The following is a 102158-nucleotide window of genomic DNA, read 5'->3' on the forward strand; positions in this document are numbered from 1 at the left end:
TCCGGCCGGCGGCTCCGATTACACGATCTCCGCCATTGTGACCGACGACGCCGGGGCCAAGAGCAATGTCTCGACGGCGAGCGTCATCGTGACCAATGCGGCGCCGATCATTTCCGATCTCACGTTGAACGGCGTCGGCGCCAAGAAGCAGACGATCGGCGGCGCGCTCGCCTCCACTCTGACCATAGACGAGAATGGGACGGTGACGCTGCTCGGCCATTTCACCGACGCCGGCGCGCTGGACACGCATTCCGGCTCTGTGGTCTGGGGCGACGGCGGCGCCTCCGCGCTGACCATAGACGAGGCGAGCCATACATTCACCGCGACGCATCGCTATCTCGACGACAATCCGACGGGAACCGCGGCCGATGATTATCGCATCGATCTGACGCTTTCCGACAAGGATGGCGCCTCGGCGACGATCAGCGCGGCGGTCACTGTGGCGAATGTCGCGCCGGTCTTCGCCACCTTCACCAATAATGCGGCGGAAGTCGGCAATGTGCTGCCGGGCGAGCCGGTCGTGCTCACGGGCGTCTTCGCCGATCCGGGAACGCTGGACAGCTATACGCTCATCGTCGATTGGGGCGATGGGACAGCGGCGGAGACCATCGCCTACGCCGCCGGAACGCGCGACTTCCAGCTGACGCATAATTATCGCGATCCGGGCTTCTGGACGATCTCGGCGCGCCTCGCCGACGATGATCTTGGCGTCGCCACCGCGACCACCGAGGCGCGGCTCACCGGCGTCGCTCTGCTCGACGGCGTGCTGCGCATCGCCGGAACGCCGCAGGACGACACGGTGATCGTGCGCAAGCCGCTGGAGCCCGTCGCCTATTGGAATTTCAACGAGACCAGCGGAACCGCCGTCGCCGACAGCGCCGGAACGCCGCAGAATGGAACGCTCTACACGGATCGCGCGCCGGATCGCGCCGACGCTGGCCCGTCTGCGGCTTTCGCGCCCTTCGGCGCGGCCAATTCGATCGAGTTCCACGACGACACTAAGGAATATGTCGCCGTCGCCGACGATCCGGTCTTCAATCTCGCGAGCGGCGCGGTGCAGCTCTGGTTCGACGCCAATGACACGGGTCGCGGCTGGTGCGACACGCAGGTCCTCTTCTCCAAGAACAAGAGCGGGACGGGCGCCGGCCAGCTGACCATCGGCGTCGATGAGGGGACCTTGTTCGCCGAGCTCGAGGGCGTCGATGCGACCGGGCGGCTCACCGTCTTCCGTGTGGAAGGCGGCGACAATGTCTCTTGCGGCGATTGGCATAATGTCGCCTTCACCTTCGGCGAAGCCGGCATGAAGCTCTATCTCGACGGCGCGCTCGTCGGCGAGAACGCCTATACGGGCGGATTGCAGGGCAATCATGAGGCGATCGTCATCGGCGGCTCCAACGCCGACAATCGCAACACGTCCGGCAATCTCTCCAAGCTGACGATCAGCGATTCCTTCTCCGGCCATATCGACGAGGTTTCCGTCTATGGCCGCCAGCTGAGCGATCAGCAGGTTCAGGATGTGATGCAGAAGGGCGCGCGCGGCGCCAATGATCCCAATGGCGCGACGATCGAGGTCTATGCGAGCTTCCTGCCGATCATCGGGCAGAATGTCATCAAGACGTTCAACGCCGCCGATGTGAAGTCCATCGTCATCGCCACGGGCGGAGGAAACGACATTGTGACTGTCGACGCGAGCGTCGATGCGCCGCTGACGGTGAAGGCCGGCGACGGCAATGACACGGTTCGGGCGGGCTCGGGGCCGTCGGTGCTGCTCGGCGGCCTCGGCGACGACACGCTGATCGGCGGCTCCGCCAATGACGTCATTCTCGGCGGCGACGGCGCCGATTACATCGTCGGCGGCGGCGGGAACGATCTCATCGACGGCGGCGACGGCATAGACACGGTCTCTATGCCGATCGTGCAGCCGACCGCTTATTGGTCCTTCGACAAGGTGGTGAATGGCGTCGTCGCCGACTCGGTCGGAACGCCGCAGAACGGGACCTTCTACGGCGCGTCGCTGCACGGATCGGACGACGGCGCGGCGACAGCGGACAATGTGTCCTATGACGCCGGCGCCAATGCGAGCTTCAATGGCGATGCGCGCCGATATGTGGTCGTCGCCGACGATGCGGCGCTCCATTCGGCGAATGGGACGATCGCCTTCCTGTTCGACGCCGGCGAGGACGGACGCAGAAGCGATCAGGTGCTGTTCGCGAAGGACGGCTATGGCAATAATGCGGGCGATCTCACCATCGGAATCGCCGATGGCCGCGTCTATGCGCGGCTCGAGACCGGAACGACGTCCTATACGGTGACGAGCTGCGACGACATCGGCTGCGGCTGGAGGCAGCTGGCCTTCAGCTTCGGCGCCGATGGCATGAAGCTCTATCTCGATGGCGCGCTCGTCGACGCCAATTCCTACAGCGGCGGCCTCGTGAACAATCACCAGGCGATCGTGATCGGCGCCTCGGACGAAACCAACAAGAGTCAGAGCGGCGATCTCTCCAAGCTGACGATCAGCAAGGCGTTCCGCGGCTCCATCGATGAGGTGGCGGTGTTCGGCCAGGCGCTGAACGGCGATCAGATCCGCCGTCTCACAGTGTCCGGCCCGCGGCTGGCGAGCGCCGGCCCCGGCCTTACCGGCGCGCTGTCGGATTATCAGCTGTCCTTCGTCGGCGGCGCGCTGCAGGTGGCGGATACCCGTCCGGCGCTGCCGCAAGGCGTCGCCTATTGGTCGCTCAATGAGGCGCGTGGTTCTACGACATTGGCGGACAGCGCCGGCGTCGCCCAGAACGCCACTTTCGTGACGAAGCTCGCCAATGATCTCGGCAACGCCGGCCCCTCCGCCAGCGTGGCGCCCTTCGGGGCCGGGACCTCGGCGGCCTTCCACAAGGATCCGCGCGGCTATATAGCGGTCGCCAATTCCGACGATTTCGCGCTCGACAATGGCGCGATCCAGCTCTGGTTCGACGCGAGCGGAACGTCGGGAACGCAGACCTTGTTCTCGAAGGACGGCCAGCGCGCCGAGGACGGGCTCACCATCAGCCTCGTCGGGCAGCGTCTCGAGGCGTCGCTCGACGGACATGTCGTCGATACGCTCAATATCGTGTCGGCCGGCTCGTGGAACCAGCTCGCCTTCACCTTCGGCCAAGGCGGGATGAAGCTCTATCTCAATGGCGTGCTCGTCGGCGAGGATTCCTATTCCGGCGGCATCGCCGGCAATCATGAGGCGATCGTGATCGGCGGCTCCAATGCGAGCAATGCCGACGCCTCGGGCGATCTCGCCAAGCAGCGCGTCGCCAACGCCTTCGGCGGGCTCATCGACGAGGTGGCGATCTTCAGCGGCTCCGTCGATCAGGCCTTCGTGCGCCGGCTGATGAAGGAGGGCGCGCAAAAGCTGATCGCCGAAGGGGCCGCCGGTCCCACTATCGACGGCACGGACCAGCTCGAAGGCGTCGAGCGTCTCGTCTTCGGCGATGGAACGTCGGCCTATGTGCTCGGCGGCGCCAACCCTTCGACGCTGAGCGCGGCGGATGTGCAGGCGCTCGCCGGCAATGGCCAGCTCGTCGTGCTCGGCGACGGCGCCCAGCCGCTGCATCTCTCCGGCGCCTGGGGCGATATCGGCCAGCGCGCCATCGGCAATGTCGTCTACGACGTCTACCATAGCAATGGCGCGCAGCTGCTGGTGCAGTCCGGCGTGCAGGTGACGGCCGATCAGCAATTGCTGACGCCGATCGCCTATTGGACCTTCGATGGCGCCGGCTCCACTGTCGCGGACAGCGCCGGCGCCGCGCAGAACGGCGTGTTCTACGCCAATGGCCAGCCCGATCGCGACGACGCCGGCCCATCGACGACGATCGCGCCCTTCGGCGCGGGAACGTCGGCGGATTTCCACGACTCGAGCCGCGAATATGTGGCCGTCGCCAATGATCCGGCCTTCGCTGTCGCCAATGGCGCGATCACGCTTTGGTTCGACGCGCGCTCGACCTTCGGACAGCAGACGCTGTTCGCCAAGGACGGCGCCGGCCTCGGCGGCGGATTGACGATCGGCCTCGACGGCAATCATCTCGTCGTGCAAATGGAAGGGCCGAGTGGCGTCTACTCGATCCGCTCGTCGGCGACGGTCGCCGCCGGCTCGTGGCGCAATGTCGCTTTCACCTTCGGCGTCGGCGGCATGAAGCTCTATCTCGATGGCGCGCTCGTCGGCTCCAACGCCTACGCCGGCGGTCTGACCGCGAACCAGTCCGCGATCGTGATCGGCGGCTCCGACGAAACCGCTGTCGGCGGGGCGAGCGATCTCTCCAAGCTGAAGATCACCAAGTCCTTCGATGGCCATATCGATGAGGTCGCCTTCTTCGGGCAGACGCTCTCCGCCAATCAAATCCAGCAGGCCGCCGTCGCCGGCGCCTTCGGAGTGGCGAGCACGGATGTTCCGATCCAGTTCGTTCCGCCGCCGACGCCTGCGCCGGCTCCCCATTGCGCCGATCTCGACGATTGGCTGTGGGCCGAAGCCGAGCACAAGCGCGATCACACCGATCACGGCGGCCATTCGCTGCCGGGCGATGGCTGGCGCTTCGAATGGTAGCGGCGTGGAAGGCGCGCGCGGCGTTGTAATATGTTCGTCATAGAATGATGCGAAGCGTGGCCTGCGCTTTAGATTCTTGAAGTAGAGCGTGCTCGTTTTTCAAAACGGAGTGTGGTTATGGATCAGGTCGAGTCGAATGTGCAGCCCGCCGCCGATATTGCAGACGGCGCCCGTCAGTCGGCGGTGCTCTGGGACGATCGCAACATGGTCACGCATTTCGCCAATGTCGTGAACATTCAGAGCACGCTCGAGCAGGTGGATCTGTTCTTCGGCACCAATAAGACCTGGAACATCGGCAACGAACGTCAGGTGCATGTCGAATTGACCGATCGCGTCATTCTCAGCCCTCATGCGGCCAAGCGCCTCAGCGTCGCGCTGGCCGGCGTTCTCAAGGAATATGAGAGTCGTCACGGCGCGTTGAAAATCGACGGGCGCTGAGCGCGCCGCACCTTTGGCGCGGTGGTGACGCGTGACAATGCTCGCGAGCACAGAGGGGGTCGGCGGCCCGCGGCCCCCTGAAAGAGCGCGGCTGCTCGACGAGGAGCGCGTCTCCGTCCTCGAGCAGGCGCTCTGGAAGCGCCTGGACGACGCCGCCGATCTCGACGCTGTTCTCGCCGCATGGCTGGCGCTGCAATGCGGAATGATCTCCTTTGCGATCTGCGGCGCGATCGCTCTGCGGGGCCATAGCGGCAATCGAAAAATCGCCTCATGGCCGGAAGGCGTCGACGCCGTCTCGCGCCTTCATTCGACGATCGACCTCGCTGTCACGCAGCGGCGCGGCGTGGTGAGCAAGCCCGCCCTCGACTCCGGCGCGCCATCGCCGGTCGCGCAAATCGCCTATCCCATCATCATCGACGACAAAATTCTCGGCGCCGCGGCCATCGAGATTCAAGGCGATGGCTCGGCGCAAGCGCGGCTCGCGGCGCGGCAGCTGCAATGGGGCGTCGCGCGGGTCCGCGAGCGTCTGCGCATGGACGCCGCCGCCGAATCGACGCAGCGTCTGCGCCGCGTGACCGGCGTTCTCGACATGCTCGCCTTGGCGCTCGAGGAGGAGGGCTTCGCGCCCGCCTGTCGCGCCTGCGTCACCGAGCTCGCGTCGCTCCATGCCTGCGAGCGCGTGAGCATCGGCTTCGCGCAAGAATCGGGCGTGCGCGTCGCCGCGATCTCCCACAGCGCGCATTTCGGAAAAGACCTCAATCTCGTTCGGCTCTTGAACGGCGCGATGAATGAGGCGGTCGATCAGCACGCAATCGTCCTCTATCCGTCGCGCCCGGAAGATTCGACGATCGTCCGCGCGCATGGCGAATTGGCCGAGGCGCATGGCTGCGCCGCCATTCTGACGACGCCCATGTTCGCTAAGGATCAGTTTGTCGGGGCCTTGACCTTCGAGCGCGGCAAGGACCGGCCGTTCGAGCAGGAGGAGATCGCGTTTCTCGAATGTCTCGCCTCCGCTCTCGGTCCCGTGCTCGACATTCGCCGCCGCGATGATCGCTGGCTGATCCTCAAGGCGTGGGAGTCGCTTCGCGCGCAGGCGCATGATCTCGTCGGGCCGGGCCATGTCGGACGCAAGCTCGCAGCGCTCGCGCTGGTTGCCTCGAGCCTGCTGCTCTCTCTCGTGACCGACGTCTATCGCGTGAGCGCCAACGCCGTGATCGAGGGCCGGGTACAGCGCGCGATCGTCGCGCCATTCAACGGATTCATCAAGGACGCGCATGTGCGCGCCGGCGACGAGGTGCGCAGCGGAGATCTGCTGGCGACTCTCGACGATCGTGAATTCGCGCTCGAGCGCTTGCGCTGGGTCACGGAGAGACAGAAGAAGCAATATGAGTTCGAGCGCGCCGGCGGCGCGCGCAATCGCGCCGACGCGCGCGTGCTCGGCGCCGAGATGCAGGAGTCGGAGGCGCAGATCAAGCTCGCGGACGAGCAGCTCGCGCGAACGAAATTGCAGGCGCCTTTCGACGGCCTCGTCGTCTCCGGCGATCTCAGCCAGTCCATCGGCGCCGCCGTCCAGCGCGGGCAGCTCCTGTTCGAGATTGCGCCGCTCGACGATTGGCGGGTCGTTTTGGATGTCGACGAATCGCAGGTCAATGAGATTGTGAACGGAGCGGGCGGCGAATTGCTGATCGCCGCGCTCCCGAACGAGACCTTCCCGCTCACGGTTGAAAAAATCACGCCTGTGGCGAAGGCCGATGAAGGCGCGAATACGTTCCGCATCGAGGCCGCGCTGCGGGCGAGCTCGCCGAAGCTGCGGCCCGGCATGAAAGGCGTCGGAAAAGTGGATGCGGGCCGCAGACGCATCGGCTGGATCTGGACCCGATCGCTGGTCGATTGGCTGAAGGTCTGGTCCTGGCGATGGCTGGCTTAGGAGCGCCCAATGGTCGCGCCGCTGCGCAGCTCGTCCTGGTATCGCGTCGCCGATCTCAAGCCGCGATTGCGCGCGCATGCGCGCATCTATCGCCAGCGGCATAGGGGCCAGCTGTGGTATGTTCTGCAGGATCGGCAGAATGGCCAATTTCATCGCCTCTCGCCCTTGGCGCATCATATCGTCTGCCTCATGGACGGTCGCCGCACCATCGACCAGATTTGGGAGATGATGGGCGAGCGCTATGGCGACGATCAGCCGACGCAGGATGAGACCATTCGTCTTCTCGCCCAGGTCCACGCCGCGGATCTGCTGATCGGCGACGTTCCGCCGGACATGGACGAATTGGCGCATCGAGCCGATCGGCACAGTCGTCGAAGCTTCGTGCAGAACATTCGCAATCCGCTGGCGATCCGTATTCCGCTGATCGATCCCGAGCGCTTCCTCGCTGCGGCGGCGCCGCTCGGCAGAGTCTTGTTCAGCTGGTGGGGCTTCGGCTTCTGGCTCGCGACGATCGCCATCGGGCTCGCGCTCGCCGGCGTGAGCTGGACCGCGCTCACCCATAATGTCGCCGATCGCGTTCTCTCCGCGGAGAATATCGTTCTTCTGCTGCTGGTCTATCCGCTCGTCAAGGCGCTGCATGAGATCGGCCACGGCATGGCGACGGCGCGCTGGGGCGGCGAGGTCCATGAGCTCGGCGTCATGCTGCTCGTGCTGATGCCGGTCCCTTATGTCGACGCTTCCGCCTCGGCCGCTTTTCAGGAGAAGCGGCGCCGCATCATCGTCGGCGCGGCGGGGATCATGGTCGAAATGTTCCTCGCCGCAGTGGCGATGATGGTCTGGGCGCTCGTCGAGAAAGGATTCGTGCGCGCGGCGGCCTTCGACGTCATGCTGATCGGCAGCGCCTCGACATTGCTCGTCAACGGCAATCCGCTGCTCCGTTTCGACGGCTATTATATTCTCGCCGATCTGATCGAGATTCCCAATCTCGGCGCGCGCGCCAACGCCTATGCGCTCTATCTTCTGCAGCGTCACATCTTCGGCCTCGCGCATATCGCCTCGCCGGCGACGGCGCCCGGCGAGGCGCGCTGGCTTCTCGCCTATGCGGCCGCGTCCTTCGTCTACCGAATGACCGTGACCTTCGGCATAGCTCTGTTCATCGGCTCGCGCTTCTTCATTCTCGGCATTCTGCTCGCGCTCTGGGGGCTCACAACCGGCGTCGCGCTGCCGCTCGCGAAAGGCTTCGGCCGGCTCCTCGCCGATCCGCAGCTGCGAAGCGTGCGTGGACGGGCGCTTCTCGCCTGCGGCCTCGGGACAGCGGCGCTCGTCATCCTCGCCGCTGTGATTCCCGCTCCTTATGCGACCATGGCGCAGGGCGTCGTCGTCGCGCCGGAGAAGTCCACGCTTCGCGTGCGCACAGACGGAGAAGTGATCGACGCGCTCGTCGCCGAGGATCGCCCTGTCGAAGCCGGAACGCGCGTCGCGACATTGGCGGACCCGATCCTCGCCGGCGAGACCGCGGTGCTGGAGGCGCAGACGGAGGCCTATCGCCTGCGGCTCGAGGCCGTCGCCAGCTCCGATCTCGTGCAGGCCAATATTTTCCGCGAGGAGCTGCGTCGTCTCGAAGGCGCCTTGACGCTGAACCGAGGGCGCATGGCCGATCTCGAGATCATCGCCGAGAATTCCGGCCGCCTCATCCTGCCGCGCGCTGCGGACCTTCCCGGAAAATTTTTAAAGAAGGGCGATCTGCTCGGCTATGTCATCGCGGAAGGCGACCCGGTGGTGCGCGTCGTGGTTCCGCAATCGGATATCGATCTCGTGCGCAGCCGCACGATGAAGGTGGATGTCCGCTTCGTCGATCGCGTCGATCGCGTGATCCCCGCCGTCGTCGCGCGCCAGGCGCCGGCGGCTCTGGACGAATTGCCGAGCCTCGCGCTCAGCAAGCGCGGCGGCGGCGACATTGCGATCGATCCGACCAAGACCGATGCGCCGCGCGCGCTCGAAACGCAGTTTCACCTCGACCTTCATGTCCCGCCGCAAGAGGCGCGGATGAACATAGGCGAGCGCGTTTATGTGCGCTTCGATCACGGCGCCGAGCCGGTCGCTGGGCGCATCTGGCGCGCTGCGCGCCAATTGCTGCTGAGACAGTTCGGTGTCTGAGGCGTCCGCGCCGGCGCGCGCTCCCCTGCCGCGTCCGCGGATCTATCCCGAGCGCCGCTGGCCGCGATCGGGTGCGCTGGAACGCGCGGCGGAAGCGGCGGCGGCGCGCTTTGCGCCGGCGATCGGCTGGTTCGCCGGGCGCGGCGCCGGCGGCGTCGTGGAGCGCGTCGCCGCGCATGAGGCGGAGCTGCGCGCGCTCTCCGACGTGGAGCTGCGCCTGCGCGGCCGAGCGCTGCGTGAATCGCTGTATCGCTGTCGCGCGCGCGACCCGAAGGCGATCGCGGAAGCATTCGCGGTGATCCGCGAGGCGTCGGACCGCGTGCTGGGAATGCGTCACTTCGACGTGCAGCTGATCGGCGGCGATATTCTCCTTTGCGGAATGATCGCCGAGATGGACACCGGCGAAGGCAAGACGCTCACGGCGACATTGGCGGCCGCGACCGCGGCGCTGGCGGGACTCCCGACCCATGTCGTCACGGTGAACGACTATCTCGCGCGTCGCGACGCCGATCTGATGCGGCCGCTCTATGAATTTCTCGGATTGCGCGTCGGCGTCGTCACGCAGGAGATGGCGCCCGAGCAAAAAGCGGCGGCCTACGCCTGCGACATCGCCTATTGCACGAACAAGACCCTCGCCTTCGATTATTTGCGGGACCGCTTGGCGCTCGGGCGGCGGAGCGGCGATCTCCGGCACAAGCTCGCGCGGCTCGCGGCGCCGGCGGCGCCGGAGCGTGATCTCCTGCTGCGGGGCCTTCACTTCGCCATCGTCGACGAGGCGGACAGCATACTCGTCGACGAGGCGCGCACGCCGCTCATTCTCTCGCGCGAGCTGCAATCGACCTCCGAGCGCGAGGAGTTCGCTCATGCGCTGGCGCTCGCCGAGCGGATGAGCGAAGGACGCGATTTCGCGATCCGCTTCGACGAGCGTCGGGTCGAGCTGACCGCGAGCGGCCGCGCTCTGCTCGCCGAATTGGCGCAGCCGCTCGGAAGCCGTTGGCGCATGACGGCGCAACGCGAGGAATGGGCGGTTCAGGCGATCACGGCGCTGCGCCTCTTCCATCGCGACGAGCATTACATCGTGCGCGGCGGGAAGGTGGAGATCGTCGACGAGCATACCGGCCGCGTCATGGCCGATCGCTTTTGGAGCGACGGGCTCCATCAGATGATCGAGGTCAAGGAAGGCTGCGCGATCTCGGGCGTGCGGGCGACGATCGCGCGAATGACCTATCAGCGCTTTTTTCGACGCTATCAGCGGCTCGCCGGCATGACGGGCACGGCCGCGGAGGTCGCGGGCGAGCTGTGGAGCGTCTATCGCCTCGCCGTCGCGCGCGTGCCGACCAACCGGCCCTCGCGACGCGAGCTGCGAGCCGATCGCATCTTCGCCACGGAGGCGGAGAAATGGCGCGCGGTCGCGGAGACGGTCGCGGAGCATCATCGGCGGGGCGCGCCCGTGCTGCTCGGCGCGAGATCGGTCGCCACATCGCGCAGAGCGAGCGAGGCGCTCGCCGCGGCGGGCTTGCCGCATGTCGTTCTCAACGCCGCGCAGGACGCGGCCGAGGCGGAGATCGTGGCCGGCGCGGGGCGACGCGGCCGCATCACCGTCGCGACGAACATGGCGGGCCGTGGGACCGACATAAAGCTCGACGACGATGTGAACGAATTGGGCGGATTGCACGTCATCATGTCGGAGCTTCACGATGCGCGCAGAATCGATCGCCAACTCGCCGGACGCTGCGCGCGACAAGGACAGCGCGGCTGCTTTCAAGCGATCTTGTCGCTCGAGGACGCTCTGACGGACACCAACGCTTTACACCTCGAACGGTACCTAATGTACGTAATGATTCGAGCCGGCCGGTCATGGCCTGCGCGTTTGGCTCTTCGTACAGCGCAACGTCGCGCGGAGCGGCTTCATGCTCATATGCGTCGCGAATTATTGGACAGAGACGAGACTCTCGATCATGCGCTCGCCTTCACAGGAAAATCGGAATAGCCGCGCGATTGCGGCAGTCGTCGTCGCGGCGGCTCTCACGGCATGCGGCGCGGCGCGCGCCGACGGCCGTCGGTTCGATTGCGTCATCGATCCGACGATGACCGTCAAGCTCGGCAGCCCGACGGCGGGGCTCGTTTCCGAGGTGCTCGTCGAACGCGGAGACGTCGTCGCCGCCGGCCAAGTGGTGGCCCGGCTCGAATCGAGCGTCGAGGCCGCGACGCTCGAATTGAACAAAGCCCGCGCCGCGAGCGCAGCGCGCGTCGAGGCTCAGGCCGCGCGGCTGACGCTCAGCCGGGCGCGCATGGGTCGCGCGCGAGAGCTGCTCGCGCGCAACAGCGTCACGCGCGACAAATTCGACGAGCAGAGAGCGGATATGCGCGTCGCGGAAGAAGATCTGGCGCGCGAGAAGGTGGAATTGCGGCTCGCCGAGCTCGAGGTGGAGCGCTCGCGCGCCGTGCTCGAGCAAAGGACCATTCGCAGCCCCATTGCGGGAGTGATCGCCGAGCGCAAGCTGTCGCCGGGAGAGTTCGTCCATCAGGACACTTTCATCATGAGCGTCGTGCATCTCGATCCGCTGCATGTCGAGGCGTTTCTCCCGGTCGCCATGTATCCGAAGATCGAGATCGGCGAGACCATCATGGTCGCGCCGGACGAGCCTATCGGCGGGAGCCACGCCGCGACGGTCTCGGTGATCGATCGCGTCTTCGATCCGGCGAGCGCGACATTCGGCGTGCGCCTTCTATTGCCGAACCCGGACAATCGCCTGCCGGGCGGCCAACGCTGCAAGCTCGAATTCGACGAAGCGGCGCGTGAGAGGGATGCGAAATGACCGCAGCGCGAGCGCATCGGATGGCGACGCCATGAAGAACGATCTCGCCGATCGTCGCCGCGCGCGGGTCCTTTGCGCCTTGGTGTCATGCGTCTTGACGCTCGCGGCGCAAGACAGTCGCGCGGAGACGTTGAAGAGCGCCTTGGCCGCGGCTTACGCCAATAATCCCGATCTCGAGGAGCAGCGCGCCGTCGTGCGGGTTCGCGACGAGGATGTGTCCAAGGCGGCGGCGGGACATCGGCCGAAGGCCAATGCGTCTTTCAGCGCCGGTCCGCAAAAGTCGAGCGTGCGTCAGCCGGGGGGCCGCGATCAGCTTCGCAATCGCCTCTACACAAATGATGAGAATTTCGGGCATCCGCGTAGCGGCTCGCTGAATCTGTCGCTGACCGTGTTCGATGGCTGGCGTTCCGATAATTCCACGCGTCAGGCGGAGTCCGGCGTGCTCGCCGCGCGCGCGACTCTGCTGGCCGCGGAGCAGGAAGTGCTGCTGCATGCGGCGACCGTCTATATGGACGTGCTGCGCGACACCGCCGCGCTCGGCCTGCGCAAGCACAATCGGGCTGTTCTGATGGAGCAGCTGCGCGTGGCGCGCGATCGGGCCGAAATGGGAATGGCGACGATCGCCGATGTCGCGCAGGCGGAGGCGGCGCTGGCGCAAGCCGAATCCGATCATGTGGCCGCGCGGGAATCGCTGCGCGCCAGCATCGTCGAATATAGGGAGGTGATTGGCCGCGCGCCCGACCGGCTCGAGCCGGCGAAAGGCTGCGAGCGCGATCTGCCGGCGACAGCCGAGCGCGCTGTCGAGCAGGCCGTCGCCTTGCATCCGCAGGTGATCTCGTCTCTTCATCAAGTGGATGTCGCGTCATTGGCGGTGAAGGTCGCCGAGGGCGCGCTCATGCCGTCGCTCTCCGTGGGCGGCCAAGTCTTCCAGCAATATGATTCTTATCTCGGCTATCCCGGCACGCGGCAGTTTTCCGCGCAGGTGACGGGAACGCTCAACGTGCCATTATATGATGGCGGCGCCGAATATTCCGCGGTGCGTCAAGCCAAGCAGCAGCTCGGTCAGGCGCAGGCGCATGTCTCGGCGCAGCGCAGCGTCGTTCGCGCCAAGCTCGCCGCGAGCTACAGCCGGCTGGCGACCGCCAATGCGGCGCTGCATTATGGCGGAACGGTGGTGCGCTCCTCGGAGCGGGCTCTCCGGCAAATTCGCAACGAGGCGGAATTCGGCCAGAGAACGTTTCTCGATGTGCTGAATGCGCAGCAGGCGCTGTTCGACGCGCGCGTGAAGATGGTCTCGGCGCAGCATGATCGCGTCGTCGCCGCCTGCGCCGTTCTCGCAGGCGTCGGCGGCTTGTCCGCCGAGAGCTTGGATCTCGATGTCGAGCGATATGATCCGGCGAAAAATCTGGAGCAGATACGCGAGCTCTGGATCGGGCTGGAAACCCCTTAGAGCGTTTCACATTTTGACGGAAGCGTATCCGGCGTTTGCAAGATAGTTGGCGTATTCGCCGGGCTCGATCGCTTCGACGAGGCTGCCGATGTGACGCCAGGTGTCGTCGATCATTCGCTTCTGGGCCTGCCACATCCAGTGCTCGATCTTGGCGAAGGCCTGCTCGATCGGGTTGAGATCGGGCGAAGTGACCGTGGGGAGTGAAACCGCGTAGGCGCACGCCTTTGGCCCCCCAGCCGCGCAGCGGCGCCATGTTTGTCTTGATCCAGGTCTCGTCGATGCAGACGAGGCGCTGCGGGTCGAGGCGTTGCTGCCATGATCGCCAGCGTCGACGCCTGCGAGCGATGTCGTCACGCGCCTGCTCGAGGGCGAACAGCGTTTTTTTGAACGAGAGGCCTTCCCGGCGCAGAAACATCACACGGCGTTGTGAGAGACCTTCACGCCATGCGCGGTGAGCTCGTCTTTCAATCCGTGCAATGTCAGATGCGGCGTCTGCATGATCCGTTCGAGAATGAAGGCTCGATGCGGCTCCAGGGTCGGCTTGCGACGCCCACCGATCTTGGCCGGAGCCACCGAACCCGTCGATCGAAGACGCTGCGACCATTTCACGACAGATGACGCCGCTACGCCGAAACGCTGCGCAACAGAACGGCAACTCTCGCCGGCCGCCGAAGCGGCGACGACGCGCTCGCGAAGATCATTGGAGAGAGGTCGAACCATAGATGCCGGCCTCCGCCCAGCCGGCATCTTGAACGTATGGCCCGCCCGTCTGCAAGGGTGGCTTTCATCTGGCTCTGATCAGTCTGCTTCAACGTATCCGGTCTCGGGCTGTTGACCCGGCCAAGATGGATATCCGCACGGCTCGATCCTCATAATCACACCGGCCTTTTTGGCCGTTCGATAGTCCAGGTTTTCAAGGCGCCGTTCGACTGTCACGCCATCTTCTGTCACCTTACGCAGACCTCTATGACCCGAGCGCCCTTGATGAGCGCGGGTCGGGCTATTCCTTTAGGCTGCCATTGCTTCGAACTGGGGGATCGTAGTTGCCCCCGTGCGCCAGCACCGCCCACGCGATCCGCGCCAGCTTGTTCGCCAAGGCCACGATGACGACGTTCTTGTGCGCTCGTTCCAAAAGGCCGCGCGCCCACCGACCCAGCGGTGTCTCGCGCTCGATGAGGTAAGGCAACGCCGCCGGGGCGCCATGGATCAGATTCTTACGCAAGTAGCGATTGCCGCGTTTGCTGATGCCGAGCAGGCGCGGTTTTCCACCGGTCGTCATTTGCCGTGGAACCAGGCCCAGCCATGCCGCCATATCGCGCCCGCGTTCGAATGCTTTTGCGTCGCCGACGGCCGCCACCAGCGCCGTCGCGTTGATCGTTCCGATCCCGGGTATCGAGATCAAGCGTCGCGGATTGATCCTGGCTCTTCACCGGCACGAAACCCTTTGTCGGCCGCGTGGCGACTTCCGCGATCGCCTCAGTGTCGAGATCGTCGTTCTTCTGTGACGTCGGGACGAACCTATTCCGGCGACATCAGTCTTACCTCGTGGCCCCGCGCCGTGAACAACCGACCGAGATGATGAGCGCCGCAACATGCTTCCATCGCGACAATGCAACGACCAAGCCCACTGAAAAATTTTTCCAGCGAATCGCGCCGCATTCGTCGCCTCAAAACAACTCGCCCCGCAGCATCCAAACCCGCGAGGCTGCATGAGTTCTTGCCAAGATCGATGCCGACAATCACGATATCCATGGGTCCGCTCGTCTCTCTTCATACCAACGGCGATCTTACCCGATCGTCGCGAGAAGGGCGGGCCATCCCATAATCACAATCCCTTCAAATTGGGAATCGGTCGCGATTCCAAAAACACGTGAAGCGCTTTAACAGGTCGAAAAACAACCAGCTGGGATTCGCGCAATTAAGGGCGTCGCGATAGAAGGCGAGCCGAGCCCCGGTCGATCCGACGACTATGAGAAAGCCTGCCGTGACGAGGCCGACCCAGCAATGCAGTAGAATCCAGACGCGACGGGAGTCGCGCTCAAGAGCGCTCGGGCGAGGGGAGGGATTTTTCAGTGAGAAGCCCTGCGCAGCTAAACGAGCCATGGCTCAGGACTCGGCGCGAAGCGACAGAGTGAACGACCTCGGCGCGCCTGGGTAGATTGCGTAGCGCCCGAAAGTCGTGCCCTCGAAATATCGCGCATCGAACAGATTGTTCACGTTGAGCTGGATAGTCGTTTTCGGATAGGGCGCCAGGAGAGGCAATTTATACGATGCGAAAGTGTCGACTCGCGCATAGCCCGGCACAGTGAAATCGTTTGCATTGTCGCCCGGGCGCTCGTCGACCGCGATGACGCCGCCGCCGAGGGTCAAACCGCTCAATTGCTCGAGCCCGGAATATTTGACCCAGATGGAGCCTTGGTTCAGGGGGCTCCACTCTCCGCAATCGCCAAGAAGCGCCAGATCCGGGAATGTCGACTTTCGGCGTAACGGGACGTTGGCATGCGGGAGGAATGGGTCTCCTCCGGGTCAGAATTACACCTTCGCCGTTTCGAGCGAGGCGGTTGCCCCGTCCTGGACCAAGCGACTGTCCTCCTTCCTCGGATTTCGCGGACTCTTTGCAGCGTCGGATATCCTGCTGCCCGGTTGAAAGTCTCGTGGCCCGTCTTGCTTCCGGATGACGGCCGGCGGACCCATCGCGCGCGGCCGCGATTGAGGCCGAAAGCGACGAGCAGCGCCAATCGCGCCGAAAAACGGCGCTGCGACTTGAGCCTTGTGCTTCTCGCTTTCTGAATCGAAAGTAGACAGCCGACAATGCAACTCGGCATAGGCTTTCACCGAGTGAGGCAAGAACTTACCGTGCACGAAACTCCGACAGCGCCGCAACCGGCACGAAATTGTAATCAGCGAAGATCGCCTGCGCGTTGGGCGTCATGAGATACAGCGCGAAGCGCGCGGCCGCAGCCTGCCGCTCAGGAGATTTGTCGCGCAGCAACGCCAGGGCGTAATCGGCGCGCACGGCCAACGCTTCCGGGACGGGAACGGTGACGACTTCAGGGTCGGGACGAGTCTCCCGCCGGCTGCAATAGCCGATGAAAAGGTCGACCGTTCCATCGAGAAGGAATTTCTTTGTCGGCGCGGGTTCGCTCTGTGGGACATTCGCGTTGGTCTGCGCCGGCGCCGGCGCGGGAGGGGCGCCACCCACGAGCGCGCGCGCTTTTTCGCGGAGTATCTGCTCGGCGCCCCGACGCACGGTCTCGGCTTTGGCGAATAGAGCCATTGCGTAATCGCCGCCCGGATCGGCCTTCGGAGTCGATGTGCCGATTTTCGTCGCGGGATCGAGCATATAGTCCAGAAGCTGGGCCTTCGTCAGCGGATGATCGGCGCGCGCCGTGGCGCAGAGCGAGTTGCGGATGAAAACGACAGGCGACGCCGCCTTGCCCTCTGCGGCGAGACGCTGTGGGTGCTGCCGATCGGCGGAGAGGAAAAGATCGGCTTCGTTGCCTTTTTCTATGCCTTCGCGCAGCAGGCCCGAAGGGCCGAAGACCATGGCGATCGTCTCGCCCGTCTCCTGCTGGTAGCGGGCGGCGATGGCGCGCAATGCGCCGCCGAGGCTGCCCGCCGCATGAATGTGGATCGGCGTCCCGCCGGGCGCCTCCTCCGCCGCGCATGGCGCGAGCGGCAGAACGAGCAGTGACAGAATGACGAAACGCCGGATGGATGAGACCGGCATGGTCAGAGCTCCATCTGCATGGAAAGACGCAAGCTTCGCGGCGCGCCGAGCGTGCCCGTGCCGAAGTCCGTGCTGTTGTAGCCGTTTTGGCCGGTCGGTGCGACATTCGCCCAATAATGGGCGTTGGCGATATTGTAGACATTGAGCCGCCATGTCACCGCTCGGTCGAGCACGCGTGTGCTGTAGCGCAAACCGAGATCGGCGACGGCATATCCATCGACATAGGTCGTGGTCGCGTAATTGCCGGGACGGCTGCTGGCGAAATTGATATTGGCGTTGGCGGCGAGGCCCGGAACGAACGGGATCTGATAATCCATCAAAATGTTGAACGCGACATGAGACAGGCCGAGTATCTGCTTGTCGTTCGTCAGCGCCGAGCCGGTGTCATACAGCCTCGGATTCAGCAGCGACAAGCCCGCGAAGATGGTGAGATCGTCGGTCGCCTTTCCAGACGCCGTCAGCTCGACTCCGCGATTGATCTGCTTTCCGTTGACGCCATAAACATTGTTGACCGTATAGGCGTAGGGCCGTTCGATCTGGAACAGGGCCGCTCGCAGATCGACGCTGTCGAGATCGATCTTATAGCCGAGCTCCCATTGTCTGGCGCGGTAAGGCGCGAGGATGGCGCCGGCGTTGGCGACGCCATTGGGCGCGGTGTCGCCCTGCTGGAGGCTTTCTGAATAGGTGGCATAGGCGGTCTGATTGCGCGTCGGCTTGAACATCAAGCTCGCCGTCGGGCTCACGCCGCTCGTGTCGTAGGTGCTGGTCGTCACCCCGGCGGCATTCAGGTTTCGCGCGTGAATCCAGCTCTGCGACAGAGCGAATTGCGCCGACCATAGCTCGTTGAGGCCGATGACGTCGCCGATGGTGATCGAATGCTGAGAGGTCTCGACCGACAAAAAGCGGTTCTTGAAGTCGGGAAAGGAGCGCGCGGCGAATAGAGCGGGATTGGCGAGACTTGCGCTGCCGAGCGTGATCGGGCCGAGAACATAGGGGCGATAGCGGTCCCAAAAGAAGCCATTCTCGGCGATGACGAAATCATGCGAGAGAGGGCCCGTGAGGAAGCGGCCATTGATGGCGGCCTGATTGCTGAGCAGAGTGTCCAAGGAAAATGTGGTTGTCGCGGCTGTTGTCGTGTAGCTTCCGAGATTGTCGGTCAAAGTGTTGGTTGGAACAGTCGAAGCGCGATCGTTGGATTGACGCAGCAGCCCCAATGTCAGGCGCCAGTTCTGATCGAAGTCGTGACGCAGCTTGCCGCTGAAGATCGCCGTCTGATTGTCGTCACCGCCGAAAGGCTGGCCATAGCCTGGACGAGTCGGATCGGGCGCCGTGGGAAAAATCGTGGCGTTGCGGCCGAGCGCGAATGTGCCGGGCAGATTCTTCGTCACAAAATTGTAGAAGCTGGCGTTGGTTTCGAGAACAGTGCTGGGCGACGCATGAATGTCGAAAGCAACGCTCGCCAGCTGCCGCTTCGACTGGCTACCATCGACATAGGTCTCGCCATTCTGCTCGAGCAGATTCACCCGGTAGCCGAAACGGCGCTCGTCGTCGAGAAAGCCTCCGAGATCGGCATGACCGAGCCAGGCGCTCTGCGACAGATAGGAAAAAGTGACTTCACGCAACGGCTTTTCGGTCGGCCGCTTGAGCACATAGTTGAATGTGCCCGCTGGATTGGATGGACCATAGATCGCGCTCGACAAGCCGTTGAGCACTTCGATTCGCTCGAACTGCTCCAGCGGATAATCCGTCGTCGCCGCGATATTCAACCCGTCGATGCGTGTGTTCTGCACCACGCCCGCTTGCATGCCGCGCGTCTGCGGACGAATGTTTTCGCCTTGCACCGAAGGAATGAGCCGAAAGGCCTCGCGCAGACTGAGCAATTGCTGATTCTTCATGAGATCGGCGGGCACGACGTCGATCGAAAACGGCGTATCGACGAGGGCCCGGTCGCCGAACGGCCCTACATAGGCCGCCTTCACGCGATAACCGCCCTCCACAGTAGCGGCGTCCGTCGCCGCGCCGACGCCAGCGGCGATGTCGACGGCCGGAAGCTCGGTCGGCGCATCCTGCGCGCGGGCCACCGAGATCGAAAGCGCGGCAACGCTGACATGGGCGATCAAAACTCGGAGCGCGCCGCGCCGTACATGGTTCCTCAAAAGGAGCGCCTTCGTCCTTTGTCGAGCGCCCTGCGGGAGGCCCTCGATAGACATGGCGGTTGAAGCTTCCATCCGCATACGCTCCTTATTGTCTGCGAGACCTTCGATTCGGTCTACAGCGCATAAGAAGTCCGGTAGTTATGTATTTCAAATACATAAAAAATGCAGCCTGACGAAATTTTGAGCATCGATAGATGAGGCCAGCGTCTTGCAGCCGGCGCTCGATTTCCACCGAAATGACCTCATCCTTCGCGGCGCGATCATCGGCAATGCGGCTCGAGTGGCTTGTGCCAGGAATGAACCTGCGAACGCGGGGTCGCTGGTCGGATTGACGAGAGTGAGGCTAGTGAATGCCGGAAGACCTAAACGAAGCGGGACGCGGGTGAATTCGCTCTCACGTGGCATGAAAGCGCGTCGCCTTCAACGGGACATCGTATTTCTAGGTTTCGTGATCGTGTCCGAGGGGGGCTGCGCACGGATCCTCTTCATCACTCCCCATTTCTCGCGAATGATCTCTGCGGCACCGAGACTCGCGCGCTCCTGCCTGTCTCGGTGGTTGGTCTACAGAATCTAACTGCTGGCAATTGACGACCTCGCCCGCATAGTAAGAACATCCTGGTCGATTGCTCACCCCTCGTCCGATTTTTTCTGTATGGCGTGACGGCGGCTGGAGCGCGCCGCAATAACGCTTCGTAGAGGGGGTGATAAGCTATCATTATCGTCTGATAAAAGGAACCGATTGGACGCTGCGTCATGCTCTTACTAGACGGGAAGTCAGCGGCCTCGTCCGCGTTTCCGAGACACTAGCTCAGGCTACTGTCGGCGTCAGTCGCATCATGCGGTCCGCGCCCCTCCCGGACCGGCCACAGGCCCTTCGCTCCGGGTTGCATCGAAGTCCACAAACGAAGCCCGGCGAGGGCTCGTTTGTGGCTTCGACCTCGATACGCCCTCTCCTTCGCCCACGATCCTGCAATCGACGCGAGAACGCGCCGTCGCTGCGCGCTTTCCGTCCACGATGTCCGCGCGCAAAAGCCCCACGTCGTCCGATGGTCGCAGGCGATCATAATCTTCGCCTATCGACGCATCCGCAGGAACGAATAGACACCTCGGCGCTCGAAATGAAATGTCGCCCCTGCGCGACGTCTACGGCCGGGTCGCCGCGCGTCCATCTAAAATGGGAGAAACGCATATGGCGAAGGTGGTCTGTGTCCTTTACGACGATCCGGTCGGCGGCTATCCGACCTCTTACGCGCGCGACGACGTCCCGCAGCCGAAAATCTATCCCGACGGACAGACGCTGCCGACGCCCCAGGCGATCGACTTCAAACCGGGAGCGCTTCTGGGCAGCGTCTCGGGCGAATTGGGCCTGCGCAAATTCCTCGAGTCCAACGGCCATCAGCTGGTCGTCACCTCGAGCAAGGACGGCGAGGACAGCGTTCTCGACCGCGAGCTTCCCGACGCGGAAATCGTGATCTCCCAGCCCTTCTGGCCGGCCTATATGACCGCCGAGCGGATCGCCAGGGCGAAGAAGCTCAAATTGATCGTCACTGCCGGCATCGGCTCGGACCACACCGACCTGCAAGCGGCGATCGAGAACAATATCACCGTCGCGGAAGTCACCTATTGCAACAGCAACGCCGTTGCCGAGCATGTGGTGTTGTCGATTCTGGCGCTGGTGCGCAATTTCATTCCGTCCCACAACATCATCCTGCAGGGCGGCTGGAACATCGCCGACGCCGTGTCGCGCTCCTATGACCTCGAGGCCATGCAGGTCGGCACGGTCGCCGCCGGACGCATCGGCTTGCGCGTGCTGCGCCTGCTGAAGCCCTTCGGCGTCGGGCTGCATTATCTCGATCGCCATCGCCTGCCGCGCGCGGTCGAGGAAGAACTCGATCTGACCTATCACGATAATCTCGAGAGCCTCGTGAAGATCAGCGACGTCGTGACATTGAACTGCCCGCTGCATCCTGAAACGGAGCATATGATCAACGAGAAAACGTTGAATTTCTTCAAGCGCGGCTCCTATCTCGTCAACACGGCGCGCGGCAAGCTCGTCGATCGCGACGCGCTGGTCGGCGCGCTCGAGAGCGGCCAGCTCGCGGGCTATGCGGGCGACGTCTGGTTCCCACAGCCGCCGGCCAAGGATCATCCCTGGCGCACGGCTCCGCACCATGCGTTGACGCCGCATATCTCCGGCACCAGCCTTTCGGCGCAGACACGCTATGCCGCGGGCGTGCGGGAGATTTTGGAAAGCTATTTCGAGAAGCGTCCCATTCGGAACGAATATCTCGTCGTTCAGGGCGGAAAGCTCGCCGGCGTCGGCGCGCATTCCTATAGCGAGGGAGACGCCACCGGCGGCTCGGAAGAAGCCGCCCGCTTCGAGAAGGCGTGAGCCGCTTTGCTTTGAAACGTGTGGACGCCGGCCGCTTCGCGCGCGTCGGCGTCCGCAGACATAGGGCGAGAATATGTGCCGGCTGAAAGTCATAAAAGAGCGCATCGTCCAGGACGGTCGGCCGATCATCGCCGCAGGAGTCGGCGGATTCGCGCTGATTTTCTTGCTCGGCTGGCTCGGTGAAAGCCTGAACCAGCCCTTGGTGCTCGGCTCCTTCGGCGCGACCTGCGTGCTCGTCTTCGGCTTCCCGGACCTGCCCTTCTCGCGGCCTCGCAATGTGATACTGGGGCATGCGCTCACCTCCTTCATCGGCCTCGTCTGCCTCACCCTGCTGGACGCGACCCCGTGGTCGATGGCTCTCGCGGTCGCTGCTGGAATTATGGCGATGATGGCGACAAAGACCGTGCATCCGCCCGCGGGCTCCAATCCGGTCATATCTTCTCGACGCATCCGTCCTGGAGCTTTCTGCTCGCGCCGACCCTAGCCGGCGCCGTGTTGATCATCTGGTTCGGCCTGCTCTACAATCGTTTGGCGCGCGAGACGTCGCTTTCTCGTTGAGCGCGCGAGAGGTCAGCGGCGCTCGTCATGTTCATTCGGCAACTCGATTATCTCGTGACCTTGGCGCGCGAACGTCATTTCGCGCGCGCCGCCGAAGCTTGCTGCGTGTCCCAGCCGGCGCTTTCCGCCGCGATCCGACATCTCGAGGAGGAGCTCGGCGTCGTCATCGTCGAGCGCGGGCATAAATTCGTCGGGTTCACCGACGACGGCGAGCGCCTGTTGAACTGGGCGCGGCAGACACTCGTCGCCTGGGACGGGCTGCGGCAGGAGGCGTCTCTCTCCCGCAAGCGATTGAGCGGCAGCCTGCGGATCGGCGCCATTCCGACGACCATGCCGGTCATGTCGCTACTGACCGGCCCCTATTGGCGCGCCTATCCAGATTTGACGCAATTGCTGCAATCGATGAGCAATGAAGCGATCATCCGAAAGCTCGAGAATTTCGAGCTCGACATCGGCGTGACCTATCTCGAGGATCAGAATCTCGACCGCTTTCGCGTGCTGCCGCTCTACCGCGAGCGCTACGTGCTGCTGACGCGCGACGCAGCGGCGCTCGGCGCGCGCTCGTCCCTGAGCTGGAAGGAAGCCGCCGAGCTGCCGCTATGCCTGCTCACGCGCAATATGCAGAACAGGCGCATAATCGACGCCGCCTTCAAGCGGGCCGGCGCGCGGCCTCATGTAGTCGTCGAGACCGATTCCGTCTTCGCGCTCTATTCCAATGTGCTCTGCACGGAGATTTGCAGCATCATGCCGCACAGCCTCCTCGCACATTTCGACAAGCGCGAGGAGCTGAAGGTCGTTCCGCTGACGCCCGAGCTCCACCGGAAGATCGGGATCGTCACGCTCGACAATGATCCGACGTCGCCGATCGTGTCGGCGATCTGGTCCGTCACCGAACGCATGGACCTCGACGCGCGGTTCGATTTCTCGAGCGCGAACGAGCGCGCCGAGATCACACGGTAATCCCGGCGCTCCTCGTCAGCTCGGGCGGCTGCAGGAGCAGGAGTGGCCCGCTTCCCGATTGCCGCCGCTGCTGCAGGACGACGTTGGCGTCTCCTGCGGGTCGAGAATGAAGTTGAAGCCGTAATTCTCCTCGTCCTCGGAGAAGTCGACCGTCGCGCCGCGGAGAATGTCCATCGACGGCTCGTCGACGAAGATTCGGATGTCGCGGATCTCGATGATGACATCGTGATCTTTCGGCGCCGCCTCGAAGCGCATGGCGTAGTTGGGGCCGGAGCAGCCGCCGGCTTCCGCCATGATGCGAACGCCATGGTCCGCCTTATCATTCGTCTTCATCGAGCTTTCGATCGCCGCTATGGCGGGACGCGTCAGCACCAGCATTTTCGGCTCCTTTTTTAGGCTTTGACGCAGGTGTTTTCGACCGGGCAGACGTCGGCGCAGCGCAGCGCGGCGTGTCGCCGTCGCATTCCGTGCATTTGGACGCCTCGATGATATAGGTGTCGCCCTTCGTGCGAATGGCTGCATTGGGACATTCGAACTCACAAGCGCCACAGGCGGAACATTGCGATGCGATGATCTTGAAGGCCATGGTGTTTTCCTATCGTTTCAGGGGTCAGGCGTCGGCGGGCGCATTCTTGCGGCGCTTCGCATAGAGCACGGCGATGGAGGGCTCGATGAAATCGAAGGCGTAATCGTCGCTCGGCTCTATGCCGGCCTCTTTCAGCTCGGCTTTCGGGCAGCCGCCGATCTTGGCGCAGAGCAGGACATCGACATCGCGCAGCATCTCGATGATGCCCCCGAGCGCAGAATCCTCGCCGAAGCCGCCCTGGCAATAATGATCGTCGATCTTGCGCGCGCCGAGGAAGCGCACGCCAGCGCCGTCCACGCGATAGACCTCGTATTCCTGCGCATGGCCGAAGTGCTGATTGATGACGCCGTCGCCCTTGGTCGCCACGGCGACAGTCAGCGCGCGAAGATCGGGCGAGGCGACTTTTTCGATGAGATGAGCCGCCGCCTCCTTGGCGTTGCGATGCGCCTCCCGCTTGCGCTCGATCTCCTCGCGATAAGCGTCGCGCTGGGTGAAATCGATCTCGATCGTATCCGGCAGCTTGTCGAGCGTGAACTCCTGGCCGCGATCCTCGCCGAGCAGGCCGACGGCGTCGGCGCGACATTGGCGGCAATGGCGCATCATTTTCGCGCCGCCCTCGCAGGCGTCCTGCACGGTCTTCAATTCCTGCGCCGTCGGGCCCCGCTGCCTGTTGAGGCCGTAATAGGTGCCATGCGCGGCGTCGGAAATGAGCGGCATGATGTTGTGAAGGAAAGCGCCGCGCGCCTTGACCGCACGATTGACCTCGATGAGATGCCGGTCGTTGACGCCGGGGATCATCACCGAATTGACCTTCACCAGCACGCCGCGCGCTGTCAGCATCTCGAGGCCGAGCATCTGCCGTTCATGCAGAATGCGCGCGGCTTCGAGGCCCGTGTAGCGCTTGTGCCGATAGAAGACCCAAGGATAGATCTTCGCGCCGATCTCCGGGTCGCGCTCGACAGCAGCAGCGCGAGCGCAACTATGAGCAATCTCGGCATGCTTCACCTCACTCGGTACGAAATAAAGCTAATTCAGCCTTCGAGATACATAGCGCTCGCTTGGGCGATGTCCGGGCGCGTTTCGGGTTCGCGCTGGTTGCGCATGTTTGCGGGGAAAACGAACGAGGCGCGGCGCCTCTATTCGAAGTGCCGCGGCAAGCTGGGCAGTGAGGATATCGGTAGTCTCGTCCTCTTGGCGCCGACGTGAGCAGATAATTAGCGAGGAATTCAATGAATTCTGCGAGGTCGGACTCTATCATCCCTTGATGGATGAAATCGCCGCCACTTTTCGATCCAGCGAGCTGATCTGGTTCACGGCGCAGAGGTGGATGCTCTGGTGATCGAGCATCACACGGGGATCAAAGGTCCGCCGATCGGCCGCTACGGTCCTCATCGCAGCTCAATCGGAACCACGACAATGGCGAGGATGCGCCATCAACGGTCATTCGACCTGCACCGACCGAAGGTCTGCTTTCCTGAGAGTTCGTGGACGTTCGCCCCGTATCCCGTGGCCTGGTTGAAGGTCTAGTGATGCGCAAAATCACGCTCGAGTGATATCAGCCGTCACATATAGTGCAGCGCGTGGACTTCTCGCTGAGCGTCGAGGCGGTGCACGGACTTGAATTCGATGAAAACTGCGCCCGAAGTCTGGAACTCGGCGCGGGCCGCCTGACCCTCATGAAATGCGAAACCTCTTCGCGCGGCTATCCGCAAAAATTGCGCAGCAACCTTCACGGGGAGCGTTCAGCAGTCGTCCTCTGCAGCTCTTCCACGAGTCGGGGCGCATCGTAGACACGCGTGAGCGCTTCTAGGAGCGCGGCCGCAGAGACATGAGCGGTCCGCCGAGGCTTTCCGGCTGCATAGGCGACGTCGGCCGCGATCGCGCCTTCGATGGCGCCGGGGCCGAACACGACTCCGACGAGCCGCCCCTCGGCGTCGACCGTCGCGCTCCCAGAGCTGCCGCCGACCACATCCGCGGTGCTCACGAAATCGAGCGCGACCTCGCGGTCGATCTTGTCGGCGGCGAGCGCCCAGCGCGGCGGCGGGGCGCGTCGACCGTCCGAGAAATCACTGCCGTCGCGGCGGTCGTAAAAGGCGGCCAGCGTGGCGACGGCGGGGATCCGCCTCTCTTGTCGAACCCAGCCCGCCACCATTCCGAATCCGAAGCGCGCGCTGCGCGTTCCGTCGGGATAGCTGTTCTCCGTCCGAGCCGATGCGGCCGCCCGCCGCGCGCGCATTCCCTCCGCTTCGAGACGTCCTTCGCTCTCGCGCCAGGCGTCCGCGATGCGCACGTTTTCGGGTTCGAGCGCGCGCAACATATCGAGCAGGGGGTCGCTGGCGGCATCGAAATGCGCGCTGTCGGATACGTATAAGGCGCGGCGGAAGCCCGGGTCGCCGAGCCGTGTGCCGCGGACGAGCTTCTCCGCTCTCTCAGCCGGAGACGCGCCAGCGAGCGCGATTTGTACGATCGGATCGTCCGACCCGAATGTCTCGATGAGGGTCTCGAAGAAGCATCCGAGTCGCACGACTTCGATGTCAGGATCTATGCTTGGAGCCCGGAGCAGCCAATTCTCGAGATCGACGCGCTCTTTGACGAGAGAGCCGTCGCTGTGTTCCTTCCCCGACAGCTCTCGCTCCCGCCGCAGCTTCAGTAGTATATTGCCAAAGGAATAGAGCGGACCCGCCAATTCGACGCCATAGGGCAGCGTGACGACCTGCCCTCGCCAGGGCGGCGGCCCGCCGAACGCGAGAAGCTCGCCTCGAAAGATGTTCTGCGCATGCGTCGCGACATTCGACGCGAGATTTCGAATAGCTTCCGCCGACGGCTCGTCTCGGCGTTCGCCGATGGTTTTCAAAATTGCATTCTCCTCCTGACGTCGAGAGTGGAGAAACGATCTGTCTTGCAGCGATGCGAGGCGATCCTCGATGATCCGCCGAAAAAAGCCGATCGCGCCGAGAAGCGGCGCCGCGGCGCGTGCCGTCTCCGCGTGTCCTGCGGCGAAGGCGGCGAGCCGGTCATGCAGCTTCGCATAGGCTCTCACCCAGCGCGGCAATGCGATGTCGCGCTGCGCCTCGAGCTCGGCGGCGAAGAGATGGCGGCTAGATTTCGTCGGCGCGCCGCTGATGAAAATCGGATCGCCCTCTGCGAGAGGACGGCGCGACAGCCGCAGGAATTGCGACGCCTGGGCGGGGCTGCCGTTCTCATAGGCCCGCACCAGCGCCACGTCGAACGACGGCGCCGGGTGATCGCCGGGCCGCCGCGCGGCCTCCGCTTCGGGAGCAAAGACGAGCCGTATGTCGGAATAGCGTCGGTAGACATAGAGCATGTCGCGCGCGCCCGAATCGAGCGAGACCACTTCCGCGACGACGCCCGGCGCGTCGGAGGCGTTTCTCTCGATTTCTTCCACGACCTCGCGGCGGCTGCGCTCATCCTCAATGCGCCGCCCGGTCGCTTTGATGCGCGCCGCGATTTCCGCCGTTACATCGGCGCTCGCGACGATTGCGTCGAGTGAGAGGCCGGGAATTTCGCGCTCTTCGCGCTCGCTCCGCGCGACGAAGCCGTCGCCCGGAGGATCGGCTTCGGGCGTCGATATCGCCTCGAGGAATTGGCGAGGAATGACATGGCGATTCGTGACGATCAGCCCATCGGCGCTGACGAAGGCGCCCGATCCACCTATATCGACGTCGAAGCGCTTGATGTTGAACCGGACTGTCGACCTCTCAAGGCGATCGAGCCATTCCGATGTCAGATGGATTCCATATTTGCGCGCGATTTTTTCCGTGGGCGCCTCGGAGAAAAGCCAAAAGCCTTCCTCGGCGCGGGGAGACGCGGCTCCCGCCCAGGCGAGGAGGCCGAGAGCGAGCGACAGACGAAGACAGGGCGAGAATGTCATGAGATAGCTCCGGCTGTGCGATCCCTGCCGCCATTTCCACGGGAGGGTCACGCGCGGCGTTGCTCCATGCGCTTGCGCGCCCGGCGCTTCTGCCGCCAACGGATGAAGCCCGTCACATAGAGCGCGAGCGGAACCACGCCGAAGACGGCCATGAAGGCGCGCCCCGCATCGCCGAACGCTTCGCCCGAATGCAGTGGATATTGCCATTCGAGAAAGCGCTCGCCTGCCGTGAAGACGTGGGGATCCTGCGATGCGAGCGTTCTTCCGCTATATTGGTCGATGATCGCGATGCGGCCGCCGCCGGCCTTGTTGACCTCGTCGTCGGCATGCTTGCCGACGACGAAGGTTCCCTCGGGACCAACCGGAAATTGCAGCATTTGCAAATAGCCGCCGGGAAAAACTCCGTCCGCGACGGCGGCGATCGCATCCGGGCCGAGCGACGCACGCCCTTGCGCCGCCTCCGATCGTGCCTTCATCGGCAGCTCGTGAACCGGAGAAACGAGCGAGACGAGCGCGCGCCATGGCGCCTTGAAATTCATATAGACGCCGGAAAAGATCGAGACGAGAAGAACGATCCCCAGAGCCGCTCCGACGGTCTTGTGAATGTCGTAGACGAGCCGTTCTGGAGCCGCCCTCCACTTCACGCCGAGCGCCGTCTTCCATTTGCCCCGCGACGGCCACCAGAGAGCGATCCCGACGACGGTCGAGACGAGTAGCAACATGCCGACCGCCGCGATCGCGATCCGCCCGAACGGCTCCAACAGCAGCGCGCAGTGGAGGCTCATCATCAGATAGACGAAGGGCTGCGCGAAAGGATCGCTCATCTTGTTCTGAAGACGCTCGCCTGTGACCTTCGCGCGATAAGGATCGACGAAGATCGTGCGGCCTTCGATCTTCGAAAGATCTGGCTTTTCGCCCTTGTCGGGAAGGCCGGTGATATAGGCGACCCAGACCGCGCCGCGGCGATGACTCGGAAACTTCATGAAGATCGGGAATTTCGATCCCGGCGCGACGTCCGGCGGCATATGCTCCCGCGCCGCGGCGAAAATTTCCGCGAGCGGCCGATAGGCGGAGTCGGCGGAGGGTGGCTCGACGAGCATCGTCTCGGCGTTCAGCCATTCGTCTATATCCTGCCAGAAAGCGAGGACGCTTCCCGTCAGACCGGCGAGGACGAGATAGGCCCCGGCGACGAGCCCGATCCATCGATGCGCCGATGTCGAGAAGCGGCGCAATCGCCCTTTGCTCCGCGCGTGCGCCGTCGTCGGCGCCGCCTCCCCGGTTCTGATCTGGCCGAGGCTCATCTCGGTCCTCCCTCGCTCTGCATCGACGACGGGTCTTGTCTCGGCAATGTCTCGACAATCGGGCGACGGCGACGTCCGCGCGTCGCCCGGTCTAATCTCCCCACATTTCCGCAGAATCACACGCCGCGATCAATATTCGACGCGCACCGACCCTTTGAAGCTGCGCGGCGCCCCGGCGAAAATTGCGAATGCTGCGCTGGAGGCGGCGGGGTAATATCTCGTGTCGGCGAGATTATCGACGTTAAACTGAAGCTTCACAGTGGCGCCGTCGAGCTTGAAGTCATAGCCCGCCATCAGTCCGATCGTCGCATAGCCCGGCAATTGGAAGTCATTGGCGTTGTCGCCCTGGCGGATGCCGCGCGCCACGACTCCGCCGCCGATTTTCAGTCCGCGCCAATCGCCGCTCTGAAATTCATAAGTGGTCCACAGACTGCCGCTGTGCCGCGGCACGTTGAAGAGCGTGTGCCCTTTGTTCCCCGTCACGCTGACGAGAACGCCATTGGAATCCGTCACGCGACCATTGTCCTTGGTGATGAGCGAATCGATGTAGGAATAGCTGCCGATCATTTTCCATCCGGTGAGCAGCTCGCCCGCGACATCGAGCTCGACGCCGCGGTTGCGCACCTCGCCGACCGCGACGCTATATCCCTGGGCCGCGAGCAGCGGGTCGGGATTGGGGGCGGGTATATTCTGCTTGATGAGATTGTAATAGGCGACCGTCGCCGTGACGCGCTTGTCGAACCATTCGCTCTTGACGCCGACCTCCCATTGCTCCGCCGTCTGCGGCGGCATCGGATTTTTGGCGCCGACGTTGGAGCCGCCGAAATTGGTCAGATAGGATCCATAAAGGCTCAGCTCTTCGATTGGACGCCACAGGAGGCCGAAGCGAGGGGAGACCTTTTGCGAATCGTCATTCGTTTGCCGCTTCACGACATTGTAGGTCGTGGAATGATCATAGCGCAGCCCGGCGAGCAGAAAGAAGTCATGCGGCAGCTTCACCTGGTCCCGAAGGTAGAAGCCATACCAATTTTCTCGGAAGGCGGTGTCGCTGCGCGTGGTCGGATCATAGGCGAAGGTCGGATAGGAGGTGTGAACAGGCGCATTGAAATTGAGTGGCGGAATATAGCAGAAGCAGGAGAAGTTCAGGCTCGGCGTCAGATTGTAGCCGTTGACGTCGAGATGTTGGAAGTCGCCCCCCACGAGCATCGTGTGGCTGGTGTCGAGCAGATCGAATTTTCCGGTCACGTCGACATTGGTGAAATAGGTGTGGGTATGCCATGCCGGCAGCGCGACGGCGACGCGATCGGCAGAAGTCGCCCGGTCCAGAAACGGGAGCTTGAAGATGTTTATGCCGAGCTCCGCGGCGGTCTGGCTCGTCAGATCGACGATCTCGGCTTGGAACTTGTGCTTGATGTTCCAGCCTTCGGCGAAGTCACGCGAAAACTGATATCCCATCACCACATCATCGGAATTTCCGCGCGACCATGGATCGGACGTATTGAAGCCGCGCGGCAGGAAAGAGAGGGGTCGCGCGCCATAGACACGGGACGCCGTCTGGCTGGCCACGAGGCCGGGAATGGCGTAGCCCTTGGGAAAGGCTGCGGACTTATAGTCGAGATAGACGTCGAGCTGCGTCTGCGCATCGAGGTTCCAGCGCAGCCTCGGCGCGACATAGATATTTCGATTGCCCGAGAACTGGAAGAAATCATGATTGTTCTCATAGGCGAAGTCGAAGCGATAGAGCAGCGTGTCGTCCTTCGTGATCGGCCCGGTGGCGTCGACCGTCGTGCGATAGGATCCCCAGGAGCCCGCCTGCTGTTGCACGGCGTAGAAGGGAACGGCCTCCGGCTTCTTCATCACGAGATTGATCACGCCGCCAGGCTCGGCGCGCCCGTAGAGGATGGAGGCTGGCCCTTTCAAGACCTCGACTCGATCGACATTGACGAGAGTCTCGGCGCCGGAGTTCTGCTCGATGCTGTTCATGCGAACGCCGTCGCGATAATAATCGTAGGTCTGAAAGCCGCGAATGTAGAACTGCTCGACGCCGCCGGCAGCCAACGGCGGGAGAGCGACGACGCCGCTGACATTCTCGATGGCGCGCGCGATGGTCGTCGCTTGCTGATCCTGCAAAACCTGCTGCGGGACGATCTGGATCGAGGCCGGCGTCTCCATGACCGGTGTGTTCGTCTTCAAGGCCGTGGAGGCGTTCTGTGGCCGGTATCCGGCTTTGTCCTCGGATCGGGGAGCTGGGCGGGAACTCGGCGTCGAGCCGATCTCGATCGTCGGCAGCGACTCCTGCGACGCGGCGGCGGAGGAGAACAGGGCGAGCGTCAGGACGCCGGCGGAAACGCCGCGCGCTGAAACGAAGCTGGACATGGGAAGACTCTCATTGGCGCGTCGATCGCGCAGCAGATCGGAAGAGATGAGCGAGCGGAAGAGCCGACGCCGTCGCGAGGCGTCACGGAGAAGATGGAGGCGCTCGTTGCGACCAGCCACGATCGAGTGAATCCGGCCGCGCCGGGGCCACGTCGTCGATGGGGAACAGGCGTCGCGCCGCGGCGCTGGCGAGCCCCGATCCGGGACCGTGGGTCGCGACGCGATCGGCGAGAGTATGTCCGCATGCGGCGCAGGGGCAACACGCGTCGCAATGACGCCGCTCGTCGTGCGAGGAGGAGCCTCCGGTGGCTCCGTCGACGTGATCGCAGGATTGCGTGGCGAGAGGCAAGAGCTCCGAAGACGGTCCATGCGAGGGCGCGGCGACGGCCGGCGCGGCGGCGCCGAACAGCAACCGCAACGCCAACAGACAGAGGATGAGCGCTCCAGTGGCGCTCCTCCCGCATTCTCGCGCTTTGTTCCGCCGCATCGCCTATCTTTGGCCTCTCGCCCGGGCTCCGTCGCGCCGCAACTATTAACGTTCTAAGCTTTCATGAGGATAACATCACGGCGGCGCGGCGGTTTTTGCTGGCGTCGAGACAAATTTGCCGCAATTATTGCTCTTGCTGAGTGCGACCATCGAGGCGGAAGGGTCGAGTGACGCGGATATTGCTCGTCGAGGACGAACCCGAGATGGCGCGCGTGATCGCCGCCAAGCTCGGCAAATCAGGGTTCATAACAGATCATATGCGCACGCTCGCCGAGGCGCACGGCGCGCTCGAGGCGCATTCATACGCTTGCGTGCTTCTCGATCGACGGCTTCCCGATGGAGACGGCATGGCGCTGCTCGCAGAGATTCGGAAATTGCAGCCGGGTTTGCGCGTGCTCGTCGTCACAGCCTGCGACGCCGTGAACGACAGGATCGACGGCCTCGACGCCGGCGCCGACGATTATCTCACCAAGCCCTTCGACGCCGACGAATTGATGGCCCGTGTCCGCGCCTGTCTTCGACGTCCGGGCGGAGAGCGTTTGCCGCCTGTCGTCATCGGCGCTCTCTCGTTCGATCTCGACGCCCGCGAGGCGCGCATCCACGGGGAATCCATCGTTCTGCACCGGCGTGAATTGGCGTTGCTGGAGACGCTCGTCCGCAACGCCGGTCGGGTCGTTCTGCGCACATCGATGATGGACGAAATCTACGGGTTCGACGATGACATTCAGGGCAACGCCTTGAACATTCTCGTCTCGCGCCTTCGCCGTCGGCTGTCCGATCATTGCGCTGGAGTCGAGATTCATTCAGCGCGCGGGATCGGCTATCTTTTGAAGAAATCGACGTGAAAAGTTCGCTCTCGCTTCGGCTCGTCGTCGTTCTGCTGAGCGCGCAGGTGATCGCGTTCGGCGCCATCCCGCTTTTCACCTTTCTGATTTCCGTCTCCGGTGTCTGGCCGGCGTCGAACATGACCGTCAATGATTGGGCGCAAAGTCGCGCCTATGATCTCGTCGTGGGCTCGCTCGCCCGTGCCGCGGACGGCTCGGTGCAATTGGAGATTTCGCCCGCTCTGCGCGCCTATATGGCCGAGCAGCAAAGGCTACGCATCGCTGCAATCGACGCGAGAACGCGCACCGTCGCGCGAGGCTCCTCGCCCGAGCTCGCCACGGCGCTCGCCGCTCTGGGGCCGATCGAGGCGGCCTCGCTGCGATTTCACATCCGCGGCGACGAGGACGAGAAGTCTCGCGGATACGCCTACCGCACGCCGCCGCCTTTCGAGGATACGCTCGTTGCGGTGTATGGCTATTCGTTTCAATGGAGCGACCTGCTTTTTGTCGTCGGAAATCTCTTCTCCGTCCCTGGGCTTCTTTCCGCTTCACCGATGATTTTCGGCGCGGTGGCCGTTGCATGGCTGATGGTGCGGCGTGGGCTGGCGCCGCTGCGCGCGGCCGCTGCCGAAGTGTCACGAATCGATCTCGACTCCCTCGATCAGCGAATTCCCCAAGCGGGTATTCCGGGCGAGGTCGCGCCCTTTGTCGCGGCGGTCAATGAGGCGATCGATCGGCTCTCGGCGGGCGTCGCCATGCAGCGGCGCTTCACGGCCAATGCGGCGCATGAGCTGCGCACGCCGATCGCCATCTTGCGCGCGCGCCTCGAAACCTATGACGACGCGGCCTTCACCAAGGAGCTCAAGCGCGACGTGCGCCGCATTCAGACGATCGTCGAGCAATTATTGACGGCGGCGCGAATATCCAATGCCGAAAGCGCGATGGATCAGGAGCTCGATCTCGGCGCGGTCGTCCTGGCCATGGTCGCCGACTATATGCCGCTCGTCATCGAGAACCGGCGGAACATAGAGTTCGATCCTCCTTCGTCGACCGTGCTCGTGCGCGGAAACAGACGCGCGCTCGAATGCGTCGTCGCCAATCTGATCGACAATGCGCTGCGCGCGGAGCCGGAGGGTGGGACCGTCCTCGTGCAGGTGCGGGGCGACGCGACCATCAGGGTCGTCGACCATGGCGAAGGGATTTCGTCCGACGAGCGAACGAAAATATTCGAGCCGTTCTGGCGCAAGGACGAACAGTCCCGAGGAACCGGGCTGGGGCTCTCGATCGTGCGAGAACTCGTCGAATTACATGCGGGAACGATTTTGGTGACGTCGACGCCCGGCGGCGGAGCGACCTTCGAAGTCGCGTTCGCGAGCGTTTCGACGCCATCATCGGTAGTCTTCGGCAGGCCGATCGCGTCGCCATTGCCGACGTAGCTCGTAGAGCTTCAGTCTCCTCGAGTTGCAGAGACTTCACTCGAATGGATCTTTCCTGAGTTGATCCGATAATTCGATCCCGGCGATCGTGGCCGATGCGCATGCATCGACAAGAACACCACCGCAGCTGTGAAGGTCGCGGTGGTACGGTTAGGCAAATATTGTCATATTGTAGCATCGGCGCCACTGGGGCGCCGGGAATGTCGGCTATCGACGTAACCAGACGTTGGCCCCGTCGGCAGGAGGCGGCCGCGCTGGGTCGTGTGTCACGAGCGCGCTGTCGCGAGTATCGGCGGCGCTCAACTATACGAGAGATGAAGGAGGGCCCTTCGAGTTCGGCAATCAGGTGCCGATCTCAAGCCACCGCAAGCAGCTTCGGTCAAGAGCCGTGGTTGTGAGCGTTGCGGAAACGCCGGGACATGATTCCGGCAGGCAAGGTCGAGAGAGGCGAGCGAAAGCAAACCGTCGATGAAGTGTCGAAAGCGGTTAGGCGATGTCGAAACCGGGGGGTGACCCTTCCTCCGGGATAAGTTCGGGAGATACCTGATACGGCCCGAACGGCATCCGGCATGTAGGCGGCGCGAAGCTCGACCAGGCTTTCGTATGGAACGTGAGAACCTGGGCTCCGTCACGCCGATGGCGTGAAGCGACAAGCCACAAGCGGCTCCAACCGCGAGGGTGAGAGTAGCTATGCGGAGCACAGGGACGGAGCAGCCCGTAGTAGTGATGAAGGTTCTGTAATGGGACTGGAGCGAAGGGGCTGCGTTGTTCAGCCGAGGCCGCGGGCCAACCGGCGACGGGAGGAGTCCGTGGACAAGGTAAAGCCGTTCGACATCCCTAAACGGGAGGTCTGGGAAGCCTTCAAGCGTGTGAAGGCCAACCAGGGAGCGGCTGGAGTCGATGGACAGTCGATTGCGGAGTTCGAGGCCAACCTTTCGGGCAACCTCTACAAGCTCTGGAACCGGCTGTCGTCGGGGAGCTATTTTCCTCCGCCGGTGCGGCGGGTCGAGATTCCGAAGGCGGATGGCGGGACGCGGCCGTTGGGTATTCCAACAGTCTCGGATCGCATTGCCCAGGAGGTCGCCCGTCGATATCTGGAGCCCATTCTGGAGCCGGTGTTTCACACTGACTCCTATGGCTACAGGCCCGGACGATCTGCGATCGACGCCGTGCGCCAAGCTCGCCAGCGCTGTTGGCGCTACGACTGGGTGCTCGATCTCGATGTGCGCGCCTTCTTCTTCGACAGTATCGATTGGGAGCTGCTCCTCAAAGCGGTCCGCCGACATACGGATTGCCCATGGGTGCTGCTTGATGTCGAGCGCTGGCTGAAGGCGCCAGCGCAGATGGAGGACGGCGGGGTCGTGCCGCGCACGGCCGGAACGCCGCAAGGAGGGGTGATTTCGCCTCTGCTCGCGAACCTGTTCCTGCATTATGCTTTCGACATGTGGATGACGCGGAATTATCCGCACGTCCCATTCGAGCGCTACGCGGACGACGCCATTTGTCACTGCCGAAGCGCCGAAGAGGCGCGAGCGCAATGGAGCGCGCTTGCGGGCCGTCTTGCTGTCTGCAAGCTGGTGCTGCATCCTGCAAAGACAAAGATCGTTTATTGCAAGGATGTGAAACGGCGCGGCGACTTTCCTATCATCTCATTCGACTTCCTGGGCTTTCAGTTTCGAGCCCGGAAGGTGATGTGGGGTGGAAGGGCCGCCCACAGCTTCATGCCCGCCGCCAGTCCGAAAGCGTTGAAGGCTATCAGCTGGACCGTTCGGCGATGGGCGCTTCATCATCACAGCGACAAGTCCCTGCAAGAGCTGGCCGAGAAGCACAACCCGTGCATTCGCGGCTGGGTCACCTACTACAGCCACTTCTACAAGACGCAATTGCGTCCGACCCTGACGAGGATCGACGCCTATGTCATTCGATGGGCGCGCCGAAAGTTCAAGCGGATGCGCCATCAGACCAAAGGGGCGCGAGTTTGGTTCGACCGGCTACGTCGGGCGAACCCCCAACTCTTCGCCCACTGGCCTCTATGTCATGGCGACGGCCGAACATCGGTAGCCGTGTGAGTCGAGAGGTTCATGCACGGTTCTAGGAGCGCCCGGGGATGAAATTCCTCCGGGCGACTCGACAAAGATCCCCCTTCGCCGTCCGAAATGGGGAGGTCGCGCCGTATCCGGCCATGCGACCTGCGCGAACCGTAGGTTGGCTTGCCTTGTTTCGCGGACCTCCGCGGTGGCGGATCGGCTGGATATGGACGTTTGTATCCCGCGTGGCTCGGCGGAAGGTTCCGCGGCGGGTTTCGTGCCCTGACGGTTGTGGTGTTTGCGGCGTTCAGTCAGCGACACACGCTGCGCGCGATCGGATGCCAGCGTTCAAAGGCGAGCTCGGCGATAGGGGGAGATTGCCGGCTCGACGCCGTCGCCGATTTCGACGGGCGCAAAAGGCCGAAGGCGTCCCTGGCGTCGAACACATCGGTCACTCTGCGTCGGCAGTCCGCGCCCGGCGCTCGCGCGGTCGACGACGGCAGCCATCGTTTCCGCAGAAGCGCCGTGAGAGGCAGGCATAGTCGAAGCGAATCCATCAGTCGGCGAATGTCGGCGGCGCGCGCGTCCGATCGACGTTGCGAGAATTCATGTCTCGAACAATGTCAGTCATGTCGGAATCTACTTGTCTACATGAATGTCGCCATAGGCCTTCAGCGAAGCCGTCAACAGCTTCGAATACCATGGCTATTCGGCGGTCGTAGTCTCCGACCGCGGCGCGCCACCGGCGGAGACGCCCCGCGTCTTACGAAAGCGCCGCGCCTTCCTCTTCTTCCTCCAAATGTAGACGCCGGTGACGGACAGTGCGCAGATCGCCAAGCCCATCGCACAGACGAGGATCTTCATCGGCAGGCCGAAGACGGAAGCGGTATGGAGCCGCGCGAGCCATCGACCGATCGAATTTCCTGCTCTCTCGGCGGAATCTCCCGGCCAGGTCGCGGCGCGCAGAGCGCCGGAGTCGGCGTCGAAAACGACCATTGCTCGCGTATTCGCTGCGATCTCTGGCGAGCAGCGCGCGTCGAGAGCGTATACGCCGCGGCTGCGATCATAAGTGAGAAGCGCCTCGCTTTCGATGACGAAGCCCACTCGACGCGCCTGCTCGTCGAGCAACCTGCGCCCGACGGCGCGAGCCGCGCGCCAGTCGAGAAACGGCGCTTCGAGCGGTTCGGCCAGCGCCGGTAGAGCGGCAGGAACCTCGGCGAAGCCGAACAGCGCCTTCATTGTCGGCCGATAGACCTCATCGAGATTGAACCCGACGCCCGACCAAGCGAAGACCAGCAGCATCGCCCAGGTCCATAGGCCGACGGCGCGATGAATGTCGAAATTGATGCGAAATGCGCCGCCGCCGAATTTGATCCACCAAGCCGGTCGCCACCGATCCCACCAGGATTTCGCAGCGTAGGACGCCTTGCCACAGTCGCGTCGCCTCGGCGGCAAGGTGAGGTAGAAGGCTACGAAGCAGTCTATCGTCCAGACGAGCGCGGTAACGCCGAGCAGATAGCGTCCGAAGCTTCCGGTGAAGGGCGGCAGAGCCAGCGTGTAATGGAGGCGATAGAGAAAGAAGAGCAAATTTTTTCGATCGAGAGAGACGACGCCCCATGTCCGCGTTCCGAGCCTCTCTCCCGTATGAGGATCGAGATAGAGAAAGATCAGCGAACCGCCTTCCCCTTCCTCTTTCATCCAGACGCGCGCCATGTAGGAACGGTCCCGCTCGACATCGAGCGACACATCGTCGATGCGCGCGCTTGGATAGAGCGCGGCCGCGCGCGCTCTCAGCTCGAGGGGATCGAGCGTCGGGACGTCGCGCGTCGCGACGGTCAGAAGCTGCGGATTGAGCCAGACGTCGATCTGCTCGCGAAACGCCAGCACGCTGCCGGTGAGGCCGACGATGACGAGAAAACCCGCCATTGCCAGCCCCGCCCAACGATGCAGCGCGATCCAGAAGGCGCGGCCCATCGTCAAAACTCGACGCGGATCATGCCTTTGAGCGTGCGCGGCGCGCCGACATTGACGCCGAACTGACCGCGATTTCCGGTCGGATAATAGCGTGTGTCCGCCAGGTTCTCGACATTGAGCTGCGCCGTCAGACGATATTGCGCGATGTTCCAGCTATAGGAGGCGAGCAGGCTGAAGATCGCATAGCTCGGGACGTGGAAACTGTTCAGATTATCGCCGAACGCCTTGGTGCGGCCATTGACGCCGCCGCCGAGCTTCAGGCCTCTCAACTCGCCGTCCTGTAGCTCATAGGTCGTCCACAGATTGCCCATGTGACGCGAAATATCGGGAACGACGAAGCCCTGATAACCGTTCGCGCTGACGATGTTTCCGAGCGGGTCGCTGACGACGCCGCTGTCCTTGACCACGGCTGCATCGATGTAGGAGTAGCTGCCGATCACTTTCCAACCGGGCAGAATTTCGCCGGCGACGTCGAGCTCGATTCCCCGGCTGCGAACCTCGCCGAGCGCGGTGCGATAGCCGATCGCGGCGAGCGCAGGATCGGGATCCGGCGCGGCGACATTTTTCTTGACGAGATCATAGAAGGCGAGCGTGGCGCTGAGGCGCTTGTCGAATAGCTCCGTCTTGACGCCGACTTCCCATTGCTGCGCGCTCTCCGACGGGAGAATGCGCGCCGCGCCGCCGGGCCCCGACAAACCGCCGGCCTGACCGAAATTCTCGAGATAGCTGCCATAGAGGCTGAGTTCTGGAATCGGGCGCCACAGCAAGCCGAAGCGCGGCGTCACGCGCTCGGAACTATTGCCGAGCGTCTCGGGATTGCCGTCGAAGGGATTGTTGTGATTGTGGCCGCGATCATAGCGCACGCCCGCGAGAAAGAAAAAGTCGTGCGGCAACGTCAGCCTGTCCTGCGCATAGACTCCGAACCATTCGTTACGATAGAGCGACGTCTGACCGGCGTTGAAATTATTGTACATCCACGTCTGCGTCGGCGTGAAGCTGTGAATAGGAAACAGATAGTCGATGCTCGATTGCCGGATCTGGGACGCGCCGAAGAAGGAGTTGAAGCTTCGCTCGGAGAGATAGTCGGCGCCGAGGAGCGCCATATGCTCGATACCGAACGTATCGAATTTTCCGGTCAGATCGAGATTGGTGGTGATGACATGGCGAGCGTCGTTGTTCTCGATCGCAACGCGGCTCAGCGCCGTCGGCGATCCGGCTGCGAAGCCTACGGGCACGACGAGGAATGTGTGGTCCTCGTATTCGAGCCCTTCGAAGCGATTGGTCAGCGTCCAGTTCGCGTCGAATTTGTGCGACCATTCATAGCCGAATTTCAGCACGTCGACGCGACTGCTCGAGAAGCGATCGTTGAAGGTGCGTTCGCGTGGGAGCGAGGCGGCGGGCCCGACGCCGAAGAGCAGCGAGAACGGATCATATTTCGTATAGGCGAAATGCCCCGCATCGAAGGGGATCACCTGATGGTTGTATTGCAAATTGACCGAGAGATAGGTGCTCGCGTCGATGTTCCACCGCACCACCGGCGAGATGAAATAATTGCGCGAGAAGTCAGTCTCGCGGAAGGAGCCGCCGTGATCCATTTCCGCAGTCACGCGATAGAGCAGCGTGTCATCCTTCGTCAGCGGCCCGGTGGCGTCGAGCGTCGTGCGGTAGGAATCGTATGAGCCGAAGGATTGGCTCAACGAATATTGCGGCGTCGCCAGCGGCTTCTTGGTGACGATGTTGACGATGCCGCCGGGGTCAGCGCGGCCATACAATATGGAAGCGGGGCCTTTCAGAACCTCGACGCGCTCGACATTGGCGAGCGAGGAGGTTCCGGGCAGGCCGGCTTGCAGACGCAGCCCGTCGAGATAGACGTACGATGTCGAAAAGCCACGAATCTGGAACTGGTCGTTGCCGCCGATATAGGTGGCGTCGAATGTGCGCACGCCGCTCACATTCTCGACGGCCTTGGCCAGAGACGCCGCCTGCTGATCGAGCAGCACCTGCTGCGGCACGACTTGGATGGAGGCAGGCGTCTCCATGATCGGCGCGCTCATCTTGGTGGCCGTGGTCGCGTCGGGAATGCGATAGGCGGTGGGATCGCCCCTGCCGGTTCCGCCAGCGGCGCCTCGGTCGCGGGGCCGGTTCGCTTCCGCCCCCACATCGATCGGCGGCAGAGCCTCCGCGCCATTGGCGTCGCTGCGAACACCCGTATCCGCCTGCGCGAGAGTGATCAGCACAGAGCGGCCATTGTCGGCGAATCTGTAAGTGAGCGCGGTTCCGTCCAACAGAGCGCGCAAGGCGTCCTGCGTGGTGAACGCGCCGGACAGTCCGTGGGTTTTCACGCCGCGCGTCAGCCTTGCGTCATAGGAAAGTCGAAGATCATTCTGATCCGCGAATGCGGTGAGCGCTTCGGTGAGAGGGATTTGGTCGATGCGATAGAATTTGACGGCGCCGTCCCGCTCCTGCGGAGCGATAGCGGCTTCGGCCGGAAGGGAGCTCGATCCTGCCCCGGTCATCAAAAAGCCGACTGTCGCCGCGGCGATTGCCGAACCCATATCGCTCTTCCCCTTCGGACCCCTCGTCTTCGCCATCGTGCCGCCCTTCGAATCCATCGAGGGCGCGAAAATGCCCCTCATTGGATTCAACGCGGTCGACCTGCGCCTCGGAACCTCGACGAAGAGAAAGCCGAGAAATTTTTTCGGCGCTCGTTCCGACGGCGGAACGACAGAAATTGCGAGGTCCTCGAGAGAGGAGCCGCACCGAGGCGAAGGATGTCAGTCGTGGAGCAGGATCAGATAGTTCGACAGACGATAGGCGGAGAGGCCGAGAGCTGTTTCGATGTCGGCGATGGCCTGTAGCGGATCGTCCATGCGATAGACGCCGGTTACGCGACGGGCGCAAATCTCGCGCCGCAGGCAATAGACGAAGCCGTGACGATAGCGGCCGAGCGCCGCGAGCACATCGCCGAGCGCCTCGTCTTCGACGATGAGCCTGCCGCGTCGCCAGGCGGTGAGCTTCGCCACATTCGCGGCCGTTGGCGCGCTCGCCGAAGAGCCACGCAGGAAACTCGTCTCCTGCCCCTCCTGGGCGACGACCTCCTTGCCGCCGCTCGCGACGGCCACACGATGCTCGGTGACCGTCACATGCGCGCCGTCGTCATCGACGGCGACATTGAAAGACGTGCCAAGCGCGGTCGCCGTGCCTCCGGCGGCCTCTACGACAAAGGGCCGCGATGCGTCGGGCGCCACGTCGAACCAGGCTTCTCCGCTGAGGAGGTCGAGCCGGCGGCTCGCGGGCGAGAAATGGAGCGTGATGGCCGATCGCGCGCCGAGCTCGACGCGGGATCCATCCGCGAGCGTAACGCGACGCGTTTCGCCGGCGCCCGTGGAATAGTCGGAGCGAAAGAATGTCGAGAGATCGCCGCGAAAGAAGATAAAAGCCAGGGCGGCGGCGCAGGCCGCGGCGGCGGAAAATGGGCGCTTTCTCCGCTTCGCCAGCGGCTGCTTCGCAGGGGCGCGCACATTCAGCTTGGAAAACTCGGCGGACAATCCTTCGGCCTCACGGAACGCCGCCACATGCGCAGCGTCGGCGGCGAGCCAAGCGTCGAGCGCCGCCTGCTCCTTGCGCGTCAGCGGTCCTTCCTTCTGACGAAGGATCCAGTCCACCGCTATGTCGTGCGGGTCTTCCGGCGTGTCGCCGTCGAAGCTCATGCGCGTCGCCGTCTCACCGGCATGGACATTGGTCTCATGGATGATGCAGCCGAACGCCGTCCAGCCCCACTTCCGGTCGCCCGGCTCCGATCCTCTATAGAGTACAACGCGCCGGCTGGAAAAGACGGAACCTCCCCAAATACGAGCATGATCAGCGGACCGCCTCGCGGCAGCGCCGAAAGGCGAGGCGGATATGCCGCCGCGCCATGCTGTCGGAGATGCCGAGACGTTCGGCCGCCTTCTTCACGGGTAAGTTTTCTTGCATGACGAGAACAAAAACCTCGCGGCAACGGGGTGGAAGCGACTCTATCGTCGCGATCAGAAGCTGCGATCTGTCGTTCTCCTCGCTCGCGTCCCCGGGCGGGGCTTCGGGCGAGGGCGCCTCCGGGAGCTCTTCTCGAAATTCGAGATATTTCGCCTCGGTATTGCGTCGCCGCGCGCGGTCCCGGGCGAGGTTCGTCGCGATCACCTGGAGAAACGCCTCAGGATCGGGCATGGCTTCGAGGCCGCCATGCCGCATAGCGCGGACAAAGGTCTCCTGCAAAAGGTCGGGCGCGTCATTCGCGCCCGCTTTGCCCCGGAGGTAGACGAGAAGCCGGCGACCGTGGCGCTGGAAAAGCTCGCCCACGGAGCGCCGCAAGGCAGAATCGAGCATTTTGCACCGGCGAGGGCTGATGGAGATTGCGAATGAAGCCCGAGCGGCAGATCCCGGCGGGAGATCGCTACGCCTCGAAGGCTGGCGGCGATAGGATCGAAAAAACACGCGGCGGGGCGCGCTGCGACCATGAACTGGTCCAGCCCATCCGCGATGACGTCTCTACGATCGGAAAAACGTGGACCGAAGCGATCTCGGCGGCCGGGAATGAAAGATCTGCGCCCTTCGGAACAATCGAGAAAAATCCGGCCGGACCGTCGAGCTGACCGGATCGGCATGGAATACAGCAGGAGCAAGAATGATGTGGTCCCGGGGAATGGCGGGGGGCGTCGGAGCCGTCGGGCGCGACGCAGTGGCCTAAGTCCACCGAGGCGCCCCCGCGGTCGACCGCATGGGACAATGCCTTGGCGGCCATGCCCGGCCAGACGAGAGCCCACGCCAAGAGGCCCACGATCAATACGCGGGCGATTCCCCTCGGCCAGAGCGCAAACTTATCCATTCTTCCTACGGAACCCCCGGACGCTGCGCAGAGTCAAGATCGGGAGCCGGCGGACCAGCGAAAGCCCTTTCCCTGTTGCAGAAGCGCCACACGACCGAAGGCGAGGCCATGCGAATCTCTCGCCGACGGACAATGGACTCTACTCCCGGCAGCCGCCGCGTGACCCCCTATCCGGGAATGTCGGCTTTCGGCGTTGATGGACGTCGGCCCTGCAGGAGGGACGGGTCTCCTTCGGGTCACAACGGGGAACTCGAGACCGCCCTCATCGAGTCCGTCCAGCACGCTGACCTGTTGTTTTCCAGGGACGCTCGGTCTGAACGCCGACGATTCGTGCATGGATCGGTGATGCGAGCGGCGTCGCAAGGTGAGCGCTCGAGCCAAGAAGCTCGCGATCCTGCGCATGCGCGGTCGAACGAACCCCACGACCGGCGATCGATATTCCGACGACCCCGTCCGCATCATGCTCGATCCGTGGACCGGCGACAGGCTCGGCGAGGTCCCGCCCGCCACAGCGTTGGGGCGCTTTCTCATCGCCGCGATCGACGCGGTCAGCGATCGTCCCCGCGGATGCGCCATGAGAGGCCGAGATCGTCGAAGCGCTTCTAACAGTCGGCGGGCGTCGGCGGCGTGCGCTGCGGGGCGATCGACGCCGTGACAATGCGTGTCTCGAACAATGTCGGTCATGTCGAAATCTGCTTTTGTGCAAAATGAAACGGTGAGAGCTTTCGTCGAATGCACTCGTGGCCTCGAGCCAGTGACTTCGAATCCCATTTTTTAATCGGCGACTGTAGCCTCCAGCGCCGAGGCGGTCGATGCGTCACGCTCCTTATGAAAGCGCCGCGCGTTCCTCTTTTTCCACCAGATGTAGACTCCGGTCGCCGACAGCATCACGATGACGAGGCCGAGCGCGCAGACAAATATCTTGTAGGGCAAGCCGAACACGCTCGCCGTATGCAGCGCCTTGAGCCAGCTCGTGATCGTGTCGCCCCTATGCTCGCCGGAGGGCGCCTCGAAGCTGAAGAACTCGCCGGTGTCGCCGTCGAACTGAATCTTGGCGTCATGGCCGCGCGACGAGACGGCTCGGCTGCTGCGAACCGCGTAATTGTAGAGACCGAGTGTTTCGAAATAGCCCAGGCTGATCGGTTCGATGACAGCGAAGCCATGTTTGGCGGCTTGCTCGGCCAGCAATTTTTCGCCGACGGCTTGCGCGGCGCGCCAGTCGAGAGAGGGATGCGGCTTTGGGGACCGCGACTTCATCGCGCTTCTCATTTCGGTCGATGGATGAAAGTCGAAGAGCGTCTTCATCACCGGCTGATAGACCGACTTCATGTTGAACAGGACGCCCGACCAGGCGAAGATGAACAACGCGGGCCACAGCCACAGTCCGTTCGCCCGATGCAGGTCGAAGTTGAGCCGGTAGTCGCTTGCGCCGCGCTTGATCGTCCAGGCCGTTTTCCACTTGCGCCAGAAGCCCGAAACGGAGACCGGCAGAGTGAGATAAAATCCGACGAAGCAGTCGATCGTCCACAGAACCGCGACGACGCCGAGGATTTGTATTCCGAAGGGCGCGATCGGCGCGAGCGTCCAGTGCAGCTGAAATATGAAAGGCGTGAGATTGACGAGCCCTTCCGATAATACGCCATAGCGACGGCGGCCGAGCTCGTTTCCCGTCCAGGGATCGATAAAAATTTGCGTGGCGGCCGGAAGCTGAAGTTGGAGTGTGAGGAGGGTCAGCAGGCCGACCTTGCCCGGCTGCAGATCTTTCAGCGTCTCCGGCATGTCCGGCATGAAATTCGCCACCGCCCGATCGGGCGCGTTCATCTGCACATTCACGAATCGCGTATGCGGAGGGGTGAGCAATTCCACCTTTTCCGCGAGCGTCGCGAGATCGAGGCGGGGCGCGCCGGGGCGAGGCGTCGCATAGAGCCGAGGCGCGACAAAGCGCTCGATCTCGTCGTCGAAGGCGAGAAAGCTTCCCGTGAGGCCGACGAGGACGAGAAAGCCCATCATCGACATCCCGACCCAGCGATGCAGAAAAACGAAGATGCTGCGGATCATGGGCGCTGCGCCTCGGCTGGAAAAGCGTTTCGCGCGGATCGCGATGCGATGGGGCGATCCAGGAGCCGTTCGGCTGCGGATCGTTCGGCCATCGGCTCGCGAGACGAGCGGGTATCGTCAGAATTCGAAGCCCAGCGAGCCGCGGACCGCGAAGGGAGCGCCGTAGGAGCGCCACGACGCGAGCGTGAAACCCGTCGGCGGCTTCGAGTTCACATAGGCGTCGGTGTAATAGGTCTTGTCGAAGAGGTTGGTGACGTTGACTTGCGCCTTGGTTTTCAGTCCGTCGATTTCCCAACTATACGCCGCCATCAAATCGACAGTGCCCCAAGAGGCGAGCAGCGGAGGATCGATGGAATAGAGGCCGCTCTTGTAACCGATCGGTTGCGAGCCGTGATAGGTGTAATAGGCGCCGACCTTCAATCCTTTCAAGAATGTTTCCTGAAATTCGTAGGTCGTGGACAGGCTGGCGAGATTGCGCGGGACGTTGGGCAATCGCTGTCCAGGTCGTAGGCCGCTCTGCGCGCCGCTGGCGACGCGGACGTCCTGATTCGTGTAGGTGACGATCACATTCCAGCCGGGCAGAATCTCGCCTTGAATATCTACCTCCGGCCCGGCGCTGTGCGCTTCGCCGACGACGATGGAGCATCCGCCGGTGGCGGCTCCGCCGCAGACATGCGTCGGATCCGGATCGGAAATCGGAATATTCGTCTTGGTAAGATCGTAATAATCCGCCGAGAGACGCAGCCTTCCGTCGAAAAATTCGAATTTGGCGCCGGCCTCCCAGCTTCTGGCGTTCGAGGGCGGCGAGAGCTTGCTGTCGGGATAGACGATCCCGCCGTTCGCTGCGAAGCCTTCCGTGTAATTGCCGTAGAGGCTCACCCACTCTTGCGGGCGCCACAATAGGCCGAAGCGCGGCGTGACGCGCTCCGCCTCGGTCGACGGCACGATCGAGGTCGACCCGAATGGAACGCCCACCGAAACGGCGAGCGTGCGCGACACGCTCTCTTGACGGACGAATTGGTATCGCGCGCCGGCCATGAGGTGGAAGCCGTAGGCAAGCTCGATCTGATCCTGCGCATAGGCGCCGGCGGAATCCTGTCGGCTGAAATAGGTCTGGCCGGCATAGGCCTGTGTCGCGGTCGGAAAGCCGGGATGAGCTGGAGCGGCGAGGCTGATGAGCGACGCTCCCCAGAAAACCGGGGGACGGTATTCGTCATAGCTCGTTCGATAGAAGTCGCCGCCGAGCAGCAGCGTGTGCTTCATGGCGAGCAGCTCGAAATGCCCGAGAAGATTGAGATCGGTGGAAAAGCCCGCTTGCGAGCCTTGGCTCACCAGAGCGCCGCGCGTGAGTGTCGGGTTGGCGCCGCCGGAGACGCCCGCCCCCGGGAGAGCGAAGGTCGCGCCATAGTCCATCCCGGTATAGGCGACGCGCTGCTTGATCGACCAGTCATTGTCGAACTTGTGCGACAAAGTCAGCGCGGCGAATATGGACTCGGTGTGCGAGGGCGAATTCTCCTGATAATTGATGTTGCGCGGAAGCGTGACGAAGGATCCCCTGTAGAGCAGCGCATAGGGTCGAAACACGTTCGTGACGTCGTTGTTATATTCCATCTCCGCCTTGATGGAGGTCCGCTCATCGAGATTCCATTTTATGACCGGCGCGACGAAGACATTCTGACCGTGAACCAGATCGACGATCGAGCCATAGGGCGCGCCATTGTTCTCATAGGACGCTGTCAGCCGGTAGAGCACGGATTTGTCCGGCGTGAGCGGACCGGTGGCGCCGATATTGGTGCGATAGAGCGCGAGCGAGCCGATCTGCTGCGTCGCGGAATAATGAGGCTTCTCTTGCGGTTCCGCGGTCGTGACATTGATGATGCCGCCGGGCTCGGACAGGCCGTAGAGGATGGCGGCCGGGCCTTTGAGCACTTCTATGCTCGCGACATTGCCGAGCTGCCGTGCGCCCGTCGTGTCGATGTTGCCGTTCCTGTCGATGCGGAAGCCGTCGCGATAAAATTGCTGGCTCGAGAAGCCGCGTATGAAGACGCCGCTGTCTCGCGAGAAGCCCGAGTTCGCCGCGCCGGTGGCGACATAGACGCCGCTGACGTTGCGCAGCGCCTCGGTGAGATTGATGGCCTGCTGATCCTCGAGCGCCTTCTGCGTGATCGCCTGCACATTGACCGGCGTGTTCATGACCGGCGTGTCGGTCTTGGCGCCGATGGAGACGACCGGCGTGACGTAGGAATTCTCCGGTGTGAGGCCCTTGCCGCCTTTCCCATCGCCGCTCGCCGGCCGCTCCGCGCCGATGTCGATTGGGGGCAGGGCCTCCGCGCCGGCGTCGCTGCGCACGCCATTGTCCGCCTGCGCCAGCACGATCGACACCGACTTTCCATTCGCGTCGAAGCGATAGGTCAGGCTCGTCCCCGCCAGCAGCCTGTCCAGCGCCTCGGTCAGGGAATAAGCGCCGAAAAGGCCGTCCGTGCGCCAGCCGCGCGTCGCTCCGGCGGGATAGAGGACATGCACATTGCTCTGATCGGCGATTTCGTTGAGCGCGCCGCCAAGCGTGCCCGGCGCGATGCTGTAGTCCCGCACGACGCCGAGGCGATCCTGGGGCGCGACGGACGCCTGCGCCGGAGAGGAGGGCGCCGGGGCCGCGACGGCGGCGGCGCCGACCGCCGCCGCTAAGACTGCCGAGCTCACCTTATTGTCTCTCCATCCGCCGCTTCGGATCGCGTGATCCGCCCACCTGCGCTTCGACCTCTCCTCGACCATCGCCGCATCCCCTGCTCAGGTTCGGGGAACGAGAAAAGGTTCCCTCACCTGGAACACGCATGGGGGCGCCCCAGCGGAACCTCGGGCGTCAAAATTATTTTTGGCGCGGTGCGCGCGTCCGGCGTCCGGCAGAGTCATTCATGTAGGATGATAAGGTAATCCGTGAGTCGCAGCGCCTTCAGGCCGAGATAGGCTTCGATCTCGCGGAGGGCCTGCCCGGGATCGCCGGCGTCGAACACGCCTGTCACGCGCTGGCCGCAGACGGAGGCCGGAACGCAATAGACGGCGCCGAGCCGATAGCGCCCGAGCGCTTCCAGCACGCTGCCGAGGGGGCGGTCCTCGAAGGTCAGCTTGCCGCGCCGCCAAGCTGTGGCCGTCGCCAGACGCGCCGGGGTCGGCGGCGCGGCGCGGGCGATTCCGTCGAAGACCGTCTCCTCCCCCTCTGAGACCAAAGTCTCCGAGCCGCCGCTCGCGACGCGGACGCTATGCTCGGTGACGGCGACGCGGACGCCGTCGGTTTCGAGCGCCACGTCGAAGGAGGTGCCGCGGGCGGTGACGGTCCCGCCCCGCGCCTCGACGACGAAAGGCCGCTCCGGGGCGGGCGCGACTTCGAACCAGGCCTCGCCATAGAGCAGCGCGATCCGGCGCTGCGCGCTCTCGTAACGGACAGCGATGGCGGAGCGGGCGTTGAGATGAACGTGTGACCCGTCCTCGAGCGTCACGAGATGCGTCTCGCCGATCGCCGTCCGGTGATCGGCCCGCCGAGCGAGATAGACATCTGCGGGCGCGAGCCAGAAGGCGAGCAGCGCCGCCGCGATACCCGCTAGAATGAGACGGCGCCCGCCCTTGGCGCCGCCTCGCGCGACGGTAGGCTCCTCCTCCAGCCGATCGAGCTCGTCGCATATGCTTTCGATCTCGAGAAACGCTGCGCGGTTCTCCGGCGCGGCGAGCCACATCTCGAATTGCGCGGTCTCCTCCGGCCTCAGCCGCGCCGAATGCCGGCGGACCCACCAGTCGATCGCCGCCTCATGGGCGTCGTTCTCGTCAGGCTCGTCACCCGGCTTCACGCTCTTCTCCTTGATGGAGCTGTGAAGCGGAGGGCGTTCGGCCGCCATGTCTTCGTGAGCCCCTCACCAGAGGGACGCCCGGAGCGGGGCCAACGGAACCTTGCGCTCATTTTTTGATCGCCTCGCGGCAGCGCGCGAGGGCGAGGCGCAGATGCCTCCGCACCATGCTGTCGGAAATGCCTAGCCTCTGCGCAATTTCTGGCGCCGCCATTTTCTTCACGAAGCACAGCACGAAGACGTCGCGGCAACGCGGCGGAAGCTCCGCGACCGCAGCGCGAAAGAGGCGCGCGCGCTCCTCGCGCTCGAGGCGCTCTGCGGGCGTCTCTTCCGCCGCAGGAGCGTCGACCCGGTCTCCCGGAAAAGTCAGCCAGCTCGATTCGAACTTTCGCCTCCGGGAATGATCCCGGGCGAGATTGCTCGCGATCTTCCGCAGGAAGAAGAGCGGCGAGGCGATCGAGCGGTGTTCGCCGCGCCGCACGAGCCTCACAAAGGTCTCCTGCACCAGATCTTGCGCGTCGGTTTTTCCGACCCTCTTGCTCAGGAAATCCAGGAGCTCGTCTTGATGCTGCTCGAAGAGTTCTCCGACGGGCCGAGGTTTGGTCTCGAACATCTGAACCTTCCGCGATGACGGCGGTCAGCGATGAGCGCCGCGCTGAGCGCGGCGCAGGCGGGACAGCGTCGCCGATCAGAAGGGTGGACCCGAGGCGGACCAAGCGCTGCCCCAACCGCTAATTCTCGTCAGGCGACGCTCGTTCGAGCCGGAGGCGCGTCGGATGCCGTCGGTCGGTACGATCGGCCACGCCGAACCGATCTCCGGCACAACGGCCGAGATAGGGGAACCGCCGCCGATCAGGCAGCAATTGTCGGGACAGTCGGCCGGATCGCGCGGGCCCGGGGCCTGGCCGACGTCGCGATCGGCGGCGCAGATTTGGACGACGACCCGGACTTGCGGCTCTAACGTCTCGTATCGATCGACGGCATGCGCTCCGCGTCGACCGGCGTCCACAAATTGAAAGACGAGCAGGACCGCCGCGATCAACGCCATGATCGTCGCATATCGGGGGGAACTCCCCCATGTCCGTCGCCTCGACATGGGCGCATTGTTAGGTAGGCAGAGCTCGAGCGTCAACAATCGGATGAAATGCGCCTGGAATGTCCGCTGACGGCGGTATCGGACGTCGGCCACGCGGAAGGGACGGGGCGGTCATGGGTCACAGTTCCTCCTTCGCCGTCGGGAACGGGGAACTGGCGCCACAGGTGGCCCCTGGCGTCGCGCTCTAAAGGCGACATTCGATAAGCGCGCATCGAGGCGGAAGACGCGCTATCGCCGAATTCGTGACAATTTCGGCCACTGTCAACGCCCAATGGTCTCCGTAGGGGCCAGGCGCGACGGAAATGCCATCTTGAAGGTCGCGCCTCCGCCGATCGTATCCTCGATCCAGATGCGGCCGCCATGGGCCGCCATCAGCTCTTTCCCGATCGCCAGGCCGAGGCCGCTTCCGGTCGCGTCGCTGCTCTTGCGCCAGAAGGGCTCGAAAACTCTGTCCCGATCCTCGGGCGCGACGCCGGCGCCATGATCGACGACCGATACCGAAGGCCCGTCATCGACGATGACCATGATCGCCCCGCCCGATGGTTCCGCCCGCAAGGCATTGTCGATGACATTGGAGACGATCGACTCGATCGCCATGCGGTCGCCTCTGATCGTGACGGGCGCGGCGGATGTGACGAAATCGATCTGTCGATTGCTGCGATAGGCTAGGAGAAGCGCGTCGGAGACGATGGCTTGTGTCGTCTCCACGAGGTCGAACCGCTCGAAAGCATCCTCGGCGTGAGCGCCGATGCGGGAGACCGCGAGCAATTGCTCGACGATGTTGCGGATGCGTCGCGCATCCCGCTTCAGATCGGTCTTCAACGTCGGCTCCTCCGGCGCGTCGAGCCGCGCGCTCAAAATGGCGACCGGCGTGCGCAGCTCATGCGCGGCATTGGCGGTGAAGCGGCGTAGAACCATGGCGCCGTCGTCGAGACGCTGCAAAGCCTCGTTGAGGGCGGTCGCCAAGGGCGTGAATTCCTCGGGACATTCTTCGTCCGGCAGGCGCTGATGCAGAGAGTCGAGATCGATCCGCGTCACCGCCTCGGCGAATTCATGGATCGGCGCGAGGCCGCGCTGCACAGAGAACCACATAACGACCACGCCGAACGCCAATGGAGTGACGAGATAATAGATGTGACGCCAGGACTCGTGCACGAAAGCCGAGACCATGTCGGCCCAGCTCGTCTTATGTCCATAGATCAAAATCTGCAGACGTCCGAAAGGCGTGTCGCTCTTTTGCACGATTACTTGATCGTCGGGCGTCTCGCTTCGCGGGAGCGAAAGCTGCATCCAGTTCGGCTTGTAGCGCAGCAGGGCCGAAAAATCGGCGGCGAGCGCGGGGGACGAGCCGGGAGCGACCCATTGCCGCTCCGAATCGAACACGGCATAGCGCAGGTCGGGGTTCTTCGCCGTTTCCGCGCGGAGGGCCGCACTCTCCCTTATGCGAATATAGCCGTTCTCGTCGCGCACGAGGGAGGCGATAAGCAGCTGCTGGATGCGCGTATAAGCATAAGAGCGCAGATAATCGTCGCTCGCTCCGAGCACGCCATAGTGATCGAGAAACAGCGAGACGACCCAGCCGAAGGCGAAGGCCGATATTTGTGCGGCCACGAGACTCTTCAGCAATTGCGCCGAGAGCGACCGGCGCCGCGTCACGCTGAATCCTCGGTCAGCATGTAGCCGATGCCACGCGCTGTCAAAATTGTCACATTTGCGCCCGGCGACGAGAGACGCTGGCGCAAGCGCGACACGAGCGTGTCGATCGCATTGGCCTGCACCTCGTCTTCCGAGCTGAACACTTCGTTGAGCAGAGCCTCTCGCGTCACCACGCGATTGGCGCGTCGGATCAGCGCCTCGAGCAGATTGAGCTCGCGGCGGCGCAGGGGCAAGGGCTTGTCGTCGATGGTGAGCGCCCGTGTCTCGGGATCGAAAGAGAGCGCGCCGACGCGGATGGGCGGCAGAACGGCGCTGCCAGGACGCCTCAGACAAGCGCGCACGCGGGCGATGAGCTCCTCGCCCTGAAAGGGCTTGGTGAGATAATCGTCTGCGCCGGCCTCGAGGCCGGCCACTTTGCTGGTCAGCGAGTCGAGCGCGGTCAGCATCATCACGCGCGCGCCGGGACGAAGCGCTCGAATGCGTGGAATGAGCTCGGCGCCGTCGCCGTCCGGCAGGCGCCGGTCGAGCAGATTGAGATCGTAGACGAACTGCCGCGTCGCCTCTTCCGCCTCACGGATCGACGTCGCATGATCGACCACGAAGCCCGCGCCTTTGAGCAGGGAGGACAGGAGCCGCGACATGTCCGGCTCGTCCTCCACCAACAGGATTTTCACTGGACGCCGCTCCAGCTTTTCGATCGCCCGCCTTGATCCGAAGTCGTAGCATGGCCGGATTGTTGCCGTAAAGCCACAGTCCGTCAGAAGATCTGCGACGGTGGGACTTTGACAGACTGATGATAGGTCGCCTCTTTAGCTTTCGCCATAATCGATGTGGAAGCGGCGGCGGATGACGAAGCGCGGGACCGAACGAAGGACGAGCCGAATTCGGTGCGCGTCACTGCGTGCGACGATCATCGGCGCCCTGGCCTTCGTCCTGCTTATCCAAATCTTCGCGGCCGGCGCCGCGCTCGTTCCCAGACACACATCCGAACACACGATCGCCGCTGGCGGCGCCATCGAGCGATTCTGCGCCGCAAACGAGAGCGGCCATGCGAAGGCCGATCACAGCCCGAGCTGCATGCTGTGCTGTGGATGCCGCGACGCCACTATTCTGCCCCCGCGCGAGCCCGGCGCCGTCGCCGCACTGCGCAGACCCATCGCAAGCGCGGCGAGCATGCCTTTCATCCGCCGCGCGCCATCGCTCGCCCCAGAAAGTGGATGGGCGAGTTCCTGGTCCTCGCAGGCGCCACCCGCCCGCTCCTGACAAATCGATACGAGTGGCGTTCGCGCCGCACTTACCTCGATCCGCGTGGGCTCGACGCACCGCGCCAGGAGCAATGACAATATGACTCGCACAACGCTTTCGCACGGCGTCTCTGCCTACGCGCTCGGCATCGGCATCCTTACGACCGCAGCGTCGGCGCAAGAGGCCTTGCCGACGATCGATATCGGATCGTCGAGCGCGGGATCGCGCACGACCATCTCCTCGCCGGCATCCGCAAATCAGACGGGCTACGCGCGCACGACGAGCTCCGCCGCGACCAAGACTGAAACGAAGCTTCTCGATACGCCGCAGTCGGTTCAAATCATTCCGCACGAAGTAATCGAGGACAGGCAGGCCATCAGCCTCCAAGAAATCGTTCAAAACGTATCGGGCGTTCAATTAGAGAATAGCAGCAATCCTTACGATCAATTCCTAATTCGTGGCTTCAGCAACGGATATGGAAGAATCAACCGAAACGGCCTTCGCATGGAAGGCCTGATCGGCGCGACCGAAGCCGCGTTCACAGATCGTGTCGAGATTGTGAAAGGGCCGAACTCTATGCTCTATGGCCGCATCGAGCCCGGCGGGCTCGTCAATGTGGTGACGAAACGCCCGCAGGAAACGTTTTCAGCGAATGTCAGCGAGCAGTTCGGCAGTTGGGGGCTTTCCAGAACCGTAGCCGACGCAACCGGGCCGGTCGATGACGAGAAATCGGTGCTCTATCGGCTCATGGCCGTCTACGACCGTGCAGATTCCTTCGTAAATTTTGATCATCGAGACAATGGCGCAGCCGCTCTATTCCTGACCTTCAGGCCGACCGAAAGGTTCGAAGCCAATGTGCAGTTCGAGCATTATCAAAAGAAAATCGCGAGTGACGGCAGCTGGATTCCCGTCGACGCGCGAACCGGTCGGCCGTTCGTTCTACCGAGAAGCTTCAGCATGGCGGATCCATCCAAATGGTCGGACTTTCCGACCGTTGTGCATCGGACCATCTACGCCTTCGATTGGACATACAAATTCGACGAAGACTGGAAAATCGTCAACCGCTTCAATTATGTCGACAATGACGAGAATCAGAATGGGCTCGGTTTCGGCGGCTTCGACGGCGTCAACATCTATCGGACGCCGTGGATCGCCAACTTCAAGCGAGCGATGTTGAGCGCGAATCTCGACGTCACCGGCAAGACGACGACAGGACCGTTCGATCACAATTTGCTCGTTGGGGCGGACTGGTTCAGCTATCAAGACGACCTTCTGAATTCACCCAGCAGCTATGACGGTCTCCCGCTCAATATCTTCGCGCCCGCCTATGGGAATGTCTCGGCAGCATGGCGTCTCGTCGCCGACTCCGGGCGCTCGAATGTGACGTGGCGGACGCGATCGAAGAATTTCGGCGTCTATGCCCAGGATCAGATTTCGTTCTGGGATGACCGAGTTCACCTGCTCCTCGGAGGTCGATGGGACACTGCCGACCAGCATTTTCCGACTGTTTACGGGGACCCGTTCGCGTCGTGCTATCCGTATTGCACTGGCTATCCATTGAAGCGCTATGCCGACACCACGCCTCTTTCGCCGAGAGCCGGACTCGTCTTCAAAGTTGACGAAACGACGTCGCTCTATGGCAGCTACGTCCGATCTTCGGGAACCAACAATGGCTACACGAGCGACGGCTCCGTCATTCCTCCAGAACGAGGCCTGCAATGGGAAGTCGGCGCGAAAAAGCAGTTTTTCGATGGTAGGGTCATGGCCTCGGTCGCTCTGTTCGATCTCAGAAAAAAGAATGTGCTGCAAGCGGACCCGCTTCGGCCGGGCGTCAGCGTGCCTGTCGGCGAAGTCACGAGCCGCGGCGTCGAATTCGATATCTCTGGGCAGATCACCGATAATCTCAATGTGATCGCGTCCTATACCTTCGACTCCGTGAAGATCACCAACGACAATAACAACGGCAATGTCGGCAAGCGCTACTACGGCGTCGCCCCGAATGTCGCCAATCTTTGGGCCAAATGGGATACGGCGCCCGGAGCCGCGGAAGGATGGGAGTTCGGTGGCGGCTTCTACGCCATGGACAATCGGTGGGGTGACAATGCAAATAGCTGGCTCATGCCCGGCTACATCAAATTCGACGCCATGGGCGCCTATCGGACGACGCTTTTCGGACATGGCGTGACTGCGAGGCTCAACGTCAAGAATCTCACGGATCGGAGATATTTCACCAACGCGGGCGGCTGGGTCCCTGCCGCACAATATGGTCAGCCTCGCACATTTATGGGCGAGATCGCCTTCAAATGGTAAGCCTCGAGCGCGCTCGCTCCTTGGCGCGTTCTCACCCAATCGTTCGAAGAGGCGGCATGATGCGTGCAATCTTCGTCTTCCTGCATCGCTGGGCGGGACTCGCCATGGCGGCATTTCTGATCCTCGTCGGAATCACGGGAAGCATTCTCGTCTTCCTGCCCGAATTGAATCAATGGGTGACGCCGAACCTCTATCCCGGCCGGCATGACGGAGCGGAGCTTTCCGCCAGCGCGCTGCTGCGCCGCGCCGAGGAGCTCACGCCGCAAGCACGCCCGACGCGAATCTTTTTCGCGGCGCCCGGAACGGCGATCGTCTCCTTCGAGACGAAGCCTAGCGCGCCGGAGATCGACGCTCTCTATCTCGATCCAGTCAGCGGGGACGCGCTCGGCCGCGTGAAGCAGAAGGGCCTGCCGGAAAGCCTCGGCGATGTCTTGCCGTTCATCGACCGTCTGCACTGGTCTCTGGCGCTCGGCCCTTGGGGCGAGTGGCTGCTCGGCGTCGTCGCTCTCACCTGGACGATCGACTGCTTCATCGCCTTCTATCTCACTTTACCCGCCAATCTCCTGCGCCGGCGCGGCTTCCTCGCGCGCTGGAAGTCCGCTTGGTGTTGATTTCCACTGAGAGCTGACCCAGGCAGCACGGGTTTTTCCACCGAGAACTGACCCATGTTCGAACCTTTCCCCCTCGACCGTCGCGGGGGACCTGGGAGTGATCGACATGGAGTTATTGAGCGTCATCCGACGCTGGCGATATCGGCAGGAGTTCTCGATCCGAGAGATCGCGCGACGCACGGGGCTGTCGCGCAATACCGTGCGCAAATACCTGCGCTCGGACAGCGTCGAGCCGCGGTTCGCCACGCCCGATCGACCGAGCCGGCTCGACCCGTTCGCCGACAAGCTGGCGCACATGCTGCGTCACGAGGCCGCAAAGTCGCGCAAGCAGAAGCGGACGGTCAAACAGTTGCACGCGGATCTGGTCGCCCTCGGCTACGACGGCTCCTACAATCGCGTGGCGGCCTTCGCGCGGGAGTGGAGGGCGGCGCGGCATCGGGAGCAGCAGACCTGCGGGCGCGGCGCGTTCGTGCCGCTGACGTTTCTACCCGGCGAGGCGTTCCAGTTCGACTGGTCGGAGGATTGGGCGATCATCGCGGGCGAGCGGACGAAGTTGCAGGTCGCCCAGTTCAAGCTCTCCTACAGCCGCGCGTTCTTCCTCCGCGCCTACCCGCAACAGACGCATGAGATGCTGTTCGACGCTCACAATCACGCCTTCCGCGTGCTGGGCGGCGTGCCCCGGCGAGGCATTTACGACAATATGAGCACGGCGATCGACAAGGTCGGGCGCGGCAAAGAGCGCCAGGTCAACGCCCGCTTCGCCGCCATGGTCAGCCATTTCCTGTTCGAGGCCGCATTCTGCAATCCGGCCTCCGGCTGGGAAAAGGGGCAAATCGAGAAGAACGTTCAGGACGCTCGTCACCGCCTCTGGCAGCCGATCCCGAGCTTTCCGTCGCTGGCGGCGCTCAACGACTGGCTGGAGGCGCGATGCCGCGAGCTGTGGGCCGAGATTCCGCACAGCGCGCAGCCGGGGACGATCGCGGACGCTTGGCGCGAGGAGGTTCCGCAGCTGATGCAGCCTCCGCGGCCATTCGACGGCTTCGTCGAACACACCAAGCGGGTCACGCCGACGTGCCTGATCCATCTGGAGCGCAATCGCTACAGCGTGCCGGCCTCGTTCGCCAATCGCCCCGTCAGCGTGCGGGTCTACCCCGAGCGCGTCGTCGTCGCCGCCGAGGGGCAGATCGTGTGCGAGCACGCCCGCGTCTTCGCCCGTTCGCATAACGACAAGAGCGTGACGGTCTACGACTGGCGGCATTATCTCTCCGTCATCCAGCGCAAGCCGGGCGCGCTGCGCAACGGCGCGCCCTTCGCCGAACTGCCGGTCGCCTTACGGACGCTGCAACAGCGCATGCTCGAGAAGCCGGGCGGCGACCGTGAGATGGTCGAGATTTTGGCTCTGGTCCTACAGCACGACGAGCAGGCCGTGCTGACCGCCGTCGAACTGGCGTTGGCGGCCGGCGCGCCGACCAAGACGCACATCTTGAACCTGTTGCATCGCCTGGTGGACGGCAAGCCGGTCGACGCGCCGCCCGTGAAGCCGCCCAATGCGCTGACGCTCACCACCGAGCCGCAGGCCAATGTCGAGCGNTACGACGCGCTGCGCAAAGGTCGGGAGGCGCGCCATGCGTCATAATCCTGCCGCCGGCGCCATCGTCATCATGCTGCGCAGTCTCAAAATGCACGGCATGGCGCAAGCCGTCAGCGAGCTGACCGAGCAAGGCTCCCCGGCCTTCGAGGCGGCGCTGCCGATCCTGTCGCAACTCTTGAAGGCGGAAACCGCCGACCGGGAGGTGAGATCGATCGCCTACCAGCTCAAATCCGCGCGGTTCCCGAACTATCGCGATCTCGCCGGCTTCGACTTCGCCAGCAGTGAGGTCAACGAGGCGCTCGCGCGCCAGCTTCATCGCTGCGAGTTCCTCGAAGATGCGCATAACGCCGTCCTGGTCGGGGGACCTGGCACGGGCAAGACGCATCTGGCGACAGCAATCGGCGTCCAGGCGATCCAGCATCACAGAAAGCGCGTGCGGTTCTTCTCCACCGTCGAGCTCGTCAACGCGCTCGAAACTGAAAAGCACCAAGGCAAGTCGGGCCAAGTCGCGGCGCGGCTCGTTCATTCCGATCTCGTCATCCTCGATGAGCTCGGCTACCTGCCGTTCAGCGGCTCCGGCGGGGCGCTGCTGTTCCATCTGCTGAGCAAGCTCTACGAGCGGACCAGCGTCATCATCACGACGAATCTGAGCTTCGGCGAATGGGCCGCCGTCTTCGGGGACGCCAAGATGACGACGGCTCTGCTCGATCGCCTCACTCACCGCTGCCACATCCTCGAAACCGGGAACGACAGCTTCCGGTTCAAGGACAGCTCGGCGACGGCGGACAAACCTGCAAAGGAGAAGACCAAAACTTGACGACCGACTGACCCGCAAGCCATCTTCAACCCGGGTCAATTCTCAATGGAAATCCTGGGTCAAATCTCGACGGAAATCGACAATCCGGCATGCAGGCGGCGCGAATCTCAGGCTTTCGTATGGAGCGTGAGAACATTGCCAGCGACGCCAAGGGAAAAGGCGCAAGCGGCTCCCACCGCGAGGCCGAAAGTACCAATGCGCGGGAGAGGGGCGGACTGCTCCGTAGCAGCGACGAAGCGGGTGTAATGCTCGTGGAGCGAAGGGCGAACCATCGCCGTTGCAAACGGACCAACCGGCTTCAAGGGCGCGGTTTGAGCCCGATCATCGTATCGGTTGAAATGCGATTTTGAATGTCGCTCCTCCGCCCGGCGTCTCCTCGATCCAGATACGTCCCCCGAGCTTGTCCAAAAGCTCCTTGGTGATGGCGAGCCCCAATCCCGTTCCCGGAAGGGCGTCGCTCTTCCGCCAAAATGGTTCGAAGGCCGTCGCCTGATCGGACGGCGAGAGCCCCTCCCCATGGTCGATCACCTCGACGACAGCATCAGAACCAACCCGCACGAGCACTGTTCCTCCAATCGGCTCGGCTCGCAAGGCGTTGTCGACGATATTTGCGATGACGCATTCGACCGCGCGAAGATTGCCTCTGACTTTCGGAGAAGGATCGCTTGCCTCGAACTCGATGGAGCGTTCGCACCGCAATGCGAGCAGGACATGACGGGATACGATCTGACGAACGGCCTCGGCGAGATCGATGATCTGATCGAGTGGAAGCTGGCTTTCGGCCAAACGAGACGCGACGAGCATCTGCTCGACCACCACTTGCAGCCGACCGGCGTCGCGCAGGAGATCGCTCTTGAATGTAGGGGTGTCTTCCCTATCCTCTATGCGCGCGCGCAGGATCGCCAGGGGCGTGCGCAGCTCATGCGCGGCGTTCGCGAAATAGCGACGCAGTCGGGTCGCGCTGGCGTCGAGGCGCGACAGCGCCTCGTTGACGGCTCTGACAAGCGGCGCCGCCTCCGAGGGAACGTCTGTGGTCGAAAGACGCGCGTCGAGCGATTCCAAATCGATGCGCGAGGCTTCCTGTGACAAGGAGCGCAGAGGAGCCAATCCACGCCGCACGGCGAACCAGGCCGCTCCGATCGACAGCAGAGTGGTCGAAACTATATCGACCGATGACCATCGGAATTCATCAGCGACAGCATATAGAAGGTCGATCCATTGAAATTTCTCCCCGTAGACTGCGATTTGAAAAGTTCCATAAGGCGTCTTCTTGGCGTCGGCGTATCCGTGAGGGGCCGACGTCAGAGCGGAAGGAAGAGAGAAATGCGTGTGAGTGGAGTTGACTCTGATCGCGCCAGACAGCGTCTCCGCGAGCTCTGGGGAGGAACCCGGGAGCGCCTCGTATTTTTTTACATCGAAGGCCGCATATTTCAAGTCGGGCGAGCGCTCGAGCTCGGCGCATAGCGCCTCGGTCGGCGCGAGCCGAATTTGGCCGTCCGCTCCTTCGAACAGCGAGTCGATCACCAGCCGTCCGACTCGATGGACGGCGAAGTCGTCGATGCTCGTATCGACGAACCACAAATGGGTCACGCCGAGGCCCATGATCGACAATTGCGCGACGACGAAGGCTATGAACTGCACTGGGACCAGATAGCAAACGACGCGTAGCGCGAGTGAGCGGCCGATCGTCATTTCGGTCTCTTGGATGACGCGTCGGTTATCATATACCCCAAGCCTCTGGCCGCGTGAATGAGAACGCCGGCGTTCAGCTCGGTCAGGCGCGCGCGCAGCCGCGAAGCGAGCTTCGTCAGCGCGTGCTCTTCTATGTCTTCGTCGAGCCCGTAAATCGCCGAAACCAAAGCCTCGCGCGAGACGATGCAGTCGACACGCCGGATCAGCGCGTCCAGAAGAGCAAGCTCACGGCGAAGCAGCACGACCGGCTCACCACCGACAAAAGCGGTACGCGTCTCTAGGTCGAACGAAAGCGCGCCGACTTCCACTGGCGGCGCACGCTCGCCTCCGGGCCGTCGCAAGCTCGCGCGAATACGCGCCATCAGCTCCTCTATGGCGAAAGGCTTGACGAGATAGTCGTCTGCTCCCGCGTCCAATCCCTCGATGCGGCTGTCGATCGCGTCCAGGGCCGTCAGCATCAATATCCGGCTTCCCGGATGCTTGCCCCGAATGCGCGCCACCAGGGACAGTCCATCGCCGTCCGGCAGGCGGCGGTCGAGCACGGCAATCGCATAGGATTGCTCGTCCAATGCGGCATCCGCCTCGTGAATCGTGCCAAAAGTGTCGATGGCGTAGCCCGCCTGTCGAATTCTCTTGGCGACACTGGTCGCCAGTTCCGGTTGATCCTCGACCAATAAGATACGCATGGGCGCCGCTCCCAAGATCCCCGGCCCGCGTGAATGGGCCGACCGCCATTCCATAGGGAAGCGTCCAAAAGTTGCAAGAAAGCAATGGCCAGACATCGGTCCTATCGTGGACTGTGTCATTTGTATCACGATCGCCGTGAATTTTCGGCTATTCTCGCCGGGTCATCTTCGCAAGACGTTCGTGCCTTATCGTGCGCCGACCGCCACCGTGGTCGAGAAGGCCGAATTGATTGTCCTGGAGATTGACCAAAGCATGATGCCAGCGAGGACGACAGGGCGGGAGACCGTGCGCCGTCTGTCCGCGAACCGGCTTCGCGTCGTCATCGCTTGTCTCCTGGCCGTCGTGATAGCCCTTCAGGCGCTTGCGGCGATCGGTCTGCCGTTTCGACCCTGGGGCCAGCCGAAAGGCGATACGGTCCTTCTCGCTTCGGGCGCTTCCATCGCTTGCGCGAAATGGGGGCTCGGCGGCGGCTCCGGCGACACGCGACATCATCTCGACGACTGTTGCATCCTTTGCGGCGGATGCGACGCCGATTGCGCACCGGCTCTTCTGGTCCTCGCGGACAGCGAGCCTGTCGACACGATCAGCGCCCGATCGTCCCGGATTCCTGCTTCCGCGCAAGTCAGACCGCCTGCGGGCTGGGCGAGCGCCTGGTCGTCGCGCGCGCCGCCGCATTTTTCCTGATCCGATCCATCGAATGGTCCGAACGGACCGCACTCGCACGATCTCGGTTCAAACGGCCGACAGTGGCCGCATCAGGGACAAATCATGACGCCTTCTCGACTGCTGCGCGGCGTTTCCGCTGGCGCCTCAACCTTTGTGCTCATGTCCGTCGCGCTCGCCCAAGAGGCGCTGCCGACGATCGACGTCGGCGCGGACAGCGCCGCGCGCGCCAACGCGACCACTCCCTCACGGGCTGCTCCGGGCGACGCCCTCGGCAGTCCGAGCTACGCCGCTCCGAATGCGAGCTCGGCGACGAAGACAGACACGCCGATCTTCGTCACGCCGGCGTCGATTCAGGTCGTGCCCCGCGCCGTCATCGACGATCGCAAGGCGAGCTTCGTCACGGAGGCGCTCCAGAACGTCAGCGGCGTCTGGTTCGAGCCGGCGCTCGGCGGGAATGCGGTCTACAATATTCGCGGATTCCGTACCTTCTCGATATTCCGCAATGAGTTGCGCGCCGGCCCAGGCGCATTCTCCTTCCTGGCGCTCGGGCCTTTGGACACCTCCAATGTCGAGAGCGTCGAAGTGCTCAAGGGTCCCGCCGCCATGCTCTACGGCAAGGGTGATCCTGGCGGCCTGATCTCCCTCAACACCAAGAAGCCATTGGCGACGCCGCACTATTCGGTCGAGCAGCAGATCGGCTCGTCTGCGCTGTATCGAACGCTCGTCGACGCCACCGGCCCGCTGAATGAAGACAAGACGCTGCTCTACCGCTTCACGGGGGCGTTCCAGAGCTATGATTCGACGTCCCGCGACTTCGTCTCCGGGGACGGCTTCGATTTCGCGGGCGCGGTGACCTGGCGACCTTTCGAGCAGACGGAAGTCACCTATGAGGTCGAGGTCTCCAAGCAGCGATTCAAGCAGGATTCCGGCGTCATGACCCTGGGCAATCGGCCGATTGCAATCCCGACAACGCGATACCTTCAAGATCCGAACCAGCCCTACAGCAATTTTCTGACGCTGTTCAACGGCGTCAGCGTCAAACATAAAATCTACGAGAGCGCCGACACGTCATGGACGTTCAACGGCCGATTCCTCGCCCGAAATTTCAAGGACGATGACATTAATCTCGCCCCGGTCGACGGTTTCGCCTATCTCTCCGCTTTCGATCCGGCTAACGGAATCCTGCACCGCAATGTCTTCGCGCAACACTACCACGAGCGCGATTGGGCATGGAACGCCGACGTGATCGGCAAGTTCGACACGTTCGGCGTCAGGCACGAGCTTCTTCTTGGTTACGACTTCAACAAGGTCACGGGCGACTATCGGACCTATGGTGGCGGATTTGTCTCCGACCCGGACCTCGACATCAATGTATGGGCGCCCTGGCGCGGCGTTCCGTCTTGGAAATTCAGCCAGGCGAATCTCGACTTCTGGTGCGCCCAGGTCAACGGCTGCCAGCCCGCCCGGCTCAAGCAACAAAATTCGGGCTTCTATGCGCAAGATCATATCACGCTGTTCGACAGGCTACATATCATCGGCGGCGGACGGTGGGACTACGCCGTGCATGGCTACGGCTATTCGGACTTCTTCGGAAATTCCCCGACCACGATGGAGCAGGTCAATGTTCCAAAATACGGCGAGCATGGATTCAGCCCGCGCGCGGGCGTTCTGTTCGAGGCGACGCCGTGGCTCGCTGCGTTCGGAGACTGGTCGAACTCTTTCGGAGTCAACAACGGCAAGGACGCCAACGGACAACCTCTCCGCCCACAAATCTCCGAGCAATGGGAGGGAGGACTCAAAGGGAAATTCTTCGACGATAGGCTGACGGCGACGCTCGCCTTCTATCAGCTCACCAAGACGAACATAGCGACGGCGGACCTCAGCACGCTCAACACCTCGATCACCGGAAATGTCCGCAGTCGAGGGATCGAGCTCGACATCTCCGGCCGCATCGACGATCATCTCAGCGTGATCGGCAATTATGCGCATACACGGACAAAGATACTGAAGCTCTCCGATTACAGCTCTGATCTCGGGACTTATGTCGACGTCTCCGGGCGTTGGTGGCCGAACGTGCCGCGCAATTCTGGTTCGATCTGGGCGAAATACGACTGGAACGGCTATGCGTCCAGGGAAGGCGCGAGCTTCGGCCTCGGAGTTCGCTATGTCGACATCCGCCAGGGCGACAACCAAAACACGTTTCAGCTTCCCGCCTACGCCGTCCTCGATGCCATGATAGGCTACAAATGGAAATACGAAGGAACAAACTGGAACGCCCAGCTCAATTTCAAGAATCTGACCGACACCAGATATTATCAGGGCGCCGATCAATTCACCAATTTCGACCCGCGTCTTTCGATCTTCCCCGGCGAACGCTTTCAGGTCATCGGCTCTCTCAAAGTCGAGTATTGAAATGATCCGTGCAGCGCTCGTTCGGCTGCATCGCTGGGCTGGACTCGCCATCGCGGGATTCCTGATCGTCGTGGGTCTGACCGGAAGCCTTCTGGAGTTCTGGAACGAAATCAACCACTGGATCACGCCCGCTCTATCCCGGCCCCCACGCCGGGATAGAGTTGGACGCGCTGCGCCTCTCCATATGTGGCTCGAACCTCACGCGCGATTATCATCTGTGCGGCTTCGAGCTGCTGTAGGACGGCATACCGATGAACTATGCCGATGGAGGCGGCGATTTCTACGAGATCGACACCAAATATTTCCGCACGATCGATATCGATAAGGGCGGCAACGCCCTCTCCTTCGGCTCCTCGATATTGGAAGGCGCAATCAATTTCGCTTCGCCCACGGCCAGTACGGCGCTCGCGCCCAACATGCTCGCGATCGACGGCGGCAGCTTCGGCTCCATTCGCGGACAGGCGCAAATCTCGCGCGTCATCGGCGGCTTCGATTTCCTCGTCAACGGAACCTCCTCGCATTCGGACGGGTTCCGCACCCATTCGCAATCCGACTATGTGCAGATCAACGGCAATATCGGCTATCGCTTCTCCAGCAATATCGAGACGCGCTTCTACTTCGGCGCACCAGCCTCTCTAAACCGACAAACGTCGAGCTTCTTCACAATGCGATTCGAACCCGTCCTCATTGCCTGGATATCAGAAGGACTTCGATTTCGCGAACGCTTCACGGCCGAGCCGATCGGCGGAGGCCCGGAACCCGGCGAACATTTCTTCCATCATCGTTCTGACAGCCGCAGGCGCCCGTTCCGGCTGGCCGGCGTCGAAGGGCGGCTCGGGCGCATATTGCGCGATGAGCTGCACGCTTTCGGCGTAAGTGCGGTCGCGCAATTCGCCGACCAGCGCCAGAGCGAAATCGAGGCCCGCCGTCACGCCCTCCGCAGTGATGCGATTGCGATCACGCACGAAGCGGCCGGGCGTCGGCGTCGCGCCGAAAATCGGCAGCAGCGACTTCGCCGACCAATGCGAGGTCGCGCGATAGCCGTCCAGCAGGCCCGCCGCGCCGAGCAGCAGCGAGCCCGTGCAGACCGATGTGACATATTTCGCGCGCGCGCCGCGACTCTTCAGGAAGCGCAATGTCGCCTCGTCCTGCATCGCGGCGAGTGTGCCGGAGGCGCCGCCGGGCACGCAGAGAATATCGAGATCGAGCGGCGCATCGTCGAAGCTCGCGTCCGGCGTGAGCGTCAGTCCCGTGTCGCTGACGACGGGCGTCTTGCTCTTGGCGATTACGAAAGCCGTCGCGCCCATCAGCCCGGTGAGCATGTAATGCGGGCCGATCATGTCGAGCGCGGTGAACTCGGGATAGATCAGAAAGCCGATCTTCTCATTGCCGGACCACGAGGCCGGCATGTTCGACATATCGTGATCGGCCGTGACCTTCTGCGCCGCGCGCGCCTCGAGCGCGCCGCCGGCGACGAGCGCGGCGAACGCCGCCAAAGCTTCGCCGAAACGGCGGCGATCGAGCGTATTCAATGGCCCCTCCTACATTTTCACGGAAACGGTGGCGAAGAATGTGCGCCCCTCTCCCGGCGCGACGCGCCCGGAGAGATAGGGATATTGGGTGTAATAGTGTCGATCGCCGAGATTTTTGGCGGCGATCGAGAAGGTGAAATTCTCGTGCTTGTAAGCGAGATCGGCGTCGAATGTGATGTAGCCCGGCGTCGTCCATGTGCGGCCGAGCTCGACGCGCGAGGATGAGGCGGCATAGAAGCCGGCGCCGAAGGACCAGCCCTGCAGCTCGCCGTCGAAGGCGTAATGGCCCCAGAAACGGCCGGAGTCGCTGGGCGTCCCGACGAGGCGCGCGTTCATATATTGCGTGTTCTCATCGCTCGTGACCTTGGCGTCGATATGGGCGTAGCTGCCGAGGAAAGAGAGATTCGGCGTCGGCTGCCAGACGAGATCGGCCTCGAATCCATGCGAGTTCTGCTCGCCGGTCTGCCTCTGAGTGAGAGAGCCGGACACGGCGGTCGGCACATTGGTGCGGGTGAGATCGAAATAAGCCAGCGTGCCCGAAAGGCCGAACGGACCGTCGAGCTTCACGCCGCCTTCGAGCTGGCGCGACCCTTCGGGCTTCGGCGGCGCATTATTGGCGCCCGAGAAATAGCTGACCCCGCGCAAGCCTTCGGAATAGCTCCCATAGACCGAGAGCCAGTCGGTCAAATCATAGGTCGCGCCGACGCGCGGCAGCACGCGCGTCGCGCTCGCGTCATAGTGAGTCGGCGGCGTGACCGCATTTTCGGTGAAGTGAATATCGACAGTGGCGACGCGCAGCGCGCCGAGGAAATGCAAACGATCGAAGATCGTCGACTGCAATTGGAGGCTCGCTCCGGCGTTCTGATAGCTATTCGCGATTTTAGTGTACACCGCCGTGTCCGCCGCGCCTTCGACCGGCAGCCGAAAGGCCGGGAAATAGGGCGCGCGAAAATCGATCAGCTGCGGGAAGCCGAAGATGGGATCGGCGTCTGTCGCATTATTGCCCGCCATGATACCGTGATCGACGACGCGATTGAAATCGCCGCCGACGAGCAGGCGGTTGCTCGTCGGGCCATAGTCGAATTTCGCGACGAAATTCGAGCTGATCGAGAATTCGGTCAGCTTCTGATCGAGAATGTCGTTCGCGACATAAAATTGCGACGGGCCGCCATAGACGCCGGCGGGGCCGAAATCGATCGCCGTCGGCTCATTGCCGAAGAGGAGCTGCGAAGGCTCGTGGATTTTCGTCACGGAATAGCGCGCCGTGGTGAAAGTGGAGAATGTATCGTCGAAGGCATGATCGAAGCGCGCCGTCACCGACTGCGATTCCGTGGAGGTGGCGGGAAGGCCGGCATTGGCGAGAAAGGCCGAGCGGCGAATGGAACAGAATGAGCGATCGACCGAGCCGACCGCCGGCAAGCCCGGATAATCCTGCTGTTCCCGCCGCGCGACATGGCCCTGCAGCGTGAGCGAGGTTCCCGCATTATTGGTGATGGTCAGCGTCGGATCGAGCGTGTAGCTCTGGCGATGAATCGTGTCGACGATCGACCGCGTGGTCTCGAACTGGCCGGTGAAGCGGAACAGCAGCGTCTTGGAGTCGTTGAGCGGCTGATTGATGTCGAGATAGGGGCTGCCGAAGCGATAGCCGCCGGCGCGCACGCCGACCTCCGCGAACCGATCCGCCGTGGGGAGCTTCGACACGATGTTGACGACGCCTCCGATCGGGTTCGCTCCGCCCTGAAACAGAATATTCGCGGGCCCCTTCAAAACCTCGACTCGCTCGACATTGACGAGCAGATCGCGCTCGCCGAGCGAGCCGTAATTCGGCAATCCATCGATGTAGCGCTCCGCGTCCATGCCGCGCAGCTTGACGCCGAGCCCGCCGGGAAAAAGCGGATCGAGCGGCGTGAGGCCGGAGACGTTGCGGAAAAGCTCGGACTGCGAGATGGCGTTCTGATCGTCGATCAGCTTGCGAGGGACGACGACGACGGAGATCGGCAGCTCCTTCAGCGGCGTGGCCATGCGCGCCACGCGCGCGGTGAGCGCCTGATAGCCGCGCACCGGCCCGGCGGTGGTTTGCTCGACATCCGTGGCGGTCTTTGCGGCGGCCGGGCGTCGCACTTCCGCGGCGATGGAGATGGGTGGCAGCGCCTCTTGCGCGGCGGCGCCGGGCAGGCCGGCCGCGGCGAGGGCGAGCGCGCTGACCGAGCGCAGGGAAAAACGACGATTCATTGGTGGCCTCCTTGTCGCCGCTCTCTCGACGGCGTGAATGTTCTCGGCGTCCGAAAGGAGAGAGAGGCCCGCCAGCCTCCGATCCTCCGATCAGCGCTCTAAGGACGCCGCTTAACCCGAATGTAACGTGAGCGGCGCCTCCATGGCTTTTCGTGGACTGTGGCGCCGAGGCAACAGTCTCGCTCGCGCCCGCTTGCCACCGCCACAATTGGCCGCGATAATCGCAGCTCCCGATTGACGCGAGGCGGCGCCGAAAAATGCGGGTTCTGATGGTGGAGGACGAGCCGGAGATGGCGAAGCTCGTCGCGGGGAAGCTCGCGCGTTCGGGCTTCGTCGCCGATCGCGTCGGCTCGCTCGACGAGACGATGGAGGCGTTGCGACAGCACAAATATTCGCTGGTGCTGCTCGACAGGCGTCTTCCTGACGGCGATGCGGTCTCCATATTGCCCGACATTCGTCGCACGCAGCCGTCGATCCGCATCGTGATGCTGACCGCGCGCAACGCCGTCGAGGACCGGATCGAAGGGCTCGACGCCGGCGCCGATGATTATGTGACCAAGCCTTTCGACGCCAATGAGCTGATCGCGCGCGTGCGCGCCTGCCTGCGGCGTCCCGGCGGCGAGGCGACTCCGCCGATCGCGATCGGCCATATTGTCTTTCATCCCGACACGCGCGATGTCAGCGTCAATAGCGCGCTGGTTCTGTTTCACAAGCGCGAGCGCGCCTTGCTGGACATTCTGCTGCTCAACGCAGGGCGCGCCGTGCTGCGCGACCGTCTGCTCGCGGAAATCTACGGTTTTGCCGACGATGTGCAAGCCACCGCGCTCAGCATGCTGGTCTCGCGCCTGCGGCGCCGGCTGCTCGATCTCGACGCCGGCGTCGAGATTCACACGGCGCGCGACGTCGGCTATCTTCTGACGGAGCGCAAGGAGAAATGAAAAGCCCTTCGCTGCTCACGCGCTTCGTCATCGGCATCACCGCGATCGAACTGCTCACCTATTTTCTCATTTGGCCGGTCACGGCGATCCTCGTCACTTATATGGGTCTCGCGGTGACGGACTCCGTCAATTATTGGGCGGAGTTCCACGCCATAGAGGTGGTCGATGCGGCGCTGGTGAAAGACGCCGACGGCTCCGCCCATATAGAGGCGACGCCGGCGCTGCGCGCCTATCAGGCTCGCAATCCCCATTTCCGGTTCGCGATCATCGACAACCGCAATGGGGCGGCGCTCGCCGGCTCATCGGAAGCGCTCGCGCGCGTATTGCCGAGCGGCGGTGAAATCATCGCCATCCGCAATTATTTCCGGCTTCCGAACGATCCCGATCCCAAGGCTCGCGGCGTCTTGCGGGAAGCCAAGCCGCCCTATCGGATGGCGGTCTATGGCTATACGTTGCATTGGGAAGATCTCGGCGCCGTGATGCGCATGCTGGCGGATGTCACGCAGATCGTTCCTTTCCTGCCCTTCGTCATATCGGCCATTCTCATCTCCTGGCTGGTGACGCGCTTCGGGCTCACGCCGCTCTACAAAGCGAAGGAGCAGCTCGCGGGCATCGATTTCAAATCGGTCGATCAGCGCATCGACGGCTCCAAGGCGCCAAAGGAGATCGCGCCGTTTCTCGATGCGCTCAACGGCGCGCTCGCCCGTCTCGAGGACGGCGCCAAGCGGCAGCGGCGCTTCACCGCCAATGCCGCGCACGAGCTGCTGACTCCGATCGCGATCCTGCGGGCGCGACTCGACGCGCCGAACGAGCCGGATTTTCTCTCGGACCTCGACCGCGACATGCGGCGCATGCAGTCCATCGTCGAGCAATTGCTGGTTCTCGCGCGCGGAGCGGAGCGCGGAAATCTCGCCGCCGAGGACGTCGATCTCGGCGCGCTCGCTCGCCGTATGATCGGCGATTATCTGCCATTGATCGTCGACAGCGGGCGGGCAATCGCCCTCGATCCGCCTGCCGCCCCGGTCATCGTCCGCGCCAACGGCCAAGCGCTCGAATGCATGGTGTCCAATCTCATCAATAATGCGCTTCGCGCCGAGCCCGTCGGCGGAACGATCGAGCTTCGCGTGCGCGCCGGCGCTCGGCTGGAGGTCGTCGACCATGGCGAAGGGGTCGGGGCGAGCGAGCGCGATCTCGTCTTCGAGCCCTTTTGGCGCAGGACGGAGACGACACGCGGAGCCGGCCTCGGCCTCTCGATCGTCAAGGAGCTCACCGAAAAGCAGGGCGGCGGCGTCTTCGTCGCGGAGACGCCGGGCGGCGGCGCGACATTCGGCCTCACGTTTCCTGATCGCGGAGCGCCATGAGTTGTGGTGAGCGCCATCGGCGCGCGCAGGAAGTCGGATGCCCTGCGCACGGAAGTCGAAGCGAAAGGCGTGTTCGTCAGCCTCGTCGTGCTCGGACTCGTGGAGAGCAGCTATTGGGAGCATAATCCCGGAAGCCGAGAACATGCTTCGAAGGCCATTTCGCCGCTGACGACGGATCAGGCCGGAGCTGTGATCATCCAGGCGATCGAGCAACGGAAGCGAGTTTTGGTTTCGCCGGCGATCTTCCGAGCGCTATTTTTATTGCGGGCGCTCTATTCCTGCAGCACAGGCGGTTGAACTCCCTCGAATCGAGGCGTTGATGCGAAACGAGGCGATTCACTCTCTGACCGTCATCGCTTTGTCGCGGCGAAATAATCGCGAATGCGCGCGGCGAAGCGGATTGCGGCCGGCGTTGCCCTCTCCTCCGGCGCGCTCAGCAGGCAGATCGTGCGGCTGCCGGGGCCGGGCTCCAGCCGCGCGAAATGCAGAGCCGCGACGCCCGAGACGAGCGAGACATGGCGCACGTCGGCCGGCACGATGGAGACGTAATCGCCCGAGGCGACGACATTGAGAATGGCCGCGAAAGTATTGAACGCGATCACGCGCGGCGGCGTCGCATTCGCCTCCGCGAGATAGTCGTCCACCGCCGCCCGCGTGCGAAAGCCATGGCCGAGCAGGGCGACGCTCTCCTCGGAGAGGCGCGCCGCGGGGACGCTCTCGGCCTCGGCCAGCCTGTGCGTGCGCGCGCAGACGAACATCAGCGTGTCGGCGTAGAGCGGCTCGGCGCGGCTTTTAGTGTGCGCGCGGGGAAGGCCGACGCCCAGATGCAGCGTCCCGGCCTCGACGCCGGCGTCGATCTCGTCATTGGCCAGCTCCAGAATCTCGAGGTCGATCGCCGGATAGTCGCGCGCGAAGGCGGTGACGATTTGCGGCAGATAGAGCGCGTTGAAGGTCTGCGTCACGCCGATGCGCAACCGGCCGCGCTTCAGCCCGCGATATTCCTGCACGGCCTCGCGCAGCCGCTCCGTCTCCGCCAATACCCGGCGCGCGCAGTCGATGGTCAGCAGTCCGGCCTCGGTCGGCTCGACCTTATGCGCCGTCCTTGTGAAAAGAGCGACGCCTAGTTCCGCCTCGAGGTCCTGAATCTGCTGGGAGAGCGTCGGCTGCGAGACATTGAGCGAGCGGGCGGCGCGGGTGAAGCTGCGCTGCTCGCCGACGCGGATCAGATAGCGGAGCCGTCGGAAGTCCATCCGACTTCTATATCATAGGTAAAACCTATTTTCAGTATCGAAAACAAGTCTTGGACCTATTCTCATATCTGAACGAAGACAGGCCGTCGCAACCAAAAAGGGAGACGGGCAATGTCCGCCCAACGGGTTTTCCATTCGGCCGATTTCGACAAGACGCCGCCGATATTCGAGGTGATTTTGCCGGAACGGCTCGCGCATCGTTGCGTCGAGAAGGACGATGCGCGCGCCGCCTATTCGGCCGAGCGCAAGCATCCGGTGCATTTCATCGATCTGCCGTCGCACGCCATCAGCCTCACGGTCGGCGGGCTCACGCCGGGCGGCCGCTCCAACCGCCATCGCCACACCTATGAGACCATTCTCTATGTGCTCGAGGGGCGCGGCTATTCGATGATCGAGGACCGCCGCATCGAATGGGAGGCGGGAGACGCCGTCTATATTCCGGTCTGGGCCTGGCACCATCACGTCAACGCCGATCCCGACAAGCCCGCGCGCTATCTCGCCTGCGAGAACGCCCCCATGCTCCAGAACGCCGGACGCCTCGCGATCCGCGAAGAAGCCGAGTGAGGATCGCCATGACCAATGCGACTCGGACCAATGTAATTCGCGGCATCATCGCCTATCCCGTCACGCCCTTTTCCGCTGATGGCGGGATCGACGACGGCGCGTTCCGCCGCGTGACGGAAAATCTGCTGCGCTCGCAGCCGGCGGCCATCGCCTTCCTCGGCAGCGCTGGGGAGAGCGCCTATCTGACCGACGAGGAATGGCGCCATGGCGCGCGCCTCGGCGTCGAGACGGTGGCCGGCCGCGTTTCGGTGATTGTCGGAATCGCCGAGCTGACGACGGCCGCCGCCGTCGCCAAGGCGCGCTACGCCCGCGAGATCGGCGCCGATATGCTGATGGTCATCCCCGTGTCCTATTGGAAGCTGACCGAGGCCGAGATATTCGATCATTACGCAGCGATCGCCGCGGCGACCGATCTGCCGATCATGGCCTATAATAATCCGGGCACCAGCGGCGTCGACATGTCGCCGGAGTTTCTGGTGCGGCTCGTGCGCGAACTCGATACGGTGCGCTTCATCAAGGAGAGCAGCGGCGATCTCAATCGCATGCACGCGATCCACAAGCTGTCGGACGGCGCGATCCCCTTCTACAACGGCGCCAACCATATGGCGTTGGAGGCGATCGCCGCCGGCGCTTCGGGCTGGTGCACCGCCGCGCCCAATCTGCTGGACGATCGGCCGTCGCGGCTGTTCGATCTGGTGCAGGCGGGCGACATCGTGCGCGCGCGGGCGCTGTTCTACGACATTCTACCGGTGCTGCGATTCATCGTCGTGGGCGGCCTGCCGACCACGGTGAAAGCCGGGCTCGCCCTGCGCGGATTGCCGGCCGGCGCGCCACGGCCGCCGCTGAAGCCCCTCGTCGAGGCCGATCGCAAGAAGCTCGCCGAATTCCTCGCCGCGCTGCGCGTCGAGCCGGCGGCGGCGTGACCTGAAGAGTTGGCCCGCGCCGCGCGCGTGGGCAAACGAGGAGGAGACGGCGATTCTTCGCCGCCTCCGGCTTTTGCCGGCGACCGGCGAGCATGTGCGCCACGTTCGGTCTTTCGCGCGAGCATTCGAGACGCCGTCGTGCATATGCCAGAAGGTCTCGCCGCATGCCTCGACGTGGGAGCGGACTATTTGATGGATGGAATCGCCAACATTTTCTTCGATCCAGCGAGCTGATTCAGTTCAGGGGCGCAGAGGAGGATGCTCTGGTGGTCGTCACGAATGGTACGAGGGAGGCCGCGCATTGTGCCAATCTTTCGCGCTCTGCCGCGTATCCTCGTCGTCCGGCTTCCCCGCGTCCCGCGTCCGAAGGAAAGCTCGACGTCATTATTTTGTTCGCCTGAGATGGCTGCGAGTTGGTTGCTCTGCCGGCGACCGAAAGGAGGTCGTAATTTAAAATCAATAGCGTGCGTCTGGGTGGCGAGGCTGAGCCTCGACTCGTGACCGGGGCCCGCGTCTCATCGATGGGAGATCGGATTTTGGCGCGAATTGCCGCGCCGGACGCTACGACCTCGGCGATCGGCAGACCGGCAAGGTCGAGCGGGCGATCGTTAAGGGCCCGTGGGCTCGAACACGACACGCGTCACCGGCGTGGCGCCCGTCCATTTGATCAAGGCCTTTCGGCCGGGCTTGTCATGGGCGAAACGGCGCGCGGCTCCATCAACGAAAAGCGAACTTTCTCTCTCGCGTGGTCGCGCCCGAAGAACAGCGTCTCGTTGAGCATGCGGCCGTTGCAGCTTTCACAGAAGCCGTTCTGCATTGGTTTGCCTCGCAATCGTCAATGATGACTGCCTCCAGCCTGCGACACCGCGAAGTCTGGCGAACATTGCTTTCGCCGCGCCATCGCGTGATCGCCGCAAAATCGCCTCCAGAGACCTCGATCAGCAGTTGTTGACTTTGTACATAAAACTAGTCAGCATATGGCGTCGTAAAACCCCGATTGCCTTCGTCGTCCCAAGCACGGCGCAGACGTATGACGCATCGAGGCGCCAAGAATGTTCAGTCCCTCTTCCTTCTCGGTCGTCGTCACCGACAAGAAAAGGACCGGGATCGAGACCGTCTCCGGGGTGACCGCCGGGGCGACGAGCCGGGCTTCGGCGATGGTGTTCGAGGATCCCGTCTCCTTGAGGCTCAAAGCCGATCTGCATCGCATCGCTCCGAGCGACGCGACCGTCTTGATCATTGGCGAGACGGGAACAGGAAAGGAACTCGTCGCTCGTTATATTCACGCCAATAGCGCGCGCAAGGACGGCCCCTTCCTCGCGGTCAATTGCGGCGCGTTCAGCGAGACGCTCGTCGAGGCGGAGCTGTTCGGCCATGAGAAGGGCGCCTTCACCGGCGCCGCCCGAAGCGAGACCGGATGGTTCGAGGCCGCGCACGGGGGGACGCTGCTGCTCGACGAAATCGGCGACCTTCCGGCCGCCATGCAGGTGAAGCTGTTGCGCGTCTTGCAGGAGCGCGAGATTGTGCGCGTCGGCTCGCGCAAGGCGCGGCCGATCGACGTGAGGCTGATCGCCGCCACCAATGTGAATCTCGAGGCGGCGGTGGCCGCCAAGAGCTTCCGCAAGGACCTCTTTTATCGCCTCAACATAGCGACGGTGAATCTCGCGCCGCTGCGCGCGCGCCGCGGCGACATCGAGCCGCTCGCCAATTATTTCCTCCGCCTCTTTGGCGCAAAGCTCGGCCGGCCGATGCCCGTGCTCGCGCCCGAGGCCATCGCCAAGCTGACGAGCTATCATTGGCCCGGCAATATTCGCGAGCTCGAAAATGTTCTGCACAATGCGCTGCTGTTGACGCAAGACGACCGCATCGCCGAGGTGCCGATCGTCGAGGCTTTCGATCCGCCTCTTGCGGAAGAGAACGGCGATTTCGAGACACGTCTGCGCAGCCTGCTCGACACGGCCATCACGCGCGGTGAGAAGAACCTCTTCGACCGCGTTATGCGCTCTCTTGTCTCGGTCGCGCTCGATTTCGAGCGCGGCAATCAGGTGCGCACGGCGGAACGGCTCGGCATGAGCCGCAATGAATTGCGTACGCGCCTCGGCCATATGGGCGTCATCGCTCCGCGTAAGAAGAGTTCCGCGGAGAACGACGAGAAGGAGCAGCGGCAGCCCGCACGAAGCGCGCCGAACGTCGTTCGGCTCGGCTTTCAGAAATTCGGCACGCTCGCGGCCTTGCAGGCGATAGGCTCGCTCGATGAACGTCTTCGGCCGTTCGGTTATCGCGCCGAATGGAGGGAGTTCAGCGCCGGCCCCGCCGTTCTCGACGCGATCGGCCGCGGCGAAATCGACCTAGGCGTCACCGGCGAGGCTGCGACTGTTTTCGCTCTCGCCATGGGCGTTTCCTTCTTCTACGTCGGCTATGAATCGCCCGCCCCGACAGATGTCGCCCTCGTCGTCGCCGATCCCCGGCTTCGCTCGATCGACGATCTGAAAGGCAAACGCGTCGCTTTCAGCCGATGGTCGAACGCCGACCATTTTCTGACGACCGCGCTCAATATCCGGGGGCTGTCGCGCGGCGACATCGAGCCCGTCTATGTCCCTCCGACGCTCGATTTGCTCGAGGATTTGCGCGACGGGACAATCGACGCATGGGCGATTTGGGAGCCGCTTCTGAGCGCCGCCCGCATGGGAAGCAAAGCGCATGTGCTTCTCGATGGCGCCGGTTTCGTCGAGAACCATCAGTTCTACGTGGCGCGCCGACACTTCGCCTGCGGCCAGCCGCAGATCGTCGACGCGATCCTAGCGGAAATTCGCATGCTCGGCGCGACGCCGCGCGAGCGCGCCGAAGCGGAACTCGGCGCCGTCGCGCGATGCCTGCATCTCGATCGGCAGGTGGCGCGGCATTATCTCCACCGACTCGATTTCGAGCCCAAGCCGCTCGATCGCGACGTCATCGGCAAGCAGCAATCGATCGCGGATGGCTATTTCGCCGCGGGCCAATTGCCCGCGCGAGTCTCGATCGAAGGCGCAGTTTGGCGAGGCGCCTGACGGCGCCTTTCGCCTCGCGTCAGTATTTTGCGAGGATCGCCTGCGCCGACGCCCCGCCGAAACGCAGAGTGACTCCGACGCTCGCAAGCCAAGGATCGATGTTCGACCTCACCCGGACATAGATGTTCTGATTGAGCGCGGAATTATAGATCGTCGCATAAGCAGTCGGCTCTGCCACGATGCGCTTCAAATCGACGTTCACGCCGATATTGGGCGTGATCATGTAGTCGAAGCCGATTTGTCCCGCGACGCCGATCGACGTTCCGATCTGAAGCGCGCGCACCGAATCGAAGCCGGTGAGGCCGAGAGTTGTGACGAGAGGCGTCCAGCTATTGCCGGGGCTATAGCCATAGGGAACCGCCCAAGTGACGCCAACTCCGACATAGGGCTGGAAGGCGCCGAATTGCGTGAAATGATACTGGGCGAGCAATGATACGGGCAGAAGATTCGTGGCGCCGACCGGAATGCCGGCGAGCGAGCCCGTTGCGGTCAAAATATGCCGCGTATAGCCGGCGATCGTCTCGACGGCGAAATGCTCGTCGAAATAATAGCTGAGATCGATCTCGGGAATGATCGAAGTGGAGGTATGAACGCCCGCGCCGAAAATCTGGCCGCCTGGAACGCCGGCGGCTATTCCCGTTATGGCCGGCACAGTGCCGAAGCGATCGAAAACAGAAAAGCCGCCATCGGGAACGATCGCCGTCGCACGCAGTCTGATTTGGAAAGGCTGATAATCGACGGCTGTGACCGTCGCCGGCTGCGGCTGCGCTCGTGATGGCAGATCGGCGGCGGAGGCGGCGTTCGCGCAGACGAGCGCGCTCGCCGCGCCGATGAGACGGTGCGGGAGGTTCATCTTCTTTCCTCGAAATACAGGGAAAATACGGGACGAAAGGCGAAGGCGCCTCTCGCTATTCGCCGCCTTCGTAGAACAGCTCGAGCGGCAGACCGACCGCCGTCTTGCCGATCCAATCGCGCGCGATAATGTTCGACGGCCCCATGCCGATGCCGGCGCGGGCGTCGCGGAAATAGCGCTCGATCGCGCCTTTCTTATAGCCGTAGCCACCCGTGACGGTGAGCGCGGCTGCGGCCGAGAGATTGGCGGTCTCGGAGGCGTGAACCTTGAATTCGGTGAGCGCGATCAACAGCTCGGCTTGCGGCTTGCCTTCGAACCACAGAGCGTCGAGTCCGGCCGCGAGCTCGCGCCGCCAGGGTCCGAGCGATTCGATCAGCACTTTCGGCTTGGCGAGTTCCTGACGGACCGCCTGATAGTCGGCGAGACGCTTGCTCGTGTCCTTGTGAATCGAGTTCTTGATATGACCCACGGCGGCGTCGTGTGCGCCGCGTGCGACGCCTTCCCACACGGCGCCGAGGCCGATCAGATAGACCGGCGAGACGCCGTTGTAGATAATTTCCTTGCCTTGATTCTCCTCGCCGAGGCGATTGTTCCGCGCCACCTTCACGCCCTCGTAGCGGATGGGACCGGAATGATTTCCGCGCACGCCGAGCGCGTTCCAAGGCCCGGGCGTGATGCCAGGCGATTTTCCGTCGACGATGAAGAAGGAAATGTCGGATTGGTCACGCGCATCCGGCGTACGCGTCTGAGTTATGTAGTAATCCGCCTTGCCCGAGGAGGTCGTGAAGGACTTCTCGGCGTTGACGATATAATCATCGCCGTCGCGCGACGCTTGCGAGAAATTGTACCACCAATGACCGCCAGAGGCGCGCTCACTGGTCGAATAGGTGCCGAGAAGATATTTGCCGTCCTGCGGCTTCAGCCAGCGCAGCTTTTGGTCTGGCGTGCCATAGAGATTTATCGTCTGCGCGGCGCCGACATGCATCACATAGACGAGGCCTGTCGAGGCGTCCTTCTGTCCGATACGATACGCGGCTTCCGCGAAAGCCGTATGATCGAGACCGAGCCCGCCATATTCCGGCGAGACTAGCGCGCGCGTCCATCCGGCTTCGGCGAGCGCATGGAGATTTTCGACGGGAAACAGCGATTGCTCGTCGTTGCGTTCCGCATTGGCGACAATCACGGTCTCAATGACGCGATCGAGCCGCTCGAACGCCTCTGCTCTGTTGACTTCCGACATTTCATGCCTCGCTAATTCTTCAGCTCCAGATCGGAGCGCAGTTGCGATCGATGAGTCTCGTTTCGCGGCTCAAGCCGCCGCGCGGGCTTCCTCGGCTTCGAGCGCGCGCACGAGCGGAATGACGCGCTGGCCAAAAAACTCGACTTCCTCCTGGAAATGCAGGAAGCCGAGCAGAATGAGATCGACGCCGACCGCTTTGAGTTCCAAGATTCGACGGGCGACCTCTTCCGGGGCGCCGATGAGATTGGTCTTAAAGCCGTCGTTATATTGAACGAGATCCTCGAAGCTCGATTTCGCCCAATTGCCTTCGCGCTCTGGAGACGCCGCGCCGGCGTTCTGTACCTCGTGATGAAATGCGCGAACCGCATCCGGGTCGGCGTTCGCCAGAATGTCGTTCAATGCGCCGCGAGCTTCATCGGCTGTATCGCGCACGATGGCGAAGGCGTTGACGCCGATCTTCACTTCGTGACCGCTCTGCGCGGCCTTGGCGCGAATGTCGTCGACTTGCTTGCGAACGCCATCCACGGTGTTTCCATTGGTAAAATACCAGTCGGACACGCGCGCCGCCATGTCGCGCGCTGCGCGGGAGCTGCCGCCCTGGAATATCTCGGGCGGCCTGACGGGCTTGGGCCTTAGCGTGTAGTCGCGGAACCGGTAGAAGTCTCCCGCGAAATTGAAATTGTCTTGCGACCACACGCCGCGCAGTACACGGATAAACTCCTCCGAGCGGCGATAGCGCTCGTCGTGATCGAGCCAATGTTCGCCGATCGCCTGGAACTCGCCGCGGAACCATCCAGAGACGATGTTCACCGCGAGCCGCCCGCCCGTATACCAGCTGATCGATGCGATCTGCTTGGCGACGACGGCCGGATGCCATGGGCCGGGAAGGATCGCGGCGATCACATTGAGCTTCTCGGTCGCCGCCAGCAGCGCATGAGAAAAGCTCACCGACTCGTGCTGATATTCGGCGCCATAGCCGGCGGTGAAGCGAATTTGCGTCAAGGCATATTCAAATCCCGACGCTTCGGCGATCTGCGCGAGCTTACGATTATAGTCGATATCCCAGCTCGTGCGCTGCTCCACCTTGCTGATGACGAGCCCGCCCGAGACGTTCGGAACCCAATAGGCGAATTTGATCGCCTCTGATTTTTGACACGCCGAAGGCGAAGAAGCGCCGCTCATCCTTGTCTCCCTTGTGGCCCGCGCGCAGTCCCCGATTGTCACGCGACCGCGCATCGATCGCCTGAGAATGAGCACGGCGCGTGCCACGCGATTCTCGACAGATTTTCTCGATTTTACGGGTAATCACGGGCGCGCCTATTGCATTTGCAACAGCCGACGTTCGGCGCTGCTGCAAATGCAGCAATGTGAATTCCAAACGCCGCAATCCGACCGCATATCGCGCGGCGCCTCGATTGCGACGAGCCGATCCGAAGTCTCATCGAAAGGACTCTCGAATGGCATCATCGAACCGTCCGCGGCATATCGTCGATATGCGAGCGCGGCCGTCATTCCTTCACTCGTTCTTCGGAGCAGAACCGGGATCGCCCGACTTCGAAACAGTCCGCTGGATGAATCGCCGCCTCGGTTCGAAGGACGTCGACCATTTCACGCGAGCGCCCGATCTTTCGTCCTTTCATCGGGAGCTCGATGCGGCTGGGATCGACATTGCGCTCATGGTGGGACGCAGCACGCCGAGCGTACGGATTTCCAATGATCTGCTCGCGACGCTCTCTTGCTCGTCGCAAGGGCGCTTGCTCGGCGTCGGTTCGGTCGACCCTCAGTTCTTCACAGGCCGACGTGCGGCGGAAGAGACGGAGCGCTGCCTGAACGAGCTGAAGCTCGTGGCCGTCAATGTCGATCCCGCCTTCTTGGCGGAGCCGATTTCCCATGACGACGAGACGCTGTTTCCCATCTATGAAATCTGCGCAGATCGCGGCGCGCCGATCTTCATGATGTCGGGTCCGACGACGCCGGACCTACGGCGCAATGACCCGCTGGCGGTCGATCGTGTGGCGCGCGCCTTTCCAACTCTGCCAATCGTCTGCTGTCATGCCTTCTACCCGCAAATCGATGAAATGATCGCCGTCGCGTTTCGCCACGAGAATGTCTTCGTGTCGCCGGACATGTATTTCTTCGCGCCGGGAGGCCTGCGATACGCGGATGCCGCGAGGGGATTTCTCGCAGACCAATTGCTGTTCGGCTCGTCATATCCGTTTCGTCCACTCGATCAGAGTGTCGCGGACCTCCTTCGCCTCGGCTTGGACGAGAATGCGATCGAGAAGGTCGCATGGCGCAACGCCGCGCATCTGCTACGGCGCGATTTGGCGTGAGCTGTTGCGCATGCCGCAGAGCCGGCCCGGAATTGCTTCGGATGCAACAGCAGACGGACAAAATGACTAAAGAATCGCGGCGGAGCGATTGGCCCGTCTCTTGCGGCCGGGAAATTCAAAGAAATCTCCTATTGCCGCGCTCAGACCGGCGAACAGGGATCGGATCATGGAAATCTTGTGGTACATTCCGACACATGGCGACTCGCGATATCTCGGCTCCGAGGAGGGAGCTCGGACGGCGACATTCGACTATCTTCGGCAGATAGCGGTCGCAACGGACAGTCTCGGCTATTACGGCGTTCTCATTCCGACCGGACGCTCCTGCGAAGATCCGTGGATCGTCGCGGCGAGCTTGATCGAATCGACGAAGACTCTGCGCTTTCTCGTGGCCCTTCGGCCGGGCCTGGTGCAGCCGGCGTTGGCGGCGCGCATGACGGCGAGCCTCGATCGTCTGTCGCGAGGACGGCTGCTGATCAACCTCGTCGCTGGAGGCGACGCGAGCGAGCTCGCCGGCGACGGCCTGTTTCTCGATCACGCAGCCCGCTACGACGTCTCGGCCGAGTTCGTGCGCGTCTGGGATGCGCTTCTTCGCGCGAGCCATGCGGACGAGAGCGTCGATTTTCACGGCGCGCATTTCGACATAGAAAAGGGTAAGCTGCTCTTTCCTCCGGTGCAGAGCCCGAGGCCGCCACTCTATTTCGGCGGCTCCTCAGGGCCTGCGCATGATCTCGCGGCGCGCGCCGTCGACGCTTATCTGACATGGGGAGAGCCGCCCTCCGCGGTCGCCGAGAAGATCGCGGATGTGCGGCGGCGAGCGGCGGCGTTCGGACGCGCGCCACGTTTTGGCGTGCGGCTGCATGTGATCGTGCGCGAGACCGAGGACGAAGCTTGGGCGGCGGCGGATTCCCTCATCAGCCGCTTGGACGACGACGCGATCGCCGACGCACAGAGAACCTTCGCAAAAATGGATTCGATCGGCCAGCAGAGAATGCTCGAATTGCGCAAAGGCCGCGGACGCACGCGCGCAGATCTCGAAATAAGCCCCAATCTCTGGGCCGGCGTCGGACTGACGCGCGGCGGCGCGGGAACGGCGCTCGTCGGCGATCCCGCGCAAGTCGAGGCGCGTTTGCGCGAATATGCGGCGCTCGGAGTCGACAGCTTCATTCTCTCGGGCTATCCGCATCTGGAGGAAGCCTATCGCTTCGCCGAGCTCATGTTTCCCCGCCTCGGCGTCGAGGCGCGAGGAACCTTGCCGGGGCAAAAAATCACAGGCCCATTCGGAAGCGTCGTCGCGAAGCCGGGCAACTCGCCCTCATCATCATCCGCCGCCGCCTGAGGAGCCGGAAACCCATGTCCGAACGCATCTTCGATCCGTCCAACGTGACGCCAGCAGCGCTCCCACGACTGCTCGCGGCGCTCGCCGCCACCGCGGTGGAACGGGACAAGCGCGGCGGAACCGCCAAGCGCGAGCGCGATCTCATTCGCGAGAGTGGCTTGCTGAAGCTGTCCATCCCGCGCGAATTGGGCGGCGCGGGCGCCGATTGGATCGTCATCCTCGACGTCGTACGGCGAATTGCGGCCGTCGACAGCTCGCTCGCGCATCTCTTCGCCTTTCATCATTTGATGATTGCAACCGTGCAATTTTTCGGGACCAGCCAACAAGCGCGGCGCGCGATGGAGAAGACCGCGCAGGAGGATTGCTTCTGGGGCAACGCCGTCAATCCGAAGGATGCACGATTGCGACTGCGGCGTGATGGCGAATATTATCGCCTCGAGGGCGTCAAGAGCTTTTGCTCGGGCGCGAGCGATTCGGACATGCTCGTCGTCTCCGCGCTCGACGAGCAGCAAAAATTGAAGATAGCTGCGATTCCGACCCGGCGCGGGGGGATTCGAATTCACGAGGATTGGGATAATATGGGGCAGCGCCAAACCGACAGCGGCTCCGTATCTTTCGACGAAGTCGTCGTGAGCGACGAGGAGCTGCTCGTCTCGCCTGGGCCGCTCGGATCGCCTTTCGCCGCCCTACGGCCCTGTCTCGCACAGCTCATCCTCGTCTCCATCTATGCAGGACTGGCGCGCGGCGCCCTCGACGCCTCTGTCGCCTATGTGCGGGAACTGCCGAGCGATGGCGCGGCGCGCATCGGAAGCGATCCATTCACTCTGCATACGGCAGGCGAGCTCTTTGCGCAGGTCTGCGCGGCGGAGGCGCTCCTCGATCGCGCCACACATTCCTTTCAGCAGGGCTGGACGCGTGGAGACGCGATCACGCCGCAAGAACGCGGCTCTATCGCGATCGATGTCGCGATCGCCAAAGCCGTGAGCGCGCGCGCGGCTCTCGATGTCGGCAGCCGCATGTTCGACATCATGGGCGCGCGCGCCACGACTGCCCGCGCCGGGCTCGACCGCTTCTGGCGCAATGCGCGAACACATACGCTTCACGATCCTCTCGATCACAAGCTGAAGGAGCTCGGGGAGTTCGCGCTGAACGGCCTCTACCCGACGCCTTCCTTCTATTCTTGAACGATGCGGCGCCACGGCCGACGCTCGCAACATGAACATAGGAGACGACATGTCCACGATGAAGCTCGTCGCCGTATCCGGCGGCCTCGGACACCCGTCACGCGCCGCCGCGCTGGCGAAAGCCATTACCGAGGCAATCGCCGCAAGGATGCCGATCGACGCCCATGCGATCTCGGTCGCCGATCTCGTCCAAGATCTCGCCGGCGTCATCTCCGCGAAGAGCGCTCCTGCATCGGTGAGCGAAGCCGTGACACGAATCGAGACCGCGGATGCGCTGGTCGTGACGACGCCGGTCTATCGCGGTTCCTACACAGGCCTCTTCAAGCATCTCTTCGATCTCGTTCATCACGAGGCGCTGATCGGCAAGCCGGTTCTGCTCGCGGCGACAGGCGGCAGCGATCGACATTCATTAATGATCGATCACCAATTGCGGCCCTTGTTCGCATTTTTCCAGTCGCTGACTTTACCGCTCGGCGTCTACGCCAACGATAGCGACTTCTCGAATTATGAGGTGAGTAGCGACGCGTTGAAGGAGCGCATCCAACTCGCGGTCGAGAGTGGAATCGGCTATTTGGAGCTGCGAGGTTAGGCGGTTCAGTTATTGCGAATTACCGCCGCGTCATCAATAAGTCGCCATCGGCCGATTTGACGCGCGGCGCTCCCCCGAAGGTTGATATCCTCGAGATATGACGGGGGAGCTATCGGCTCCGACAATCGACAGTACGAGTCCCACGCGGACCGACGAGGCAAGCGTGGCGCCTAAACGGATGATATCCTCTCGTCGTAGGCCCATGAGCAGATTGCGTCGTCCTGCAGGCCCGGAGGTCCCTCCGCCGTCGTTCCGATAGCGTCAAAAGCACACAAGTCGGGACGTCCACACAAGCGGCGCGGCTTTGTTCAGTGAAGGTCGGCGTAAACCCGACCGTTGACTTCCGTTATAAATCAATGGTAGTGGGTGATTTAGGTCCAATCTTTCGTTCGCAGGATGCGGCCGCAATTGCCGTATTTTAAAAATAGGTGTTGCGGAACAATGATAGCTTGCCTGAGTCGTATTCAAGCTACACGCTCTTTATTGTGGTCTCAACGTGAGCATGAGCGGATAAAGTCACGCGTCAATCAACTCTATGTGCGGATCGGGCGATAGATGCGCATACTCGTGACCGGCGGCGCCGGCTTCATCGGCTCGGCGGTTTCGCGCCGCATCATCGAGACGACGCCGCATGATCTGCTCGTCTATGACAAGCTCACCTATGCCGGCAATCTCGACTCGCTCGCGCCCATCGCGGGCGATCCGCGCTACGCCTTTCGGCGCGCCGATATTTGCGACCGCGACGCCGTCGCCGCCGCCTTCGCGGAGTTCCGGCCCGACGTCGTGATGCATCTCGCCGCCGAAAGCCATGTCGATCGTTCCATAGACGGGCCGGGCGCCTTCATCGAGACCAATGTCGTCGGCACTTTCACTCTGCTCGCCGCGGCGCTCGATTATTGGCGTGGGCTCGATGGGCAGACCGCCGCCGGCTTTCGCTTTCTGCATATTTCTACCGATGAAGTGTTCGGCGCGCTCGGGGCGGAGGGGCTGTTTCGCGAGGACACGCCCTATGCGCCCAACTCGCCCTATTCCGCTTCGAAAGCGGGCTCAGATCATCTCGCGCGCGCTTGGCGCGAGACCTATGGCCTGCCGACCATCGTCACCAATTGCTCCAATAATTACGGCCCCTATCATTTCCCGGAAAAGCTCATTCCGCTCACCATTCTCAATGCGCTCGAGGAGAAGCCGCTGCCCGTCTATGGACGCGGCGAGAATGTGCGCGACTGGCTCTTTGTCGAGGATCACGCCGAGGCGCTGCTCACCGTCGCGCGCGCCGGCGTCGTCGGACAGTCCTATAATGTCGGCGGCCGCTCGGAGATGCGCAACATAGAAGTGGTGCAGGCGATTTGCGACAGTCTCGACGAGCTGCGGCCCCGCGCGCGCGGCTCTTATCGCGAGCTGATCACATTCGTGCAGGATCGGCCGGGCCATGATCTGCGCTATGCGATCGATTGCTCGAAGATCGAGCGCGAGCTCGGCTGGCGCGCAAAGGAGAGCTTTGCGAGCGGCCTCGCCAAGACGGTGCGCTGGTATCTCGACAATGAAGATTGGTGGAAAGCCATACGCTCCGGCAAATATCGCGGCGAGCGGCTCGGCTGCGTCGCCTGACGCGCGCGTGAGGACAGAATGAAGGTCGAGGACACGGCGCTCGATGGCGTCAAGATCGTCACGCCCGATCGCTTCGGCGATGCGCGCGGCTTTTTCTCCGAGAGCTATAATGAAAAGCGTTGGCAGGAACGCGGCCTGCCGCCATTGCGCTTCGTGCAGGACAATCATTCGCTCTCGCGCGACATAGGCGTCATTCGCGGGCTGCATTTTCAGACCGCGCCTTTCGCGCAGGACAAGCTGGTGCGCGTCACGCGCGGCCGCATATTGGATGTGGCGGTCGATATTCGCCGCGCGTCGCCCACATTCGGCCGTCATGTCGCGGTGGAGCTCTCCGCCGAGAATTGGCGGCAATTGCTCGTTCCCATCGGCTTCGCGCATGGCTTCTGCACGCTCGAGCCGGATACGGAAGTTGTCTATAAGGTGACGAATTTCTATTCGGCGCCCAATGATCGGGGCCTCGCCTTCGACGATCCCGATCTCGACATCGCTTGGCCGATCGCCCCGGCGCGGGCAGTTCTGTCGGAGAAGGATCGCCGCTGGCCGCGCCTGCGCGATCTTTCCGATACATTCGAGTAAGGGGTGACGATGCGCATCGCCGTCACCGGAACGCAGGGCCAGATCGTCACCGCTCTGCGCGAGCGCGCCGATGAGGAAACGCAAATCATCGCGCTCGGCAGGCCGCAGCTCGATCTTGTCGATCGCGACAGCGTTCGCGCGGCGCTGAATGACGCGCGCTGCGATGCGATCGTCAATGCGGCTGCTTACACCGCCGTCGACAAAGCGGAGCAGGAAGAAGCGCTCGCCCTGCGCGTCAATGGCGAGGGCGCTGGCCATGTCGCCGAGGCGGCGGATGCGCTCGGCGTTCCGCTCATTCATTTTTCGACCGACTATGTGTTCGACGGCTCCGCTGCGCGCCCCTATCGCGAGGATGATCCGACCGCGCCGCTCGGCGCCTATGGCCGCTCCAAGCTTGAGGGCGAAAGCCGCGTCGCGGCGCTCTGCCCAAACGCCGCCATGCTGCGCACAGCCTGGGTCTATAGCCCTTTCGGCGCGAATTTCTTGCGCACCATGTTGCGGCTCGGCGAGACGCGCGAGGAGGTCGGCGTCGTCGCCGATCAGCTCGGCAATCCGACGAGCGCGCTCGACATAGCCGAGGCGACATTGCGCATTGCGAAGCGCCTTTGCAGCGACAGCGCGCCGCAGCTGCGCGGCGTCTTTCACATGACCGGTGCGGGCGAAGCCTGCTGGGCCGATGTCGCCGAAGCGATTTTCGCGCGCGCTGCGGAGCATGGTCGCAGACCGGTGCGCGTTCGCCGCATCACGACGGCGGATTATCCGACGCCGGCGCGGCGCCCGGCCAATTCGCGTCTCGACAATACGAAACTTTCGCAAATCTACGGCGTCGCTCTGCCCGACTGGCGCCCATCGCTCGCGGCCTGCGTCGACAGGCTGCTCGCCGGCCCCACAGATGGAGGAGCATGACATGCGCGGAATCATTCTCGCGGGCGGCAGCGGCACGCGGCTTCATCCGGCGACGCTCGCCGTCTCCAAGCAATTGCTGCCGGTCTATGACAAGCCGATGATCTATTATCCGCTGAGCGCGCTGATGCTCGCCGGCGTGCGCGAGATACTCGTCATCACGACGCCGGATGACGAAGCGGCGTTCGAGCGCCTGCTCGGCTCCGGCGCGCAATGGGGCGTCTCCTTCACTTACGCCGTGCAGCCGCGGCCGGACGGGCTCGCGCAGGCCTATGTCATCGGCGCGAGCTTCGTCGAGGGGCGAAGCTCCGTGCTGGTGCTGGGCGACAATATTTTCTACGGCCACGGCCTCACGGAATCGCTGACCAAGGCGAAGCAATCGCGCCGCGGCGCCACCGTCTTCGCCTATCACGTCGCCGACCCCGAGCGTTACGGCGTCGTCGATTTCGACGCGCAGGGCCGCGCACTATCGCTCGAGGAAAAGCCGAAAGCGCCCAAATCCAATTGGGCGGTCACGGGGCTTTATTTCTACGACGAGCGCGCGCCGCAATATGCGGCGGAGCTGCGGCCCTCGCCGCGCGGCGAATTGGAGATCACCGATCTCAACAACATCTATCTGCAGCGCGGCGAGCTGAATGTCGAGCGCTTGGGCCGCGGCTTCGCCTGGCTCGACACGGGCACGCCGGCCTCGCTGCTGGAGGCGGCGGAATATGTCCGCGCGATCGAGCTGCGGCAGGGCCAACGCATCGCCTGCCTCGAGGAGATCGCCTTCCGCCAAGGCTGGATCGACGCCGAAACGCTACGCGCCGCCGCGCAGAAACTCGCCAAAAGCCAGTATGGCGCCTATCTGACGCAGGTAGACAAGGAACATTAAAACCCGGCCTCTCACAATAAGAAAAGTGGCGTGAGAGCCCGTCTGGAAAATCGGATTGATGCGGGAGTCCCGTTTTTCAGCGGATGTGATTCACACTTTGGATGTGGATACGCCAGCAACGGGGCCGAATGGCCAAGATCGCCCAGAAGACAAAGCGCTATCCTTCCGATTTGACGGATGAGGAATGGGAGAGGATCGCGCCGCTGATGCCGAAGCCCGGGCGCCGAGGCCGTCCGCGCGAGATTGATGTTGCCCGTGCATTTCGGGCGTTGGCGAACTGTCTATGGCTGGTTCCGCGAGTTGGCGCGGCGTTTTCTGTTCCAAACGATCCATGACGTCGAACTCATGCTCGACCGCGAAAGGCAGGGACGCGAGGCGAGCCCGTCGGCGGCGGTGATCCGATCGTCAGACTTTCCGCCGTGACCGCCTGACCATTCCGGCCAAAGCCGGAAATCCTGGTGTCCACCTCGATCCAGCTACACCATGCTCCGGGGCGCGATCCGCTCGCTCGCTACGGCGCTATGAAAAGCGCGCGTCGCGAGCGGCTTGCTCCCGAGCTGCTACACCACCGGTGGGGACACGACCTTCTGGGATCGGCCCGTCACCGCTTTCGGCAATGTCAATGTCGCCTGGCAGGATCGCACGCAGCTGACCAATCCCTGGTCGGCGCTGCAATATTGGCAGCCGGCCTATACGATCGTGAACGCCGGCCTCGGCCTGCGCACCGACGACGAGCGCTACAGTCTCTCGATCTGGTCGAAGAATCTGTTCGACCAGCGCTACATCATGGGCTGGTCGCCGGGCAGCTCAACGACGGCGACCACCGTCACTCTGCAGGATTTTCCGCGCACCATAGGCGGAACCTTGCTGGTGAAGCTCGAATGAGCGGGACGCCCGATATGACGCTGTGACCGTTTCATCATCGCAACGCCGCGGGAATCGGCCAGGACCGTCGCGCCGGCTTCGTCGGTCGCTCTGCTCGGGCGGATCGGCGGCGTCCTGCCCATCCGGCTTCTGATCGCGAACTATTGACAATCCCTATCGTATTCGTTCTCTTTGTGCGACGGTCTCGCCCTCGTGTCAGCCTCCTCAGGAACGACGCAATGATCAGCTTTCCACACAGAGCGGGGCGGCGCTTCGTCGTTCTGACGGAGCGCGCTTCCATGGCCGCGGCTTTGCAGAGCCTAAGACGTGGCTCGGCGCTCGCGCTGGCTTTGGCTTTCGCCCTCTCCGCGCTCACGCTGCTTGCTGCGCCGGCCTTTGCCGAGACGGTGCGCGTCGGTGTTTTAGGCGGCGAGGATGAAGATCTTTGGAAGGTGGTGGCGGCGCAGGCGGCCAAGAATGGGTTGACGATAAAGATCGTCGTCTTCAACGACTACACACAGCCCAATGAGGCTTTGGAACGCGGCGACGTCGAAGCCAATGCGTTTCAGCACAAGCCCTATCTCGACAGTCAAATCAAGACGCGCGGCTATCACATAACGCCTGTCGGCTTCACCGCCGTCTGGCCGATCGGCCTCTATTCGCGCAAGGTTCGCTCTGTGGCCAATTTGCCGAAAGGCGCGATCATCGGCGTTCCCAACGACCCGTCCAACGAGGGCCGCGCGTTGGTTCTCCTGCAGCGCGTCGGGCTCATCAAGCTGCGCGATGGCGCCGACGTCCTCGCGACGACCGCAGATATCGTCGACAATCCGAGGAGTCTCGCGATCATGGAGCTCGACGCCGGCGTCGTCGGCCGCGCAATCGACGATCTTTCGGCCGCCGTGGTCAACACCGATTGGGCCATCAAATCCGGCCTGAAGCTCGCCGAGGATCGTATCGCGCAGGAGTCGCTCGCCGACAATCCTTATCGGAACTTCATCGCCGTCAAATCCGGCCATGAGAACGATCCCTGGGTCGGAGCGCTCGTCGGCGCTTATCAGAACGATGTCGTGAAGGGCGCCCTGGCGAGCATCTTTCACGGCGCCGGCGTTCCCGCGTGGTGAGTTTCACGCCCCGCGGCGGCGACGCGTCCCATGAAGGACCGGCTCGATCGTGCTGACGTCCGCCTTCGACGCATCGACGCTCAGCTCGCAGAGCGAGAGCGGCTCATCGTCGGTCGTGCGCCTGAGCGAGGTGACGAAGCGGTTCGGCGCGACGATCGCGTTGGACCAAGTCTCGCTCTCGATTCGCCGCGGCGAGGTGCTCGGACTCATCGGCCGCAGCGGCGCCGGCAAGTCGACGCTCATCCGCTGTCTCAACGGCCTCGAGCGCCCCGACAGCGGCGACATCGAGATAGAAGGGCGCTCGATCATCGGGCTCGGCGAGCGCGAGCTGCAGCCGCTGCGCCGGAAAATCGGCATCGTCTTCCAGCACTTCAATCTGATGTCGGCGAAGACGGCGGCGGAAAATATCGCTTTGCCGCTCGAGATTGCAGGGCTACCGCGCGCGGTCCGCAACGCGCGTGTCGCCGAGCTGCTCGAGCTGATCGGGCTTGCCGACAAAGCCGGCGCCTATCCGGCGCAGCTCTCCGGCGGCCAAAAGCAGCGGGTCGGCATCGCGCGCGCTCTGGCGGCGCGGCCGGCGCTGCTGCTATCGGACGAAGCGACCTCGGCCCTGGATCCCGAAACGACAGACGCAATCTTGGAATTGCTGCGGGACATCAATCACAAGCTCGATGTCACCATCCTGCTGGTGACGCACGAGATCAGCGTCGTGCGCGCGATCGCCGACCGCGTGGCGGTGCTCGACGGCGGAAACATCGTCGAGCAGGGGCCCGTTCGGCGGATATTCGCCTCGCCCTGCGCCGCGACCACCCGTAGCCTGCTACGCGCTTATCGGCCGACATTGCCGGACGATCTTGCGGCGCGCCTCGTCGCCGGTCGCGGAGTGCGAACGCTGCTGAAAGTCGTCGTCATAGGCGCTCGAGCGCGAGCGCCGCTCCTGGCGGAGCTCGCGCTCGCAACGGGCCTGCGCGTGTCCCTCGTTCATGGCGGCGTGGACCGTGTGAGGGGCGAGGAGGTAGGAGCGCTGCTTCTCGAAGCCGACGGGCGTGACCACGCCCAATTTTCCGCGGCGCTGGATTTCCTGCGGCTGCATGCGGACGAGGTGGAGGTGCTCGGCCATGTCGCTGGCGATGCTTGAGCTTCTTTGGCGGTCTTTCGTCGAGACATTGGTCATGACGGCGGCCGCCGGATTCGTTTCGCTCGCTCTCGGCCTGCCGCTCGGACTGTTGCTCGTCATGACCGATCGACATGGACTCGTCGAGCGGATATGGCTCAATCGGCTGATCGGCGCCGTCGTGAATGCGGCGCGATCCATTCCTTTCATTATTCTCCTGGTCGCGGCGATTCCGCTCACGCGATGGATCGTCGGCACGTCGATCGGCGTAGCGGCCGCGATCGTCCCCTTGTCGCTCGCAGCGATCCCCTATTACGCGCGCATCGCCGAGCTGTCCTTTCGTGAGGTCGACCAAGGCTTGATCGAAGCGGCGCGGGCAATGGGCGGCAGTCGTTGGACGATCATTTTCGACGTGCTGATCCCAGAAGCGCTGCCGGGCTTGACGAGCGGGTTCACCGTGACTCTCGTGACGCTGATCGGCGCCTCCGCCATGGCGGGCGCGGTCGGCTCGGGCGGGCTCGGCGATCTCGCCATACGTTACGGATATCAACGTTTCGAGACCAACGTCATGGTCGTCGTCGTCTTCGTTCTCATCGCGCTCGTATCCGCGCTGCAATGGGCGGGAGATAGGCTGGCTGCTCGGTTCGACAAAAGAAGTCGCGCGAATGCCGAAGCCTGACGATCCGCTCTGCGAGATCGAGCGCGCGCCGGCCCGCGGGTCGACGCGATGTCAATTAGTCGATCGTCCCGCCGCCCGAAGCTCCCCGTTTCTCCAATCGAGGTTCACGCATTTGACCGAGCCGGAAACCATCGCAGCGCAGGCCGTCGGCAGGATCGCCCCCTCCGTCGGCGCGCTCATCCCGCCCATCCATCCGTCGACGACCTTCGAGCGCGCGCCAGACAACAGCTTCCCGGAGGGGCGCATTTACTCGCGTCCAGACAACCCGACATATGCGGCCGCCGCTCAGACCTTGAACGCGCTGGAAGGAGGCGCGGAAACGCTTCTCTTCTCCTCCGGGATGGCGGCCGCGACGGCGGTTTTTCTCGCTTTGGACCCCGGCGATCATGTGATCGCGCCGAAGGTCATGTATTGGGCCTTGCGCGGCTGGCTCGCCGATTTCGCGACGCGCTGGGGCTTGCGCGTCGACTTCGTCGATCTAGCGGATGCGACTGCTCTCGAAGCCGCAGCGCGGCCCGGCGAGACACGTCTCGTCTGGGTGGAAACCCCCGCCAACCCGATGTGGACGATCTCCGATATCGCCGCGGCGGCGGCGATTGCCCATCGCGCAGGCGCGCGGCTCGCCGTCGACTCCACCGCGGCTTCGCCCGTGCTCACGCGGCCCTTGTCGCTCGGCGCCGATCTTGTCGTTCATTCGGCGACGAAATATCTGAACGGTCATTCGGACGTGGTGGCCGGCGCCGTCGTCGCCGCGCGACGGGACGAATTCTGGGATCGCATCCGCATGATCTCGGCGCGCAACGGCGCCGTGCTCGGGCCTTTCGAAGCCTGGCTTTTGCAGCGCGGCTTGCGCACGCTTTTCCTTCGCGTGCGCGCGCAGTCTCGGTCGGCGCTGGAGCTCGCCGAGCGGCTCGCGACGCATGAGGCCGTTTCCGAGGTTCTCTATCCGGGCCTCCCGGCGTTTCCGGGCCATGATGTCGCCCAGCGACAGATGCATGGCGGACACGGCGGCATGTTGTCCATTCGCGTGAGAGGCGGGGCGGCGGCGGCGATCGCGACCGCCGCGCAGGTGAGGATTTGGAAGCGCGCGACGTCGCTCGGCGGCGTCGAGAGCTTGATCGAGCATCGCGCCAGCGTCGAAGGTCCGGGAACGCCGGTTCCAGACGATCTGCTGCGCCTCTCGACAGGAATCGAATCCACATCCGATCTATTCGAGGACCTTGCCCGAGCGTTGGACAGCGCCGCGACGGGAGGCGCGGAACCCGTGTCCGTCTCCGCGCCATAGATCGGCGCGGCGCGTCTCGATCGATCGATCGATCGAAGCGGCGCCGGGCGGTCTTATCCGCGCAATTGCTTCACGAAAGGCCCGTGAAGCCGCAACGCAAGGCCACCTCAGCCCGCTGACCCGGATTCAGAGCCCTGCGGTCAAAGCGCGCTCAGTCGAGCACCACGCTCAACGTGCCGCCGTAGGTGACCGGCGGCATGCCGAGGGTGACAGAGGTCGGCGTGCTTCCGCTGCCGGGCGACCAAGACATGAAAGGCACCACATTGAAGAGGTTCTTACCCCAGAATGTCAGCCTGTAATGGTTGTCGCTGGTCTTCAAGCCGGCGCCGACGCTGAGATCGACATAGGGCCGGTTCCAATACTGAGCCACCGACCATGGATTGGTCAGCTGAATCTTATCCGTGTAGGCGACATTGAAATAGCCGAACGCGCTGATCGATTGTTCGGCCCACGGCCCCAGTCCCGAGCCGCTGAACACCGCTCCGAGAGGATGCTCGTAATTGGCTCCGGCCCTGAACGCCCATCTCGGAAGATTCGTCCAGCGTGTGTTGGACAGCGACATATACTGCGGCGCTTTGATGAAGCTGGCGGGCGCATTCGCAGGCGTCGACCATGCCCAGTCGCTCGGCGCGGGCGCTTGCGTATATTTGACCCAACGCGCGTCCGACAACGAGCCGGAAAAGGTGATCCATAGTTTCTCGATTGGGCTCCATCGTCCGTCGAATTCTACGCCGCGCATCCTCGCCTGCTCGGCGTTGCCGACATTGCTGACGGAAATCGGCGCGCCATTGGTGTCGTAGCTCGTCTTGCTTTGAACGACCTGAAAATTATATAGGTCCGTCCAATAGGCGGTCAGGTTGAGAAACAGGCGCTCATCCAGCCAGTTCGTCTTGACTCCCAGCTCATAATCCCACGACACCTCGGGCTTGTTGCCGAGCAGCGGAGCATGATCCACGAGGTAGTAAGTGCCGCCGCGGTTCACATAGATCGGACCTGTGCCCGTTATATTGACTGCCGAGGCTTTCTCTCCGCGGCCGACGAGACCGAACAAATTGATATTGTCGTTGTACCGGTATTCCGGGTTGACGAGCGCGGTGAGCATATTGCGGTATTTCGCCTGAGATCCGGTGTCGGACCAGCCCCAGCCGCCGGAAGCGATGATCGCCTGCTCCTGCTGGAAAGGCGAGTATTGGGCACCGTAATAGAGCGAGGGTTGATGGCGCGCAGACCCGCCCCTCCGCTCCCATGAATCCCTTATGCCGAATGTGATCGCCGCCTGCTCGTCGAAATGATAGGTCGCGTTGGCGTATCCGGCGGCCTGATGTGACGTCGCTTTGACGTACCACCAGTCCGCGACGCCGGGGAGAGCGGCCGGGAGGCTGTACCATTTCGTCGCATCGGCGCCGAAATCGGTATGGTGCATCTGGCTCAGCACGTCTTCCGCGAAACCGTAGAGCCCGACTTGCCACTCGAACGGCTGCCCCTTCGGCGAGGAGAAGCGCAGTTCCTGCGAACCCTGGCCGGCGTATGTATCCATCGAACCGCCGCGAATGGCGGCCAATTGGTTCCCATCGGAAAAGCCTCGCTCGAGGCCTCGCTCGAAACCATAGGCCGAGATCGACGTCAGCAGATAGTCGCCAATGCCGACGTTCAGCTCGTTCGAGACGGTGTAATTGCGCTGGGGGTCGGTCCCTTCGCGCGCCATGTACGGCTTATATGGATCGAAGGTGAGAACGGGCCGGCCGAGCCTGCTCGAGAAATTCTGAGCGTAGCTGGTCGCCGGAGCCGTGCCATTCGCATAAATGAGGCTCGAATTGCCGATCGGAATGGCGCTGCGAAAATAGTTCCGGTATTCGTTCGAGCTGGCGTAGTTGAAGATGAGACGGTCGCTTATCTCGTCCCCGACGAAAAGCAATTGGCCGCGTACGCCCCAACGATCGAAGTTGCCGTAGCCCGCGCCCGTGATTTGGTCGTGAATGAACCCGTTGTCCCGGTCGAAATATGCGGTCACGCGATAGGCGAGCGCGTCCTCGATGATCGGACCGGTGACGTTCACCTTTTCGGTCGTGCGGCCATAGCTTCCGTACGATGTCTCGAGTGTCGCCCGGCGTGTGAAGGACGGCGCCTGAGAGTGGATGACGACGCTGCCCATCGTCGTGTTCTTGCCGCCCGCCGTGCCCTGGGGGCCATAGGCGACTTCGAAAGACGATATTCCAGAGAAGTTCATCCACTGGAAGCCCGGCGCTTGCCAGAACACGTTGTCGAGCACGAATCCGGTCGCGGAATGCGCGCCGACCCCGGTGTTCGACCCGGCGCCGACGCCGCGGATCGACGCGAAGGACCATTGCGCAGTGCTGGTGTTCGGCCTGTAATTGGAGATCTTCAAGGCGAAGTCGTCGAGGGTCTGGAGCTGCTGCTCCTCTAACGTGTCCGCGGTGATGACCTTGATGGCGCGCGGCGCTTTCTGCGCCTGCGCTTCGCGCCGCGCCCCCGCTTCGTCGCCCTGCACGAACACATCCCCGACCTGCGCGTCCTGCGCGAGCGCCGGCGCGTTCGCGCCCACCAACAACGAGCCGCCGAGCAGCGTATAGGGGGCCAACGACGCACAAGAGAACAACCACCGCCTGAATGCCATTGACCTGACGCCCCACTCCGTGTGCCAAAAACACAGTTTATCGAGCGGAAATAGCGACTCACTTACGTAGTGGCAAGCCAAAGCGGCGCGCTTGCCGGCGGAAGCGTGGCGTAAATGAATAATTATCGAACACTGTGGCCCATTTGCAACAGCGCCAGACCGGATCTCGAGCGAGTGCGCGCATCCCTACGTTCGGGGTGTTTCGCCAAGCCGCAGTTTTACATTGTATCTCAGGATTTTGCCGCAGATGGCATGATCCCGGCGCGGCGAATGCGCGCCAGGCCGCAACTGTGACAGAGACTTTCTCCTCGAAATTCGTATGTCGCAAAATTAGATGTCGCTATTCGCGCCTGTCCAAGCTCATGCCAGCGGACCACCCTCGCCGAACTCGGCTTGACAGCTGTATCACAGCTATACATCATATTAATATGATAGGATTAATATACTAAAGGATTCCCGATGGTCCGCTCAGTGTCCGGCGTCGCGACGAAAATGCGATTTCGTATCATGTCCAGCGCGTCCAGCCTCGCCTATATGGCGACGGCCGCTGTGGCTTTGTCGATGCAACTCGGCGGGTCTCGCGCTGAGGACGCTCCGGCTCCGGCTGCGGTGAACGTCCAAGTGGGCGATGTCGTCGTCCCCGGCGAGGACGACGACGGGGGCGAGACCTCGCGTCCCGTCATGGATGCGCAGAAAAAACCGAAGTCGATCGTCGTCGTCGATCCCAAGACGATCGAGCGTCAGAACATCAACCGCCTCGACGAATTGCAGCAGCTCGTCCCAAGCTACAACATAGCGTCGAACGGCCGGGTGATCGACGGTCGAGCATCGATACGATCGATCGGCATCCAGGCCTCGGGAGAGGCTCCGACAGGCTATGTCGTCGACAATGTATTTTGGAGATATCAAGGCTTCCAATGGCTCGACCTTTTCGACGTGGCGTCCTTCGGAGTCGCCTACGGCCCACAAGGGACGGCCGGCGGCAAGAACACGTCGGCCGGCGCCGTCATCATCCGCAACCAATTGCCGTCGTTCACGAGGCAGGCGGCGACCGAGACCAATTTCGCCAATTACAGCCGCGTCATCGAAAAAGCCACAGTCACCGGTCCCATCATCGACGACACGCTCGCCTATCGCATCAGCTACTATATGGATAAGGGCGATGGCTGGAATCGCGATCCGGTGAGCGGCGCCGGCTATAAGAACACTGACCGCTGGGCCGTGCGTGGACAGTTGTTCTATGTCGGCGACAATTTCTCGGATCGGCTCATCTTCAATTACGGCGCATCTCACGAGTACAGCAATTACCCCGCCGTGGCGTTCTCCGACTCGTTTATGGTCTACGCCAATGGAACACGTCCGAGCTCGACTTTCGTGCAGAACGTCTGGAGGATCGGCAAGCCGATCATATCCCTCGACCCATACCATCCCGCGATTGCGCGCCAGGGCGTCGAACCTGTGAGAAACATCACCGTTTCCAACGAGCTCAACGTAAGCGTCGGCGAGAACATTTTGACCTCGATTTCCGCCTATGGCTTCCACCGCGACGAGCAGCCGTTTTTCCAAGACGGACAGCTGCTGGAATTGTGGCGCGCCGGCATGAACACCTATGTCGGCCAAGGGTCTCAGGAGTTTCGGCTGGCCTCGCCCAAGGACCAGCCGCTCGAGTGGACGACCGGCCTCTACTTCTTCTATGACGATTTGCACAATCAGATGCACCATACGCAATTCGGCGTCGATGCGGCCAAATGGCTGAACCGGCCGGCCGCGCTGCCCGGCGTCCAGGATTGGTGGTACACGACGATCCGGGACTTTCAATTCGCCGCTTTTGGACAGGCGACTTGGCATGTGGACGAGCAATTGGCGGTCACTCTCGGTCTGCGCGACAGCTACGAGATTACCGGCGGCGCAGTGTGGCATCTCAACCGCTATTATCCCAACGTGTCGCTCGCCGATCAGGATCAGGCGGTCATCGTGGCGAGCAACTATGGAGGCGTTCAAGACAGCGGCTACCAATCGAAATATCTCAACCATGTGACGGCGGTAATCAATCCGCAATATCAAGTGAACGAGAATCTCCTCCTTTATGGGCTCCTTGGGCGCGCCGAGAAGGGCGCCGCGGCCAATTCCTCCAATGCGCTCTACACGACAAATCCGAAAACCGGGCTGCGAGAATTCTTGCGCTTTCCGCCGCGTTTCGCCAAGCCCGAGGTCTCATGGGACTATGAGCTCGGCTTCAAGTCGAACTGGCTCGACAATCGGCTGTTCTTCAACGCCAACCTCTATTGGAACGACTTCTACAAATTCCAGACGAACATTGTCGATTCATCGGGCGTCGACGCGCTCGGCTCGCCCGTCGCCGTGTCCGTGCTCGGCAACGCCGCTCACGCCCGTGTGCGCGGCGTCGAATTCGATGGACGCTGGAGTCCTGTCGAGCGGCTATGGCTCAATTTCAACGCCGCATTTACAGATGCCCGCTGGGTGTCCTTCCCGGACGCGCCGCCGCCGGCGGATTGGAGTTGGTCCGGCGGCGACGTCGCCGCGCCCAAAGCATTGTCGCTCTCCAACACGCGCTGGACAGGCGTGCCACTCTGGACGTTCAATGTCGGGGCAAATTATGAGCAGCCTCTCGGAGCGATTTTCGCCGATCTCGGCGATTTGTCCGCCCTTGGAATTTTTGGCGAATGGGCATCGCGACCGATCACGGCCTTCGGCTATTTCAACGTCAATTGGCGCGACAAGACGCAGCTGACCAATCCATGGTCCATTCTGCAATATTGGCAAGGTAGCTACGCGATCGTGAACGCGGGCGTCGGCATCCGCACTGACGATAGTCGATACAGCCTCACCTTCTGGGCCAAGAACATCGGGGACGAGCGTCCCTTTTCCTCATGGGATCCAGGAACCGCCAGCACCCCCGCGACCGTCGGCGTGGCGCGTTGGCCAGCGACCTTCGGCGGCTCCTTTCGCGTAAAGCTCCTGTGAGCACGGCCCGATGCGCCGCTTCGATCATCGCGGGCTCGGGATCGCTGCCGACGACCTCGTTTGATCGATGTCGCCAGCGCTCCGGTCGCCAGCTCGGTCGTCTGCTCGGCATTGATATGCCCAAGTCCCGGGCGTGCGCTCCACCACCCGGCTCTTGTTGCTGGTTTCCACAACATCACATGAGATGGCGCTCCCTGATGCTGTCGCGGCTATCACGATACCTCCCGGCCGCCGCTACGCCCCATGGGATCTGAGGCTAGCCGGTCGAAATGATTGTTCACGACGTGGCATTAGCGCAACAGTCCTGATGAATTTCATGGCTTTTGTTCAGAGGGGGCGTCAAATGTTGGCCAAATCATCGAAAGATCGCTACTCTGATCCTCTCGGCCAAGCTCGGCGGAAGCAGATGGTGACATTCTAGTGCCGATCGTGTTCCATCGCGCGCTTGCGGTCCTCATGGCGATGCTGCTGCTCGCTATGGGACGAGCGCATGCGCTCCACACGCACAGCACGTCGCCGATTGTCGACGCTAGCGCTCGGCATTGCATCCAACAGAATGGACACGTCCCGCAACCTTCGTCCGACGAGCGTGAATCCGGCGCCGGCTGCCTTCTCTGCGAAATCTGCGATATACTCCCTTTGCTGGTTTCGCAGGCGTTGGTCTTCGATCTCACGCCAGACCATGATCGACATCCGCCGGTCGGCGCGACGACGTCGCATTCTCCTGCTACGGCGTTTTCCGCGAATAGGGCCCGTGCTCCTCCATCGCCTCTCCGTCTTCGCGTCACATTGAACGCGCCGTTCAACTGAGTTTAGCCATTTCTGTCGTGGCGGTTCGCTTCGTTCGCGAATGCCGCGCCGCCCTGCTGTCTGTTAGACGGTCATAAGGGAACACTCCAATGCTCAAAATTCTTCTCTCGCGATCCGCGAGCGCGACGGCGCTCGTTCTTGCGGCCAGTGCACAAAACGCCCATGGTCAGGAAAGCCTGCCGACGATCGAAATCGGCCGCAACGCCGTCGAGGCTCGGCGCGCCAACGCTTCCCCGACATCCAAAGACGCAGTGCGCGACGCTCCCGTCACATCGTCGAGCACGAGAGGCTTCGATGCGCAGGACGTGGCTTCGCGCTCCTATTCCCAACCGGCAGAAGCGCTGGAGATCGATCCGGGTCTGATCGTCGCGCAGCATTCCGGCGCCGGCAAAGCCAATCAATATTTTCTCCGCGGCTTCGCGCTCGATCATGGCTATGATATCGGCCTGACGATCGACGGGATGCCGATCAATCAAGGCTCGCACGTTCACAGCAATGGCTACGCCGACGCCAATTTCATCATTCCCGAGCTGTTTGGCGCGGTCGACGTCCGCAAGGGGCCATATTTCGCCGACGAAGGAATTTTCTCCTCCGTCGGCTCAATCCGCATGCAATATGTCGACAAGCTTCGCGAAGGATTGCTATCGGCCTCTGGCGGCATGTTCGGCTATGGCCGCTTGCTCGGTGCCAAATCCTTCGCGATCGGCGATGGCGAGCTGTTAGCCGCCCTCGAGCTCAACAACTATAACGGCCCTTGGGAGCGTCCCGACGAACAGCGCAAGATCAATGGCGTGCTGCGATGGAGCCAGGGCACCCAGGAGAATGGCCTGTCGATCACGGCAATGGCGTTCTCGAACCATTGGTTCGGGACCGATCAGATTCCGATGCATGACGTCGCTTTGGGTCTGATGTCGCGCTGGGGCACGCAGGATCCGTCCGATGGCGGCAATGCGACGCGCTACAGTCTTTCGGCGCGGTGGAGCCAGAGCAGCGCGAGCGACTTCTCTCGCGTCGAGGCTTTCGCCATTCGCGAGACGACCAACCTCTATGACGATTTCGTCTACAATCTCGCCAATCCGCTTCCATTGAACGATCAGACGCATCAGTTCGATCGTCGCACCGTGCTCGGCTTCAACGCCGTTCACGGCTGGAAATATAATGTCGCCACGATCCCGGTCGAAACGCGGGTCGGCGCCCAGACCCGCTTCGATGCGATTCGCAACGGCTTCGGCGACTCCTATCTGCGAAACCAATACGACTCGATCCGAGACGACTACGTCAAGAATTACACCCACGCGCTCTGGACGGATACGACTGTGCGTTGGACGCCCTGGTTCCGGTCGACCGTCGGTTTCCGGCTCGATTATGTCCACGGCGCGGTCGACACTGTCCTCAATCCGCTATATGCGCCGGGATGGTTCGCCGGAGCGCCCAACCTCATCGGATCGGCCAACGACGGCGAGCTCGGCCGCGTGTTCACGAGCCCGAAGGCCGGCTTCGTATTCGGACCATTCCACGAGCTCGGAAATTCGGAATTCTTCGTCAATTTCGGCGAGGGGCTGCGAGAGGAGGACATACGCGGCGCATTGGCGCATTGGGATCCCGCCGTCGGGAGCTACGGCCCGAATGTGCAGCTGCTGACGAAGACGCGCGGCGCCGAAGCGGGCGTGCGCGCCAAGCCGATCGAGGGACTGGACACGTCACTGAGCCTGTTCTGGCAGGATTTCGATGCGGAGAACACTTTCTCGGGCGACGCCGGCGTGACGACCTACGGACGTCCCGGTCGGCGGCTCGGCTTCGAATGGACCGGCGACTACTCGATCGCGTCCTGGGCGCACGCCTACGGCGAAGTAACCGGAACTCATGCGCGCTTCCGCGGTTCGGACGCGGTCCAGAAGGCGACCTATCTTCAGCTCGTGAACAATGACGCCGGGGATCCGCTCTACCCGCTCAATCTACCGGGCAACGCGCCCGGGAATTATCTGATGCTCGCCCCGGTCTGGGTCGCTAAGGCCGGCGTCGAGCTCGGCGAGAAGACAGGCTGGTTCGGCGGTCTCTATTACCGCTACTTCGGCTCGCGTCCGCTCACCGAGGACGGTCAAATCAGATCATCGGCGACCGCCTCGTTGAATGCGCGCGCCGGATATCGTTTCGATAATGGCTGGAAAATTCAGCTCGACGCATTCAACGTCACGAACCAGCGTTCGAGCGCGATCGACTACGGCTACGGCGCCTTCGGACGACAGGATTATCTCCTGTTTCCGGGATATGCGGGCGGTAGCATCGGAATCATGGATCGCCATTTCAAGCCGCAAGATCCGCCGGCTGTTCGCGTGACGCTGAGCGGTCCCCTGACGATCTTGGACTCCGCGTCGGCGCTCGGACCAAAATAGGGGAGAAAAGGCGACCCATCACGACTCCAAGACGCCGGGCGGTCGACGCCCGGCGTGATCATGCGGCAGCGCCTGGCGTTCGGCCCGAATGACATCGAGCGAGGCTCTGCTCACCTGAGAGAAGGCTCGCTCTCGATTTTCGCGGCGGCCTGCCGAAAAATCGCGACAAACGCCTCGAGTTCCGCCGGCGAGAGATCCGAGATCGCCGCGTAAGCGCGATGCTTCTCCTTCCAGACGACGACGGGATAGCCTTCCATCATGCGCAGCGAAGGCGTTTCTGGATAATTCACCGACCGAGGCTGCAGCTCCGCGACGGAAACGAGATGCTCGCGCCTCTTGTAGACCAGCGTCGGCGCGGGCGTGGCGCCGATGATGTCGATCCTCGCGCCGGCGAGCGGAAATCCCTCGGCCGCGAGATCGACGACGGTGACGGCGAGCGGCAGCTTGCCAGCGAGCCAGGGCTTTACCGTATGACGGTCGCTCGACGCGACATCTACCGGCTGCCCCGATATCTGGCTCCGCATATGGCCTGCGACGACATAGGGCGTGAAGCGATCCGGCGCGGCGAACTCCTCGGCGAGATGCTGCAGCCCGACCGTCGCCACGATCGTCGCGGCGATCGACGCCGCATAGACGCCCCATGTCCGCGGCGGCGTTAGACGATGTCGCGCCGCCCTCGCTCCCTGCGCGCTCGAAGCCCCTATCTGCTCCTGCAAGCGCGCCCGCAACGCCGCCGGCGCCGCCTCGCGCGGGGCGTGACGGCGCAATGTCTCCCGCAACGCCGCGAGCCGCGCCCGATCTCCGCGGGCGCCCGCGTCCTCGGACAAAAGGCGCTCGGCCTCGAGCGCGCTCGCCGCATCCAGCTCCTGGTCGAAGTCGGCTTGCAAAAAAAGCACGCGATCACGATTCTGGTCTTTGCTCATTGCGGCGCTCTCCCCAATCGCTCGATCAAAAGCGCGCGCGCCCGCGCGAGGCGCGACATGACGGTGCCGATCGGCGCGCCCGTGGCGCTGGCGATCTCGCGGTAGGACAAACCATTGATCTCGCGCATGACGAGCGCCTCGCGAAACGGGATAGGCAATGAAGCGATCGCTGCGGCGACGCTGCGTCGATCTGCGGCCTCGATCAGCGCCGCCTCGGGAGACGCCTCTTCGGACATGGACGAGGCGCCGTCTTGGACTTCAGCGTCCTCGGCCACGCCCACGAGAACGAGGTCGCGGCGCCGATTCTTCGCGAGCCAGGTGAAGGCCGCGTTGCGTGTGATCGACAGCAGCCAGGCGCGCGGATGCTCCACCTCGGCGCCGTCGAGCGCGGAG

The 102158-nt window shown here is 63.0% G+C and carries 71 protein-coding genes and 7 pseudogenes (2 of these 78 cut by a window edge); 43 read left to right on the forward strand and 35 right to left on the reverse strand.

Annotated features, from left to right (window positions below):
- The 7 genes from METLW4_RS28395 to METLW4_RS0120280 all read left to right on the forward strand — a co-directional run.
- Nucleotides 1–4582: the end of a LamG-like jellyroll fold domain-containing protein gene (locus METLW4_RS28395; protein ID WP_018268059.1), read on the forward strand. 21989 nt of this gene lie to the left of the window's left edge; 4582 of the gene's 26571 nt are visible here — the last part of the coding sequence; its start codon lies beyond the left edge, outside the window; it ends in the stop codon at nucleotides 4580–4582.
- 117 nt (nucleotides 4583–4699) lie between these two features.
- Nucleotides 4700–5020 carry a DUF3467 domain-containing protein gene (locus METLW4_RS0120255; protein WP_018268060.1) on the forward strand — a complete coding sequence of 107 codons (321 nt, stop codon included), beginning with the start codon at nucleotides 4700–4702 and terminating at the stop codon, nucleotides 5018–5020.
- Between the two features lie 37 nt (nucleotides 5021–5057).
- The gene (locus METLW4_RS25525) at nucleotides 5058–6947 is read left to right on the forward strand and encodes an efflux RND transporter periplasmic adaptor subunit (protein ID WP_018268061.1); all 1890 of its coding nucleotides are present in this window, start codon (nucleotides 5058–5060) and stop codon (nucleotides 6945–6947) included.
- Between the two features lie 9 nt (nucleotides 6948–6956).
- The gene (locus tag METLW4_RS0120265) at nucleotides 6957–9104 is read left to right on the forward strand and encodes a PqqD family protein (protein WP_018268062.1); all 2148 of its coding nucleotides are present in this window, start codon (nucleotides 6957–6959) and stop codon (nucleotides 9102–9104) included.
- Nucleotides 9097–11094 carry a preprotein translocase subunit SecA gene (locus tag METLW4_RS0120270; RefSeq protein ID WP_018268063.1) on the forward strand — a complete coding sequence of 666 codons (1998 nt, stop codon included), beginning with the start codon at nucleotides 9097–9099 and terminating at the stop codon, nucleotides 11092–11094. Before METLW4_RS0120265 ends, METLW4_RS0120270 begins: the two co-directional genes overlap by 8 nt.
- The gene (locus METLW4_RS0120275; RefSeq protein WP_018268064.1) at nucleotides 11063–11923 is read left to right on the forward strand and encodes an efflux RND transporter periplasmic adaptor subunit; all 861 of its coding nucleotides are present in this window, start codon (nucleotides 11063–11065) and stop codon (nucleotides 11921–11923) included. The genes METLW4_RS0120270 and METLW4_RS0120275 overlap by 32 nt, the downstream gene beginning before the upstream one ends.
- 31 nt (nucleotides 11924–11954) lie before the next feature.
- Complete coding sequence (locus tag METLW4_RS0120280) at nucleotides 11955–13373, forward strand: TolC family outer membrane protein (protein WP_043333397.1); 1419 nt, start codon at nucleotides 11955–11957, stop codon at nucleotides 13371–13373.
- A gap of 6 nt (nucleotides 13374–13379) precedes the next feature.
- On the opposite strand, the pseudogene METLW4_RS26670 reads toward METLW4_RS0120280, so the two are convergent.
- From METLW4_RS26670 to METLW4_RS0120310, 5 genes and pseudogenes are all read right to left on the reverse strand, one after another.
- Nucleotides 13380–14093, reverse strand: a pseudogene (locus tag METLW4_RS26670) (hypothetical protein).
- Between the two features lie 280 nt (nucleotides 14094–14373).
- Nucleotides 14374–15125: pseudogene (locus METLW4_RS25540) on the reverse strand (IS110 family transposase).
- A gap of 354 nt (nucleotides 15126–15479) precedes the next feature.
- A complete protein-coding gene (locus METLW4_RS0120300; protein ID WP_083919334.1) occupies nucleotides 15480–15833 on the reverse strand; it encodes a TonB-dependent receptor domain-containing protein in 354 nt (117 codons plus the stop codon).
- Nucleotides 15834–16224: 391 nt separating this feature from the next.
- Nucleotides 16225–17103 carry a molybdate ABC transporter substrate-binding protein gene (modA, locus tag METLW4_RS0120305; protein WP_018268070.1) on the reverse strand — a complete coding sequence of 293 codons (879 nt, stop codon included), beginning with the start codon at nucleotides 17101–17103 and terminating at the stop codon, nucleotides 16225–16227.
- Between the two features lie 2 nt (nucleotides 17104–17105).
- Nucleotides 17106–19259 (reverse strand): TonB-dependent receptor, encoded by a 2154-nt coding sequence (locus tag METLW4_RS0120310; RefSeq protein ID WP_245258503.1) that lies wholly within the window; start codon nucleotides 19257–19259, stop codon nucleotides 17106–17108.
- A gap of 1189 nt (nucleotides 19260–20448) precedes the next feature.
- Between METLW4_RS0120310 and METLW4_RS0120315 the strand changes: the two genes are divergently transcribed.
- The 3 genes from METLW4_RS0120315 to METLW4_RS0120325 all read left to right on the forward strand — a co-directional run bounded on the left by METLW4_RS0120315 (nucleotide 20449) and on the right by METLW4_RS0120325 (nucleotide 23169).
- Nucleotides 20449–21651: an NAD-dependent formate dehydrogenase gene (locus METLW4_RS0120315; protein ID WP_026191676.1), complete on the forward strand. Its 1203-nt coding sequence runs from the start codon at nucleotides 20449–20451 to the stop codon at nucleotides 21649–21651.
- 73 nt (nucleotides 21652–21724) lie between these two features.
- The gene (locus METLW4_RS25545; protein WP_198290229.1) at nucleotides 21725–22135 is read left to right on the forward strand and encodes an HPP family protein; all 411 of its coding nucleotides are present in this window, start codon (nucleotides 21725–21727) and stop codon (nucleotides 22133–22135) included.
- 101 nt (nucleotides 22136–22236) lie between these two features.
- A complete protein-coding gene (locus tag METLW4_RS0120325) occupies nucleotides 22237–23169 on the forward strand; it encodes a LysR family transcriptional regulator (protein WP_018268073.1) in 933 nt (310 codons plus the stop codon).
- A 15-nt stretch (nucleotides 23170–23184) separates the two neighbouring features.
- On the opposite strand, the gene METLW4_RS0120330 is transcribed toward METLW4_RS0120325, so the two are convergent.
- The 6 genes and pseudogenes from METLW4_RS0120330 to METLW4_RS25560 all read right to left on the reverse strand — a co-directional run bounded on the left by METLW4_RS0120330 (nucleotide 23185) and on the right by METLW4_RS25560 (nucleotide 31444).
- Complete coding sequence (locus METLW4_RS0120330) at nucleotides 23185–23502, reverse strand: HesB/IscA family protein (protein ID WP_245258541.1); 318 nt, start codon at nucleotides 23500–23502, stop codon at nucleotides 23185–23187.
- Nucleotides 23503–23561: 59 nt separating this feature from the next.
- Nucleotides 23562–23755, reverse strand: a pseudogene (locus tag METLW4_RS27135) (4Fe-4S binding protein).
- Between the two features lie 24 nt (nucleotides 23756–23779).
- Nucleotides 23780–24706 (reverse strand): annotated as a pseudogene (gene nifB, locus METLW4_RS25550) (nitrogenase cofactor biosynthesis protein NifB); the annotation flags it as partial.
- Between the two features lie 778 nt (nucleotides 24707–25484).
- Entirely contained in the window at nucleotides 25485–27647 is a 2163-nt protein-coding gene (locus tag METLW4_RS0120355) for a S46 family peptidase (protein WP_018268079.1), read from the reverse strand.
- Between the two features lie 47 nt (nucleotides 27648–27694).
- Nucleotides 27695–28948: a PepSY-associated TM helix domain-containing protein gene (locus METLW4_RS25555; protein ID WP_018268080.1), complete on the reverse strand. Its 1254-nt coding sequence runs from the start codon at nucleotides 28946–28948 to the stop codon at nucleotides 27695–27697.
- Between the two features lie 129 nt (nucleotides 28949–29077).
- Nucleotides 29078–31444, reverse strand: coding sequence for a TonB-dependent siderophore receptor (locus METLW4_RS25560; protein WP_018268081.1), 2367 nt, complete (start codon nucleotides 31442–31444; stop codon nucleotides 29078–29080).
- 534 nt (nucleotides 31445–31978) lie between these two features.
- Here METLW4_RS25560 and METLW4_RS0120370 point away from each other — a divergent pair.
- From METLW4_RS0120370 to ltrA, 3 genes are all read left to right on the forward strand, one after another.
- On the forward strand, nucleotides 31979–32656 hold the full coding sequence (locus METLW4_RS0120370; protein WP_018268082.1) for a response regulator transcription factor: 678 nt from the start codon (nucleotides 31979–31981) through the stop codon (nucleotides 32654–32656).
- On the forward strand, nucleotides 32653–34071 hold the full coding sequence (locus tag METLW4_RS25570) for a sensor histidine kinase (RefSeq protein WP_018268083.1): 1419 nt from the start codon (nucleotides 32653–32655) through the stop codon (nucleotides 34069–34071). The genes METLW4_RS0120370 and METLW4_RS25570 overlap by 4 nt, the downstream gene beginning before the upstream one ends.
- 809 nt (nucleotides 34072–34880) lie before the next feature.
- The gene (gene ltrA, locus METLW4_RS0120380; RefSeq protein ID WP_018268084.1) at nucleotides 34881–36140 is read left to right on the forward strand and encodes a group II intron reverse transcriptase/maturase; all 1260 of its coding nucleotides are present in this window, start codon (nucleotides 34881–34883) and stop codon (nucleotides 36138–36140) included.
- 663 nt (nucleotides 36141–36803) lie between these two features.
- On the opposite strand, the gene METLW4_RS25575 is transcribed toward ltrA, so the two are convergent.
- From METLW4_RS25575 to METLW4_RS0120405, 4 genes are all read right to left on the reverse strand, one after another.
- Nucleotides 36804–38072 (reverse strand): PepSY-associated TM helix domain-containing protein, encoded by a 1269-nt coding sequence (locus METLW4_RS25575; protein WP_018268086.1) that lies wholly within the window; start codon nucleotides 38070–38072, stop codon nucleotides 36804–36806.
- Nucleotides 38073–38074: 2 nt separating this feature from the next.
- Entirely contained in the window at nucleotides 38075–40627 is a 2553-nt protein-coding gene (locus tag METLW4_RS25580) for a TonB-dependent siderophore receptor (protein ID WP_198290231.1), read from the reverse strand.
- A 219-nt stretch (nucleotides 40628–40846) separates the two neighbouring features.
- Entirely contained in the window at nucleotides 40847–41782 is a 936-nt protein-coding gene (locus tag METLW4_RS0120400) for a FecR family protein (RefSeq protein WP_018268088.1), read from the reverse strand.
- 151 nt (nucleotides 41783–41933) lie between these two features.
- Nucleotides 41934–42410: an RNA polymerase sigma factor gene (locus METLW4_RS0120405; protein WP_245258504.1), complete on the reverse strand. Its 477-nt coding sequence runs from the start codon at nucleotides 42408–42410 to the stop codon at nucleotides 41934–41936.
- A 59-nt stretch (nucleotides 42411–42469) separates the two neighbouring features.
- Between METLW4_RS0120405 and METLW4_RS0120410 the strand changes: the two genes are divergently transcribed.
- Entirely contained in the window at nucleotides 42470–42703 is a 234-nt protein-coding gene (locus METLW4_RS0120410; RefSeq protein ID WP_018268090.1) for a hypothetical protein, read from the forward strand.
- Between the two features lie 1007 nt (nucleotides 42704–43710).
- Here the strand turns inward: METLW4_RS0120410 and METLW4_RS0120415 are convergent.
- The 7 genes from METLW4_RS0120415 to METLW4_RS0120445 all read right to left on the reverse strand — a co-directional run bounded on the left by METLW4_RS0120415 (nucleotide 43711) and on the right by METLW4_RS0120445 (nucleotide 52256).
- Complete coding sequence (locus METLW4_RS0120415; protein ID WP_018268091.1) at nucleotides 43711–44994, reverse strand: PepSY-associated TM helix domain-containing protein; 1284 nt, start codon at nucleotides 44992–44994, stop codon at nucleotides 43711–43713.
- 117 nt (nucleotides 44995–45111) lie between these two features.
- Nucleotides 45112–47694 carry a TonB-dependent siderophore receptor gene (locus METLW4_RS25585; RefSeq protein ID WP_245258505.1) on the reverse strand — a complete coding sequence of 861 codons (2583 nt, stop codon included), beginning with the start codon at nucleotides 47692–47694 and terminating at the stop codon, nucleotides 45112–45114.
- A 206-nt stretch (nucleotides 47695–47900) separates the two neighbouring features.
- On the reverse strand, nucleotides 47901–48833 hold the full coding sequence (locus tag METLW4_RS0120425; RefSeq protein ID WP_026191678.1) for a FecR family protein: 933 nt from the start codon (nucleotides 48831–48833) through the stop codon (nucleotides 47901–47903).
- A 106-nt stretch (nucleotides 48834–48939) separates the two neighbouring features.
- A complete protein-coding gene (locus tag METLW4_RS0120430) occupies nucleotides 48940–49443 on the reverse strand; it encodes an RNA polymerase sigma factor (protein WP_018268094.1) in 504 nt (167 codons plus the stop codon).
- A 75-nt stretch (nucleotides 49444–49518) separates the two neighbouring features.
- Entirely contained in the window at nucleotides 49519–49878 is a 360-nt protein-coding gene (locus tag METLW4_RS0120435; protein ID WP_018268095.1) for a hypothetical protein, read from the reverse strand.
- Nucleotides 49879–50187: 309 nt separating this feature from the next.
- Nucleotides 50188–51582: a sensor histidine kinase gene (locus METLW4_RS25590; protein ID WP_018268096.1), complete on the reverse strand. Its 1395-nt coding sequence runs from the start codon at nucleotides 51580–51582 to the stop codon at nucleotides 50188–50190.
- Nucleotides 51579–52256 carry a response regulator transcription factor gene (locus METLW4_RS0120445; protein WP_026191679.1) on the reverse strand — a complete coding sequence of 226 codons (678 nt, stop codon included), beginning with the start codon at nucleotides 52254–52256 and terminating at the stop codon, nucleotides 51579–51581. The genes METLW4_RS25590 and METLW4_RS0120445 overlap by 4 nt, the downstream gene beginning before the upstream one ends.
- Nucleotides 52257–52926: 670 nt before the next feature.
- Here METLW4_RS0120445 and METLW4_RS0120460 point away from each other — a divergent pair.
- The 4 genes from METLW4_RS0120460 (at nucleotide 52927) to istB (ending at nucleotide 58156) form a co-directional block, all read left to right on the forward strand.
- Complete coding sequence (locus METLW4_RS0120460) at nucleotides 52927–55137, forward strand: TonB-dependent siderophore receptor (protein WP_018268100.1); 2211 nt, start codon at nucleotides 52927–52929, stop codon at nucleotides 55135–55137.
- Between the two features lie 56 nt (nucleotides 55138–55193).
- A complete protein-coding gene (locus METLW4_RS25595) occupies nucleotides 55194–55748 on the forward strand; it encodes a PepSY-associated TM helix domain-containing protein (RefSeq protein WP_018268101.1) in 555 nt (184 codons plus the stop codon).
- 106 nt (nucleotides 55749–55854) lie between these two features.
- Complete coding sequence (gene istA, locus METLW4_RS0120470; protein ID WP_157234838.1) at nucleotides 55855–57384, forward strand: IS21 family transposase; 1530 nt, start codon at nucleotides 55855–55857, stop codon at nucleotides 57382–57384.
- A complete protein-coding gene (gene istB / locus METLW4_RS0120475) occupies nucleotides 57374–58156 on the forward strand; it encodes an IS21-like element helper ATPase IstB (protein ID WP_018264842.1) in 783 nt (260 codons plus the stop codon). The genes istA and istB overlap by 11 nt, the downstream gene beginning before the upstream one ends.
- Before the next feature lie 321 nt (nucleotides 58157–58477).
- On the opposite strand, the gene METLW4_RS0120480 is transcribed toward istB, so the two are convergent.
- Entirely contained in the window at nucleotides 58478–59848 is a 1371-nt protein-coding gene (locus tag METLW4_RS0120480; RefSeq protein ID WP_018268102.1) for a sensor histidine kinase, read from the reverse strand.
- Nucleotides 59845–60534, reverse strand: coding sequence for a response regulator transcription factor (locus tag METLW4_RS0120485; protein ID WP_043333295.1), 690 nt, complete (start codon nucleotides 60532–60534; stop codon nucleotides 59845–59847). Before METLW4_RS0120485 ends, METLW4_RS0120480 begins: the two co-directional genes overlap by 4 nt.
- Between METLW4_RS0120485 and METLW4_RS0120490 the strand changes: the two genes are divergently transcribed.
- The 3 genes and pseudogenes from METLW4_RS0120490 to METLW4_RS28580 form a co-directional block, all read left to right on the forward strand.
- Nucleotides 60533–61219 (forward strand): hypothetical protein, encoded by a 687-nt coding sequence (locus METLW4_RS0120490; protein ID WP_157235527.1) that lies wholly within the window; start codon nucleotides 60533–60535, stop codon nucleotides 61217–61219. The two genes, METLW4_RS0120485 and METLW4_RS0120490, sit on opposite strands and share 2 nt — an antisense overlap.
- Before the next feature lie 84 nt (nucleotides 61220–61303).
- Nucleotides 61304–63613, forward strand: a complete 2310-nt coding sequence (locus METLW4_RS25600; RefSeq protein WP_083919337.1) for a TonB-dependent siderophore receptor — start codon at nucleotides 61304–61306, stop codon at nucleotides 63611–63613.
- A 1-nt stretch (nucleotide 63614) separates the two neighbouring features.
- Nucleotides 63615–63722, forward strand: a pseudogene (locus tag METLW4_RS28580) (PepSY domain-containing protein); the annotation flags it as partial.
- A gap of 13 nt (nucleotides 63723–63735) precedes the next feature.
- On the opposite strand, the gene METLW4_RS28585 reads toward METLW4_RS28580, so the two are convergent.
- The 3 genes from METLW4_RS28585 to METLW4_RS0120510 all read right to left on the reverse strand — a co-directional run bounded on the left by METLW4_RS28585 (nucleotide 63736) and on the right by METLW4_RS0120510 (nucleotide 67377).
- On the reverse strand, nucleotides 63736–64155 hold the full coding sequence (locus METLW4_RS28585; RefSeq protein WP_245258552.1) for a hypothetical protein: 420 nt from the start codon (nucleotides 64153–64155) through the stop codon (nucleotides 63736–63738).
- A 156-nt stretch (nucleotides 64156–64311) separates the two neighbouring features.
- Nucleotides 64312–65145, reverse strand: coding sequence for a DJ-1/PfpI family protein (locus tag METLW4_RS0120505; RefSeq protein ID WP_018268107.1), 834 nt, complete (start codon nucleotides 65143–65145; stop codon nucleotides 64312–64314).
- A gap of 9 nt (nucleotides 65146–65154) precedes the next feature.
- Nucleotides 65155–67377 (reverse strand): TonB-dependent siderophore receptor, encoded by a 2223-nt coding sequence (locus tag METLW4_RS0120510; protein WP_018268108.1) that lies wholly within the window; start codon nucleotides 67375–67377, stop codon nucleotides 65155–65157.
- A gap of 257 nt (nucleotides 67378–67634) precedes the next feature.
- On the opposite strand from METLW4_RS0120510, the gene METLW4_RS0120515 reads away from it, so the two are divergent.
- Genes METLW4_RS0120515 through METLW4_RS0120525 form a run of 3 tightly spaced genes read left to right on the forward strand, consistent with a single transcriptional unit; the run spans nucleotide 67635 to nucleotide 69973 of the window.
- On the forward strand, nucleotides 67635–68315 hold the full coding sequence (locus METLW4_RS0120515; RefSeq protein WP_026191680.1) for a response regulator transcription factor: 681 nt from the start codon (nucleotides 67635–67637) through the stop codon (nucleotides 68313–68315).
- Nucleotides 68312–69676: a sensor histidine kinase gene (locus METLW4_RS0120520; protein ID WP_018268110.1), complete on the forward strand. Its 1365-nt coding sequence runs from the start codon at nucleotides 68312–68314 to the stop codon at nucleotides 69674–69676. The genes METLW4_RS0120515 and METLW4_RS0120520 overlap by 4 nt, the downstream gene beginning before the upstream one ends.
- Nucleotides 69677–69682: 6 nt before the next feature.
- Nucleotides 69683–69973, forward strand: a complete 291-nt coding sequence (locus METLW4_RS0120525; protein ID WP_157235530.1) for a hypothetical protein — start codon at nucleotides 69683–69685, stop codon at nucleotides 69971–69973.
- A gap of 53 nt (nucleotides 69974–70026) precedes the next feature.
- Here the strand turns inward: METLW4_RS0120525 and METLW4_RS25605 are convergent, their stop codons facing one another.
- A complete protein-coding gene (locus tag METLW4_RS25605) occupies nucleotides 70027–70926 on the reverse strand; it encodes a LysR substrate-binding domain-containing protein (RefSeq protein WP_018268112.1) in 900 nt (299 codons plus the stop codon).
- Between the two features lie 111 nt (nucleotides 70927–71037).
- Here METLW4_RS25605 and METLW4_RS0120535 point away from each other — a divergent pair, with 111 nt between their 5' ends.
- Nucleotides 71038–71490: a cupin domain-containing protein gene (locus METLW4_RS0120535; RefSeq protein ID WP_018268113.1), complete on the forward strand. Its 453-nt coding sequence runs from the start codon at nucleotides 71038–71040 to the stop codon at nucleotides 71488–71490.
- A gap of 8 nt (nucleotides 71491–71498) precedes the next feature.
- Nucleotides 71499–72413, forward strand: coding sequence for a dihydrodipicolinate synthase family protein (locus METLW4_RS0120540; protein ID WP_018268114.1), 915 nt, complete (start codon nucleotides 71499–71501; stop codon nucleotides 72411–72413).
- A gap of 730 nt (nucleotides 72414–73143) precedes the next feature.
- On the opposite strand, the pseudogene METLW4_RS28005 reads toward METLW4_RS0120540, so the two are convergent.
- Nucleotides 73144–73239 (reverse strand): annotated as a pseudogene (locus tag METLW4_RS28005) (integrase core domain-containing protein); the annotation flags it as partial.
- Nucleotides 73240–73465: 226 nt separating this feature from the next.
- Between METLW4_RS28005 and METLW4_RS27425 the strand changes: the two are divergent.
- Complete coding sequence (locus METLW4_RS27425) at nucleotides 73466–75460, forward strand: sigma 54-interacting transcriptional regulator (protein ID WP_018268117.1); 1995 nt, start codon at nucleotides 73466–73468, stop codon at nucleotides 75458–75460.
- A 19-nt stretch (nucleotides 75461–75479) separates the two neighbouring features.
- On the opposite strand, the gene METLW4_RS0120560 is transcribed toward METLW4_RS27425, so the two are convergent.
- The 3 genes from METLW4_RS0120560 to sfnG form a co-directional block, all read right to left on the reverse strand.
- On the reverse strand, nucleotides 75480–76313 hold the full coding sequence (locus METLW4_RS0120560; protein ID WP_018268118.1) for an OmpW/AlkL family protein: 834 nt from the start codon (nucleotides 76311–76313) through the stop codon (nucleotides 75480–75482).
- A 55-nt stretch (nucleotides 76314–76368) separates the two neighbouring features.
- On the reverse strand, nucleotides 76369–77553 hold the full coding sequence (locus tag METLW4_RS0120565; protein ID WP_018268119.1) for an acyl-CoA dehydrogenase family protein: 1185 nt from the start codon (nucleotides 77551–77553) through the stop codon (nucleotides 76369–76371).
- A 69-nt stretch (nucleotides 77554–77622) separates the two neighbouring features.
- Complete coding sequence (sfnG, locus tag METLW4_RS0120570) at nucleotides 77623–78735, reverse strand: dimethylsulfone monooxygenase SfnG (RefSeq protein WP_018268120.1); 1113 nt, start codon at nucleotides 78733–78735, stop codon at nucleotides 77623–77625.
- 389 nt (nucleotides 78736–79124) lie between these two features.
- Between sfnG and METLW4_RS0120575 the strand changes: the two genes are divergently transcribed.
- The 14 genes and pseudogenes from METLW4_RS0120575 (at nucleotide 79125) to METLW4_RS25615 (ending at nucleotide 92019) form a co-directional block, all read left to right on the forward strand.
- Nucleotides 79125–79886, forward strand: a complete 762-nt coding sequence (locus METLW4_RS0120575) for an amidohydrolase family protein (protein WP_018268122.1) — start codon at nucleotides 79125–79127, stop codon at nucleotides 79884–79886.
- Nucleotides 79887–80052: 166 nt separating this feature from the next.
- A complete protein-coding gene (gene ssuD / locus METLW4_RS0120585; protein ID WP_018268124.1) occupies nucleotides 80053–81222 on the forward strand; it encodes an FMNH2-dependent alkanesulfonate monooxygenase in 1170 nt (389 codons plus the stop codon).
- 14 nt (nucleotides 81223–81236) lie between these two features.
- A complete protein-coding gene (locus METLW4_RS0120590) occupies nucleotides 81237–82406 on the forward strand; it encodes an acyl-CoA dehydrogenase family protein (RefSeq protein WP_018268125.1) in 1170 nt (389 codons plus the stop codon).
- Between the two features lie 49 nt (nucleotides 82407–82455).
- Nucleotides 82456–82995, forward strand: coding sequence for an FMN reductase (gene msuE, locus METLW4_RS0120595; RefSeq protein ID WP_026191684.1), 540 nt, complete (start codon nucleotides 82456–82458; stop codon nucleotides 82993–82995).
- Between the two features lie 555 nt (nucleotides 82996–83550).
- Complete coding sequence (gene rfbB, locus METLW4_RS0120600; RefSeq protein WP_018268127.1) at nucleotides 83551–84603, forward strand: dTDP-glucose 4,6-dehydratase; 1053 nt, start codon at nucleotides 83551–83553, stop codon at nucleotides 84601–84603.
- A gap of 18 nt (nucleotides 84604–84621) precedes the next feature.
- The gene (gene rfbC / locus METLW4_RS0120605) at nucleotides 84622–85179 is read left to right on the forward strand and encodes a dTDP-4-dehydrorhamnose 3,5-epimerase (protein WP_018268128.1); all 558 of its coding nucleotides are present in this window, start codon (nucleotides 84622–84624) and stop codon (nucleotides 85177–85179) included.
- 9 nt (nucleotides 85180–85188) lie between these two features.
- Nucleotides 85189–86085, forward strand: a complete 897-nt coding sequence (rfbD, locus tag METLW4_RS0120610; RefSeq protein ID WP_018268129.1) for a dTDP-4-dehydrorhamnose reductase — start codon at nucleotides 85189–85191, stop codon at nucleotides 86083–86085.
- Between the two features lies 1 nt (nucleotide 86086).
- Entirely contained in the window at nucleotides 86087–86956 is an 870-nt protein-coding gene (rfbA, locus tag METLW4_RS0120615; protein ID WP_026191685.1) for a glucose-1-phosphate thymidylyltransferase RfbA, read from the forward strand.
- A 101-nt stretch (nucleotides 86957–87057) separates the two neighbouring features.
- Nucleotides 87058–87361: pseudogene (locus tag METLW4_RS25610) on the forward strand (IS5/IS1182 family transposase); the annotation flags it as partial.
- Nucleotides 87362–87502: 141 nt separating this feature from the next.
- A complete protein-coding gene (locus tag METLW4_RS0120625; RefSeq protein WP_018268132.1) occupies nucleotides 87503–87841 on the forward strand; it encodes a hypothetical protein in 339 nt (112 codons plus the stop codon).
- Between the two features lie 218 nt (nucleotides 87842–88059).
- Nucleotides 88060–88941, forward strand: a complete 882-nt coding sequence (locus METLW4_RS0120630) for a MetQ/NlpA family ABC transporter substrate-binding protein (protein ID WP_018268133.1) — start codon at nucleotides 88060–88062, stop codon at nucleotides 88939–88941.
- 49 nt (nucleotides 88942–88990) lie between these two features.
- On the forward strand, nucleotides 88991–90079 hold the full coding sequence (locus METLW4_RS0120635) for a methionine ABC transporter ATP-binding protein (protein ID WP_018268134.1): 1089 nt from the start codon (nucleotides 88991–88993) through the stop codon (nucleotides 90077–90079).
- Nucleotides 90060–90734, forward strand: coding sequence for a methionine ABC transporter permease (locus tag METLW4_RS0120640; protein WP_018268135.1), 675 nt, complete (start codon nucleotides 90060–90062; stop codon nucleotides 90732–90734). Before METLW4_RS0120635 ends, METLW4_RS0120640 begins: the two co-directional genes overlap by 20 nt.
- Nucleotides 90721–92019 carry a trans-sulfuration enzyme family protein gene (locus METLW4_RS25615; protein WP_018268136.1) on the forward strand — a complete coding sequence of 433 codons (1299 nt, stop codon included), beginning with the start codon at nucleotides 90721–90723 and terminating at the stop codon, nucleotides 92017–92019. The genes METLW4_RS0120640 and METLW4_RS25615 overlap by 14 nt, the downstream gene beginning before the upstream one ends.
- Before the next feature lie 151 nt (nucleotides 92020–92170).
- Here the strand turns inward: METLW4_RS25615 and METLW4_RS0120650 are convergent, their stop codons facing one another.
- Nucleotides 92171–94735 (reverse strand): TonB-dependent receptor, encoded by a 2565-nt coding sequence (locus METLW4_RS0120650; protein ID WP_245258506.1) that lies wholly within the window; start codon nucleotides 94733–94735, stop codon nucleotides 92171–92173.
- A 426-nt stretch (nucleotides 94736–95161) separates the two neighbouring features.
- Here METLW4_RS0120650 and METLW4_RS0120655 point away from each other — a divergent pair, with 426 nt between their 5' ends.
- On the forward strand, nucleotides 95162–97639 hold the full coding sequence (locus METLW4_RS0120655) for a TonB-dependent receptor (protein WP_018268138.1): 2478 nt from the start codon (nucleotides 95162–95164) through the stop codon (nucleotides 97637–97639).
- 899 nt (nucleotides 97640–98538) lie between these two features.
- Nucleotides 98539–100842 carry a TonB-dependent receptor gene (locus tag METLW4_RS0120665; RefSeq protein WP_018268140.1) on the forward strand — a complete coding sequence of 768 codons (2304 nt, stop codon included), beginning with the start codon at nucleotides 98539–98541 and terminating at the stop codon, nucleotides 100840–100842.
- A gap of 110 nt (nucleotides 100843–100952) precedes the next feature.
- On the opposite strand, the gene METLW4_RS26675 is transcribed toward METLW4_RS0120665, so the two are convergent.
- Complete coding sequence (locus METLW4_RS26675; protein WP_018268141.1) at nucleotides 100953–101765, reverse strand: hypothetical protein; 813 nt, start codon at nucleotides 101763–101765, stop codon at nucleotides 100953–100955.
- On the reverse strand, nucleotides 101762–102158 hold the 3' portion of the coding sequence (locus METLW4_RS0120675; RefSeq protein ID WP_051079712.1) for a sigma-70 family RNA polymerase sigma factor. The gene runs 98 nt beyond the window's last position; only the last 397 of its 495 coding nucleotides appear in the window; its start codon lies beyond the right edge, outside the window; the stop codon is at nucleotides 101762–101764. The genes METLW4_RS26675 and METLW4_RS0120675 overlap by 4 nt, the downstream gene beginning before the upstream one ends.

Origin of the sequence: Methylosinus sp. LW4 (assembly GCF_000379125.1) — a bacterium.
Classification (GTDB): domain Bacteria; phylum Pseudomonadota; class Alphaproteobacteria; order Rhizobiales; family Beijerinckiaceae; genus Methylosinus.

Bases quoted from the DNA above. Each gene is read 5' to 3' on its own strand.
- METLW4_RS0120255 (WP_018268060.1), top strand. From the start codon at position 4,700: ATGGATCAGGTCGAGTCGAATGTGCAGCCCGCCGCCGATATTGCAGAC.
- METLW4_RS25525 (WP_018268061.1), top strand. From the start codon at position 5,058: ATGCTCGCGAGCACAGAGGGGGTCGGCGGCCCGCGGCCCCCTGAAAGA.
- METLW4_RS0120265 (WP_018268062.1), top strand. From the start codon at position 6,957: ATGGTCGCGCCGCTGCGCAGCTCGTCCTGGTATCGCGTCGCCGATCTC.
- METLW4_RS0120275 (WP_018268064.1), top strand. From the start codon at position 11,063: ATGCGCTCGCCTTCACAGGAAAATCGGAATAGCCGCGCGATTGCGGCA.
- METLW4_RS0120280 (WP_043333397.1), top strand. From the start codon at position 11,955: ATGAAGAACGATCTCGCCGATCGTCGCCGCGCGCGGGTCCTTTGCGCC.
- modA (WP_018268070.1), bottom strand. From the start codon at position 17,103: ATGCCGGTCTCATCCATCCGGCGTTTCGTCATTCTGTCACTGCTCGTT.
- METLW4_RS0120315 (WP_026191676.1), top strand. From the start codon at position 20,449: ATGGCGAAGGTGGTCTGTGTCCTTTACGACGATCCGGTCGGCGGCTAT.
- METLW4_RS25545 (WP_198290229.1), top strand. From the start codon at position 21,725: ATGTGCCGGCTGAAAGTCATAAAAGAGCGCATCGTCCAGGACGGTCGG.
- METLW4_RS0120325 (WP_018268073.1), top strand. From the start codon at position 22,237: ATGTTCATTCGGCAACTCGATTATCTCGTGACCTTGGCGCGCGAACGT.
- METLW4_RS0120330 (WP_245258541.1), bottom strand. From the start codon at position 23,502: ATGAAGACGAATGATAAGGCGGACCATGGCGTTCGCATCATGGCGGAA.
- METLW4_RS0120355 (WP_018268079.1), bottom strand. From the start codon at position 27,647: ATGACATTCTCGCCCTGTCTTCGTCTGTCGCTCGCTCTCGGCCTCCTC.
- METLW4_RS25555 (WP_018268080.1), bottom strand. From the start codon at position 28,948: ATGAGCCTCGGCCAGATCAGAACCGGGGAGGCGGCGCCGACGACGGCG.
- METLW4_RS25575 (WP_018268086.1), bottom strand. From the start codon at position 38,072: ATGGGCCGCGCCTTCTGGATCGCGCTGCATCGTTGGGCGGGGCTGGCA.
- METLW4_RS25580 (WP_198290231.1), bottom strand. From the start codon at position 40,627: ATGGGTTCGGCAATCGCCGCGGCGACAGTCGGCTTTTTGATGACCGGG.
- METLW4_RS0120400 (WP_018268088.1), bottom strand. From the start codon at position 41,782: ATGAGCTTCGACGGCGACACGCCGGAAGACCCGCACGACATAGCGGTG.
- METLW4_RS0120410 (WP_018268090.1), top strand. From the start codon at position 42,470: ATGAAGCCCGAGCGGCAGATCCCGGCGGGAGATCGCTACGCCTCGAAG.
- METLW4_RS0120415 (WP_018268091.1), bottom strand. From the start codon at position 44,994: ATGATCCGCAGCATCTTCGTTTTTCTGCATCGCTGGGTCGGGATGTCG.
- METLW4_RS0120430 (WP_018268094.1), bottom strand. From the start codon at position 49,443: ATGTTCGAGACCAAACCTCGGCCCGTCGGAGAACTCTTCGAGCAGCAT.
- METLW4_RS0120435 (WP_018268095.1), bottom strand. From the start codon at position 49,878: ATGGCGTTGATCGCGGCGGTCCTGCTCGTCTTTCAATTTGTGGACGCC.
- METLW4_RS0120460 (WP_018268100.1), top strand. From the start codon at position 52,927: ATGACTCGCACAACGCTTTCGCACGGCGTCTCTGCCTACGCGCTCGGC.
- METLW4_RS25595 (WP_018268101.1), top strand. From the start codon at position 55,194: ATGATGCGTGCAATCTTCGTCTTCCTGCATCGCTGGGCGGGACTCGCC.
- istB (WP_018264842.1), top strand. From the start codon at position 57,374: ATGCGTCATAATCCTGCCGCCGGCGCCATCGTCATCATGCTGCGCAGT.
- METLW4_RS0120480 (WP_018268102.1), bottom strand. From the start codon at position 59,848: ATGACGATCGGCCGCTCACTCGCGCTACGCGTCGTTTGCTATCTGGTC.
- METLW4_RS0120490 (WP_157235527.1), top strand. From the start codon at position 60,533: ATGGGCGCCGCTCCCAAGATCCCCGGCCCGCGTGAATGGGCCGACCGC.
- METLW4_RS0120485 (WP_043333295.1), bottom strand. From the start codon at position 60,534: ATGCGTATCTTATTGGTCGAGGATCAACCGGAACTGGCGACCAGTGTC.
- METLW4_RS25600 (WP_083919337.1), top strand. From the start codon at position 61,304: ATGACGCCTTCTCGACTGCTGCGCGGCGTTTCCGCTGGCGCCTCAACC.
- METLW4_RS28585 (WP_245258552.1), bottom strand. From the start codon at position 64,155: ATGGGTGCGGAACCCGTCCGAATGCGAGGAGGTTCCGTTGACGAGGAA.
- METLW4_RS0120510 (WP_018268108.1), bottom strand. From the start codon at position 67,377: ATGAATCGTCGTTTTTCCCTGCGCTCGGTCAGCGCGCTCGCCCTCGCC.
- METLW4_RS0120515 (WP_026191680.1), top strand. From the start codon at position 67,635: ATGCGGGTTCTGATGGTGGAGGACGAGCCGGAGATGGCGAAGCTCGTC.
- METLW4_RS0120520 (WP_018268110.1), top strand. From the start codon at position 68,312: ATGAAAAGCCCTTCGCTGCTCACGCGCTTCGTCATCGGCATCACCGCG.
- METLW4_RS25605 (WP_018268112.1), bottom strand. From the start codon at position 70,926: ATGGACTTCCGACGGCTCCGCTATCTGATCCGCGTCGGCGAGCAGCGC.
- METLW4_RS0120535 (WP_018268113.1), top strand. From the start codon at position 71,038: ATGTCCGCCCAACGGGTTTTCCATTCGGCCGATTTCGACAAGACGCCG.
- METLW4_RS0120540 (WP_018268114.1), top strand. From the start codon at position 71,499: ATGACCAATGCGACTCGGACCAATGTAATTCGCGGCATCATCGCCTAT.
- METLW4_RS27425 (WP_018268117.1), top strand. From the start codon at position 73,466: ATGTTCAGTCCCTCTTCCTTCTCGGTCGTCGTCACCGACAAGAAAAGG.
- METLW4_RS0120560 (WP_018268118.1), bottom strand. From the start codon at position 76,313: ATGAACCTCCCGCACCGTCTCATCGGCGCGGCGAGCGCGCTCGTCTGC.
- METLW4_RS0120565 (WP_018268119.1), bottom strand. From the start codon at position 77,553: ATGTCGGAAGTCAACAGAGCAGAGGCGTTCGAGCGGCTCGATCGCGTC.
- sfnG (WP_018268120.1), bottom strand. From the start codon at position 78,735: ATGAGCGGCGCTTCTTCGCCTTCGGCGTGTCAAAAATCAGAGGCGATC.
- METLW4_RS0120575 (WP_018268122.1), top strand. From the start codon at position 79,125: ATGAATCGCCGCCTCGGTTCGAAGGACGTCGACCATTTCACGCGAGCG.
- ssuD (WP_018268124.1), top strand. From the start codon at position 80,053: ATGGAAATCTTGTGGTACATTCCGACACATGGCGACTCGCGATATCTC.
- METLW4_RS0120590 (WP_018268125.1), top strand. From the start codon at position 81,237: ATGTCCGAACGCATCTTCGATCCGTCCAACGTGACGCCAGCAGCGCTC.
- msuE (WP_026191684.1), top strand. From the start codon at position 82,456: ATGTCCACGATGAAGCTCGTCGCCGTATCCGGCGGCCTCGGACACCCG.
- rfbB (WP_018268127.1), top strand. From the start codon at position 83,551: ATGCGCATACTCGTGACCGGCGGCGCCGGCTTCATCGGCTCGGCGGTT.
- rfbC (WP_018268128.1), top strand. From the start codon at position 84,622: ATGAAGGTCGAGGACACGGCGCTCGATGGCGTCAAGATCGTCACGCCC.
- rfbD (WP_018268129.1), top strand. From the start codon at position 85,189: ATGCGCATCGCCGTCACCGGAACGCAGGGCCAGATCGTCACCGCTCTG.
- rfbA (WP_026191685.1), top strand. From the start codon at position 86,087: ATGCGCGGAATCATTCTCGCGGGCGGCAGCGGCACGCGGCTTCATCCG.
- METLW4_RS0120630 (WP_018268133.1), top strand. From the start codon at position 88,060: ATGATCAGCTTTCCACACAGAGCGGGGCGGCGCTTCGTCGTTCTGACG.
- METLW4_RS0120640 (WP_018268135.1), top strand. From the start codon at position 90,060: ATGTCGCTGGCGATGCTTGAGCTTCTTTGGCGGTCTTTCGTCGAGACA.
- METLW4_RS25615 (WP_018268136.1), top strand. From the start codon at position 90,721: ATGCCGAAGCCTGACGATCCGCTCTGCGAGATCGAGCGCGCGCCGGCC.
- METLW4_RS0120655 (WP_018268138.1), top strand. From the start codon at position 95,162: ATGTCCAGCGCGTCCAGCCTCGCCTATATGGCGACGGCCGCTGTGGCT.
- METLW4_RS0120665 (WP_018268140.1), top strand. From the start codon at position 98,539: ATGCTCAAAATTCTTCTCTCGCGATCCGCGAGCGCGACGGCGCTCGTT.
- METLW4_RS26675 (WP_018268141.1), bottom strand. From the start codon at position 101,765: ATGAGCAAAGACCAGAATCGTGATCGCGTGCTTTTTTTGCAAGCCGAC.